Genomic DNA, 115,343 nt, shown 5'->3' with positions numbered 1-115,343 from the left:
CGGCGGCGCCACCGGGCAGGCCGGCTATCAACGCCTGTTCGCCTATCGCCTCCACCGCGGTCGCGAGAAGGTCGGCGGGTTCACCGAACGCAACATCAACAACCGCAAGGGCAGGGCCCGCACCTACCTCGTGGTGGCCGACCTGCGCCTGACCGCCGGGGCCGACGTCGCCACGCCCGCCCGGTTCCCCCGATCGATGGTGCCCGGCCCGCTGCAGCCCAGCTCCTGGGAGCACCACAAGACGGTGCGGCACAGCGCGGTCGTGCGCAACGGCGTCTATCTGCGGCTGACCGAGGCCCAGGCGATCAAGGCCGGGCTGCTCACCACCGAGGACGACGGGGAGCATGTCCCGCACGGGCCACGACCCCGCCCCGCCTTCACCGAACAGGTGCGCCGATCGGGGCTGGGACTGCCGCCCGGGCGCTCCCCCGGCCAGGGCCTGCAGGCCTTCCGCGAGGTGCCGTCGCTGATCCGGCCGGCCACCGAGGCGCTCGAGCGGGCGATCGCCGCCGATCCGGGCCGCCGCGACCTGCTCCGGCCGGTGCTCGACGCGCTGACCGCCCGGGGCCTGGCCGACCCGATGCTCAACCGCGATCGGCTGCGGCAGATGCTCAGCCGGGCCGGTGTGCGACGGTCGTGGGGCAACCTGTTCGACGGCGGCGTCTCGCTGATCCACGCCGAGACCGGCAAGGTCACCCAGCGCCTGTACGACGTACGCCTGGAGGCCCGGCTGACCGGGGAGGCCGTCTTCGACGGCTTCCAGGCCGACCACGACGACATCGACCTGCGCACGATCGGCACCCGCGGGTCGGGCCGGCTGGTCCGCACCGCGCGCGGCAGTCAGGTGTTCGCCGGCGCGGCCGGCACCGCGGTGATCAACCCCCAGGGCAAGCAGGCGGCGATCGGCGCGGGCCACCAATACGCGGCGAACAGCCAGACCGGGCACACCTCAGCGATCGAGACCGGCCACCGCACCAACAACATCAGCTCGGCGCGCGGCGTCAAGGCCCGGATCGTGCTGCGGCCCACGTTCGAGCTGAAGGTCTATCACCGCGGCCAGGCCGTGCCGGACGGCACGGTCACGTTCCAGCAGGACGTGACCGTCGACCGGTGGGCGGGCGACCTGCGGACAGCGGCCGCCCGCCGAGCCCCGGCGGAGCTGGACTCCCCCGGCGCCTATCGCCCGGGCGCGGTCGCGGGTGACGTGCCCGGCTGGACCTCCCGCCACGGGCTGCTGGTGCCGCCGCGGTTCAGCCCCGAGGACATCGGCCGGGCCACGTCGGTGCAGGAGATGGCGACCGCGATGCTGGCCGGAGCGAGCCGCCGCCTGCGCGAGGCCGGTTATCCCGCCTCCCACCAGGTGCGCGCCGGTCTGAGCCCGGACGTGCTGCTGCCCAACGCCGCGCAACTGCTCTCGGCCGGGATGCTCGACCTGCCCGGCGTGCCCGCCACCGACGTCATGATGCGCAAGCTGCTGCCCCGGGTGGGCCTCGTGCCGATGGCGGTCCGGCTGGCCGGTCTCGACTCCGGTGTCTTCCGCGAGCACCTCACACAGAGCACCACCAGCGCCGGCACCGCCGTCAACCAGCAGAACGTGACCAGTCAGACGCCCCGCCTGCTCCTGGGCCGCGGCTACATGGGCGATCCCTATCAGGCGCTGGAGACCTCCGGCACCGGCCCGGTCAGCGGCGACACCGCGGCCGTGGCGACCGGCGAGGACAGCGGGGTGTCGTCGTACGGCAATCTCAAGCCCGAAAATCCGTCGGTGCTGCTCGAATATGTGACCCGGCCGGTGTTGTCGGGCACGCTGACCGGCCACGCCTCCGGATCGAACCCGGTCGCCGACGGCGCCGGCCGGCAGGTCAGCCTGTTCGTGCGCACCGGGCTGGAGGAGGCGCGACGCGTCCTCGGCCTGGGTCATGGCGCTCCGGCCGCGGCCGTCGAGGCGTTCGACGCGCTGGTCGCGGCCGAGAAAGACCTCAAGACCAGGGCGGACGCGTTCGTCGACGCCGCCGACGCCGAGGCCGCGGCCCGTTACCACGCGCAGGGGAGCGACGAGCCGGCCGTACGCCAGGACTGGGAGGCGAAGGCCGCCGAGAAGGACCGGTGTGAGGACGCGTTCTGGGCGGCGCTGCGGGAGCACTATCGCCACCTCGACGACTATCAGGCCACCTACGTCGCGATCGGCGACGAGGTGCCCGTGTAGCCGGCCGCCGATGACGGCGGCCGGCTCACACATCAGTAGAACATCGCGGCGGATGACGCGGTGTTGTCCCCCAGGTTGCCGCGGCCGTTGATGACGTTCACCCGCTCGCCGGGACCAACCCCGATCATGCCGCCTTTGTAGTAGTCGTGCTCATAGATGACCAGGGTGTACGGCGTACGGTTCCACACCGACGAGACGGCGTCGTTGAGCCCGTCCCCGTTGTAGAAGGTCCAGCCGCTGAAGTTGGACATCCGCCGCGAGGCCACGGTCCCGGTCTTGAGCCGGGTCGGGACGGCGACCGTGCCCTGCAGGTTCGGGTTGCTGTAGAAGCAGACCTCGGCCCCGTAGGTGCCGCATTGGTACGGCGCGGCCTGCGCCGGCGATGACACCACCGCCGACGAGGCCAGCACGGCCAACAACGATCCCAAGATTCCCCTGAGGGCCAAACGCTTTTTCATGGGCCGACGCTAGCGATCGGCTCTGGAGAAAAAGTGAGTCGCGAATTCAGTCGAGAGCGGGCAGCGAGGCCTTGCCCTTGTCGGCCAGGACGAACGGCGTGTCGATGTCGGCCGTGCCCTCGCCGATGTTCGCCGCGATCACGCCGGTGCCGAGACCGGCGATCTCACCGGTCGGGTCCTGCACGATGAACGTGTTCGCGCCGGTGTAGATCGTGTAGGTGGGCTTGCCGTTCGACTCGCCGGTCTCCCGGAACCGGAACGTCTGGCTCGGTGCGGCCGCGTCGCAGCCCACGAGGTGGATCAGGGCCGGCGCGCCGCCGGGGCCCACCTGGGCCGACACGCACAGCGGCTCGCCGCCCGCGCGCAGCTTCGCGGTCTTGATCGAATACCGGTCGCCGCCGGACGGGACGATCACGAAGAGGTCCTTGTCACCGAACGAGGACGACAGGCCCAGCTTGTTGCCGGTGACCACGCCGACGGTCGCCTCGCTGTTCTTGGGCAGCAGGAAGACCTGCCGGGTGCCGCTGAACACGCCGCCACGCGGGCTCGCCGAGGCCGGGGCGGTCGTGCGGGTTGCGGCGGTCGTCCGGGTGGGTGCGGTCGTACGTGTGGCGGCGGCGGTCGTCGCCGGGGCGGGCAGGGCGGTCACGTCGCCGGCCAGGTCGACCGGGCTCGACGCCGGCGCGGCGCCGGACGCGGACGGAGCGGAGGTCGGGGCCGCGACGTCGCCGGCGCCGCAGGCCGAGGTCAGCAGAAGCCCCGCGGCCGCGGCGGCGAGGGCGCCGGCTCGGAGAGAATCGGTACCACGCATGACGTACTCCCAATGGCTCATTCTTCGGTTGTTTGCCGGTGACCATCTTTCGGCGCCGGCCGGCGCGCGACGACATCCGGGAAAGCATTGGCATGAAGAGAGGAGACAGCAATTCTTCAAACCCCGGCGGAATTGTGGCGGACTTCACGAAGTAAGAGCCTGTCCAGTGGCGACTGATTCACTGGCGAATATGCGCGTGGTAATTCTGGCCGTAGGCACCCGAGGAGACGTGGAACCGGCCCTGGCGCTGGCCCGCCAATTGCGGGTGCGCGGGCACGAGGTGTCCATGGCGGTGCCGGTCGACCTTCTGGCGTTCGCCATCGAGGCGGGCGTCGGCGCCCGCCCGGTGAGCGTCAACGCCCGCGAGTTCCTGGAGTCGCCGGAAGGGCAGCAGTTCCTGGCCGCGGGCAACAGCCGTGCCTACGTCCAGCTGCTGACCACCAAGAAACACGAGATCGCCCCCGCCGTGCACGCCGACCTGACCGCCGCCGTCGAGGGCGCGGACGTCATCGTGGCCACCCGCCTGGTCGAGGAGGAGGGTTCCTCGCTGGCCGAGTGGCTGGACGTGCCGTTCGTGGCCCTGCACTACTTCCCGGCCCGGTCGAACAGCGCCTACGCGTCGCCGTTCGTCACCGCGCGCCGGCTGCCGGCCCCGCTCACCCGGCTCTCCCACCGGGTGTTCGAACGGACACAGTGGCGGCACAACGAGGCCGACGTGAACGTGCTTCGGGCCGGGCTCGGCCTCCCGGCCGTCCACGAGCCGGCCGCGACCCGGCTCGCGCGTTCCGGTTCGGTGGAGCTGCAGGCGTACAGCCGGTTCCTGACCCCGGAACTGGCGAACTGGGACGACCGGCGCCCGCTGATCGGCCCGCTGCGGATGACCGCCGACCAGCGCGCCCTGATCCGCACCGACCACAGCGACCCGGACCTGGACCGTTGGCTCGACGACGGCGATCCGCCGATCTACATCGGCTTCGGCAGCCAGCCCTTCCTCGACGGCACCCGCCTGATCGAGGAGGTTCGCACGACGGCCGGCCGGCTGGGCTGCCGCGTGCTGCTCAACGCCGGCTGGAGCAGCCTCGACGCCGCCGACCTGGGCGACCGGATCATGCTCCGCGGCTCGGTCGACCACGACAAGGTCTTTCCCCGTTGCCGCCTCGCCGTCCACCACGGCGGGGCCGGATCGACCGCCGCCTCGGTCGGCGCCGGCCTGCCCACCGTCGTCTGCGCCGACTACGGCGACCGGGCGCTGTGGGGCCAGGCGGTCACCCGGCTCGGCGTGGGCGCCACCATCCGCTTCGCCGACATCAGCGGCCAGACCCTCACCGCCGCGATCGGCCCGCTCCTCGACGGCGACGCGGCCCGCCGGGCGCAGGCCATCGCCGCGGCGATGGCCACCGAACACGGCGGCCCGCGCGCCGCCGCCATCGTCAGCGGCCAGGCCTCCACGGGATCGCTTCAGATCACACCGAGGCGCAGGGCGTAGGCGACCGCGTGCGACCGGTTCCGCAGATTCAGCCGGCTGGTCATGCTGAAGACGACGTTGTCCACCGTCCGCTCCGAATAGCGGAGGGCGTCCGCGATCTCGCCGGTGTCGAGGCCGTCGGCCATCAGCCGCAGCACGTCGACCTCGCGCGGGGTCAGCGTGGCCGCGTTCTGGCCCTGCGGCCCGAGCACTTCGCATTGCAGTCGTTCGAAATGCTTGCCGAGCGCGCGGACGAGCTCGGGTGACAGGACTCCACCGCCGGACGCCGCGGCCAGCACGCTCCGCACGAGCCGGTCGGGGGTGACCGCGGCCAGCGGCAGGACACCGACCACCCGGCATTGGAGGGCGGCGAGCAACTCGTCCTCGCTGAGATCACGGGTCACGAGGACCACCGGCACGCCGGAGCGCGCGGCCGACAGCCGGAGCAGCGCGACCACACCGGAGGTGAGGCGGTCACAGCAGACGACGAGCACGTCGGCGCCGGCCATGCCCGACTCCTGCAACACCTCGAACTCACCGCTGGCCTCCAGGAAGCCGATGAGCCCCTCCCGGCTCAGCACATCGGCCGACCGTACGACCACGCGAACCAGGTCTCCGCCGTCCCTCGGGAAGTCGTCCGGCGCGGACGACATACGCAGAGCCTTGATGTATTTCGGCAGCTCGACGGCGGCTCTCTCCAGCAGCCCGGGCGCGACCTGCCGGACGAAGACGCCGTCCAGCACGTCCTCGGCGCCCTTACCCACAAGCGCCGCGTCCCACTCGCGTGAGCCCTCGAGCCGAGCCCGTACGGTGGCCAGCGACCGCTCCAGGTTGGCGACGGCCCGGTCCGCCTCGTCGGCGTCCAGGACCAGCCGTCCCTCGGTGGCGAGGGTCAGCAACAAGTCGCCCGCGAACGGCGTGGTCTCGTCCGGCATCACTCGTTGAGCTCGTTCAGGAAGCGCTGGACGATCGGCACTGCGGTCTCCGCACCGGCGCCCCCCTTCTGCACCAGCACCGCGAACGCGATGTCGCCCTGCCAGCCGACGAACCACGCGTGCGTCTGCGGCGAGGCGTTGTCGAACTCGGCGCTGCCTGTCTTGCCGTACACGGGCTTGCCCTTGACGTTCTTCAGCGCCTTGCCGGTGCCCGAGGTCACCACCTCGCGCATCATCGTGCGCAGCGGGCCGACCGCGCCGGGCGCGAGAGGGGCGCCGTCGGCGGCGGGTCTGACCGGCGCCGGGTCGAGCACCAGCCGCGGCTGGACGAACCAGCCCCGGGCCACCGCCGCCGTCGCCGAGGCCATGGCGATCGGGCTGACCGCGGTCTGCCCCTGCCCGAACGCGGCCTGCGCCAGCTCGGCCGGATCACCGGCCGGCGACGCCTTGCCGCTGAACGTGTTCACGCCCAGATCCCAGTCACCGCCGAGCCCGACCGCGGCCGCGGCCGACCGCAGTCCGTCGGCGCCCAGCTGGGGAGCCAGATTGACGAACGCCGTGTTGCAGGACTGGGCGAAATCGACGTGGAAGGGCACGTCGCCCAGGGCCATGTCGTGCGCGTTGGCGAAGACCTGTCCCCCGGCCTCCTTGGTCTTCGGGCAGGCGACGACGCTGTTCGCGGTCACCGCCTTCTTCTCCAGCAGGCCGAGGGCCGAGACCATCTTGAAGGTCGAGCCGGGCGGCACCTGCCCGGTCAGCGCCACGTTGTCGCCGTCACCGTCCGGGCCGTTGCTGACCGCCAGCACCGACGAGTCGCTGATCCGCACCGCCACGAGGGAGCTGGGCAGCTTCTGCGTCGCGGTCGCGGCATCGGCCGCGGTCTGCGTCCGCACGTCGATCGTGGTCCAGACGGGCGATCCGGCCACCGGCTCGGTCTCGTGCACCCGCACCGGCTCCCGGCCGCCGGCGCGCTCGATCTCCACGGCGAGCGCGGCTGTTCCCCGCAGCCTGGCGTCGTACCGCTCCTGCAGACCGCCGTGCCCGGCCTGATCGCCCCGGGCGACGGCGCCCGGGTTCGCCGCGAGGTCGTCGGCGGTCGCCTCGTCGACGGTGCCGAGCAGAGCGCGGGCGAACATCCGCGTCGGCGCCAGCTCCCGCTCGCCCTTGGAGAAGCTGAGTCCAGGCAGCTTCCGCAGCTCCTTCTCGATCTTCGCGAAGTCGGGGCCGCGCAGGGTGACCGCCTCGACCGGCGGGTCGACGTCCACCCCGGCCTTCCCGAGGGCCGCGACCAGCTTCGCGGCCTCGGTGAACCGGGCCGGGTCGACGGTCACGGTGACCACGGGGCGCGGGGCGACGAGCGGCGTGTTCCCGGCGCCCACGATCCGGCCCCGGTCGGCGGGCACGCGGCGCAGCGCCAGCTTGTCGCCGGCGCCCAGATCCTTGTGCAGGACCGCGGGCTCCCCGATCACCTGCCAGCCGTCGTCGCCGCGCCGGGTCAGACGGACGGAGCTGTCGTACGACCATGGCACGTTCCCGGGCAGGGTCCAGTCGACCTTGACGGCCCCCACCGCGTCGTCGCCGGTCTCGGCCACGCCGCCGGCCCGGGCGATCCGCAGGGTGCCGAGCGGCAGATCACCGGCGGCCTTGGTGAGCTCGGCGTTCACCGTGGCCGCCTCGACCGGTTTCCCGGCGGTGTCGACGAAGCCGACCTTGGACAGGTCACGCCCCTTGAACGCCGTGAGGAAGTCGTCCAGCGCGCCCTCGGCGCCGTCCTTGCCGCAGGCCGCGACGGCGGCGCCCAGCAGCATCGCGGCGACCAGCGCCGCGGCGCCGCGCTGGGCGGTCCGATCGAGTCGCATTGCTCGTTCCTTTCCCGGTGGGCCGGTCACGGCGATCATGCCCGAGGCGACTCAACAGACTCTGGACCCGAACTAGACGCCGGCGCGACGCTGCCACCAAGGGCCGCCCAGGGCCAGCAGGAAGCCACCGGCGAGGCCGATGGCCAGGGCGACATGGGACACGTGCCGAGCGCCCGCGAGCACCATCCCGCCCACCAGCACGATCGCCCCCAGAACCCCGGCGATCAGGACCGCCCGGTCCGGCCGGACGTGGGGCCAGGGCCGGCGAGCGGACCGGCGTCCGCCGGCCAGCGCGGCGACGGTCAGGAGGATGACGAGCGTGGTCCCGTAGGTGCGGGCGTAGTCCGGATAGCGATCCAGCACGACGCCGTAGGCGGCCACGATCACGCCGGCGACGATCCAGACCCAGCGCGGTGATGAATCGGTTTTCACATCTCACTCCGTCCGGTCATTCTGCTCAGGAGATCGTCGCGAGCCTTGTCCAGGCCGGTCGCCACCGAGCCCTCGACCGAGGCCGGCATCGCCGGGCGGCTGACCAGCACCCGCGGTGGCTGCGGCAGGTCACGGAGACGGCCCGCGAGCGTGGCGGCCAGCTCGGCGCCGCGCCCGCCGCCGAGCTCGGCGCCGACGACCACCACGGCCGGATCGAGCACCAGCACTACCGACGAGACCAGCGTGACCAGTTCGTCGACGCCACCCCCGGCGCCCGGCCGGTCGGCCGCCAGCTCCGGGAGGATCCCTCGGCGGCCGGTCACCTCGACGTGACCCCGCCGCCCGGCCAGGACCGACGCGAAGACCACATCGGGATCCGCGCCGATCATCAGATAGCCGGGAGCGTCGCGCGCGACCCCGAACCGTCCCTCGGCGGCCGCCCGAAAGGCGAACGCCGATCCGGCTTCGATCCGTGTGGGGGCGGGGAAGCGCGCACGTAAGCGGTTCATCACCGCGTCGTACGCCCCCGAACGGGGCCACCCGACGAGGATCCGATCGATCAGGGCCGGGTCGACACCGGCGTCGGCCGCCACCTTGTCGACCAGGTCGGGCACCTCGGTCTCCAGATCCGCCGCCCGGCTCCGGGTGATCGTGGCGCGATGAACGCCGGCCGCGTCCGCGCAGACGGCGACCACGCTGTCCCACGAAACGGTCACCGAGACGACGGTGACCGCGGTGGGGTCGAGGTCGTACCGCACCGCGCGTGAAGCGCGGCGGGCGGGCCGTGCCACCACCCGGGCGACGAGTCGCGCCGACTCCAGCCGGGCCAGGATCGTGTAGACCGCGGAACTCGAGAGGTGCAGCTCCCGGGCCAGTTCGGGCGCCGTCTTCGCGCCGCGGGACACGATCGTCTCCAGCACCAGCCGCTCCTGGCGGCGGGCCTGGGCGCGCCGGTCCCGCAGGCTGGAATACGTCATTCGGCTCCTCAAGAAGAGCAATTAAAGAATTCCAGGGTGAACGCTATCCGGACGCTGTGGATAAATACTTGACGGATTCTTCTCGGCCGGATCAATGCACGTCACGGCATCAAAAGTGTCGTACATTTCCGCCGGAACGCCGATCGGCGTTCACGTAAAGGAGAACCATGCGCAAGGTCCGAATAACATCGGCGCTCGCCCTGACCGGGGTGGCGCTCTGGGCCGCTTTCCCGGCTGGAGCGTTCGCCGCCACCGCGGCGACGCCGCCGGCCACCACCGCCGGATCCCGTTCGGTCACCCTGATCACCGGCGACACCGTCCACCTCGGCCGGACCGGCGGTCAGACCACCGTCGGCGTCACCCCGGCGGCCGGGCGAGAGAAGATCCCGTTCCTCAGCGCCGGCGCCGGTGACGACGTACGGGTCATCCCGGCCGACGCCGCCCCGTTGCTGGCCCAGGGCCGGCTCGACCCCCGGCTGTTCGACGTCTCCACCCTGGTGAAGTTCGGCTACGACGACAGCCGCCGAACGCTGCCGTTGCTGATCGAGGGCACCGCCACCCCGGCCGGTGGCACGCGCACCCGCTCCCTGCCCGGCACCGGCGTCACCGCGTACGCCCAGGACCGCTCGGCCCCGGCGGCCCTGTGGCGGAGCCTGACCGACGCCGGCACCCTCCGCTCGGGGATCTCCAAGGTCTGGCTCGACGGCCTGCGCCGGCCCGCCCTCGACGTCAGTGTCCCGATGATCGGAGCGCCCGCCGCCTGGCAGGCCGGGCTCACCGGCGCCGGCGTCAAGGTGGCCGTGCTCGACTCCGGCGTCGACCTCGCCCACCCCGACCTGGCCGGCCAGGTGGCCGAGGCGGTCGACCTCACCGGCGGCGACGACCTCGCCGACCGTTCCGGCCACGGCACCCACGTCGCCTCGACCATCGCCGGGACCGGCGCCGCCTCGGGCGGCCGCTACAAGGGAGTGGCGCCGGGCGCGAAGCTGCTCAGCGCCAAGGTGTGCCTCACCGAGGGCTGCCCCGAGTCGGCGATCCTGGCCGGCATGGCCTGGGCCGCCGAGCACGGCGCCACGGTCGCCAACGTGAGCCTGGGCGCCGAGGACACCCCCGAGATCGATCCGCTCGAGGCGGCCGTCAACGAGATCACGGCCCGCACCGGGATGCTCTTCGTGATCGCCGCCGGCAACAGCGGCGAGGGCGGCGACGTCACCATCGGCTCGCCCGGCAGCGCCGGCGCCGCGCTGACCGTGGGCGCCGTCGACAAGGACAAGAACCTCGCGGGGTTCTCCAGCCGTGGGCCGCGCCTGGCCGACGCCGAGGTGAAGCCGGACATCACCGCGCCCGGCGTGGGCATCGTCGCGGCCCGCTCGGCCGACGGCCAGTTCCCGCCGATCGACGGCACCGACGCCTACACCCAGCTCAACGGCACCTCGATGGCGACGCCGCACGTGGCCGGCGCGGTCGCGCTGCTCGCACAGAAGCACCCGGACTGGCGGGCCACCCAGCTCAAGGCCACGCTGACGGCGTCCGCGGCGCCGGCCGGCGACCAGGGACCGTACGCACAGGGGTCGGGTCTGACCGATGTGGCCCGGGCCATCACGCAGACCGTGACGGCCAGTCCGGGCAGCGTCGCCTTCCAGCGCGCGGCCTCGGCACAGACCCGTGCGGTGACCTATCGCAACGGCGGGACCGCGGCGGTCACGCTCAACCTGGCCGTGGACCCGCTCTTCAAGCTCAGCACGACGAAGGTCACGGTGCCCGCGGGCGGCACCGCGGCCGTCACCGTGACGGCGCCGGCCGGCACCGGCCTGGCCGGCGAACCGCTGGGCGGCCAGCTGATCGCGACCGCCGGGACCACCCGGGTCGTGACTCCGGTCGGACTGGACATCGTCCGGCTCACGCTGACTCTCGAGACGCCCGGGGTGCTCGGCCCCGAGGGTTACTGGATCACTCTGCTGACCGACCTCGACCGGCACGAGGTCCTCACCCTCATGCACGCCGGTGACCGCCACCAGGCGCGGGTCCGCCCGGGACGGTACGTCCTCCAGTCGTACCGGATCACCGGCGACCCGTACGGCCCGGAGATCGTCTCGCTGAACGACGCCGACCTGAGGATGACGGCGGACCGCACCGTCTCGCTGGACACCGACGCGGCCAAGCCGGTCTCGATCGGCGTGGCCGACCAGAAGGCCGTGGCGATGTACAACGAGGCCGGCTGGACCATGCGGACCGAGAAGCCGCAGATCTGGGGCAGCAACGACCCCTTCAGCACCGTGATGAACATCGACTTCGCCCGGCTGCGGATCGGCCCGATCGCCGGCAGCGGAAAGGCCGACGGCTACGTCTCCTACCTGACGGGCGCCTGGGCCCACGGGTCCAACTACAACAGCCCCGCCGTCTACCACGTCTACCTGTACGAGCGCGGCCGCATGATGAGCGGCAAGGCCAAGAAGCTGGGATCCGGCGACTTCGCCAAGGTCACCTCCCGGGTCGGCGTGGACGTGCCGGACGTGCCGGTGGCCCGGCTCTCGGTCGGCCGCGCTCCCGGCAACTCGCCGGTGACCCGGAGCGACCTCGACCGGAGCGCGCCGCTGAGCTACCTCTACGACGGCCCCCGCACGATCGTCGACTACTTCAACCAGGACCAGCAGACCCTTTGGGGTACGACCAGTGCCCAGCCCGGCTACACCTACTACCAGTCGGACTGGCGGTCGTTCCGCCCCGGCCGCTCGTACAGCGAGGACTGGGCGCTCGGCGTGATCGGCCCGGTCTTCCCGGAGCCCGACTTCGCGCAGCAGTTCGCCACCCGGTACGCCGGCGACGTGCTGGGCGGTCCCGGTCCGCTGCACGGTGACGGCGCCGGCCACGAGGGCTTCCGGCATGTCCGCGACGGCGTGGCCGACGTCCGGGTCTATCGCAACGGCAAGCAGGTCGCCCAGAGCGACGAGGCGTTCCAGGCCTGGAACGTCCCGTCCGCGGCCGGTGACTACCGGCTGACCGCGACGTTCCGGAGCGCGCCGCAGTTCACCCGCTCCACGGTGATCGACGCGGAGTGGACGTTCCGCTCCGGCCACGTCGGCGACGGCGACCTGGTCAAGCTGCCGATGACGGCGATCCGGTTCACACCGGGCCTGGACCTGACCGGCGCCGCGCCGGACGCCACGCTCTTCGCCCTCCCGATCTCGCTGGACCGCCAGGTCGGCGCGGCCAAGGCGGCGACCCGGTCGCTCACCGTCGACGCGTCGTACGACGACGGCCGGACGTGGCATCGCCTGCCGGTGCTGCGCCTGGGTGAGAAGGCCACCGCCCTGCTGCACCACCCGAAGGGCGAGGGCTACGTGTCCCTCCGGGCGTCGGCGGCCGACTCGGCCGGCAACACCGCGAAGGAGACCATCATCCGCGCCTACCGCTACCGCTGACCGGAGACGGCCGCGCGTCGCACAGGCGCGCGGCCGGCCGGCTGGGCCGGCGCCGGGCCGGCCTGGGTCGCCGGCGGGTTGGGCACGGTCACCGGCTTGACCTGGGTCACCTCGACCTCCTTGCCGTGGTGCAGCAGCACCAGCCGGGCCGAGCCGCCACCGTTGCGCAGCGAGTACGTGACCTCTTCCGGCGTCACGGTGACACGCAGGCGAAGGCCCTGCCAGAGCAACGAGAAGTCCAGGACGTCGATCCGTGACGGCAGCCGCGGCGCGAACGACAGCTGGCCGTTGAAGTCACGCATACCGCCGAGACCGGCCACCAGCGAGATCCACGTGCCGGCCAGCGACGCGATGTGCAGGCCGTCGCGCGAGTTCTGGTGCAGATCGTGCAGGTCCATCAGGGCGGCCTCGCCCAGATAGTCGTGCGCCAGCTCCAGGTGACCCGTCTCGGCCGCCATCACCGCCTGGACACACGCCGACAACGACGAGTCCCGCACGGTCCGGGCCTCGTAGTAGGCGAAATTGCGCGCCTTCTCCTCCGGCGTGAACGCGTCACCGCGCACGTACATCGCCATCACCAGGTCGGCCTGCTTAATCACCTGCTTGCGGTACAGGTCGAAGTACGGGTAGTTCAGCAGCAGCGGGTACGCCTCCGGCGGAGTGTTCTCGAAGTCCCACTCCTGCAACCGGGTGAAGCCCTCCGACTGCTGATGCACGCCCAACTCTTCGTCGTACGGGATGTGCACGGACGCGGCCGCATCGCGCCAGCTCGCCGTCTCCTCGTCGTCGACGCCGAGCTTGCGGGCCACATCCGGATGACGTGCGGCGGCTTCCGCGGCGGTCATCAGGTTCTGCTGGGCCAGCAGGTTGGTGTAGATGTTGTCGTCGACCACGGCCGTGTACTCGTCCGGGCCGGTCACGCCGTCGATGTGGAACTGGCCGTGCCGGTCGTGATGACCCAGCGAACGCCACAGCCGGGCCGTCTCGACCAGCAGCTCCAAGCCGTACTCACGCTCGAAGTCATAGTCACCGGTGGCCTGCACATACCGGCGAACCCCATCCGCGATGTCCGCGCCGATGTGGAAGCCCGCGGTGCCGGCCGGCCAATACGCCGAACACTCCTGCCCGCGGATCGTCCGCCACGGAAATGCCGCCCCCTGTAAACCCAGGGTCTGCGCCCGCTCCCGGGCCAGGTCGAGCGTCGAGTGCCGCCAGCGCAGCACGTCGGCCGCCGCGCTGGGCTGGGTGTACGTCAGCGCCGGCAACACGAACGCCTCCGCGTCCCAGAACGTGTGCCCGTCATAGCCCGGACCGGACAGCCCCTTGGCGCCGATCGGGCGCTGCTCGGCCCGCGCACCCGCCTGCAGCGTGTGGAACAGCCCGAACCGGACCGCCTGCTGCACCTCCGGGTCACCCTCCACGCGCACGTCCGAGTGGTCCCAGAACGCGTCCAGGAATTCGCGCTGCGCGTCGACCAGGCCCTCCCAGCCATCCAGCCGGGCGCTGGCCAGCGCGGCACCGACCTGGTCCCGGACCGCCGGCAGCGAGCGGTGCGACGACCAGCCATAGGCCGCCAGCTTGACCACCCGCAGCTTCTGACCCGGCTCGAGCCGGCAGGCCACCGTGGTGCGCAGCCAGTCCGGGTGCCCCTCGGTGGTCACCGCGTGCTTGCCCGGCGTCTCCACCAGGTGCTCCATGGCCGCGGCCATCCGCAGGTCGGAGGCCTTGGTCCGGTGCACCAGCAGACCACCCGTGCGCTGCTCCAGAACCTCCTCGGACTGCAGCGGATGGTCCAGGACGGCGGCCACCCGCGGATCCTTGCTCATCGGCGGCAACTGCTCGTTGGCCACCAGCTCGGACTGCAGAATGAGCCGGGACGGTCCGTCGAGCGGCTCCACCTCGTACAGGAACGCCACGACGGAGCGCTGGGTGAACGACACCATGCGCACGGTGCGCACCCGAATCGCCTGACCCGACGGGGACACCCACTCGACGGTGCGCTCCAGCGTGCCCGCCCGCAGGTCGAGCACGCGTTCGTGGGAGCGCAGCTCGCCATAACGCATATCGAACGGCTCGTCGTCGACCAGCAGCCGCATCAACTTGGCGTTGGTCACGTTGACCATCGTCTGCCCCGACTCCGGGAAGCCGTACCCGGCCTCGGCATACGGCAGCGGGCGCAGCTCATAGAACGAGTTCAGATAAGTGCCCGGCAAGCCGTGCGGCTCACCCTCGTCCAGATTTCCGCGGATCCCGATATGCCCGTTGCTCAGCGCGAACACCGACTCGGACTGGGCCAGCAGATCCAGGTCGAGGCGAGTCTCCCGGATGTGCCAAGGGTCCACGGGATAAGCCCGTTCACGGATCATGTAACGGGACCTTAATAAAGCACAGTGGACGAAGACTGGATCGCTGTCACCAGGCGGACAGTGAAAGTGGTTCCCTTCCCAGGGGCGCTCTCGACCTCGATGTCGCCGCCGTGGGCCTGTGCCAGTTTGCGGGCGATGGCCAGGCCCAGGCCGCTGCCGCCGGTGGCCCGGCTGCGCGACTCGTCGGCCCGCCAGAAGCGGTCGAAGATCTTCGGCAGGTTCTCCGGGGCGATGCCGACGCCGGTGTCCCGGACCGTGACGGCCGAGCCTCGCGCGGTCACCACGACCGAGCCGCCGCGCGGGGTGTAACGGATGCCGTTGGAGACGAGATTGCCGAGCAACTGCCGCAGCCGTACGGCATCGGCCCGCGCCACCGGATCGCCCGCCACCTCCATGGTGAGGCGGACGCCGGCCGCGTGGGCCGGGGCGAGGTGGCTGTCGACCACCTGGGCCAGCACCTCGCGCAGGGCCACCGGGCGCAGGTCGAGGCGCAACGACCCGGCCAGGTCGCTCAGGTCATCGATGATGTGCTGGAGCAGCAGGGCCTCCTCGTGCAGGAGACCGACGAGCTGGGCGTCGGTCGGCGCCAAATCGTCCTGGGCCGCCTCGAGCCAGCTCCGGATGTTCGTGAGCGGGGTGCGCAGCTCGTGCGCGACGTCGCTGACCATGGCCCGGCGCTGTGCCTCGGCCCGGTCGCGGCGCTCGGTCGAGTCGTTGAGGGCGCGGGCCAGGCGGCCGATCTCGTCGCGGGTCGACACCGGCACCGGGCCCTGGCCGGCCGCCTCGGTGAGCGCGCGCAGCGGGCGGACCAGGCGGCGGCCGACCAGCACGGTGACCAGAATGGTGGCCAGCAGGACGCCACCGGTGGTGGCGACGATCCGGATCGTGTTCTGCTCCGACAGCGTGAACCGGGTCTGGTCGGCGCCGGCGCCCGGGTCGGTGACGAACAGCAGGGCCGGCGGGGCGACGTACGACTGGAGCATGGCCCTTCGCGATTTCTCCACACAGCCGCGGACCCGGGCCGGCGGCACGGCCGAGCTGGTGCTGTCGGGCATGGCCACCGGTTGGGGACGGTCGGCGACCAGGAAGTACGTCGAGAAGTCCGGCCGTACGCCGAGCCTGAGCTCCCTCGGCATCCGGGCACAGGTGGTGACCAGCCGCCCGAGCTCGCGCAACGGTCCCTGCTCGGCCGGGGTCGTCGCCGTGGACAGCTGGTCGGTGCAGGCCGCGGCGTTGCCGTCCGTGCCCGACCCGGTGAGGACGATCGACGGGCGCCCGTTCGGCAGCCGCGCGATCTCGCCGTCCCCGCCGCCCTTGCGGACGCAGGTCAGCGTGTCGGCCGCGAGCTTGTCGAGGCGGGGGCGGTCGGCCGGGGGCACCAGGAACGGGCCGGTCGCGCGGGCGTCGATACGTTCCGTCCCGCCGCTGAGCGCGAGGTCCAGGTTGAGCGGGTCGACCGTGGCCGAGGCGCGGGCGCCGGCCAGCGAGGGGCCGGGTCCCGAGTCGGCGATCACCACCCGGTCGGCGGTCATGAGCGTGACGCGGCGGCCCAGCTTGGCCGACCGGTCGCGGATCAGCTCGGGAGCGCCGGACCAGTCGGGGTGGCCGGCCGCGTAGCCGACCAGGAGGTCGTAGACGCCCTTGTCCTCGGTCAGCGACCGGCCCTGCTCCTGGCGCAGGGCCCGGGTGGCGGTGGCGGTGGCCAGCCAGGCGGTGGCCGCGATGGCGGCGACCGCGATCAGCACCGACGTGACCAGCAGGCGGGTGACCAGGCTGTGCCGCAGCGGAACGCGGCTCACGGCGTCTCCGCGGCCAGCTTGTAGCCGACGCCGTAGACGGTGAGCAGGTGGGCCGGCTTCTGCGGATCGGCCTCGATCTTGCGGCGGAGGTTCATCACGTGCACGTCGATGGTCCGCTCGGTGGAGCTGCGGTCGATGCCCCGGGTGTGGTGCAGCAGCTGGGCCCGGCTCAGGACCCGGCCCGGCTGCTCGGACAGGGCGGCCAGGATGGCGAACTCGCCGCGGGTGCACTCGACCGGCTCGTCGTCGACGGTGACGTGGTGGCGTACCGGATCGATGCCGATCCGGCCGACGCGCCGCAGCTCGGCGCCGGGCGGCGGCGCGCCCCGGCCCACCCGCCGCAGGAGCGTACGGACCCGGGCCATGAGCTCCCTCGGGCTGTACGGCTTCGTCAGGTAGTCGTCCGCGCCCAGCTCCAGGCCGAGCAGCATGTCCTCCTCGGTGGCCCGGGCGGTCAGCATCAGCACCAGCAGGTCGGACTCGGCCCGCAGCGTGCGGCACACGTGCAGGCCGTCGAGGCCGGGCATCATCACGTCGAGCACCAGCAGGCCCGGCCGCCACCGGCGGGCCTCGTCGAGCGCCGCGCGGCCGTCGTGCACGACGAGCACCTCGTGCCCCTCCGCGACGAGATAGCGCCGGACCACCTCGGCCTGGCGGGGATCGTCCTCGGCGAGCAGGACCTGAGCAGACATGGCGGCGATGATAGGTCGGCGGCGCGAGGACCGGAGATCTCCGCGGGAGACCTGACAGCTTTCTAACGATCTCCCGGGACGCTCGTCGCCATGCAACCGAAGATCGTGGCCTGGTTGAGCGGGACAGTGCTCGTCGTGGCGCTCGGCGCCGGCGGAGCGGTCGCCGTCTCCCGGCACCGGGCGGCCCAGGAACCGGCGCCGGGACCGACCGTGGCGGCCGAGACCGCGAAGGTGGAGCGCCGCACCCTGTCGACGACCAAGAAGCTCGACGGCAGCGTCGGCTTCGGCTCGGCCCGGCCGCTGTCCGGCCACTCCGCCGCCACTGTGACATGGTTGCCGGCCGGGGGCGCGACGATCGTACGGGGAAAGCAGCTCTTCCGGGCCGATGACAAGCCGGTGATCCTCTTCTACGGCGGCATGCCGCTCTACCGCCCGATCGCGGGGGCGAATCTGGTGGGCCGGGACGTACAGATCGTCGCCGCCAACCTGCGCGCGCTCGGCTACCGGATCGGCCACCAACCCGCGACGCCCCATGACGGAGAGGGCGTGCTCACCGCCGATCTCGTCAAGGCCGTCAAGCGCTGGCAGGAGGACAACGGCCTCCCGCCCACCGGCACGATCGCCGTCGGCGACGTGGAGGTCCAGTCCGGCGCCGTCCGGGTCGACTCGGTGGCCGTCCAGCCCGGCTCCCCCGCCAACACCGAGCTCATGACGGTCACCGCCACCCGCAAGGTCATCACCGTCGCGGCCGAACTCGACGCGGCCGCCGAACTCGCCCGGGGCGATCGAGTGACCGTGACGCTGCCGAACGCCCGTACGGTCAAGGCCCGGATCCTCTCGATCGGCCGCACCCTGGCCTCGCCCGCGGGCGGCGTGGCCGACGGCGCCCCGAAGCTGACCGTCCTGGTCACCGTCGACAACCCGGCCGACCTGGCCAAGCTCGACTCGGCCGACGTGAAGGTCAACGTGGCCGGCAAGCTCGCCAAGAACGTTCTCGCCGCACCCGTCGAGGCGCTGGTGGCGCTGACCGAGGGCGGCTACGCCGTGCAGGGCCCGGACGGCCTGATCGGCGTGAAGACCGGCATGTTCGCCGACGGCTGGGTGCAGGTCAGCGGCTCGGGCCTGACCGAGGGCATGGACGTGGTGGTCGCCTCGTGACGCTCGTGTCGGCCGGTCACGTGAGCGTGCGCTACCCCGGCGGCGTGACTGCCCTCGACGACGTGAGCCTCGACATCCACCGCGGCGACCTGACCGCCATCGTGGGACCGTCCGGATCCGGCAAGTCGACGCTGCTCACCATCATCGGCACCCTCGACCGCCCGACCAGCGGCACGGTCCATATCGGAGGCCAGGACGTGGCGGCCCTGCGCGACCGGCGGCTGTCCGCGCTGCGGGCCCGGGAGATCGGATTCGTCTTCCAGCAGTTCCACCTGACCGACGGGCTGAGCGCGGCCGAGAACGTCGCCACCGGCCTGCTCTACGCCGGCGTGCCCCGCCGCCAGCGCCGGGAACGCGCCCTGCACGCCCTGGAACGCGTCGGCCTCGCCCATCGCGCCCGGCACCGGCCGAGCGAGCTGTCCGGCGGCGAGAAGCAGCGGGTGGCGATCGCCCGCGCGCTGGCCAACGGCCCGTCGCTGGTGCTGGCCGACGAGCCCACCGGCGCCCTGGACACCACCACCGGCCGCACGGTCCTCGACCTGCTGCGCCGGCTCAACGAGGAGGGCACCACCATCGTGCTGATCACCCACGACCGCGACATCGCCGCCTCGCTACCCCGCCAGGTCGAGATCCGCGACGGCCGCATCGTCTCGGACGTGCGCCGGTGAGCCCCGTCGACCTGCTCGGGCTCGGCCTGCTGGGCCCGCGCACCCGCCCGGGACGGGCCGCGCTCTCCGGGCTCGGCATCGCGATCGGCATCGCCACGATGATCCTGGTGACCGGGCTGCCCGCGTCGGGCCAGGCCGCCCTCGTCGAGCGGCTCAGCGCGCTCGGCACGAACACGCTCCAGGCCACGGCCCAGCCCGACGTCCAGCCGCCGGCGCCGCTGCCCGAGTCGGCGGTCGAGATGGTCCGGCGCATCGGCCCGGTGACGGGCGCGTCGGCTGTCGCCAACACCCATGCGGCCGTACGGCGCAACGACCGCACCGAGTCCAGCGGCCTGACCGCCCTGGCCGCCCGTCTCGACCTGCCCGCCGCGATCGGGGCCCGCGTCCGCTCCGGGGCCTGGCTGAACGCGGCCACCGAGAGGTTCCCGGTCGTCGTCCTCGGCTCGGTGGCGGCGGCCCGGCTGGGCGTCACCGACCTGCCCCGGGGCGCGGCCGCGCCGCAGGTGGTGATCGCCGACCGCCGCTTCACCGTGGCCGGGATCCTCGACGCCACGCCGCTGACGCCCGACATCGACCGGTCCGTGCTGGTCGGCTGGCCCGCCGCGAGGTCCGAGCTCGGGTTCGACGGTCACCCCACGGTTCTTTACGTCCGCGCCGAGGAGGCTCAACTGGAAGCGGTGCGCGACGTGCTGGCCGAGACCATCTCCCCCGAACGCCCCGGCGCGGTGACCGTCACCCGCCCGTCCGACGCGCTCGCCGCCAAACGGGCCACCGAGAGCAGTTTTTCCGTGCTGTTCCTGGCCCTGGCCGGGGTGGCCCTGGTCATCGGCGGCATCGGCGTGGCCAACACGATGGTCGTGTCGGTGCTCGAACGCCGCTCCGAGATCGGCCTGCGCCGGGCCCTGGGCGCCACCCGGGGCCAGATCCGCGGTCAGTTCCTCACCGAGTCGGTGGTCCTGGCCGGCGCCGGCGGGGTGGCCGGCACCGCGCTGGGCCTGGCCGCCACCGTCGGCTACGCCGCCTGGCAGAGCTGGCCTCTCGTCATCCCCGCCGGCCCGGCCGGCCTCGGCGCGGCCGGCGCCGTGGTCATCGGCGTTCTGGCCGGCGTCTACCCGTGCGTGCGGGCCGCCCGCCTCACCCCGCGGGCGGCCATCTCCTGACCTACTTGCCCTTGGCGGCGATGTCACGCTCGCAGCCGGGAATCAGGTCGAGGCCCATCGAGATCGACTTCGGGTCGTTCTGATCGCCGCCGAGCGCGATGCTGAGCCCGTCCTCGCTGATCTCGACGTACTCGACGCCCTTCTGCTTGAGGCACTTCACCGTCTCCCGGGCGAAGTCCTTGGCCTCCGGGTTGGCCGGATCCTTCTCCCAGGGCGGCAGCGGGTAGTACTGCGGCTCGCAGATCTTGTTGGCCGCCTCGAACTTCTCGGTCTGCGTCCCCGACACCCCGGCCGGCCCGGCCTGTGCCTTCTTGCGCTCCTGCGCGACAGTGCTGCCCTTGGCCATGCCGCCATGGTCGTACATGCACTTGTTGTACGGCCCGAGCAGCGCCTCGAACTCCTCCGGCGTCGTATCGAGCCGTTCCCGGGGCCGCTGGGCCTTCGGCGAGGCCGCCGACGCCGGCGCCGACGGGCTGACCAGAGTCGCCACCTTCGCCGTGTTCGTCTCCTCGGCCGGCTTGTCACAGGCGGTCAGCGCGCTCAGCGCCACAGCCACCACCAGCAGTCTCCGCATGGTCCCACTCCCTGTCTCCATGGCCGGGCTGGCTCCCGGCCGGGAGCCAGCCTGACGACCGGACGTCAGGAAGTGATCAGGTTCGCGCGACGACAGTCACAGCCTTGAAATGACCAGTCCGACAGCCGTCTCCCTAATGTGAGGCGATCGGAGAAACAGATGAACGACTTGCTGGCCCCCCTGATCGCAAGATCCCTCCGGGGCGCCGGCCGCGTCTACTGGGTCCTGTGGCGGCGGTGGGTGACGCAACGATGAGCCGGGCCGGCCTGCACGGCCGGCCCGGCGGACGCGTTCCTACTCGAAGAACCGGGCGGACGACGCCCGCTTGTCCTGGAGCATGCCCTCGTCCTGGCCGAAGTTCCACGCCTGCCCGGGACCGACACCGGTGACACGGCCACTCTTGTACTTGTTGAAATTGCCGTGCTCGAAGACCCACAGCGTCCGGCTGGTCCGGTTGATCACCGACGACGCCGCGTCGTTCAGGTTGGTGCCGTTGGTGAACGTGTAGCTGCGGAAATCGACGGCCTGTCCCGGGAAGGCGCCGCTCCACATGCTGAGCACACCTGGAACGGCCGCACTTCCGGTGAGATTGAAGTTCTCGTAGAAGCAGACGTAGCCCACCTGGCATTTCCACGCCGCCTGGGCCGCGGAGGGCGTCGCGGCCAGAGTTCCCGCGAGAAGCAGGGCGGCCGCGGCCGCGCCTCTCAGGACAGTGCGCAGTCTCATCAGATCTCTTTCACTCGGCGAAAATTCGTTGCCGCCGAAACGTATCCCTGCCCACTTGACAGATACTTCAGTGGCCGGTAAGAGCAGCGTGCACCGAGGAGACGGCGCTCGCGCCCTCCCCGACAGCCGTGGCGACGCGTTTGATGGAGCCGGCCCGGAGGTCGCCGACGGCGAAGACGCGGTGGGCGCTGGTCTGGAACGGCAGGGGGCTGTCGCGGGTCTCCGTACGGACGAAGCCCTTGTCGTCCTTGTCGACGCCGGTCAGCCAGGCCGACTCGGGTTCGGCGCCGATGAAGCAGAACAGCGCGCGGCACGGTAGTTCCTCGCGCCGGCCGCCGGGGCCGTGGAGGTCGACCGTGGCCAGCTTCTCGTCGCCGGTCAGGCCGCCCACCGCGCTCTCGTGGCGCACCTGGATACGGGGATGGTTGCGGATGCGGTCGGCCAGGTAGGACGACATGCGCGCGCCCAGGTCGGCCGAGCGCAGCACCAGCGTCACCTCGGATCCGCGTTCGGCCAGCGACAGGGCGGCCTGGCCGGCCGAGTTGGCGCCGCCGATCACCGCCACCGGCAGCGATTCGAAGCCGCGGACGTCCAGTTCGGTGGCGGCGTACCGGATGCAGCCGGCCTTCTCGAACTCGGCCCAGCGCGCGATGTCCAGGCGGCGATAGTGGACGCCGGTGGCCGCGATGACGGCCCGCGTCTCGATGCGCGTGCCGTCCTCGAGCTCGACCACCGGCCGGTGCTCGTCGCTGACGTCCAGGCCGGCCACCCGGCACGGCGAGTAGATCCGCACGCCGAACTTGAGCGCCTGCACCATGGCCAGCCGGCTCAGCTGCTCGCCGCTGACGCCCTGGGGAAAGCCGAGATAGTTCTCGATCCGGGCGCTCTTGGCCGCCTGGCCGCCCAGGCCGGTGCCGTCGACGAGCACGGTGGCCAGTCCTTCGGAGGCGGCGTAGACGGCGGCGGCCAGCCCGGCCGGTCCGGCCCCGACCACCACGACGTCGGGGATGTGCCCGTCCGCCCGGTAGGTCATGCCGAGCTGCTCGCCGAGGATCCCCGGCGTCACGTTGCGCAGCACGGCCCCGTTGAGCAGGGCGACCGGCAGCTCGCCGGTGCCGATCCCGGCGGCCCGCATCACCGCGGCGCCCGGCACCGAGGTGGCGTCGAGCCATGAATGCGGCAGGAGCATCCGGGACACGTAGGTGCGCAGGTCCAGCGTCTCGGCGGTGTCCGGAAGCCCGATGATCTCCAGGGCGCTGCCGACCGACGACCGCAGGATCTCGCGCCGCCGCCGGAACGTCTCGATCATCACGTCGGCGATGTCGACCTGCTCGGCCAGGACGCGGCGCAGCGCGTCCCGGCCGATGCGCACCACCGTCCCGGCCCGCACGACCCGCACCGTCGCGAAGACCTGCTGGCCGGTCAGCAGGCTGAGCTCGCCCAGGAAGTCGCCCGGCCCGCGCTCGTAGACCAGATGCTCGGGCTCGTTCGCGGTCGCCTCGCGGATCACCTCGACCGCGGCGGTGCGCAACAGGAAGAGGTCGTACGAGTGGTCGCCGGACGAGTAGAGGCAGTGACCCACCTCGACCCGCTGCTCGGCGCCGTACCGCGCGAGACGGTCGAACTGCTCTCCGTCGAGGATGCCTGTGGCCATGCGGGGAGGCTAGAAAACCCCACTGAACACTTTATGTATCGACGCTTGTCAACGCGGAATGAACTGGGCGGCCCACCGCGCGGGCGCCGTCGCGGTGGAGTGGTATTCGACGTGGATCTCCGGGGCGGTCCCCGACTTCCATTCCACCGCCGAGTCGTGGCGGGACGGCGAATAGGAGCAATTGACGGTCGTACGCCGCTCGCCCACCCGAAGGTCCAGGGTGCCGGCGCCGACGCAGGCGGCCGCCATCGTGTAGCGCCCGCGTTCCTGCAGGGAGCCCGCGTAGTGCGAGCCACCGGGGCTGACGTCGCTGCCGACGCCGTAACCGGCGTCGCTGGTCAGATGCAGCGCCTGGCTCGGGCTGGGCATGTCACCCGCGGTCACCGGCCGGCCGGCGTCGCTGGTCATCCGGTAGGCGAAGCCCGCCCGTCCGGCCGCGCTCCCGGAGTCGGCCAGTTCGAGGACGAACCGGTCCCAGCTCGGGTCGCCGTCGAAGGAGACCTCGGCCGCCACGGGATCGTCGGCGCATGCGGCCGTCGCGCGTGCCACCTCCCGCGGCTGCGGCAGACCGGCCTCGGCGTTGCCGATCGCGGTCACGGTCAGGGTGATCGTCCCGTCGCCGACGCAGTTCGCGGTGAGCGTGAGCCGGCCGAGATAGCTCGGGCGCACGTCCCGGTAGCCCGCCTCGACCGGGCCCCGGGCCTCGATCACGGACGCGCCCTTGACCGGGGGCAGCAGGGCCTCGGCCGCGTCCGCGGCGCCCGCCGGGGAGATCGCCGCCGGCGAGGAGGCCGGGGTGGGCTGGTCGGATCCGCAGGCGCTCAGCGCGAGAGCGGGCGCCGCGAGGGCGAGGGCGATCGCGCGAACTGGCTTGGGCATGAATTCCTTCGGGTCAGGCGGCGGTGCAGCGGGCCCGTACGGCCCCACCGGCGATGTGCGGATAGGTGACCGGGTAGCCGCCGGCGTTGCCGCGGTTGGTGAGCTTGACGCCGATGGTCGTGTTGGTGACCCGGTAGTTGCCGATCGGCACCCAGCGGCTGTGGTTGGCCGCGGCCTGCGAGACGGTCCGCTCGCCGGCCGCTCCCGGGTAGGGCGTGCTGTCGATCTTCGTGCTGGTCATCACGACCAGGCGCACCGGCGACGCGATCACGTCGCGCTTGCTCGCGCTCGTCGGCACGTAGATCCAGAGCGAGCAGACCTGCGGGGCCGCTCCGATGTGGAATCCCCACACCAGGGCCTGCCCGGCGGTGTCGGCGCCGGCCGAGCCGGACATCGGCATGTCGTCGAACTTGCCGTTGCATCCGCCCTCGCGGGTGCTTCCCTGGGCCAGGGTCCACCATCCGGCGTTGCCGTTCTTGAACCAGCCGTACGCCGAGTAGATCGCTCCGGCGCCGGTGCAGCCGAGCCCGGCGACGGCCGAATAGGTGACCGCCTTGGCCGCCACGGTCGGCTGGGCCGTCGCCGCCTTGGTGGTGGTGGCGGCGGGAGCGGCGGCCGGCGGGGCCGGGGCGTTCGCCGCCGTCGTGGTCGCCGCGGGCGCCGGCGGGCCGGCGGCTGTCCGGGTCGCGGCGGGAGCGCCCGGCGAGTTTGTGGCCTCCGGCGCGGCCGGCGCGCCGGTGATGACGGGCAGGTCGCCGATCGCGACCGGCTCCTTCTGGCCCGGGTCGGTGTCCACGGAGCCCGGCGGCGGCGCGAGGGTCTCCGCCGGAAGTGGCGCCTCCTCCACGACCGGTGGGGACGCGCTCGGGGTGACGGCCGGCCGCGCGGAAGGGTGCTCACCGGATGATCCGCCGGCGAAGGCCACCACCCCGGCGATCAGCGCGGTCACCACCACTCCCACGACGACCAGCACCACCGGCGAGCGGAACATTTTCACAGCCACAAACACTCCCTCGTCCGATCGCACGGCGACGAGGATCATGCCGGGACGCAGTGGAAGGAAAATAGATTCCGCGTACAGAGCGCCGAGAGGATCGGCCGGTCATAAAAAATAAAGTGACTCGGAGCACAATCGTGCACACCTATCGCCATCGGGTCGAGGAGCTGTCCGTGTCACGTCCGGCAAGAACGCACGAAGTGCGAGTGGACGGGCTATCGCTGACCTGTCGTCTCTACGGGCGAGGTCCCTTGTGCGTGGTGCATCCGGGCGGCCCCGGAGCGCATTGGGAATATCTGCGGATGCCGCTGGCCGAACGAGAGCTGACCATGGCCTATCTGGAGCCCGCGGGCACCGGGGCGTCCGGGGCGCCGAGCCCGGGAGCGGCCTACGACCTGGCCACGTACGTCAGGCATCTGCACGCGGTGATCGAGCACGTCGGCGGCGACCCGGTCTTCGTCCTCGGGCACGGCCACGGCGGGGCCGTCGCCCAGGGCTACGCGCTGGAGCACCCCGGCCGGCTGGCCGGGCTGGTCCTTTACGCCACCGGGCCGGCCGCCGGCGCCGCCACCGCGGCGGCCGTCAGGGACCGGCTGCGCGACTACGCGGTGGACAACTCGTACACGCCCGCGCTCGCCTCCTGGGACCGGCCGGCGGGACCGGGCGAGGCCGAGGCGACCCGTCGGGAACGGGACCTCTTCCCGGCCTACTTCGCCGACTACTGGCGCCGGGAGGCCGAGTTCGCCCCGGTCCGCCAGGGGGCGCGGGCGTGGCCGGTCCCGGCCGCGGCGTTCGACGTGCGCTCCGCCCTCCCCGCGATCACCGCGCCCACCCTGGTGCTGGCCGGGGAACGCGATCTGTTCTTCCCGTCCGGGGCGGCCGGCGAGCTGCACGACGGCATTCCCGGGTCGCGCCTGGTGACCTTCCAGCACAGCGGCCACCTGGCGCACCTGGAGGAGTCGGAACGCTTCGCTCACCTCCTTCTCGAGTTCACCCGCCGGGTCACCGGGCCCTATCGAGTCCACCGGCGATGACGGGATCGAGCCGGTCGAGGGTCGCCCGCATGTGGTCCGGTCCGCCGTCCGGATAAGCGTTCAGGACGTCGCGCGCCTTCTCATACGCGTCTCGCGCGCCGCTCTCGTCCCCGGCCGTCATCAGCACTTCGGCCAAGGTGCTGACCACCTCGAAGCGGCTCCCGGCCCGCTCCAGCTCCCGTACGGCGTCGCCGAGCCGGCCGGCCGCCGCGAGATTACCGGCGACCGCGACCCGGATCGGCGCGTCGTCGTCACCGGTCCGGCCGGCCAGGTCGAGGGCCCGGCGCAGCACCCGGTCGGCCTCGTCGTACTTCCCGAGCGTGGTCAGCGAGCGGCCGTTGCGGATGAGCCCGTCGATCTGAGCCACCTCGTCGCCCGCGCCGGCGGCCAGGGCGACGGCCCTTTCACTGTCGGCCCGGGCCCGATCGTGGCGGCCGATCGCGGTGTGCACCGCGTGCGCCCGGGCGTACACCCGGGCCTGCTCGGCCGGCAGGCCGCGCTCGGCGAAGATGCTCAGCGCCGTCTCCAGCAGGTCGAGGGCCTCCTGGTGAGCGCCGGCGAACGACCGGGCCCCGGCCAGGCAGCGCAGCACGTACGCCTCACCGGTCACGTCGCCCTGCTCCCGGGCCGCCCGCAGCGCGAGCCGCATGACGTCGTCCCAGTCCTGGAAGAAGCCGTAAAGCTCCAGGTACGGCTGGATGGTCAGGGCGAGGTGCCACGGGGCGACGCCGCGGCCGGCCTCGGCGGCCAGCCGGACGGCCTCCTTCAGCACCTCGCGGTGCCGGGCGAACCAGTCGAGGGCCTCGCGGTACGACGTGGGCCGCTCGGCGACGACGCCGGCCCGCGCCGGCGGCACCATGGGCGGGCGCCCCGGGCCCAGCATCGCCTCGGCCGCGAGGCTGCTGTGCAGATAGTGCTCCAGCAGACGGTCGACCGCGGCTCCGATCTCGGCCGGCGAGTCGGTGGCCCGCAGGAGCTCCCCGGCGTACGTCCCGATCGGCTCGGGCGACGTACGGAGACCGCCGGCGGAGATCAGCGCGGCCCCGGCCAGCTCGTCCAGGTCGGCCCGGGCGCGCGCCGGGTCACGCCCGGACAGACTGAGGCAGGCCCCGTCCGAGGCTCCCGGCGCCGGCACCAGCGACAGCAACCGGAACAACCGGGCCGCGCCGGGGCTCAGCTGCCGGTACGACCAGGCCAGCACGGTGCGGGGATCGCCATCGACCTCGTCGGGGCGGCCGGCCCCCGATCTCAGCCGCGCCGCGACCATCACGAGCGCCAGCGGCAGTCGTCCGCAGCGCTCGACGATCTCGTCCACGTCACCCAGATCCCACTCGGCACGCTGCTCACCGAGACGCGCGGTGAGCAGCTCCCGGGCCTCCACACGGTCCGGCCGGTCCAGCTCGACCAGGCAGGCCCCGCCCGACGCGGCCAGGCCGGTCAGCGGGCGCCGGCTGGTGATCAGGACCAGGCTGTCGGCCGAGTTCGGCAGCAGCGGGCGGATCTGCGACGGGTCCCGGACGTTGTCCAGCACCACCAGCAGCCGCAGGCCGGCGGTCAGCCCGCGGTAGGCGGCGGCCAGCGCGTCGAACGTGTCCGGGATGTCGGACGGCCGGCCGCCCAGGCCGTACAGCAGCTGGCGCAGGGCGTCACCGGCCGGGACGCTGCCGTCCTCGCCCTGGTGCCCGCGAAGGTCGAGGAAGAGCTGACCGTCGGTGAACTCGGCGGCCACGGTGTGGGCGAAGCGCGAGACGAGGGCCGACTTGCCGACACCGCCCACGCCGTCCACCGCGATCACCATCGGGCCCGGGCGGCCGCCGTCGCGCATCCCGGCGTAGAGGTCCTGAAGGATGCCCAACTCGAGGCGGCGCCCGACGAACAGGGGCTGGTCGGGCGGCAGCTGCGCGGGACGGACGGTGGCGAAAGGCCGGCCGGCCGGCTCCTGAGTGGACGTGCCGGCCGTCCGGGCCAGGATCTGCAGGTGGGCCTCGGCCAGCTCGGGACCGGGGTTGATGCCGAGCTCGGCGGTCAGCCGGTCCCGGATCGCCCCGTACCGCGCGAGGGCCTCGGCCTGATGCCCGGCCGCGGCCAGGGTCGCGATCAGGCCGGCGTGCACCGGCTCGTTGAGCGGGTCCATCTCGGCCGCCATCCGCAGCGGGACCAGCACGTCACCCGCGCGGCCGGCCCGTACGGCAAGCTCCGCGGCGGCGATCACGGCCTCGAAGAACTCGGCGTTCACGTTGGCGAAGGCCGCGGCGGCGGTCGCGCTCTCGGCCAGCGCGTCACCGGCCGGGCCGCGGAAGTGGCGCAGCGCCCGCACGTAGCCGTCGAGCGCCTCCGAGGCCCGCCCCTCGGCCGCCCCGGCCCGGGCCGACATGGCCAGCCGGCGGAACATCGTCAGGTCGAGGGCCTCGTCGGGCAGGGCGAAGCGGTAGCCGGTGCCGTGCCGCAGCAGATACGACCCGGCCGACCGCCGCGGGAGGCCGGGTTCGAGCAGGCGGCGCAGCACACCGACGTACTTGTGAATGACGTTGGTGGCGCTGGCCGGCGGATCGCTCCCCCAGATCTCCCGCACGAGGTCGTTCAGGCTGACCGGCCGGCCGGCGCGGATCAGGAGCAGCGCCAGCAGACATCGTTGCTGCGGCGGGCCGCCGTCGAGCTCGATGTCGTCCCGCCACAGCCGCAGCGGACCGAGTACCTGCAAGCGAATCATGCTGGGAGTCAGCCAGAACCCTGTTGACGCCCAGTGAAGAGCGATCATCGCCGATTCACAAGTCGTCAAGTGGGCGTCCCTAGCGTCGGAGGACATGACCCAGGTTCACTACCGGTACGCGACCGTTCAGGGCCGCCGGCTGTTCTATCGCGAGGCGGGGCCGGCCGACGCCCCCGTTCTGGTGCTGCTGCACGGCTTCCCGTCCAGCTCGTTCATGTTCCGCAACCTGATTCCGGCGCTGGCCGGCCGATGGCGCCTGATCGCGCCCGATCACCTGGGCTTCGGGCACTCCGACGCGCCGCCGGTCACCGATTTCGGCTACACCTTCGACTCGCTCACCGACCTGACCGCGGAACTGCTCCAGCAGCTCGGCCTCAGCCGGTACTCCCTCTACGTGCAGGACTACGGCGCCCCGATCGGGTGGCGGCTCGCCCTGCGCGATCCGGCCGCGGTCACGGCGATCATCAGTCAGAACGGGAACGTGTACGACGAGGGGTTCCAGCCGGACTTCATGGCGCCCCAACTGGCGTACTGGAAGGAACAGACGCCCGAGACCGAGGCCGGGGTCCGTCCGGCGCTCTCGCTCGAGGCCACCCGCTGGCAATATCTCACCGGCGCCGCCGACGAGAGCCTGGTCGACCCGGACACCTGGACCCACGACCACGCGCTGCTGTCCCGGCCCGGCAACGACCTGATCCAGCTCAAGTTGTTCCTGGACTACGCCACCAACCCGCCGCTCTACCCGCTCGTGCACAAGTACTTCCGCGAGAGCCAGGTGCCTCTGCTCGCCGTGTGGGGCCGCAACGATCCGGTCTTCGCCCCGGGCGGCGCCCTCGCGTTCACCACCGACCTGCCCGAGGCCGAGGTCCACCTGCTCGACGGCGGCCATTTCCTGCTGGAGAGCGCGCTCGACGAGGTGGTCCCTCTGATCAGGAAATTCCTGAGCTCCCATGTATGAGATGACGCCGATGGTCGAGCAGGCGGCCGCCATCCGCCGGGGCGAGCTCAGCAGCCGCGAGCTCACCCGCGTGTATCTGGAGCGGATCGAGGCGCTGGACGGGCGCGACGGCCTCAACGCGTTCATCCTGTCGCGCGGCGACGACGTCCTGGCCGAGGCCGCGCGGCTCGACGACCGGCAGGCCTCGGGCCGGGCACTCGGGCCGCTGCACGGCATTCCGCTGGCGCTCAAGGACAACCTGTTCACCGCGGGCACGGTCACCTCGGCCGGCACGGCGGCCCTGGACGGCTTTGTGCCGGACCGGGACGCCACCGTGGTCCGGCTGCTCAAGGAAGCCGGCGCGCTGGTGATCGGCAAGACGAACATGCACGAGTACTCGTTCGGTGTCACCAGCGACAATCCCCGTTTCGGGCCGGTGCGCAATCCGTACGACCCCTCGCGCATCCCCGGCGGCTCCAGCGGCGGTTCCGGGGCCGCCACCGCGGCCGGGCTGTGCTCGGCGGCGATCGGCACCGACACCGGCGGATCGGTGCGGATCCCGGCCGCGCTCTGCGGCGCCGTCGGGCTGAAGCCGACGCTGGGCCGGGTCAGCACCGACGGCGTGCTCGGCCTTTCCTGGACCTGCGACGTGGCCGGCCCGATCGCCCGTACGGTCGAGGACGCCGCGGCTCTGCTGCGCGTGATCGGCGGCGGCCCGGCCGAGACCCTGGAGCCGGCGCCGCTGAAGGGCCTGCGCGTCGGCGTTCCGGGCGGCTTCTACGCGACGGACAACAGCCCCGACGTGGACAGCGTCCTCGCACGGACGCACAAGACGCTGGAGGCGGAGGGCGCGGTGCTCGTGCCGGTCACCGTCGAGGGCGCCGAGCGGGCCGGCGAGATCGGATCCCTGACCGTCCTCACCGAGGGAACCGTCTCCCTCGAGGAGGCGCTGCGGGTGGCCGGGGTGGCGGGCGGCCTCGCCGGCAACCTGGGCCGGTTCGGGGCCGACATCCGCGGCGGCCTGACCCGGCCGATCGCGGCCTCCGCCTACGCCGAGGCCGTGTCCCGCTCGATTCCCGCTCTCCGCCGGGGTTTCGCCGCGGCTCTGTCCGGCGTGGACGTCCTGTTGACCGCGACGACGCCCACGACCGCCATCCCGATCGCGGAGAGCCGGTCGATGACGCACAACGGCCGGATCGTCGACCCCTTCGCCACCTTCACCCGCTACACCGCCGGGCTCTCGGTGACCGGCCTGCCCGCCCTCTCGATCCCGGCCGGCTTCGACCGGGATGGGCTTCCGGTCGGCGTACAGCTCATCGGGCCACGATGGAGCGAGGGCAGGCTCGTGGAGATCGCCCTCGCCATGGAGCAGGTGATGGTCAGGCGTCCTTGACGCCCAGGGCCACGGCCGCGTCCAGGGCGGCCCCGGCCGCGTACTCGCCGGCGAACTTCTCCTCGCCCAGAGCGGTGAGGGCCGACGTACGGGCGTGGGACAGCTCCTCGGCGTCGTCCGGGTCGGGGACCTGGCCCACCGCGGCGTAGGCGCTGTCGGTGAAGCCGATCATCCGGGCCGCGCCCGCGTGATCGCCGCCGGCCGTGGCCATCGCGGCCGCGGCGACGCCCAGGTAGGGCACGAACGAGAGCCAGCCCTCGCGGAACACCCGCTCGCGGCACTGCGCGAGCAACTCCCGGGCGCGGTCGAGGTGGCCCGTCTTGAGCTCCACGACGGCCAGGTTGTAGGACTCGGAGTTCACCTGCTCGGGCTGTCCCAGCGCCTCGTTCAGCGCGATGCTCGCGAGGTAGCGCTCGCGGGCCACCGGATAGTCACCGGACATCCGGGCCACCGCGGCCAGCACGTGCCGCGGCCGCTCCTCCAGCCGCTTGTCGAGCGAGCGCACGGCGACGTCGAGCGCCTCCCGGGCCAATTTCTCGGCCCGGCCCAGATCGCCGCCGCGCAGGGCGACCCGGGCCGTGGCGTAGAGCCCCTCGACCTCACCGGCCGGCTCGCCCGCGGCCCGGGCCCGCTCGATCTCGGCCCGGGCCAGGCGCAGCACTCCCTCGCTGTCGCCGCGGCGGAAGGTGGCGCGCACCTCGTGCTCGAAACGCGCGCCCAGCAGCCAGGTGACCGCTTCGAGAAACGCGTCCGGCTCCTCGATCTGAGCGAAATGACCGCTGTGTTCGAGGATCACCAGCCGCGAGCCGGCGATCCCGTCGTGCAGCATCCGCGCCCAGCGCGGGCCGCAGATGAAGTCGTGCCGGCCGGTCAGCACCACCGTGGGGACCGTGATCGACGGCAGGTCCGGGCGATAGTCGACACGGTTGCCGTCGTACTTCACGAGCCAGGTCCTGATGGTCTCGCGGAGCGGCTCGAACTCGGCCCGCCGGCCCCAGTAGTCGGCGAAGTAGATCGGCAGGACCGCTCGCATGGTGGCGGTCTTCTCCTCGTCGGTGCGCTCCGGCTCCGTGCTCGCGAAGGCGGCCGCGATGGTCATCGCCTCGTCGACGTAGGGGAAGTGCGCCGGATAGGCGGCCGCCTCGGCGCGCCCGGCCGCCCAGAACTCCGGTGTGGTCATCGGCGTCGAGCTGTAGAGCGCGAGACCGGCCACCCGGCCGGGGTGGCGGACCGCGTACCGCTGGGCCACCACCCCGCCGTGCGAGTGTCCCAGCAGGTACACCTGTGGGACGTTCAGGTGCTCGACGATCGAGTGCAGAAAGTCGACGTACGTGTCCACGTATGTCGCGCCCTCGGGGAACGGCTGCGAATCCCCGGTCCCGATCGGTTCGACGTACACCATGGTGAAATGCTCTTCGAGTTTCGCCGACCGCAGATACGTGTACTCGACGCCGGGGCCGCCCGAGTGGGCGATCATCACCGGACCGCGGCCCTCGACGTGGTAGACCTGCCGAGTCCCGCCGACAACGAAACTGTGGGTGGTCATCGGCGGGCCAGCCAGGTCAGGGTGTCGTCGGCCACTTCCCGCCAGCCGTGGTCGAACGGGGCACTGTGGCCGCGTTCGGAATAGGTCATCAGGTCGGTGCGGGCGCTGGATGCCCCGTAGAGCTTGTGCGCGCCGCGGACGACGACGGCGGGCACCGTGTGGTCCTTGCCGTTGGCGATGAGCAGCAGTGGCCCGCGGTCGCCGCGGGAGGTGTCGACGGTGGTGGGCGCGTCGCGGGTGAAATTGGCCGAGGACGCCTCGAACAGAGGGCGTCCCGGACCGGGGATCGCCACCCGCTCGTACAGCTCGGCCGACTCCTCGGCCGACAGCGCGTTGCCGAAGGAGTAGCGGAACTGCTTCTCGGTCAGCGACACCGCCCCGCGCTTGTTGGCCGGCCGCGACAGCACCGGGAAGCTGGACCGCAGCAGGCTGAACGGGAGCGCCCGGATGCCCTTGATCGGGGCCGGGGAGATCGCCACGACGGCTCGGGCCAGGCCGCGGTCGAGCAGCTTCTCGGCGATCAGCCCGCCGAAGGAATGCCCGATCACGATCGGCGGCTCGTCAAGATCGGCAATTACCTTGGCGTACGCCTCGGTGATGTCCTCGACGCCGGGGCCGGCCACCGCGCCCGGGTCGTCCCGGGTCAGCGCCACGGTGTCCCCGTCGCCCGGCCAGCCGGGTGCGAGGGGCGCGTAGCCCTTGCTCGCGAAAAGCTCCTGCCAGGGTTGCCAGGAGACCGAATGGATCCAGAGACCGTGGATGAAAACTACGGGCGTGCTCACGACGCCACCTCACCTTCACGAATGTGCTGAGCGAAAACTAGGCGGCGCTTCTTGATGACGAGTGAATGCCGAGTGGACCGGCCGACCACCGGTGATGGGCGAGCCGTTCGGCCGCGGACCCCAGCACCTGCCTCCCGTCGTCGAGCGCCTCGGCGATGCTCAGGTGCAGGCGGGTCAGCTGCCGCAGCGGGGTGGACGCGACGACCGACTCGCGAACCAGGTCGTGCCGGAAGCGGAACGAGTACGGGTCGGTGCGGACCTGCCCGAGGAGGGCGAGCGCCTCCAGCACCTCCAGGCGGTCGAGACAGGCTTTCACGTCGACACCGGCGGCCCGCGCGAGCAGGCCGATGTCGCCCTGTTCACCGATCAGCGCGGCCGTCCGGACCAGGCGCCGGGTGCACTCGTCGAGGCCGGCCATCCGGTCGCGGACGACGTCGCGCACCGTCGACGGCACGCCGGCCTGGGTGTCCGGCCACCGGGAGAGCTCCCGGACCAGGAACGGGTTGCCCGCGGTGCGGGCGTGCAGCCGCCGGACGTCGTCGTCGCCCGGTTCCCGACCGGTCTCCCGGCGGACCAGCTCGGCGACGTCGGCCGGGCCGAGGGGGCCGAGCCGGATCCGGCGGTGATCGGGCCGCCGGGCCACGGCGGCCAGCATCCGCGACAGCTCCGGCGCCGGCTCGGGCGCGCGGTCGCGCAGCGCGCCCAGGATCATCGTGGCCGCCGGCGAGGAGGCGGCCAGGTGACTGAAGAGCTCCAGCGAGCACGCGTCGGCCCAGTGCAGATCGTCGACCACGATCATGATCGGCCGCCGGCCCGCGGCCTGGGCGATGAAGGCCACGACCTGCTCGAACAGGCGGAACCGGGCGCCGCTGTCGGGTGCACCGGCCGCGCCCAGCGGCTCCATCAACCGTTCGAGGCCGGGGGCGGCGGGCATCTCGCCGGTCAGCGCACTCACCACCTGCGTCCACGGCCACATCGACGGCGCGCCCTCGCTCTCCATGCACCGGCCCCACACGACCAGCACGCCGGCCCTCTCGGCCCGCGCGGCCGCCTCCTCGAGCAACGAGGTCTTGCCCACCCCGGGCTCGCCCTGCACCAGCACGAGGGAGCTGGCGCCCGCGGTCGCCGCCGCCACCGTCCGCTCCAGCACGGCGAGCTCCGCGGCCCGGCCGACTGTGCTCGCCGGTGCCGGCGCCGGCACCTCAGGCGAGGGTGCCGGCGGCTGGTTCAGCACCCGCAGGTACGCCTGCTGCAACGGCTGTCCGGGGTCGATGCCGAGCTCGTCGGCGAGCCGGGTGCGCACAGCGCCGAACAGCGTCACCGCCTGGGCCGGCCGTCCCGCCGCGCCGAGGGTGGTGATCAGGCTCGCCTGCACCAGCTCGTGCAGGGGAGCCATCGAGGCGGCCAGGTGCAGCGGCGCCAGCACCGATTCGGGCCGGCCCAGCCGCACCGCGAGGCCGGCCGCCGCCACGCAGGCGTCGAAGAACTCGCCGTTGACCCCGGCGAAGATCGCCATCGCGTCCGGCCCACCGGTCAGCCCCTCACCGGCCGGGCCGTGCCAGAGCCGCAGCGCCGCCTCGTAGTGGTCCAGGGCGGCCGCCGGCCGCTCGAGGGTCAGTGCGGCCACGGCCTGCCCGACCAGGTGCCGGAAGGTCACCAGGTCCAGCATCGCCGGTCCCACGTCGAACAGATATCCGCTCCCCCGCCGGGTCAGGTGCGAGCCTTCCTTCCGGGCGGCCAGCCCGGGCTCCATGATGTGGCGCAGGGCCCCGACGTACTTGTGGATGACGTTCAGCGAGCTGACCGGGGCGCCGTCGCCCCAGACCAGGTCGACCAGCTCGCTCGTGGCGACCGGTCGTCCCGGGCGGGCGAGCAGGAGCGCGAGCAGGTACGCCTGCTGACGCGGCCCGGCGTCGAGCTCCGTGTCGCCGCGCCACACCCGCAGCGGACCGAGAATCTGGAGGCGAACCGTTTCGGCATCAGTCACAGTCGGACCGTAGGACGGGAGCGCTCCCGCTCTCATCTGTCATGTGACGACATCCGGAGTGACGCCTACCGCAGCGCCCGCTTCAACGGCTTCCCGGTGGCCGTGAGAGGGATGGCGCCGGTGAACTCGACGATGCGCGGATATTTGTACGCGGCCATCCGGTCCCGGCCCCACGCCACCAGCTCTTCCTCGGTGACGGTGGCCCCCGGGCGGCGGACGACGACGGCCTTGATCTCCTCGCCGAGAGCTGGGTCCGGCACGCCGATGACCGCGGCCATCGAGACCTGCGGGTGCTGCGCGAGAACCTCCTCGATCTCACGCGGGTACACGTTGTACCCGCCCCGGATGATCATGTCCTTCAGCCTGTCGACCAGGTAGTACCAGCCGTCGGAGTCGCGCCGGCCCAGATCGCCGGTGTGCATCCACCCGCCGCGCAGGGCGTGCGCGGTCTCCTCGGGCCGGTGGTGATAGCCGAGCATGACGTTGTGCCCGCGGATGACGATCTCGCCGATCCGGTCCGGCCCCTCGACGGTGACGTCGTTCTCGTCGACCAGCTTGACGTCGACGCCCCAGATCGGCACGCCGACCGAACCGGGCCGGGGCGGTTCGCCGGGACGGGTGATCGTGGCCGCGGGCGAGGTCTCCGACAGGCCGTACGACTCGAGGACGGTCACGCCGAACCGCTTCCGGACCTCCTCGATGATCGTCACCGGCAGCGCCGACCCGGCCGACACCGCGACCCGCAGGTTCCGGCCCACGGCCTCGGCGTCGACGCCGTCGTCCAGGGCATTGAGCAGGGCCCAGTACATGGTCGGCACACCGGCGAAGAACGTGACCTCGTGCTTCACCAGGGCTTCGAGCGCGGCCGCGGCGTCGAACCTCGGCATCATCACGAGGGTCGAGGCGCTGGCGAAACCCGCGTTCAGGTTGACGGTGGTGCCGAACGAGTGGAACAACGGCAGGACCACCAGATGTACGTCACGACGGGGCGAGTTGCTCAGCAGCATGTCGGCCGCGGTGACGTTGAACAGCAGGTTCGAGTGCGAAAGGACCGCGCCCTTGGGCCGGCCCGAGGTGCCGCTGGTGTAGAGGATCATCGCCGGGTCGATCTCGCTCCGCAGCACCGTCTCGAAGACCGGCGACCAGTCGGCGAGGCTCTCCAGTCCCTCCTCGCCGATCGCGAAGAAGTGCTCGCAGCCGTACGTCATCTCGAAGGCGGCCCGCCCCTCCGATCCGGCCGTCGGGCCGAAGCAGAAGAACGCCTTCGCTCCGGAGTCCGCCAGCTGGTACGCGATCTCCTGCCGCTTCAGCAGGACGTTGACCGGCACCACGACGGCGCCGGCCTTCAAGGCCCCGTAGTAGACGATCGGGTACCAGGCCAGGTTGGGGCAGGACAGGGCCACCCGGTCGCCCGGCTCGACGCCATGGGCGGCCAGCAGATCGGCGACCCGGTTGGCCTCGGCGTCGACCTCGGCGTAGGTCCACGTGCGCCCGGCCCAGACGACCGCGGCGTGCTCCGGGTGGTTCCGGGCGCTGTCCTCCAGGACCATCGACAAATTGAGCATGGCCGGAACGCTAGGCCGGGGCTCTGGAGAAAAAGTTGACCCTCTCGAACTTTGCGGCCGCCGAAAAACTCCGGAAAGGCATGACCATCCACGATCTGGAACCGCAACTCGCGGCCAACCGCCGCTACTGGACCGGCTGGGCCGGCCCGTCCGGAGGCGCCGAGCCCGACGGCGACCTGCCGATCTACCGCACCGACATCGCGTATCCGCTGCTCAACGGCGTTCTGCGGGTGCGCAGCCAGCCGCTCGACCAGGCCTTCGACATCGCCAAGCAGCGACTGGCCGGCTCCGCCTGGGCGTGGTGGGTGGGCGCCGACAGCGACGACGGCACCGCCGAAGGGCTCGAGGCCCTGGGCGCCACGCAGATCGCCGACCTGCCGATCATGGCGATCGACGTCACACGGCTTCCCGGCTTCGAGCCGCCGGCCGGGCTCCAGACGCGCCCGGTGACCGGCCGGGCCGAGATCACCGAGTACGTGGGCACGTACGCGGGCCCGCTCGGCATCGAGGGTGACCTCGGCCCGGTCGTCGAGCGGGAGCTCGACTTCGCCTATCCCGACGTCGTCCGCCTGGCCGGCTACCTGGACGGCCGGATCGCCGGCACGTGCACGCTGTCGCTCGGCACCGACGTGGCCGCGCTGTACTGCATCGCCACCGACCCGGCGTTCCGCCGCCGCGGGATCGCCACCGAGCTGACCCTGGTCGCCCTGCGCATCGCCCGCGCCGCCGGCCACCGGACCGCCACCCTCCAGTCGACGCCCGAGGGCGAGCCGGTCTACCGCCGCATCGGCTTCGAGACCGTGAGCCGGTACCGGGTCTTCGCCTTCTGAGCACGACGGGGCCGCCGGGAGATCCCGGCGGCCCCGTCTCCCTATGGCGGTTCTATATCGCGGTGAACTCGGTCCACGTCTCGATGACGCGGAAGCCCATCGATTCGTACAGCGGCCGGGCGGCCGTCGAGGGGTGCAGATAGGCCTCGGCGGCCCCGGTGGCGAAGCCGTCGGCCAGGATCCGGGCCGTCATCGCCCGGCCCAGGCCCCGGCCCCGGGCGGAGGGATCGACAGCGACGTTGAAGACCCCGATCACGTCGGGGCCGCACACGCCGAGGCCGGTGGCGACCGGGCGGCCGTCGATCTCGGCCAGATAGCCGGTCCAGCCGGGTATGTCGAGCACTCCCCCGCCCATCAGCGACCCGAAGGTGCCGGCCGGCGCCTGGAAGCCGGCCGTCAGCGCCTCGGTGTAGGCGTCGCTGCGGCCGGAGCCGACCGGCCGTACGAGGGAAAGCTGTTCCGGGTCCGCCGTGAGCACCGCCATGGCGGCGGAACACGTCATCAGCGGCAGCCTGGCCCGGGCGGTCAATCCGTACGTGGCCGCGAGACCGGCCGCGGCATCGGCCGCACCCGCCCGAACGATGATCGACCACGGGATGCCGAGCACGCTCACCTGACGGGCCATCTCGTCGAGCGCTTCCCGATCGGGCTCTTGATCGACGCTGTACGCCGCGTTGAGCGACGCCACGGCCGCGCGCGTCACGACCGCGCCGGTGCCGTTCCGCTCGGCGCGCCAGCCCTTCGGTGTGGCCTGGGCCAAATGCTGCACGGCGCCGGCCCAGGCCGAGGCGAGCCGGTCGGGCAAGAAGTTCATGGGAATCTCCACACGATCCGGACGCGGCCGCCGAAGGCGAAGTTCGATCGGTGCGTAAAGAAATTCTTCACCGTCGCTCTTTAGCTTTGCCGCCATGCTGTTGACCGAATCGCAGACCTCCTCGCTCGTCCACGCGGCCCAGCAGGGTGACCAGGCCGGCCTGGCCGCGTTGTTCGAGGCGCACTACTCCGGCATGGAGGCGGTCGCCACGCAGATCCTCGGGCCGGGGCCGGACGCTCAGGACGCCTGCCAGGACGCCGCGATGACCGCGCTGTCCCGGATCGGGGACCTGCGCGACCCGGCCGCCGTCCGGGCCTGGTTGCACATGATCGTGCGGAACAACTGCCGGACGCGCCTGCGCGCCCGCCGGCCGGTGACGCTGGAGAAGGCCCTCGGGGTGGCCGATCCCGTCACCCCCGACGCCGTCCTCGACCGGGACGCCGAACGCGACTGGGTGCGGCACGCGGTGCGCCGGTTGTCCCCGGCCGTCCGGGAGGTCGCGGTGCTGCGTTACTTCACCGAGCGCAACTCCTACGAGCAGATCGCCGAGCTGTGCGGCATCCCGGTCGGCACGGTCCGCAGCCGGCTGAGCGAGGCCCGGCGGCAGCTCACGGTCCTGCTTCCGCAGGTGCGCGACGAACGCCACGAGGATTCGGCGGCGGTCACCGCCGAGCGTCGCGAGGAGGCCGTGGCCATTCTGGCCGCGGTGGCCGACGGCACGCCGCCGTCCTCGGTCCGCCGGCGGTGGGCGGCGCACGCGGTCGTGTCGTGGCCGGACGGCGACCTCACGATCGGGCTCGGATCGCTGCTGAGCCGTCTGGGCCGGGACCACGCCGCCGGCACGCGCCACCACCTGTCGGGCGTGGTGGCCGGTCCGGACCTCACGGTCTGGGAGACCACGACCGGCACCTGGATGTTGCGGGAGCTCGAAGGGCAGGTTCAGCACGTACGGCTCATCTGGGCGACAGATAACCCAGCTCGATCCCGCGCGCGGTGAGGTCCTTCTTGTTCTCGGCGTTCAACTTGCGCCGCACCCGCCCGATGTAACCGACGGCGGTCATCGTGGCCACGCCCATCCGCTGCCCGATCATCGGGTTGCTCAGGCCGTCGGCGACCAGCCGGAGCGTCTCGATCTCCCGCTCGGACAGCCGGACGCCGGTGTCCGGAGTGGCCTCGAACAACGCACCCACCAGGCGCGGGCAGATGTAGACATGGTCGAGCGCGGCCGCCTCGACGGCGACGCCCAGCTCATGGCGGCTGCTGTCGGGCAGGATCATCGCCCGTACGCCCGCGACGACCGCGTCGGCGAGCAACGGTGGCTCGCCGGGCCGGCACACGAGGACCACCCGGGTCCGCCACGGCAGCATCGACCAGAACGAGCCGTCGACGGACCGGCCGTGCAGCCGCGAGACGTCGACGATCGCCAGCGGAGGACCGGCCGGCGGCGGATGCAGCTGAGCGACCGAGGAGAGCACGACGCTCACGGTCATGCCCGGCACCCCGGACGCCAGCTCCAACAGCCCGGCCCGGACCTCCTCGGACGCCGACACGACGGCCACACTCAGGGCGCCGGCCGTCATCGGGACGCCAGGTAGCCGAGCTCGACGCCGCGCTCGGTCAGCTCGGCCTTGGTCGCGGCGTTCAGCTTGCTTCTCAGCTGCCGCAGGTAGGACGCGACCGTGTGGGTCCTGAGGCGCATGCGCAGACCGATCTGCTCGTTCGTCAGGCCCTCGCTCACCCAGCGCAGCACCTCGACCTCACGATCGGCGAGCTCCTGGCGGCGCCGCTGGGAAACCGACGTGAGAGTGCCGAGCAGTTCGTGGGCGATGTAGAGGCCGCCGTGCCGCACCGCCTCGACGGCGAGCACCACGTCGTCGGGCTCGGCGTCGAGGGTCAGGAAACCGCGCGCGCCGGCCCGCACGGCCGGTTCCAGGGCGGGTGGGTCGTCCGGGTCACAAAGGAGCACGGCCCGCGAATCCGGCGGCAGATCCGGGATCCCGTTCGCCGGCCAATTCATCACCACGACAGCGACGCATGACATGACGACCGACCGTAGTTGCCGCTTATTGACGATTACTGAATCGACCGGCGTCAAGTGGAAGTCAATTGTCTGGTAAGCGCCGATGCCTAATGTCGGTTCCACCCGTACGAAAGGAAAAGTCTTGAAGAAGCAGATGCTGCTCGGCGCCGGCCTGGCCGCCGTCGCCTCGCTCGCCGTCGCCGCCCCCGCGCAGGCCACGCCGGCCGGTCCCGGCGTCGTCGGCACGATCATCTCGCAGCGCACGGTCGGCACGACCGACTACATCCTGCGGGAGATCACCATCCCGGCCGGTCAGGCCACCGGCTGGCACTACCACAAGGGCGAGCTCTACGGCTGGGTCAAGCAGGGCACCCTCAGCCACTTCGACGCCACCTGCGCCTCCGACGGCGTCTACAAGCGCGGCAGCTTCATCCAGGAGCCCAGCGGCGACGACAACGTGCACATCGGCGTCAACCGCGGCAAGGTCCCGGTCATCCTGGAGGTCCTGTACGTCCTCCCGACCGGGTCCCCGCTGTCGGTCGACGCACCCAACCCGGGCTGCGCGTTCCAATAAGCGGGTCATGCCAGCCGGGCTGCGAGCTTCTCCAGCCCGGCCTGCATGTGCCGTGGGCCGCCGCCCTGGAACCGTTCGAGCACCTCACTCGCCTGACGGCACGCCTCGCGCGCCCCGTACCGGTCGCCCATCGTGAGCAGCAGCTCGGACAGGCTGCGGAACGCCTCGAAGTGGTAGGGACCCTGCCCGACCGAGCGGGCCGCCTCGACCGCCCGCTTCAGCTCGTCCACCGCGTCACCGGTGCGGCCCAGCTTGACGAGGTTGGCGGCCACGGCGACCCGGATCATCGCCTCCACGTGCCGGCGGCCACCGTGCAGGTTGAGATCGAGCGCCTCCCGCAGCACGGTGGCCGCTTCGCCGTACCGGCCGAGCCTGGTCAATGCCTTTCCCACGTAGCCCAGGCTGAGCGCCTCCGATTTGTCGTTGCCGGCCTCGCGGCACAGCTTCACGGCGGTCTCGGCCGACTCCAGCGCGCGCTGTTCGTCCCCGAGCGCCGCGTGCACCGAATAGAAGTTGATGTACGTGAGGGCCTGTTCCAGCAGCATCCCGTGGCTCACGTAGACCTCCAGCGCGGCCGACAGCAGGGCCAGGGCCTCCTCGTTGGCGTCGAAGAACCAGCGCGCGCCGGCCAGGCTGCGCAGCACGTGCGCCTCACCGATCACGTCGTCCTGCTCACGCGCGGCCCGCAGCGCGAACCGCATGACGTCCTCCCAGTCCTGGAAGTAGCCGAACCACTCGAAGTACTGCTGCATGGTGAGGGCCAGCTGCCACGGGACGATGCCGTAGCCGAGGTCGGCCGCCACCCGGACCGCCTCCTGGAGCACGGCCCGGTGGCGGGCGAACCAGTCGATGCCCTCGTCGTACGAGCCGGGCCGTTCCGGTCGCACGCCCGGCGCCGCCGGCGCGGGCGCGATCGGCGGCCGGTTCGGCTCCAGCACGACCTGCGCGTTGAAGCTGCTGTGCAGGTAGTACTGGAGCAGGCGGGTCACGGCGGCCCGCTGCTCGGCCACCGGATCGGTCTCTTTGAAGAGCTCTTCCGCGTACGCCCGGACGAGCACATGCGAGGTGAAGCAGCCACCCTCGCCCTCGGTGACCAGCGCGGCCTCCCTCAGCTCGTCCAGCTCGGCCCGCGTCCGCTGCGGATCGTGACCGGACAGGCTGACGCAGGCTTCGAGGGTGATACCCGGGGTCAGCCCGACCGACAGCAGCCGGAAGAGCCGGGCCGCCCCCGGGCTGAGCTGGCGGTACGACCAGGAGAAAGCCGTGCGCGGATCGGTGACCCCGCGGCCCTCGGGGAAGGCCTCGAGCCGCCGCACGCCGTCGCGCAGCTCGGCCGCCACCGTCGTCAGCGACAACGTCGGCCGTACGCACAATCGTGCGGCCAGGATGGCCAGGGCCAGGGGCAGGCGGCCGCAGAGCTCGATGATCTCGTCGAGAACGGCGGCGTCGGCTTCCGGCCGGCTGCGCAGGGTGGAGAGCCGCGTCGCCAGGATCTCCCGTGCGTCCGGCAGCTCCGGAACGTACGCCCGGTACAGCCGGGCGCCGTCGGAGGCGGCCAGGCCGACCAGCGGCCGCCGGCTGGTGATCAGCACCAGGCTGTCGACCGAGTTGGGCAGCAGCGGGCGCACCTGGGCGGCGTCGCGCACGTCGTCCAGCATGACCAGGATCCGCTTGCCGGCGGTCAGGCTGCGGTAGGCGCCGACCAGCGCGTCGAAGGTGTCCGGCACGTCGGCGGCGCGCAGGCCCAGGGCGTACAGAAGGGAACGCAGTGCTTCGCTGGTCGGCACACCGCCGTCCTCGCCCTCGTTGCCCCGGAGGTCGAGGTAGAGCTGGCCGTCGCTGAACTCGCCCGCGATCTGGTGGGCGAAGTGCGTGACGATGGTCGACTTGCCGACCCCGCCCATCCCGTCCACCGCGACCACCATCGGGCTCGTCCGGCGGCTGTCCCGCATCTCGAGGAAGAGGTCGTGCAGCACCTCGAGCTCGTGCGTGCGCCCCACGAACATCGGCTGGTCCGGCGGCAGCTGGGCCGGCCGCATCAGCGGGGCCCGGCTCGGCGCGGGCGCGGGCGTGGGCGGCGGCGCGTTCTCCTCCACCGGCGGCGCCTGGGTCAGCACCCGCTGCTGAGCCTCCTGAAGCTCGCGTCCCGGATCGATGCCGAGCTCGTCGGCGAGGCGCTCCCGGATGCTGCGGTACGCGTCCAGCGCCTCGGCCTGATGACCCGCGGCGGCCAGCGTCGTCACCAGGGCCGCGTGCACGGGTTCCTGCATGCGGCCCATCCTCGCGGCCAGCCGCAGCGCGGGCAGGACCCGCGACGGGCGGCCGGCGGTGAGGGCGATGCCGGCCGCGGCCACGGTCGCGTCGAAGAACTCCCCGTCGATGCCGGCGAAGGTGGCCGTGGCCGCGGCGCTGTCGCCGAGGGTGTCGCCGGCCGATCCCTGACAGAGATCGAGCGCCTCGACGTAGCGGTCGAGCGCCTCCACCGGCCGGTCGCGGCCGGCGAGCTCCTTGGCCACCGCCACCGACTGGCGGAAGGCGACGAGGTCGAGCGTCCCGGGGCCGGCCGAGAAGCGGTAGCCGGAGTCGTGCCGTGCCAGGAACGAGCCCGACGACCGCGGCGTCAGGTCGGGCTCCATGAGGCGGCGCAGCGCACCGACGTACTTGTGAATGACGTTGATCGCGCTCACCGGCGAGACCGATCCCCACATCAGGTCGATCAGATCGGTCATGCTGACCGGCCGGCCCTCCTGAGCGATCAGCAGGGCCAGGAGGCACCGCTGCTGCCGGGGGCCGGCGTCGAGTTCGGTGCCGTCCCGCCAGATCCGCAGGGGACCCATGATTTGCAGGCGCAACGCGCTGGGCTCGGTCAACCGGCGTCCCTTCGGGCAGGTCGATGGACAACGTCTGGACTCGCGCTGAGTCCGGCTTCTCTACCTGGGCCAACGCGGGGGCCGTGAGTTCCTTCAGCCGTTCGCGCCATTGCGGGGCCGAGAAGAGTCGGGTATTGGTCAGAGCCCGGCCGGGGGTTCCGCGGCGACCTCTTTCCAGAAGCCGATCATCATGCGCTGGAGCCGCAGCCCGACCTCGAGCGTGGCCCGCTGCGGCGACCCGGGCCGGAGGCGGCCGGAGGCGACCAGTTCGCCGTACTCCGCGAGCCGCCCCTCGTGGGCCTCGATCTGCTCCTCGGCCAGCCGGGTCATCGAGGCCGCGACGCCGTCGTCGCCGGGGTTCTGGAAGAACAGCCGGAGCAGCCCCTCGTCGTGGATCTCCATGACCGAGCCGGTCGGGGTGGCGAGCCACCGGTCCAGCTCGCCGCGTCCCTCGCCGGTGAGCGACAGGGTCCGGCGGCGGCGCCCGTCGTTCTCCTGCCGCTCGGCGATCAGGCCGCGCCGCACCAGCCGGTCGGCCTCGGCGTACAGCTGGGAGCGGGGGAAGACCCAGAAGTAGCCGATGCTCTGCCGGATGCGCTGGTCGAGCTCGTACGGCGTGGCGCCGTCGTGCCGGCGCAGCAGGCCGAGGACGACGTAGGCGCTGATCGGGAGGGGGGTCGGCACGAGATCTCCTGGTTCGGACGGTCGGAATCTCAATATTACAGATTGGAACATCTGAACTGTACCTTCGAATCTGACGTTTGGAGGAACGCGATGGAGAACAGGTATCTGGAAGCGGGCAACTACGCCCCGGTCAGCGAAGAGGTGAGCGCCACCGGCCTGTCCGTCACCGGCGAGCTGCCGCGCGAGCTGAACGGCCGCTACCTGCGCATCGGGCCCAACCCGCGCGGCGGCGTCGACCCGGCCACCCACCACTGGTTCCGCGGCGCCGGCATGGTCCACGGCATCCGCCTGCGCGAGGGCCGGGCCGAGTGGTACCGCAGCCGCTTCGTCGAGAGCGACCGCGGCGCCCCCAACACCAACATCGTGAGCCACGCGGGACGCCTGCTCACCCTGATCGAGGCGGGCAAGCCGCCGGTGGAGATCAGCCCCGACCTGGCCCGGATGGCCGTCTGGGACGCCGAGGGCGCGCTCAGCCGCGGCTTCACCGCCCACCCGAAGGTCGACCCGGCCACCGGCGAGATGCACGCCATGACGTACAACCCGCGCTTCGGCGAGGTCCGCTACGTGGTGCTCGGCGCCGACGGGAAGCTCGGCCACACGGCCGACATCGAGGTGCCGGACGGGCCGATGGTGCACGACATGGCCCTCACCGAGACGCGGGTGGTGATCCTCGACCTGCCCGTCACCTTCGCCGCCGCCAAGCGCCGGATGAAGGCCGGCCTCCCGGTCTCCGACCTGCCGTTCACCTGGGACGACCAGCACACCCCGCGCCTCGGCGTGATGCCGGCGGGCGGCACGGCCGAGCAGGTGCGCTGGGTCGAGGCGCCGCGCGGCTTCGTCTTCCACGTCCTGAACGCCTTCGACAACGCCGACGGCTCGCTGACCATGGACGTGGTGCGCTACCGCGAGGTCTTCGCCCACGACGTCCGCGGTCCGGGTGACACTCCCCCGGAGCTGGCCCGATGGACCGTGGACCCGGCTCGCGGGACCGTCAAGGAGGAGCTGATCAGCGACTACCGGGTCGAGTTCCCGCGGATCGACCCGGCCCTGACCGGCCGCCGGCACCGCTACGGATGGTTCGCCGGCTTCAGCGCCCACGGCCTCAAGATCACCGACGACGTCGACCGTGACCCGGCCGGCGGCTTCGGCACCGGCCCGCTGATCAAGGTCGACACCGAGACCGGCACGACCACGCTGCACGAGTACGGCGCCGGCCGGGTCACCATGGAGCCCGCCTTCGTCCCCCGCCCGGGCGCCACGAGCGAGGACGACGGCTGGATCCTCTCGGTCGTGCACGACGCGACGGTCAACCGGGCCGAGCTGGTCGTGCTGGACGCGGCCGACCTCGCGGCCGACCCGGTCGCCCGGGTCCACCTGCCCAGCCGGGTCCCCTTCGGCTTCCACGGCAACTGGATCGCCGACCTTTAGAGCCGGTCAGTATTCGACGCCGGCTCGGGCTATCAGGCCGACGGCGGTGTCGATGGTGATCGCCCGGGAGAGCGTGAAGGCCAGGCCGGCTGCTTCCGCCTTGTCGCGTTCGGCGCCCTTCTTCTCGGACGCCGTGCGCCCGGGAATCGGAAGGATGTCGCCGTGATGCTGCATCGCGGCCACCGCGGCGAAGGCCGTCCAGGATCCCCAGGGAAGGTCGTCCATGCGGTCCACCACCTTTATGACGGCATCGACGCGGGATTGCCTTTGCAGCATCCGCGAGGCCGAGGTCCCGTACGCGGAAAGGACCTCCTCCGACGCCGTGGCGTAGATTTCTCGTAGCCCGCGCAGTCGCTCCGGAACGTCCGGGAGGCTTCTCGTCGGCGGGCAGGACGACAGCGGCGCCTCTCGGAATCCCGGGCTCCAGGCCTCGGACCATGTCCCTGACCCGCATCGCCAGCAGGTTCTCGAAGGCGAACAGCCAGGTGGCTCCGGTGGTCCGCTCCACTCCGGGCAGCAGCGAGCAGACGGTGTTCGTGACGTCCCGGCGTACGGTTCGGGCCAGCACCCGGGACCACAGCGGAGGCATACCGAACTGCTCCAGGTCATCCGCGTCCTGATCGTGCGGCAGGAGCCGATTCACCCATCGGGCCAAAGCCACGCGCGCGCTCTCCGTCCACTGTCGGCGAATTTCCGGGCCGTCAGTGTAGACGCGGGGCGCCGAACAGGCAGCGGGCACACGAAAAGGCGCCGCGACCCGAGGTCGCGGCGCCTTTTCGCCAGATCACTAGAAGTCGGCCGACGACGCGGCGTCGTTGTTGCAGGTGCCGGTCTTGTAATTGATGTCCGACGACTTACCGGCGGGGACGTCGAGGAAGCCGCCGTTCCCGGTGTTGTTGTACGTTCCGTTCGAATAGACCCGCAGGGTGCGGCCGCTCAGGTTGATCACTGACGACGCGGAGTCGTTGAGGTTCGTACCGTTGGTGTACGTGTAGTTGCGGAAGTCCTGGACGTGACCCGTGTACTTGCCGCTGGCCGGGCTCAGTTCCTTCAGCACGGCGACGCTGCCGCTCAGGCCGTAGTGCTCGTAGAAGCAGACATAGCCCTGCTGGCACGTCCAGGCCGCCTGAGCGGCCGACGGCGTGACCGCCACCGCGCCGGCCACGGCCAGAGCGGCACCCACCACACCACTGATCGCCGATCGCTTTCTCATGAGCTGAAAACTATCCGAGACCACTTTATTGACACTGAATTCTTCGCGTGCGTTAGCTGGGTCACTTCCCGAACTTTCCGCAGCCGCCCGAACTCTTGTTCTGCATGACAAACAGCAATGACCGCAGCCGATGGAACTGGCTGCTCGCCATTCCGGTGGTTGTTCCGCTGGCCACCTTTCTGTTCAACTTCGACGGTCCGCGACTGGGCGGCTTCCCGCTGTTCTACTGGCTTCAGCTCGCGTTCGTGGGCCTCGTCGTCGCGGTGACCACGCTGGTCTACCGGCTCTCGAAGCGGGAGCGCTGACATGTGGCGTGACCATCTCACCCAGATCATCGTGTTCGGCGTGCTGTTCCTGGGGGTCAGCGCGCTCGGCTTCGCCGCGTCGCGCTGGCGCCGCACCGGCTCGCTGAACCACCTTGACGAGTGGGGCCTCGGCGGCCGCGGCTTCGGCGGCTGGATCACCTGGTTCCTGCTCGGCGGTGACATCTACACGGCGTACACCTTCGTCGCCGTGCCGGCCCTGCTCTTCGCGGCCGGTGCGACCGGGTTCTACGCCGTGCCGTACACCGTGATCGTCTATCCGCTCGTCATGTTCGCGCTGGTGCGCCTCTGGTCGGTCTCGTACCGGCACGGCTTCGTGACCCCGGCCGACTTCGTCCGCAAGCGCTACGAGTCGCGGACCCTGGCCCTGCTGGTCGCGGTCACCGGCATCGTCGCCACCATGCCGTACATCGCGCTCCAGCTGGTCGGCATCGAGGCCGCGCTCAAGACGATGGGCCTGGTCGGCGAGTCCGGCTTCACCCGGCACCTGCCGATCCTGATCGCTTTCGCCATCCTGGCCGCGTACACCTACTCGAGTGGGCTGCGGGCGCCGGCGCTGATCGCGTTCGTCAAGGACGCCCTGATCTATCTGGTCATCATCGTCGCGGTGATCTACCTGCCGTTCAAGCTGGGCGGCTGGGGCGGCATCTTCGACGCGGCCTCGGCGAAGTTCGAGGCCAGCGCCGCCCCGGGCGACGGGATCCTGCTCAACGCCAACAATCAGCTGAACTACGTCACCCTGGCCCTCGGTTCCGCGCTCGCGCTGTTCCTCTATCCGCACACGGCCACCGGCATCCTGGCCAGCCGTGACCGCGGAGTCGTCAAGCGCAACATGGCGGCCCTGCCGGCGTACAGCCTGGCCCTGGGTCTGATCGCTCTTCTGGGTTATGCGGCGATCGCGGCCGGGACCAAGCCCGTGCTGGGCGACAACAACACCATCGTGCCGGCGCTGTTCGACGGCCTCTTCCCGGCCTGGTTCGCCGGGGTGGCGTTCGCCGCCATCGGCATCGGCGCGCTGGTGCCGGCGGCCATCATGTCCATCGCGGCGGCCAACCTGTTCACCCGCAACATCTGGGTCGAGTTCCTCGACAAGGGAGCCTCGCCGGCCCGCGAGGCCCGCGTCTCGAAGATCACCTCACTGCTGGTCAAGTTCGGCGCGTTGCTGTTCGTGGTCGGCATCAGCCCCCAGTTCGCGATCGACCTCCAGCTCATCGGCGGCGTGATCATCCTGCAGACGCTGCCGTCGGTCGGCATCGGCCTCTACACCCGCTGGTTCCACAAGGGCGCGCTGATCGCCGGCTGGACGGCCGGCATGGGCGCCGGCCTGTGGATGCTCTATCTGGTGCCGAACGCGGCCACCAAGCACGAGCACTTCGGCGGCTCGGCCATCGCCCTGTCCAAGCTCGGCTTCGACTCGCCGCGGACGCTGTACGTGGGCTTCCTGGCCGTCGCGGTCAATCTGGTCGTCGCCACGGCCGGCACGCTGATCCTGCGGGCGGCCGGGGTCCGTGACGGCGGCGACGGGACGGCGCCCGGGGACTACGTGACCGACCGCGAGCCGGCCCGGATCCCGGAGTCAGTAGCTGTAAAGAGCTAGCTGGTTGACTTCGTTGCGGCGGTGATGATCCGGGGTGCACGAGCCTTCGGATAGCGCCGCCGGCGCGCCGTCCGGCCCGGGCCCCCTCGCGCGGACAGGACGGCGACGCGACGACGGCCGGCGGTCACCACCGCCGGCCGTCCGCCTTACCCGGCAAATAGAACAAAGGGTTCGAACCTCGTTAACCCGGCGTCCAGCACCAAAGATCCACACTGGTCGCCATGCGAACCCCTCTACTCGCCGGCCTGGCCGTCCTGGCCCTGACCGGCGCCATCGCGGCCGTTCCCCACGCCGACCAGCCCGCCGGGCACCATTCCGCGGAGTCACCCGGCAAGCTCCTCCTGCGCCACGGCCCCGGCGCGCCCGTGATGGTCGCCGCGCATCGCGGTTACTGGCGCGGCGCGCCCGAGAACTCGATCGGCGCGATCACCCAGGCCGTGTCGCACGGCGCCCAGATCGTCGAGATCGACGTCCAGCGCACCAGCGACGGCGAACTCGTCCTCATGCACGACGACACCGTCAACCGCGCCACCAACGGCACCGGCCGGGTCGCCGACCTCACGCTCGCCCAGATCAAGGCGCTGCGCCTGCGGGAGGGGCTGGGCGGCGGCCAGGCCGCGGTCACCGGCGACACGGTGCCCACGCTGCGCGAGGCCATGCAGGCTGTACGCCGCGGCGGCACCCTGGTCAACCTGGACAAGGCGTGGGCCTTCCGCGACCAGATCTACGACCTGCTGGCCGAGCTCGGCCAGGTCGGCCAGGGCCTGTTCAAGAGCAGCGCCCCGGTCGCCGAGGTCACCGCCTTCCTCGAGAAGGACCCGCGGATCCTCTACAGCCACGTGGTCGACGACGGCAACGCGGGCGACGTCGGCGCCTTCACCGGGCGCCGGCCACAGGCGTACGAGCTGATCTTCGATCGTCTCACCGACCCGCAGATCCAGCCGGCCGCGGTGGCCAGGGCGCGGGCCACGAGCCGGGTCTGGATCAACACCATGTGGTACGGGCTGGCCGCCGGCTACACCGACGAGGCCTCCCTGCGCGATCCGGCGCTGGGCTGGGCGTCGGTGGTCGACCGGCACGGCGCCGACATGATCCAGACCGACGACGAGGACAACCTCAACGACTGGCTCCAGGCCCGGTCCCGCGGGCGGGCATGGCCCAGCCTGCCCGAGGGCACCGTGCGGGTGCAGGCCGAGGACTACTCCACCGCGGGCAAGGACGTCGGCTACCACGACGCTGACGACGCCAACAGCGGCGGCGCCGCCCGCAAGTACGAAGGCGTCGACATCGGCGACAACGCCGGAGCCATCGTGGTCGGCTGGATCCGGGCCGGCGAATGGATGCGCTACGACGTGACCGTGCCCCGCACCGGCGACTACCGGATCACGGCCCGGGTCTCCTCGCCCTACCGCCCGGCCGGCCGCTTCACGCTCGACTTCGGCGCCGGCGGCGTCACCGCGCCGGTCGACGTGGTCACCACCACCTCGCACAACGCCTTCACCGAGCAGCCGGTCGTCACCAAGCGGCTGACCCGGGGTGAACACACCTTCTTCGTACGGATCGACGCCACCGCGTACCAGAACTTCAACCTCGACTACATCGAGTTCACCCGGGTCTGAGCGCGGCCGACAGGTGGTGCCGGCCGCTGATGCCCAGCTTCGGATAGATGCTGTTCAGGTGGGCGCCCACGGTCCGGACCGAGATGAACAGTTGCTCGGCGATCTCGCGGTTGCGCAGCCCGCGCGCCGCGAGCTCGGCCACCTGCTGCTCCTGGGGTGTCAGCACCCCCGGCCGGGCCGTCGGGCCGGTCGCCCGCAACTCCCGGGCCGCGTATTCGGCCAGCCGCACGGCGCCCAGCTTTCCGAAGGCCGTGGCGGCGGCCGAGAGCTGGGCGCGGGCGTCGCGCGGCCGGCGGGCCCGGCGCAGCCACTCGCCGTAGTGGAGCTGGGCCACGGCCAGCTCGAACGGCCACTCGGCGGCGGCCTCGTCCGCGACGGCGCGGCGGAACGACTCCTCGGCCTCGTCGCCCTCGGCCAGCAGCGCGTCGGCCCGGTGCAGCAACAGCCGCAGCCGTACGCTCGGCACGGCCCGGGCCGAGGCCCGGACGCCGTCGAGAATCGGCTGGATCTCGTCCCGGTGCCCGCTGCGCACGGCCGCCGACACCAGGTCGGCGATCCCCCGCACGGCCAGGAACGGCTCGAGGGGCCGGCCCTCACGGTCGAACATCGAGCGCAGATAGCGGTACGCGTCGTCGGGCTCGCCGCCGGTCATGGCGGCGAGGCCGGCCGCGCGCAGCAGCCGGACGTGGATCGCCCGATGCTGCTCGACGTCGATCCGGGCCCAGGCCTCGCGAACCAGTCGCATCGTCCCGGCGCCGTCGCCCCGCAGCGCCTGCACCTGCGCCCGCAACGCCTCCAGCGCGGCCCGCAGCACCGGCAGCCCCGAGGTGTCGACCGTGTCGGCGACCTGCTCGGCCCGATCGGCCTGTCCCGTGTCGATCAGCGCGGCGACCAGGGCCGGGTTGGTCTCCCCGACGTCGCCCAGGGCCGTGTCGATCTCCCCGGTCGCGCCGAGGGCGGTGTTGTGCCGCCCGGCCGCCGGGTTGAGCTCGACCACGGCGCTCAGCAGGTCGACGGCGAGGCGTGAACGGTCCTCCAGGGCGGCGATGGTGCCCATCACGGCCAGCGTGCGCCGGTCGTCGCCGGGACCGGGCGGCCGGGTGATCTCCCCGAGACGCCCTCCGGCGCGGTCGGCCGGGTCGCTGAGCAGCCGCATGAGGGCCACGTCGGCCGGGTCGATCTCCGGCGCCACCTCGGCCAGCATGCCGGCCAGACACCGCCGGTGCTCCTCGTGGCCGGAGATGGCCGCGATGGAGGCGGCCAGCCGCGTCATGGCGACGCTGGTGCGCCGGCCGGCCCGGCGGGCGGCGGCGATGATGCCGTAGGCGTCGTGCTGCCGGCCGGCCCGGGACAGGGCCACGGCCGCCGTGAACTCGGCCGGGGCGGTGAGGTCCGGGTCGGCGGTGAGCCGCCGGACCACCGCGTTCAGGTCGGCGGTCCAGTCCGTCGCGCCGAGACGGGCGGTGTCGGCCGCGGCCTGGGCCAGGCGCCGGGCCGCGCTCTCGGAGCAGGAGGACCGGTCGGCCGCCCGTTCCATCGCGATGGCCGCCTCGACCAGCTGGTCGCGCGACCGGAAGACGCCGGCCGCGGTCTCCCAATCGGCCGCGACCATCTCGTCCAGGCCGAACGTGGCCGCGCCGAGATGCATCGCGCTCTGCTCCGGCAGGTGCCGGGCCAGAGCCCGGTGCGCCCGCGCGCGCTGATGAGCGGTGGCGGCCTGATAGGCGGCGTCGGCGGCGAGCGGATGGACGAAGTCCACAGTGCTCCCCGCGTGGACGACCAGATCGGCCGGCCACACCGGTTCGGACGTCCCCGCGGCGGCGGCCACGGTCCGCGCGTCGACGGGCGCTCCCAGGACCGGCCCGCCGAACAGCGGCGCGGTGGCGGCGGCCAGGTGGAGCAGGAGCCGGCGGGTCGGCTCGGGCAGATCGCCGATCCGTGCGGCGTAGGCCGGCCGGAGCGGCCCGTCGCCACCGCCCAGCTCGAGAAGCGCGGCCGGGTTGCCCCCGGCGCGGCGCACGATCGCGGCGCGGGCCCGGCCGGCCGGCGGGTGCGGCCGGGTCTCCAGCAGACGGATCGAGTCGCCGGCGCCGAGTGGGGACAACGCGAGCGTCGGCAGCGCGGTCGTGATCTGGCCGGCCGGGGCCGCGAGCAGAAGGGCCCGGACCACGCCGTCGAGCTCGCCCGGCAGGGAACCGGCGTCGTCGGCCGTTATAAACAGAGGACGGCGCCGGTCCAGCTCGCTCAGCACGTCCCGCGTCATGCGGGCCGGGTCGCTCGTCCGCGCACCGGGCGCCAGGCCGAGGAAGGCCAGCGCGGCCCGGGCATCGGCGCCTTCCAGCTCCGGCAGGTCGCGCCGGACCGCCAGCAGGATCTGCCGGATCAGCGTCAGCGGATCGGCCGGTCCGCGCAGGCGTACCACCCGATGCCGGCCGCCGTCCCGGGCGAGCTCCGCCGCCGCGGTCAACAGCCGGGACTTGCCGGCGCCCCGGTCGCCGGTGACGACCAGCGCCCCACCACCGCGCAGCAGCTCCTCGACCCGGGCCAGTTCCCTCGTACGACCGATGATCTCCGTCATGGTCAGTCCCCCCGGTTCGCGGCCAGCAGATCGCGGAGCTGATGCCGGCTGCCCACGCCGAGCTGCGGGAAGATGTCGTGCAGATACGACGAGACCGTCCGGGGCGAGACGTTGAGCTCCTGGGCGATCTCGATGTTCTTCAGCCCGTTGGCGGCGAGCCGGGCGATCCGCCGCTTCTGTGGTGGCAGCGCGGCCAAAATCGCGTCCGGCTCCGGCCCGTGCACGCCGGACCCCGGAAGATAGCGGCGTGCCTGCTCGGCCTGAGCCTGGGCGCCGAGTCTCTGGAACGTGTCGAGGGCGGCCTGGAAGTACGGCCGGGACTCGCGCAGACGTCGCTGCCGCCGCAACCAGACGGCGAAGGAGAACTGCGCCTCGGCGTGTTCCCGGGGCCAGTGCCGTCCGGCGTCCGGGTGACCGATGGCCCGCCGGAAACTCTCCTCGCAGCCGTCGAGCAGGGCGGCCGCGTGGTCGGCGAGCATCGCGGTCCGCCGGCTCGCGGGGCGGGCGGCGGCGACGAGGTCACGGGCCTCGGCCGTACGGCCGGTCCGGACGGCGGCCTGGGCCAGCTGCGGCAGGGCCTGCGGGCCGAGCACCGGATGACTGTCGTGAAAGGCCAGGAAGCTTTCGTACGCGGCGTCGTGCTCATCGGCCGCGAGCGCGGCCAGCCCGGCCGCACGATGGCTCAGGCCCGCGACCAGGCCCGTGGCGGCCGGAGCCGGCGGGGCCGCGCTCTGGTCACGCCAGGCCCGCAGCGTGGCGCGCAGCGCCGGAAGCATCGACGCCAGAAGCACGGCGCCGCTGACCGCGGCCAGGCTCTCGGCCTCGTCGATCAGGCCGGCCGCCTCGTGCCAGCGCCCGACGTCCAACAGGGACAGGATGAGCAGCGGCAGCGCGGTGATGACCGGGCCCGGTGTGCCCTCCCGGAGACCGATCTGGCGGACCGCGCCCAGGTCGGCCGCGGCCCGGACCGAGTCGTCCCAGCGCCACGCGACCGTGCCGGTGAACAGCAGCCGGGCCGCACCGGGCCGGCCGTCCGGAGTGAGCGGGCCCTCGTCGACCCGGTCGAGCAGTTCCGGCAGTTGCCGGAAGTGGCGGTAGTCGCCCGAGACCATCACGGCGGTGGCCGCGACCGCGGCCAGGCTCATCGCCTCTCCGCCGGCCGGCGCCGTCGCGAGGATCGCGTCGCGGGCGAGGTCCAGGGCCGCGGCCGGGCGGCCCAGCTGGATCAGGGCGAAGCCGGCGCTCGCGTCCTCCGGGCCGCCGGCCGGCGCGTCGCGATGGAGCTCGACCGCCCACGACGGCTCCCCGGCCTCGTAGGCGGCCGGCACCGTCGATTCGGCGGAACCCGCGGCCAGGTGCTCGCGGAAAATAGGGTGGGCGAAACGCACTTGGCCGTCGGCGATGGTGACCACACCCGCGACCTCGGCCGGTTCCCAGTCCTGGACGCCGGCGCCGCCACCGGCCCGGGTCAGCACGTCCACCGGTTCGCTCTCCCCGGCCAGCGCCGCGTGCCGCAGCAACTTGCGGGTCACCGGCGGAAGGGCGGCGCACACCGCCGCGAACTCCCGGGGTGTCCGTACGGGCGCGCCGGCGAGCCGGAGCAGGACCATCGGGTTTCCGGCGGCGAGGCGCAGGGCCTCACGCCGGGGGCCGGTGGTCAGCGGGCCGAGGAGCCGGGCCGACGCCGTCTCGTCCAGCGGCGGGACCACGTACCGGATGATCTCCGAACCGATGCCCGCCGGCGGTTCACTGCCCCGCGCGGCCAGCACCACGGAGACGCGCTCGTCCGACAGGTGCCGGGTCAGCGAGGTGAGCAGCCGCCGCGACTCCGGATCGGCGGCGTCGGCGCGGTCGACGAGGATCAGCACCGGCGCGTCGGCGGCCAGGCGGTCCAGGGCCAGAACCATGCCGGTCAGCAGCGCGGGTTCGTCCTCCGGCGCCACCGGCCGGCCCGAAGCCGACCAGGCGCGTAACACGTCGTACGGTCCCGCCGATCCGGCCGGCGGGGCCGCGTGGCCGGTGAAGAGGGTCCGCAGGAAGTCGTTCGGCGCCAGGTCGACGACGTGAAAGCCGCGATCGCCGGCGAAAGCCCCCAGAGCACGCATCAAGGTCGACTTACCGATGCCGGCCTCGCCGAGCACCGCCAGGAACATGGGGCGGCTGCGGGCGGCGCCGAGCAACGCGATCATCCGTTCGTCCACCGTCGCCTGCCCCTTTCCCGCGCTGACCAGGTCATTCGACCATCATTGATGCGCTGTGCGCCACGAAGTGAAGACGCAGAACCGTCGATCAGGTAGAACAAATCCGATGACCGGTGAAGATTCCTTCGGCGCGCTTCTGCGGCGGTTCCGCGCGTCCGCCGACCTGACCATCGAGCAGTTGGCCGAGGCGTCCGGTGTCAGCGACCGGTCGATCAGCGACATGGAACGCGGCGTCAGCCGGCGCCCACGTCCGCGCACTGTGGAGGCGCTGGCCGACGGCCTGGATCTCGACGAGGCGAACCGCGAGGCGATGCTGACGTCGGCCCGGGAGGGTCGCAACGCCCCACCGGCGGCGCCGGCCAACCGGAGTCCGCTGCCACGCCAGGTCGCCGACTTCACCGGCCGGGCCGCCGAGCTGACCCAGGTGGCGGCGTGGGCCGAGGCTGCGGACGACCGGTCGCCGGCGCCGGTCGTGGCGGTCAGCGGCACGGCCGGCGTCGGCAAGACCACCTTCGCCGTCCGGGCCGCACAGGCCTGGCCGATCGAGGAACAACTCTTCGTCGACCTGCGCGGGCTCGACGCCAAGCCGCTCACCCCGCTGACCGTGCTGAGCCGCCTCATCCGGGCCGTAAGCCCCGACGTACGGGCCGTGCCCCGCGACGTGGACGAATCCTCGGCCCTGTGGCACAGCCTGATCCGCGGCCGGCGCGTCGTCGTCGTGCTCGACAACGCGATCAGCGAGAGCCAGGTGCGCCCGGTGCTGCCGCCGCACGGCCCGGCGATGGTCCTGGTGACCAGCCGCCGCTCGCTGAGTGGCCTCGAGGACGTCCACCGGCTGCGTCTCGACCCCCTGTCCGAGGGTGATGCGACGGCGCTGCTGGGCACCATTGTCGAACGCTCCGGCGCCTCCGAGGAGCAGCTGCGCCGCATCGCCGACCTGTGCGTGCACATCCCGCTGGCCCTGCGGATCGCCGGCAACCGCCTGGTCAGCCGGCCGGGATGGACCGCCGACGACCTGATCGCCCGGCTCGCCGCCCAGGAGCGCCGGCTGGAAGCCCTGTCGGCGGGCGACCTCCAGGTCAAGGCGGCCTTCGACCTCTCCTATCAGCAGCTGTCCGGGGTGACGCGGCGCCTGTTCCGGCGGCTCGCCATGGTGCCGGGCTCCTCCACCGGCGCCGAACTGGCGGCCGTGCTGGTCGAGGAGTCGCTGCTGGCCACCGAGGACGCCCTGGACGACCTGATCGACCTCAGCCTGCTCCAACAGCGCCCGGACGGCCGCTTCGAATTCCACGACCTCCTCCGGCTGTACGCCTCATCCGCCCTCGACCGCGAAGAAAGCACCACCGACCGGGCGACCGCGGCCCGCCGCCGCGACGACTGGCTGCTCGACACGGTCATCGTGGCCGGACGGCACTTCGAACCGGACTACGGCCCCGGCAAAGCCGGCGCCACCGAGGTGATCGAGCTGACCTCATCAGCCGAAGCCGCCGCCTGGCTGCGGGCCGAGGCCGAGAACTGGCTGCCGGCCCTGCACGCCGCGGCCGAACAGGGCGCGGACCAGCTGGTCATCGACGTGGCCGAGGCGCTGCACTGGTTCGGCGACAGCTGGTTCTTCTGGGCGGGCTGGGAGGACGTCTACACCCTCTCGACCCGGGCCGCCGATCGGCTCGGCGACGATCGTCTGCGCTCGATCCACAGGGGATATCTGGCCTGGGTCTACATCAGGACGACCGAGGACTTCGACCGCGCCCTGGCCAACGCCCGGTCGGGCCTGGAGCTCGCCATCTCCTCCGGTGACCGGCGCCAGACCGGCTGGGCCAACTACTACGTCAGCTGGGCCCTGCGGAGCCTGGGACGGCACAGCGAGCAGATCGGCTTCACGCGGGCGGCGATCGCCGATCTGCGGGCCGTCAACGACCTCGAGGGTGTGCCGAACGCGCTGATCCAGCTCGGGATGGCGCTGATCGGCAGCGGCGCCGACGACGACGCGATTCCCGTCTTCGAGGAGGTCATCGCGGTGGTCCGTGATCCCGCGACGGCCCCGCCGGCCCACATCGGCCGCTTGGCGGAACAGTCGGCGCTGGGACACCTCACCGGGATCCACGCGGATGCCGGACGGTGGCCGGAGGCGTTGCGCCGGTCCGGCGAGACGGTCGCCGCCACCGAGCTCCTCCCGAATCCGGACGCCTACATGCTTCTGGTCCTGGCCCGGCAAGCGCTGATCAACGTCGCTCTCGGTGACTTCGAGGCGGTGCGGGCCGACCTCGCCGCGGCGGAACCGCTACGGGAGCCGGCGGGCTCCGTGGCCCGCCGGGACCGTGAGGTCCGCGATTGGCTGGCCGAGGCGGAGCGCGCGCTGGCCGCTCACGAGGCGACCCAGTCGAGCAGGTAGCGGTTGACCACCGCGGGCCGGGTCCGGCCCAGGTCGTGCGGGCCGTCCGGGATCACCTCGTAGCGCAGGTCCGGGATCAGGCCGGGCAGCCGGTGGGCGGTGGCCTCGATCGGCAGGACGGTGTCGGCGTCGCCGTGCAGCAGCAGCACCGGCACGTCGACGCGGGGCAGATCGTCGCGATAGTCGGTGGCGACGACGCTGTCGACCAGAGCGGCGCCGCCGCCCAGCCGTGAACGGGTGAACGCGAGGGCCGGGGCGTCCAGGCCCTCCGGATTGTCGCCGGACCGGGTGAGGAACGGCGGGACGGCGCCGATCAGCACGGCTTTGCGGACCCGCCCGGAGCCGTGGCCGCTCAGATAGCGGACCACGGTGCCGGTGCCCACCGCCGCGCCGATCAGCACACATCCGGTCGCGGACATCTGCTCCAGACAGTCGGCCAGCTCGCCCGGCCCGTCACCGGCGAAAGGAACGACCCGGTGACCGGCCGCGGTCAGCGCGCGGTGCTGTTCCTTCCACGACGCGCTGTCCTCGTGCACCAACACCATGGGCTCTGACATGAGCCCATTGCACGCCACCGCATGCGCCGGCACCACGAACTGAAGACGCAGAACGCCGTTTACCAGAGTACAAGCGAGGACGCCTCGTCGTTCCGCAGAATGGCCGGAACCCGCAGCCCACTGAACGAGTACTTCGTGTTCGCGGAAACATCCTGGGACGGACCCCCGAAGTCACCGTGACGCCAGAGCGTCAACCTTCGATCGGTCCGATTGTCGACCGACGACACCTTGTCGTTCAGGTTGGTGCCGTTGAAGAACGTGTGATCGCGGAACTCGCGAATCCTCACCTGTCCGCCGTTGCCGAGCGGCACGACGAAGACACTTCCCGTCCGGTCGTAGTGCTCGTACAGGCACAACTCACCCTTCGAGCACACGTACGCGGCTTGCGCGGGCCCGGCCGGGATGACCACCGTCCCGGCGACGACCGCCGCGACTCCGACAAAACCCTTCAGGACATTACGCATCTTCATGAGTCCTTACCGCCCCGCCCGCAAAGTGACCTGGATCGCCGACATCCTGTCGTTCTTGAGCTCGCCGGGACTGCCCTTGAAGTTCATCCGCTCTCCCGGGCCGACCACCGCTTTCGGAGAGTCTCCCTGACAGTCGAAGTTGTCACAGGCGAGAACGTTCCACTGGCTCCTGTTGACGATCGACGAGACCTTGTCGTTGACCCGCGTCTGGTCGTAGAAGACCCAGTTACTGGTGAAGTTGTGCGTCCCCAGGGTCGAAATGACGAGGACAGAACCCTGAAGGTCGTAGTCCTTGTAGAGGCAGATCTGATTCGTCCGGCACTGGTGGACCGCCTGAGCGCTGGACGGCAACACCGCCAGGCTCGCCGTCACGGCCAGCGCGGAACCGACAGCAGCGCGAACGAGCGCACGCTTTTTCATCGAACCTCTCTCGATTCGGATAGTTGCCGGCTACAGGTCTCAGCCGGCGAAGTCCAACGTCTGCAGGCCGGTGCGGCCTCCGCTGCCCGTGGTGAGCTTGCCGTTGTCGACGCTGAGGGTGCCGAAGGCGCCCTTCAGCTCGAACTGACCGGAATCACCGGCCGGCACCACCTGCCAGATCTGGGCCGCGTCGCCGGGGCGGCAGGTCTCCAGCTTCAAGGCGGCGCCGGACGTGTCGGCCACGCAGGATCCGGCGCCGGCGCCCTCGTTCCAGAACGGCGGCGCGATGACCACCCGGTTCTTCGCCGACACCGGCGCCGCCTTCAGCGACATCATCGTCGAGTCGGTGTGAATGGTGCCGGTGAAGTCGACCACGCCGTTCTTGCCCACCTGCATGAAGCGGTCCATCCCGTCGTCGGCGACGTCGATGACCACGCCCTTGCCGACGTCGATGCCGATCCTCTTCAGCGCCGACAGATCGGATTCCGCCGATTCGGCGGGCGGCGCCTTGGTCGGGGCCTTGGTCGTCGCCGGCGCCTCGGCCGGCGCCTCGGTGGTGGCCGTCGCGGCGGGATCGGCCGGGACCGGCGCGGGCGAGGTGGTGGTGACGGCGGCGGGCGCCGACGTGGTCGCCGACGCCGCCGGCGAGTCGTCGCCGCCGCACGCGCCGGCCGCGGCCGTCATGATGCCGACCGCGCCGAGAACACAGAAACGGGAGAAGCGCATGGCTACCTTTCGTCGGTGAGCGGAGGGTTGCGCGGGTACGGGCGATAGGCGACCTCACGCACCGGCAGGCAACAGGCGGTGGCGAAGCGTTCGAGCTCGAAACGGACGATCCGGCCGTCGTGCCCGTCGTCACCGGGCCGGCCCACCTCGCCCCACTCGACCCGCGCGGTCCCGGACAAATGCAGGGTGGCGCCGGTCGTGAAGTCGAGGAAGAGCAGGGCCGCGGCCGGGCTCACGGCCAGATTGCCCAGGCTGTTGAACATGTTGTTGCCCGGATAGTCCGGCCACCACAGGCCGCGCTCGTCGATCCGGACGAAGCCGGGCGGCCCGCCCCGGTGCGAGGCGTCGGCGCCCCGCTCCGGGTGCGCGGTGCCGAGAAAGAACGTGTCGGCCGACCGGATCAGCGCGATGTCGTCCGGCCCGAGCTCGCCGCCTCGGCGTACACCGCCCGCCGCCTCCGCTTCGGAGCCGGCGGCGTCGAGAAGGCGCTGCTGGATGAACTGAGGGCAGTTGCCGTACGCCTGCTCGACCTCGATGACGAGCAGGTCGCCGGTGGAAACCGCGAGATCACCATTGATCCGTACGCGGCGCCGCCGGGCGAGATCCACGGCCGTGGTGCCGACCTTCTGCCGGGCGGCGATCCCGCGCAGGGGATCGCCCTCCCCGATCCCGGCGTGGACGGCCAGCTCGGATCCGGACCGGACCTCGAGGAAACCGGGCGGGCCGGCCACCGGCGAGGTCCACAGCCGCCCGGCCCCGTCCCGGCCCGTGAGGGCCAGGAAGTTCAGCCCGCCCAGGAACCCGGCGAGGCCGTGCGACAGACCGGCCGGTTCGAGCATGGGCTCGAGCCGGGCCGCCTCCCACCGCACGCCCGCCTCGGCCTGCACGGCCAGCTCGCCCGGGTGGAACCCCGCGTCGGCGGTCTCAGCCACCCACGTGCCCGGCCGCGGCCAGGATGGCCTCGACGGTCACCTCGGGGTGCGACACCAGCGACAGGTGCGAGGCCGCGACCTCGAAGGTCTTGGCGCCCGCGCGCTCGGCCATCGACCGCTGGGTGGCGGCCGGGATCACCAGGTCGTCGGTGCCCACGACGGCCCAGCTGGGCAGCGTCCGCCAGGCCGCGGCGGTGGTCGGGGCGGCGTTGGCGCTCAACGTGATCGGCCGCTGACCGGCGAGGATCAGCCGGCCCTCGGCATCGGGAAGGTCCTGGGCGAAGTACTTGAACACGGTGTCCTGCTTGAGGAACGCCTCGGCGTCGCCCTCGGGAGCGCCCGGGTAGCCGACGACGTCGAGGACCGTCGTCGGGTCGGGGACGTCGAGGGCCGACCCCGAGCCGCCCAAAATCTGGAAGATGCTCTCGCCCTCGGCCGGGATGAAGGCGTTGACGTAGACCAGCGCCTTGGCGCTCTCGATGGTGCCGGCCGCGTTGCTGATGACCACGCCGCCGTACGAGTGGCCGACCAGCACGACCGGTCCGCTCGTGCGCTGCGCGACGAACGACGACAGGTACTCGGCGTCGGAGGCCACCCCGCGCAGCGCGTTCGGCGGCGCCAGCACGGTGAAACCCTGGCCGCGCAGCTGCGCCGTCACCGAGTTCCAGCTGGAGGCGTCGGCCCAGGCTCCGTGTACGAGGACGATGGAAGGCTTGCTCATTTTCTCTTCTCCTTAACGAAGGGCCGCGAGAGCGTTCGACCACGCGATGAGCTGGTCGAGCATGGTGTTCAGGTGGTCCTGGTGGTACTCCGCGGGCGCGAAAGTGGTGTAGTCGCGGAAGTCGCCGGCCAGCGAGAAGGCCACCTGGGCCCGCACGTCGGCGACCTGGAGCTCGGCCATCACGAGCCGGAGGTGCTCGACCGCCCGGGTGCCGCCGGCGCTGCCGTACGAGACGAAACCGGCCGCCTTGTTGTTCCACTCGGCGTACAGGAAGTCGATGGCGTTCTTCAGCGCACCGGACGTCGAATGGTTGTATTCCGGCGTCACGAACACATAGCCGTCGAATTCGGCCACCTTTCGGGCCCAGCGCTGGGTGTGCGGCTGGGCGTACTGGCCCATGGCCGGGGGTGTGATCTCGTCCAGGTGCGGAAGGTCGAACTCCTTCAGATCCACCAGCTCGAACTCCGCACCCCCGTGCTTGACCGCCCGCTCGTAGACCCAGTTCGCCACGGCCTCGCCGTTGCGGCCGGGCCGGGTGCTGCCGATGATGATTGCGATTCTGGCCATTGCTGGTCGATCCCCATTCCGTTTCCCGGCGGCTGCGATGTCAGCACGGACGATGCCGGACGGCACTGGAGTTCCAGTGAAGAGAAAGTGCACGGCCGCTCGGCGGCCGTCTGACCAGACAGTTGATTACCTACGGTTAGACTCGGCGCGCACTGGGGGATGTTGACGGGGGTGGGTGTGGCGGCGAACCTTCGTCTGCGGATTCTCGGGCCGATGCGTCTGTGGCATGGATCGGCCGAGGTCGACGCCGGCCCTCGTCAGCAGGCCCTTCTCCTGGCGCTGTTGCTGGCCCGGCCGGGACGGCGGACCAGCACGGTCGACCTGGTCGACCTCATCTGGGGCGCGGGCGCTCCGGCCACCGCGATCAACGTCATTCACAAGTACGTCGGCACGCTGCGCCGCATCCTCGAACCGTCCCTTGCGGCCCGGGCCGACGGTTCTTATCTGTTGCGCCAGGCCAACGGCTATCTCTTCGCGGCCGGCGCCGAGGTGCTGGATCTGGTCGCCTTCCGTGAGCTCGTCGAGGCGGCCCGCGCCGAGAGCAGCCCGGAGACGGCCCTCGATCACCGGATCGAGGCGCTGCGGCTGTGGCACGGACCGGCCGGCGACGGCCTCGCGCTGGGGCCGGAAGCCATGTCGATCTTCGCCGGGCTCAACGACGAGTTCCTGGCGGCCTGTGCCGAGGCGGCCGCGACCGCGGTGTCACTGGGCCGGGCCGAGCAGGTGCTGGCGCCGATGAGGCTGGCGGCGGCGATGGCGCCGCTGAACGAACCGGTCCACGCGGGCCTGGTCTCGGCGCTGGGGGCCACCGGCCGGCAGGCCGAGGCGCTGGCGGTGTTCGGGGCGGTTCGCGAGCGCCTGGCCTCGGAGCTCGGCGTCACGCCCGGTGAGGATCTGCTGGAGGCTCAGCGGCGGGTGTTGCGGCAGACGGCGCCGACCGTGCCGGCGTCAGCGGCCCCGGGTGTCCCGGCCGTCCCGCCCGCGGCCGGCCTGATCGGCCGGGCCGAGGAGAAACGGCTGTGCGGCCAGGGCGTCGCGGCGGCCGCCGCCGGGGGCAGCAGCCTGGTCGTGGTGGAGGGTGAACCGGGCGGAGGCAAGACGCGGCTGCTCGAGGAGATCGCCGCCGAGGCCGGCCGGCAGGGTGTGCTCGCCGTGTGGGGCCGCTGCCTGGAGGGTGACGGCACCCCGTCGATGTGGCCGTGGACCCAGGTGGTCGGCACGCTGCTCGAGATCCTCCCCGTCGAGGAGCGCCGGCCGTGGCTGGACGGTGAGCTCGGCCGCCTGGTCGAACCACGGGGCGACGACATGCTCGGTACCCTTCCGCTCGACAGCCGCGCCCGGTTCCGCGTGTTCGAGCATGTCACCCGCCTCGTCGGCCGGGTCGCCGCGACCCGGCCGCTGGCGCTGATCATGGATGACCTCCAGTGGGGCGACGTCGCGTCGCTGCACCTGTTCGGTCACCTGGCGGCCGACCGGCCGGCCGGCACGATGGTCGTCGGCGCGCTGCGTGACCGCGCACCGGCACCCGGGCCGGACCTGCGCCGCCTGCTCGCCGTGGCCGGCCGGGTGCCCGGCCACCGCCGGATCCGGCTCGGCCCGCTCGAACTCGCCGACGTGGCCGAGCTGGTCCGCCGGGAGACCGGCCGGGAGCCGGCCGACGACGAGGTCCGGCAGATGCACGCCCGCACCGCGGGCAACCCGTTCTTCGTCCGGGAGCTCTCCCGGTGGTCGGGCACCCGGGCCGGCGTGCCGGCGACGGTGCGCGACGTCGTCACCGACCGGGTGGCCCGGTTGAGCCCGGAGCCGGCCGCTGTCCTGCGTACGGCCGCGCTGATCGGCCCCGAGGTCGACCTGCGCCTGCTGGCCGGCGCGTCCGGGATCGGCGTGCAGGAGTGTCTCGACCTCGTCGAGCCGCTGGCCGCGCTCGGCCTGCTCGAATCGACGCCGGACGATCCGTTCTCGTTCCGGTTCGCGCACGACCTGGTCCGCGAGTCGGTCGCCGCCACGACCTCGCCGCCCCTGGCCGCCCGGTTGCATCTGCGCATCGCGGACACGCTTGACCGCGGCGAGTCAGCGGCCACGACGTCGGCCGAGCGCCTGGCCCATCACCTGTGGTCGGCCGGACCGCTCGCGGAGCCGGAGCGGACCGCGACCGCGCTGCTGGCGGCGGCCCGCCTGGCCACGGCCAAGACGGCGCTGGAGACGGCGGAGCGGCAACTGAACTCCGCCGTGCAGATCGCCCGCTCGGCTGATCTGAGCGAGATCGAGTTCTCCGCGCTGATGCAGCTCACCATGGTCGCCGGGCGGCTGGGCTATCCCCGGCCGGTGCTGGACCTGCTGGAGCGGGCCGAGCACCTGGCCCGCGGCCTCGGGCGTGAACGGGACGCGGCCGACGTCCTGTTCGCCCGGGTGGTCCGGCTCTCCCAGTCCGTCATGCCCGATCGCGGACGGCTGGCCCGGAACCTGTTCGACTGGGCGGTCACGTCCACCGACCCGCTGGTGCGGGCGTCCGGGTTCCAGGCCTGGGGCCTGCGCCAGTGGGATCTGGGCAACATCGAAGAGGCGCATCGGTTCCTGCAACAGGCACATCGGACCCTGATCGAGGGCGACGACCAGGTGGACGGCGACCCGCTACAGAGTGACCTGCGCCTGTCCTCGCCGATGATGCAGGGGGTGGTGACCGCCCTGTACGGCGACGTCGACTGGGCCCGGCGCCTGTTCGACGAGGTGGACACTGCCGCCGGCGACAATCCGTACGCGGTCACCATCTCGTCCCACTACAGCGGCACGGCGGCGTCGATGGTCGGCGACCCGGCCTGGGCGACCCGGATGGTGCGGCGGTGGCTCGCCGTCGAACCGAACGACTACGCCCACGTCGACAGCTATCTGCACATCACCCGCTGCTGGGCCCGCGCCCGCTCCGGTGACGACCCGGCCGGCGCCGCCGCCGAAGCGGAGGAGTTCATGGCCAAGCTGCTGGACCCGCCGCAGTGGGGCATCTCGTTCAACTACGCGCTGATCGCCGACATGCTGCTGGCCGCGGGCGAGCCGGTCGAGGCAGCGGCCGCCCTCGGCAAGGCCACCCACTATCTCGACGTCTTCGGGCAGCGGTTCGCCGAGGGACTGATCCTTCTCCTGCGGGCACACACGATGCAGATGAACGGCGAGCCGACGGCCGCGGTCCGGGCCATGGCGGAGAAGGCGCGGGCGCTGTCCACCGAGCGCGGCGCCCACCTCTTCGCCCAGCGAGCCGAGACCTTCCTGGCCGGCCTCAGCTGAGGGTCGCCAGATAGTCGTCGGCGCGGCGGGCGAACAGGTGGGCGCCCCGGCCGGCCGAGAAGGTGCGGGCTCGCAGCGCCGCCGCGCGGACGACCTCGACGGGCTCGCCGGCCGCGGCCAGCGCCCGTGCCCGCAGGAGAAGGATCAGACCCTCGGCGTACCGCTGGCCGTAGGCCTCGAAGCACTCGCCGGCCCGGTCCAGAGCGTCCAGGGCCTTCTCCGGCTCTCCGGCCGCGAGCAGCATCTCGCCCATCAGGCCGTACCAGGTGGACACGCAGGACCGCGGCGGGTCGAGCAGGATCGTCGTGATCATCCGCTCGGTCTCGGCCGCCGCGCCGGCCGGGTCGTGGCCGGTCACGGCCAGCGCCCACCAGCGGGCCAGGCGCTGATAGGCGCCCAGGATCTGGAACGAGAAGCCGGGGTCGGCGGCGACGCCGCGCTCGACGGCCCGCAGCACCCAGGCCGGATCGCCGGCCTGGACGGCGATCCTCGTCGCGAAGGCCGCCCACACCGTCACCACGTACGGGTCGTCGCCCGCGTCCGCCTCCAGCGCGTCGATCATGGCGCGGGCCGCGGCCACGTCGCCGTGGAGCGCGGTCGTCTCGGCCAGCATCGCGCCCGAGAGCAGCTGAAGGTCGTGCCGGAGCGGATCCTCGGCCCGCCGGGCCAGGCTGGGGTTCGACCGGCTCAGATAGCGGTAGGCCTCACCGATGTTGCCGATGGCCCATTGGTGGATGCCCCAGGCGTTGATGCCGTACTCGCGCAGGATCGGGTCGGTGGACGCCTCGCCCTGCTCGAGCAGGCGGCGCGCCAGCGGCCCGCCACGGTCGAGCTCGATGCGCTGGGCGTGCGCGGCCCACCGGGAGAACAGGAAGTCGGCGGCCTCCCGCCGCCGGCCCAGCGCCGTGGCCAGCTGCTCGGCCCGCTCCACCAGGTCGAGGACCACCGTGCCGTACGTCGATCGCATGCCGATGACAGTGGTCAGCTGGGCCAGGGCGGACAGTTCGAGCTCGGCCCGTCCGGCCTTGCGGGCCACGTCGACCGCCGATCGGAGCCACCCCTCGGCGGCCTCGAGCGCGGACTTGGCCGTCGCGTGCGCGGCGGCACGCATCAGAGCGTGCGTGGTGCGGACCGGATCGGCCAGCGGGCCCGCGGCCCACAGGTGGTGGGCCAGCCGTTCGGCGACGGGCTCACCGCCGGGATCGGTGTGCTCGAGGGCGTCGGCGACCGCGAGGTGCGACCGGCCCGCGTGGCGCGACGGGGTCGTCTCGGACACCGACTCCCGGACGAGGTCGTGCGCGAAGTGGAAGGAGAACGGGTCGTCCGGTGTGAACTCGAGCAGCCCGAGCGCCTCCAGCGGTTCCAGGCGTTCGAGGCACTCGCCGGGTTCGAGGCCGGCCGCGGCGGCGAGCAGCCCCAGGTTGACGTCGCGGCCGATGAGCGCGGCGATCCGCAGCAGGTCCCGGGCGGGCTCGTCGAGTTCCGCCATACGGTCGCGGACGACATCGCGCACGGCCGACGGCACGCCGGTCCGCGTGGCCGGCCATCGTGAGAGCTCCCGGACGAAGAACGGGTTGCCCCCGGTGCGGGCGTGCAGCCGCCGCACGTCGTCGCCGGCCGGCTCCCGGCCGGTCTCCCGGCGGACCAGCTCGGCCACGTCGTCCGGGCCGAGCGGGCCGACACGGACGCGGCGGTGCCCGGGCATCCGGCTCACGGCGGCCAGCGTCTGCGAGAGCTCGGGCCCGGGCGCCGGCCCGCGGTCGCGCATCACGCCGATGAGCGCGGCGCCGGCGGGCAGGCGGGCCGACAGGTGGCTGAACAGGTGCAGCGAGGCGACGTCGTTCCACTGAAGGTCGTCGATGACGAGCAGGGTCGGCCGCCGCTGGGAGGCGTGGGCGATCACGGCCACGATCCGCTCGAAGAGCCGGAACTGGGCGCCGCCGTCGGGCAGCGCCGCCTCCGGCGGGACGTCCTCGCCGGGACGCAGGAGGCGGCCCAGGTCGCCGGCCGTCCACGTCTCCCGGTCGGTGGCGGGCAGGCTGTCGAGGAGCCGGCCGATCGTCTGGATCCACGGCCACATCGAGGGAGTTCCGTCGCCCTCGGGGCAGACGCCCAGCAGGACCAGGGCGCCGCGCCGCTCCGCCTCGGCGGCGGCCTCGGTCACCAGGCGGGTCTTCCCGGCGCCCGGCTCGCCCTCGACCACGCCGAGCCCCGAGCCGCCGGACAGGGCCGGCGCCACCGTCTCCCGGAGCGCGGCGAGCTCATCGGACCGGCCGACCAGTCCACCCGGCGGGCGGGCCGGGGACCGCCCCGGGCGCCCGCCGGCGAGGGCCCGCCGGTGCGCCTCCCGCATCGTCTGGCCGGGATCGAGACCGAGGTCGTCAGCCAGCTGGGCGCGGACGGCTTCGAACACGGCCAGCGCCTCGGTCTTCTGCCCGGCGGCGCCCAGAACGTCGATCAATGTGGCCTGTACTGGTTCGTGCAGCGGCGCCATCGACGCGGCCCGGCGCACCGCTGGGAGCACCACCGCCGGACGGCCCTGCGAGATGGCCAGCTCGGCCGCCGCCGTACAACTGTGAAAGAACTCGCCGTCCAGAGCGGCGAAGACCGCCCGCGCGGCCGGGCCGCCGCCCAGGCCGGCGCCGACTGGACCATGCCAAAGGTCGAGGGCCCGCACATATGAGTCGAGCGCGGCGTCGAGCCGCCGGCCCGCCCGGTGCGCCTCGGCCGACTCGACCAGTTCCCGGAAGGTGAGCAGGTCGAGCTCGCCGGCGCCCGGGGTGACCAGGTAGCCGTTGCCGTGGCGATGCAGGTAGGACCCGGTCCCGCGAGTGGACAGCGCGGGCTCGAGCAGCCGGCGCAGCGCACCGACGTACTTGTGGATGACGTTGATCGCGCTCGCCGGGGCCTGCTCCTCCCAGAGCAGATCGACCAGCTCGTTCGTGCTCACGGGGCGCCCCGCCCGGGCCAGCAGCAGATTCAGCAGGATCGCCTGCTGCCGTGGGCCGGGCTCCACCTCGGCGCCGTCGCGCCACAGCCGCAACGGGCCGAGGATCCGCAGGCGCAGCGTGGTCATCGGCCCGCGCCGATCTCGGCCAGCAGTCTTTCGGCCCGCTGGGCGAACAGATGGGCCTCCCGCTCGGCCGACAGGGCCCGGGCGCGTTCGGCGGCCGCCCGGACCACGGCCACGGGTTCACCACGGACGTGCAACAGGCGGGCCCGGAGCAGAAGGATCATGCCTTCGGAGTGCCGCTCCCCGAAGGTGTCGACGGCACGCTCGGCCCGGTCCAGCGCGGCCGCGGCCTTCTCCATCTGCCCACCGGCCATCAGCAGTTCGGCCAGCGCCGCGTACCACGTCGTCATCGAGGACCGGGGCGGATCGAGCAGGCTGTCGGTGATCAGCTGGTCGAGCTTCCCGGCGGCGTCCGGCCGGCGGCTCGTCATCCCCAGCCCCCACCATCGGGCCAGCCGTGGATACGTACCGAGGAAGAGGAACGAACGCTCGGGATCGACGGCGATGCTGCGCTCCGCGCAGCGCAGCGCCCACCCGGGGTCGCCGGCCGCGGCGGCCGCAATGACCGCGAAGGAGGCCCAGAACGTCACCTCGTACCGGTCGTCGCCGGCGTCCGCCTCCATGGTGTCGAACAGCTTGCGGGCCCGCGTGACGTCGCCGTACAGCATGGTCATCAGCCCGAGCATCCCCGTGCAGACCAGCTTCAGGTCCCGCAGCAGCGGAAGATCCTCCCGCCGGATCAGGTCGTCGGCCAGGGCGGCGGCCGCCCGCTCCAGATAGCGGAAGGCGCGGCCGACGCGGCCCGTCTCCCACTCGTGCATGCCACCGGCGAGCCACCCGTAGATCCGTACGACATAGTCCTCGGACGCCTCGCCCCGTTCGCGCAGCTGTCGCGCCAGCCGGCCGCTCTGCTCGACCCGCACGCCCTGGGAGAGCCCGGTGAACCGGGTGAACAGGAAGCTCGTCGCCTCGCGGTCCCGGCCGAGACCGCGGGCCAGGTGTTCGGAACGCTCCAGGACGTCCAGCGGAGCGCCGACGTACCCGGCTTGCATGCCCAGGACCAGGGTGAGGTGCGACAGCGCGGACAGCTCGAGCTCGGCCAGCCCGGCCGCCCGGGCCACCCGCACGGCTTCCCGCAGCTGCCTCTCGGCCGCCTCGAAGGCCGACTTCGTCATCGCGCGGCGTCCCGCGCGCACCAGCGCCCTCGTGGTCCGGGCCGGATCGGCCAGCGGACCGGCCGCCCACATGTGGTGCGCGACGCGCTCGGCGACGGTGTCACCCGCCGGATCGGCGTGCTCCAGCGCGTCCGCCACCCGCAGGTGCAGGCCGGGGAGCTGCCCGGCCGGGGTGACGACGGCGATCGACTCCCGCACCAGGTCATGCGCGAAGTAGAGCGAGAACGGGTTCCCCGGCGCCGGCCCGAGCAGGCCGAGCGCCTCCACCGGTTCCAGTTGCGCCAGGCACGTCCGCACATCGACGTCGGCCACCCGGGCGAGCAGGTCGAGGTCGACTTCGCGGCCGACCACGGCCGCGATCCGCAACAGCCGCCGGGCCTGGTCGTCCAGGCCGGCCATCCGGTCCTGCACGGCGTCGCGGACGGTGGCCGGAACACCGGCGCCCTGGGCCTCGTCCGCTCTGAGCAGCCGCGCCAGCTCCCGGACGAAGAAGGGGTTGCCCGAGGCGCGGGCATGGATGCGGGCGGCGACGGCCGGCGACGGCGGGTGGCCGGTCTCGCGGCGGACGAGCTCGTTCACCTCGGCCGGGCCGAGCGGGCCGAGCGCGAGGCGATGGTGGCCCGGCAACCGGCTGGCCTGGGCCAGCGTCCGGGTCAGCTCGGGGTGACCCGTGGAGTGTGTCCGGACGGCGCCGACGAGCACGACACGGGCGGGCAACCGGGCGGCCAGGTGACCGAACAGATGCAGGGAGGCGATGTCGGCCCACTGGAGGTCGTCGATGACCAGGACCAGCGGCTGCCGCGTGGCCGCCTGCGCGACGACCTCGGCCACGCCCTCGAACAAGCGGAATCGCGCCCCGCTGTCCGGCTCCAGCGGCGGCGCGACGACGACGTCGTCCGAGGCCACGAGGCGGCCGAGATCCCCGCCCAGCCACCGGCGGCGGGCCGCCTCGGGCAGGCTGCGCAGGGTCGCCGTGACGGCCTGCTCCCAGGGCCACATCGAAGGCGCACCGTCGCCCTCGATGCAGCGGCCCCAGACGGCGAGGGCGCCGCGGCGGCCGGCTTCCGCGGCGATCTCCTCGATCAGCCGGGTCTTGCCCACCCCGGCCTCGCCCTCGACGAGGGCGAGGCCGGAGCCGCCGGCCAGCGCCGTCTCGAGCATCCGGCGCAGCTCCGCGGCCTCCTGAGCCCGGCCTATCAGCCCGTCCGCCGGCGCGGCCACCCCGGGTGTCAGCGCCCCGGGTGTCAGCGCGGCCCGGATCGCCTCGTTGAGCGGGGCCATCCGGGCCCCGAGGCGCAGCGCGGGCAGCACCCGCTCGGGCTGCCCCAGCCTCGCCGCGAGGGCGGCCGCCGCGACGGCCGCGTCGACGAACTCGCTGTCGAGCGCGGCCAGGACCGGCGCCGCCGCCCCGTCACGCAGTCCCTCGCCCGCCGGCCCCCGCCACAGGCTCAGGGCCTCGACGTAATCGTCGAGAGCCGTCCCGGCCCGCTCGACCAGACCCCGGAAGTCGACCAGGTCGACCATCCCGGCGTCGGCGGCGAGCGCATATCCGGCTCCCCGGCGGTGCAGGTACGAGCCGGTGCTGCGCACCGCCAGGCCCGGCTCCAGCAACCGCCGCAGCGTGCCGACGTATTTATGGACGATGTTCAGCGCGCTGGCCGGGCGGTCCGTCCCCCAGAGCAGATCCACGAGCTCGTCGACACCGACCGGATGGCCGGCCCGGGCCGCCAGGAGCGCCAGGACGCATTGCTGCTGGCGCGGGCCGGTGTCCACCTCGACACCGTCCCGCCAGACCCGCAACGGTCCCAGGATCTGCACACGGAGCTTCCCCACATGGTCATCATGCCCCGCGCCCGATCAGGTCAGGAACGGGCCGCGCGCAGGATGAGGCTGGTGACGGCGTCCGGGTGGGCCAGCATCGACGCGTGCGAACTGTGAATCGTCACGGTACGTCCCTTCGCGGCGCGCGCGGCCATGGCCTTGCCGGCGGCCGGCGGAATGGCCAGGTCGTCCAGCCCGACGAGGAACCAGGCCGGAATGGTCTTCCAGGCGGGCACGCCCGTCTTGCCGGCGAAGGCGGCGGTGGACAGTGGCCGCTGCTGGGTGGCCATCAGCCTGGTCTTGCTGAGCGGGGCGTCGGCCGCGAACAGCCGGGGGAACCAGGCCGGGTCGATGGTGGTGTCGACGTTCCCGCCGCTGCCGGGGTAGGGCCGCTTGACGAGGTGCGACTGGAGCAGCGAGTTGTCGGCGCCGTTCAGGGCGCCGGCCTCGCCGATCGTCTCGCCCTGCTCCGGGGCGTAGGCGGAGATGTAGACCAGGGACTTGACGTTCTTGTTGCCGGTGGCCGCGTTGGTGATCACCGCACCGCCGTACGAGTGGGCCACCAGCACGATCGGCCCGCTGATGGTCGACAGGAAGTCCTTCAGGTACGCGGTGTCCTCGTCGAGCCCGCGCAGCGGGTCGGCCGGCGCGATCACCTGGTACCCCTTGTCCAGCAGACGGCTGGTCACACCGTTCCAGCCGGAGGCGTCGGCCCAGGCCCCGTGCACCAGCACCACTGTCGGTTTGGCGTGCGTCTTCGCCGGCGGTGACGCGCTCGCCGGCATCACCGTGAGTACTGACGCGGCCAGCACGGCCGCGGCCGCCAGCGTGTGCCACCGGCGGAACTTCTTCAGAATCGACATGACCCCGACTGTGCCCGTGCCCTGAGCTGCTGCCATCGGTCGAATTACGGCGCGCGTTCCTTCTGTACGCCACGTCATACTCTCGGTGTGTCAGTACGCCTGCAGATCCTCGGCCCGATGCGCGTGTGGCGAGGCGACGTCGAGTTGGATGCCGGTCCCCGCCAGCAGGCCCTTCTCCTGGCTGTGCTTCTGGCCCGGGCCGGCCGGCCGGTCAGCACGAGTGAGCTGATCGACCTGATCTGGGGCGATGACGCTCCCGCCAGCGCGCTCAACGTCATCCACAAGTACGTCGGTGCCCTGCGCCGCTTGCTCGAGCCGGCCATCCCGGTCCGGGAAACCGGCTCCTACCTGCAACGCCGCGGCAACGGCTACCTGATCGCCGCCGTGCCCGGAATGGTGGATCTGGTCACCTTCCGCCAGCTCGTGGCGACGGCCAGGGCGGCCCTCGCGCAGGGCCGCCACGACGAGGCACTCGACGACTTCGCCGAGGCGCTCGGTTTGTGGCAGGGCCATGCCGGCGACGGGCTCGCGGCCGGGCAGCCGATCTTCGCGGCTCTCGACGAGGAGTTCCATGCCGCGTGTGCCGACGCGGCCACGGTCGCGGTATCGGTGCACCGCCCGCAACGGGTGCTGCCGGCCCTGCGGCTGGCCGCGTCGATGGCCCCCTTCCACGAGCCTGTCCAGGCCGGCCTCATCGCCGCTCTAGGGGCGGCCGGACTTCAGGCGGAGGCCCTGTCGGTGTTCCACACCGTCCGCGCCGGCCTCGCCGGCGAGCTCGGTGTCGATCCCGGCCCGTTGTTGCGGGCCGCCCATCTGGGAGTGCTCAAGCCCCCGCCGGACGCGCCACCCGATAGGGATATCGAGGCTCGAGCCGGGTTCGTCGGACGGGCCGAGGAACTCGCCGTCCTGCGGCACGTCGTCGACCTGTCGCTCGGCGGCCGCCCGGCGCTCGGCATCGTCGAGGGCGAGCCGGGCGTGGGCAAGACCCGGCTGCTCCGGGAGACCGCCGCGGAGGCGCGCGAGCGGGGAGCGCTCGTCGTCTGGGCGTCCTGCCTGGACGGTGCCGGGACACCGTCGATGTGGCCCTGGGAGCAGTCGCTTCCCCCGATCATCGAGAGCCTGCCCGCATCTCGGCGAAACGTTTGGCTGACCGGTGAACTGGGCGCCATCCTCGGACCGCGGGCCGCGCCGGCGGTGCCCGACCGCGGCGCCAAGTTCCGCCTGTTCGAGCAGGTCGTCACACTTGTCGGCGAGGCCGCGGCTCGACAGCCCCTGCTGCTGATCGCCGACGACCTGCAATGGGCCGACGACGCCTCCCTCCAGCTGTTCGGCCACCTGGCCGCCCGGATGCCCACCGGCACGGCGATGATCGGCGCGCTGCGCAACCGGGCGCCGGCCCCCGGCTCCGACCTGTCGCAGGTGCTGGCGGCCGCCGGCCGGCTCTCCGGCCACCACCGGATCCTGCTCGGGCCGCTCAGCGTGACCGAGGTGGGCGAGCTCATCCGGCACGAGACCGGCCGCGACCCCGGCGCCGACGTCGCCGGGCGCATCCATGCCCGCACCGCCGGCAACCCGTTCTTCGCCCGGGAACTGTCCCGGTTGCCCCCGGACGGGGTTCCGGCCACCGTGCGGGACGTCGTCCGCGGCCGGCTGGCCGATCTCGACGACGACTCCCACCATCTGCTGCGCGTCGCCGCGCTCATCGGCCGCGACGTGAACGTCGCCCTCCTGGCCGGAGCGGCCGGCGTCGACGTCGCCGGCTGCCTCGAGCACGCCGAGCCGTTGCAGGCGCTCGGCCTGCTGGAGAGCGCGCCGGCCGACCCGTTCTCGTTGCGCTTCCCCCACGACCTGGTCCGCGAGTCGGTCATCGAGACCATCGGCCGACAGCTGACCGCACGGCTGCACCTGCGCGTGGCGGACGCCCTCGAACACGCCCATCCGGCCGGCGAGGCCGAACGCCTCGCTCATCACCTGTGGTCGGCCGGCCCGCTCGCCGACCCGGCCCGCACCGGGGAGGCGCTGGCGCGGGCGGGCCGTCGCGCCGCGACCAGGCACGCGTACCGTGCCGCCGACCGGCACCTGCAATCGGCGGCCCGCATCGCCCGGACGGCCGGGCTGATGGAGCTGGAGCTGTCCGTGCTGTCGTTGCTCACGACGGTCGCCATGCGGTACGGCGAATACAGCGGATCGACGTTCGACCTGCTGGACCGGGCCGCGCACGTGGCCCGCGGGCTCGGCCGGGAGGCCGACGCGGCCGACTTCCTCTTCGCCCGCCTGGTCGGTGCCTACACCTCGATGGATCCCCGGCGCGGCGCATGGGCGCGCGAGCTGTACGAACAGGGCCTGGCGTCCGGTGACCCGGTCAGCCAGGCGTACGGCTGGGAGGCCTGGGGCTTGCACCACTGGGACACCGGCGACATCGACGAGGCCTACCGGTGCTTCAGCGGCCAGGGCCGCGCCGGTGCGGACGGCGTCGCCAAGCCGCCCCGGAATCCGGTGCGGCGTCATGTTCCGGAAGAGACCCCGTTCGACATCCCGCGCTTCGACTATTGGCCCGGCTGGCTGGCCCTGGCGACCGCTCTGCGCGGCGATCCGGAGGCCGCGCTGACATCGATCGATCGGGCGTTCGGGGCCGGGGAGGACCATTTCACGGTGTCGATGTGGGCCTACTACTACACGAAATCAGCCTCGATGGCCGGAAACACGGCAGCGGTGATGCACGCGGTCGAGCGATGGACGGCTTGCGGCGCCGCCGGCACGGCGGGCCCGCTGTTCCTCTATGTGAGGCTGGACTACCTCTGGGCGCGCGCCCTTGGAGGGGACGATCCGGCCGGCATCGCCGCGGAGGCCGAAGAACTCGTGGCCACGGCCCTGTCCGATCCGCCGCGCTTCGCCCTCCCGTACTACAACGGATTGGTCGCCGAGATGTGGCTGGCCGCCGACATGATCGACGAGGCGGCCACAGCCCTCGACCGCGCCGAGCGCGCCATGGACGAGCACGGCCAGCGCTACGCCGAGGGATTCGTCGCGCTGGTGAAAGCGCGCCTGTCGCACGCACGGGGCGAGCCCGCCGACGTCGTCCGCGCCGCCGCCGAACGGGCCCGCGCTCTGTCCACCGAGCGCGGCGCCCGTCTCTTCGCCCACCGCGCCGAGCAATTCCTGACCACCCTGGCCTAGCTCGGTTTCGCCGCTGTAGCCCTCTTGATCCTCACTGGATGATCGCCGGTTGCACGAGGGGCGACAAGGAGGCCCAGAGCAGTGCCGCGGCGTACGAGCGGAACGGCGACCATCTGACGCCGAATTCGCGGGCTTCCTCGACGCTGGGCACGGCGGGCTGTTCCCACGCTCGTTGTATGGCGTGGCGAATGCCCAGATCCCCCGCCGGCAGGACGTCGGGGCGGCGAAGCTGATGCAGCAGGAACATCTGCGCGGTCCACGGTCCCACGCCCCGGGCCGCGGTCAGCGCGGCGATCACCTCGTCATCGCCGAGGGCTTCGAGGTTCTCGACGTCGATGGCCCCGCTGATCTGCAAGCGGGCGACGTCGACCATCGCCGCCGACTTGGCACCGGAGAGACCCAGCGCGTGGAGCCGGTCCGGGCCGAGGTCATGGACGGCCTCGGCGGTCAGTGCCGGCCCGGCGGCGGCCGCCAGGCGGTCGAACAACACCACGGCCACGCTGGTGGAGATCTGCTGGCTCGTGATGTGCAACAGCAACGCGCCGAAGTTGGTCGCCGTGCGCCGTCCGCCGGCGGACCACTCGAACGGGTCGGGCCGGCCGTGGGTGCGGGCGATGCGGCGCAGAACCGGATCGGCCGCCAGCAAGGCGTCGTAAGGCGTTCCACTCATCGGTTGCTCCTCTGCTCCGGCCGGCGGCACTTCCCCGTCCTCCACGACCTTCGCCGATCGCAGTTGACGATGTGTGTACGGAAGAGCCGCCGGCCGGACTACCTAGCAGACGGCCGAGGCGTTGTTGTCGAAGTTGACGTACTCGAACTTGCTGTTCCGGTAGTTGAGCACCTCGACGTTGCGCAGGTTGGGCAGCTTGCCACCGCCCCAGACGCCGAGCTCGTAACCCGATTTGCGATACGGATCAGGGAACTCGGCCACGAAGACGGCCGAACCGGTGTTGTTGATGATCGACGAGGTCTGGTCCACCACCCGGGTTCCGCTGCTGAAGTAGTTGTCGCCGAGGTCCTTGTCGCACCCGCCCGAGACACGGAAGATTCCGCCGGTGTAGTTCTCCTTCTCGAACAGGCAGAGCTGGCCCGGCTTGCAGTCGCTGGCGCTGGCCGCCTGCGCGCTCGTGGGCACCGCCAGCGTCAACCCCGCCAGCGCGACGCCGAACGCCGCGAAGGAAGCCCCGGCTCGTTTTGCGATTCGCACAACAAATCCTTTCTGCGGTTCTTGGATCGTTTGCGCGAAAAACGTAGCGAGATGCTCTTTATAGGCACTTTATCGGTTCGCCGTCGAGCAGCATGCGCAGCCTGGTGAGCGCCTTGGCCAGGAGGCGGGACACGTGCATCTGCGAGATGCCGAGCTGCTCGGCGATCTCGGCCTGGGTGCGGTTGCCGTAGAACCGCATCGCCAGAAGCCGCTGCTCGCGTTCGGCCAGACTGGCCAGGGCCGGCCCCAGCGCGATCCGCAGCTCGGCCAGCTCGAAGCCGTGATCCTCGGCGCCGATCGTGTCGCCGAGCTCCAGTGAGCGGTCGTCACCGGCCGGGGTCGACAGGCTGATGCTGCTGTACGCCCGTGCGCCCTCCAGCCCTTCCAGGACGTCCTCCTCGCTCACGCCCAGATGCGCGGCGATGTCGGCCACTGTCGGCGGCCGCCCGAGAACGTGGGTCAGCGTGCCGTTGGCGGCACTGATCGCGATCCGCAGCTCCTGGAGCCGGCGGGGAACCCGGATGGCCCAGGACCGGTCCCGGAAATGGCGTTTGATCTCGCCCAGGATGGTGGGGATGGCGAACGCGGCGAAGTCGGCGCCGTGCGTGATGTCGTACCGGTCGACGGACTTGATCAGGCCGACCATCGCGACCTGCACGAGGTCGTCGGTGGGTTCGCCACGGCCGATGTAGCGACGCGAGAGGTGCTGGGCGAGCGGAAGCCAGGCCTCGATGGCCCTCTGGCGTAGTCGCTCGCGCGACGGGTCGCCGGCCGGGGCCGTCGCGAAAGCGGCGATCAGCGCACCGGCTTTCTCGCGGTCGACGTCGAGGTTGGTGCGGTGGGCCGAGACAGCCGAAACCTTCATCAGGTTCTCCTGCGAACAAGCGGTCCCCGCCGCCGTCGCCCAACCTATCCTTTCGGACGACCGAACGCCAACCGAAAGTACGAACTAGCGCGGCTGAGGGGCGTCGGCGGCGATCGCCGCCATCTGCTGGCGATACCACACGGCCGGGATGTCGCCGGCCAGGAAGGCCGCCTCGACGAGCCGTTGCCGCCGTTCGCCCTCGGTCGCGTCGGGTTCCGGCGCCGGGGCGCTCGCGGCCGGCGGCCGGCCGGCCAGCTGGCGAAGGACCACACCGGCGAGCCCGAGTGACAGCAGAACGGCCGCGATCGTGAGAACCATGAAAACAGTCATGATTCCTCCCCTCGCGCCGATCGGTGCCCCGATCCGGTTCGCCGTACTCACGCCCAGCGTGCCAATTTCGGCCACGAGCTCTGGCCGGCCTCAGGTCAGCACGCCGGTGAGATGTCCGGTCCAGCCGTCGAGGGTGCGCCCCGGATCCCCGCCGAGCACATCGGCCAGCAGGGTCGCGTACACATCGCGGAAGTCCACCGTGTACTTCAGGTCGCCGTCGTCGAGGTCGGTGAGGCTGGGCGGCTCGCCGTGCAGGCCGCCGTGGACCCCGTCGCCGAGCAGCAGGACGTCCGAGGCGGTGCCGTGGTCGGTGCCGTCGGAGGCGTTGGCGTGGACCCGGCGGCCGAACTCGGAGTAGACCGCGACCACGACACCCTGACCGGCCATCCGCTTCGTGAAGGCGGCGAGGGGCTTGTCGAGCCGGGACAGCTGCGCCTGCTGCGCGTCCTTGCCATCGGCGTGCAGGTCGAAGCCGCCCATCGACACGGAATAGACCCGTGTCGCCGCGCCGGCCTCGATGGACCGGGCGACCAGCGCCAGCTGCTGGTCCAGCGGCGGCGCGGCGCCGCCGGTGGCCGTGGCCGCCGGTTCCCCCTCGTCGCTGTCCTGTTCGGGCGCGCCCTCACGGATCTGCTTCATCAGGTCCTGGACGCGCATCAGATCGGCGAAGCAGGTGGCGGCCCGGGCCTGAGCCGGTGACTCGCCGGACGAGGGGGCGCCGAGCTCGGCGACCACGGCCGGGTCCACGCCGCCCGGCAGGGACAGCACGCCACCGGGCACCGTCGCGCCGGCCGAGGTGGCGCCGGCCAGCAGCGGGGGCAGCACCGGCTCGAAGGACACGGCCAGCCGTGGGTCGCCGCCCGCCGTGTCCAGCCAGCGGCCGAGCCAGCCGGTCGTGCCGGGACGGTCGGGCTGCGCGCTCTGCCAGATGTCCATCGACTGGAAGTGGCTGCGGTTGGGCTTCGGGTAGCCGACGCCGCGTACCACCGCAAGCCGCCCGTCGCGGTAAAGCTGGTGCAGACCGCCCAGGCCGGGGTTGAGCGCGAAGCCATCGTCCAACGTCAAAAGGGCTTCCGGCTCGTACGTCATGCCGGGTCGGGCCGCCGCGTAGGCCGGATCGCCGTACGGGATGACAGTGTTGAGCCCGTCGTTGCCACCGTACAGCGTGATCAGGACGAGGGTCCCGGCCCCCGGATCGCGGTCGCCGGCAGTGGCGAGGATCTCGCGCAGCCCGAAGGCGGTGCCCCCCGCGGCCAGGGCGGCGCCGCCGGTGACACCGCTGGCGACCAGGAACCGGCGCCGGGTGATGCTGTCCATGTCCGTACTCTCCTGACGCTCAGTGGACGGCGTACTCGGGACTGGCCAGCCCCAGCGCGAGCAGCCGGCGCGGATCCTTGACGCCGCTCAGCGCGGTCCGGGTACGGTCGGTCCAGGCCTCGACGACCAGCAGCGAGGCCAGCGCGTCGACGCGATCGGCGCCGGTGAGGCGATCCGCCGCGGCCGGGGCCAGCGCGGCGAGCTGCTGACCGGCCCTGAGCCGGGCCATGGCCGACGATGTGGTGAGCCACGCCGTGCCCGCCGGCCAGCCGCCCACCGACGGCGGCGACAGCGGCACCTGCCCCAGCGCCCGCAAGGTGCCCACCAGGCGCTGCTGCTGGGCGGTCTCCAGCTCACCGATGCGCAGGCCGAGCTGGCGTGTCGCGCCGATCAGCCACTCGACCGGCTGTTTGACGAGTGTGCCGGCGGTGGCCGCGAACTCCGGGGCCCGGCACATCGCCTCGATCAGCGCTGTCGTGTTGCGCCCGGCGGCCACGACCGAGGGCGGCACGGGCGCGGTGTCCGAGGCGTAGCGGGACCAGAGCCGCCCGGCCAGGAACGGCACATGCGCCGGATCGCGGATCAGGGCATCGGCGTACGAGTCGAGGTCGAACCTTCCGGTCCGGCCGAGCAGGGTGACGGGCCGGTCGTCGTGCCGCTTCGCCGCCAGGCGCGCGGCGCCGGTGGCCCGGTCGACCTGCCAGCCGGTCAGCACCCGGGCCGCGGCCTTCACGTCCGCCTCGGCATACGCGCCCAGGCCGAGCGTGAACAGCTCCATGACTTCCCGGGCGAGGTTCTCGTTGGGGGCCTTGCGGGTGTTCTTCTGCCCGTCCAGCCAGATGATCAGGGCGGGATCGCGCAGCATCGCCCGGACCAGCGGCCCGGTGTCCCCGGCGCCGTATCGCCGCAGGGTCGCCTGCTGGCCCAGCATCAGGTGGGCCGAGCGCACCTTGCGGACGCTGGTGGCCCAGTGCCCGTGCCAGAAGAACGTCAGCTTCTCGGCCGCGCCGCCGTCGGCGAGCCGCCCCAGCCACCAGCGGACCGCTGTGGCGACCTGATCGCGCTGCTGCTTGCGGGCCTCCTGCCGTTGCTCACGGGTGGCGCCGGCGGCGAGTTCCGCCACCGGGTCGGCGCCCAGGCCGACGGCGGTCACCGCGGCGGCCGGGCGCAGCAGCGACGCCAGCGTGGCGTCGAAGCCGGCCCGCGCCGCGGCGTCCACTTCGGCCGCCGTGGGGCCGAACGTCAGCCGGCGGAGCAGATGCGACATCTGACGACGGTCGTTCATGGCGCCGACGCTAGGCAGCCGTTGTAAGCGTCCGGTAAAGACGCGATCTGGCTTTTGTCAGGGCCGCCGGGTCCTCCTGTCCCCCACCCGAGCTACACCTGACTGTCCGCTCAGCGGTGACGTTTTCCGGCCGGACGATCCGTAGGTTTTCGCCCAGCCGTGGTCACCGGCCGCGGGCGTCGCGAAAGGATTGTCATGAAGTTCCTCCTCCAGCTCGTCGCGATCGTCGTCGTCTCGGCCGTCGCCGGGCAGGCGGTCGCTCTCGCCGGCGACAACGTGTGGCTGTCGCTGGCCGCCGGCGTGGCCGGCGCCGTGCTGGCCACGCTCGTCTACGCCTGGGTCGTCCGCCGCACCGAGAAGCGTGAGGTGACCGAGCTGTCGGGGCCGGCCGCCGCCTCCGGACTGGCCCGGGGGACGCTGCTGGGTCTCCTCCTGTTCTCGGCGGTCATCGGCAACATCGCCGTCAACGGCGGATATCGGGTGCACGGCCTCAGCGACGATCCCGCCGACGCGATCGGGCTGATCGGGTTCATGGCGGCCGCCGCCGTGACCGAGGAACTGCTCTATCGCGGGGTGCTGTTCCGGCACGTCGAGAAACTGACCGGCACGTGGCTCGCGCTCGCCCTGTCGGCCGTGGTCTTCGGCGCCGCGCACCTGCTGAACGACAACGCCACCCTGTGGGGCGCGCTCTGCGTCGCGGTCGCCGGCGGCGGCATGCTCACCTCGGCGTACATCGCCACGCGCAGCCTGTGGCTGCCGATGGGCCTGCACTTCGGGTGGAACTACGCGCAGTCGGCGATCTTCAGCTCCGAGGTCTCCGGCAACGGCGCGAACCAGGGCCTCCTGGACGCCGAGCCGACCGGCAACGCCTGGATCAGCGGCGGGCGGTTCGGGCCCGAGGCGAGTCTGTCCACGCTGATCGCCGGCGTGCTGGTGACCGCGGTGTTCCTCTGGCTGGCGCACCGCCGGGATCGTCTGGTGCCGATGCGGCGCCGCACTTCTACACTCGCCCGGTGATCAGCCTGCCGAAGGACGTCGCGCTCCGGGACCTGCCCTTCGCGGTGGTGCTCACCGGCGTCGCCCTGATACCGGCCTGGCATCAGCACGGCACCCGGCTCGCCGACCTGGTGCCGGAGCGGCCGTTCGGCCTGCTGGGCGTGCTGGTGGTGATGGTCGAGTGCCTGCCGCTGGCGCTGCGCCGTAAGTGGCCCGCGGCCGCGCTGGCGCTGGTGGGCGCCGGGTTCGCCTTCGACCAGTTGCTGGGCTATCACACGCTGGGCGGTACCGCCCTGGCGGTCGCCCTGGTCAGCGCGGGCGCGTACGTGGACCGCAACCGGCGGGTCACGATGGTCGCGGCGTCGGCCGCGTTCGTCGTGCTGATGGTCGCGCTCGGCCGGGCCGGGAGCGTCGGCGCCGCCGACGTCGCGCTGTTCTACCTGGCCTTGGCGGCGATGTGGGGCGTCGGGTCGGTGCTGCGGCTGAACCGGCTCGCCGAGGGGGAACGCCGCCGTCACGCCGAAGAGGCGGCGCGCGCGACCGAGCGGACCCGGATCGCCCGGGAACTGCACGACGTGGTGACCCATCACGTGACCGCGATGGTGGTGCAGGCCGAGGCGGCGCGCTATCTGACCGCGGCGCCGGATCGCCTGGACGAGGCGCTGGGCGCGGTCAGCGACACCGGGCGGCGGGCCATCACCGACCTGCGGCATCTGCTCGACGTCCTCAATCCCGGGCACGGCGGCGAGTTGCGGGCGCTGGTGGAGCAGATCCGGCGGGCCGGGCAGCCGGTGGAGCTGGTCGAGGACGGTGAACCTGGCGGCGCCGAGGCCACGATCTACCGGGTGGCGCAGGAGGCGCTGACGAACGCCCTGAAGTACGACCACGGGGCACGGACCACGGTCTCGGTCCGCTACGGCGCCGCGGAGGTGGACGTGCGGGTCAGCACGGACGGCTCGGGAAGCGGGACGACGGCGCCCGGCGGCGGCGGGCGCGGGCTCACCGGTCTGCGCGACCGGGTCGGCACTCTGGGCGGAGACTTCGAGGCCGGGCCGCGGCCGGAGGGCGGATTCGTGGTGACGGCCCGGATCCCGGTCGGGGCCACGTCGTGATCCGGGTTCTCGTCTGCGACGACCAGCCGCTGATCCGGACCGGCTTCGCCACCATCATCGACGCCCAGCCCGACCTCGAGGTGGTCGGCGAGTGCGGCGACGGCCACGCGGCGGTCGAGCTCGCGCACCGGCTCCATCCGGACGTGGTGGTGATGGACGTACGGATGCCCGGCCTCGACGGCATCGAGGCCACCGGCCGGCTGGCCGGCGCGGGAGTCGACCGTCCGGTGAAGGTCCTGGTCGTGACCACCTTCAACATCGACGAATACGTCTATCGGGCGCTGCGCGCCGGCGCCAGCGGCTTCCTGCTCAAGGACGCCCCGCCGGCGCACCTGCTGCACGGCATCCGCACGGTCGCGGCCGGCGCCGCGCTGCTCGCCCCGGAAGTGACGCGCCAGCTCGTCGGCCGCTACGCCGCGCGGATCCGCCCGGCCGGCGACCACGCGCCCGGCGACGTACCGCTGAGCGCCCGCGAGCTGGAGGTGCTGCGCCTGCTGGCGAACGGCCTGTCCAACAGCGAGATCGCGGCCACGATGGTAATCAGCCATGAGACCGTCAAGACGTACGTCTCCCGCATCCTCACCAAACTCGGCCTGCGCGACCGCGTCCAGGCCGTCGTCTACGCCTACCGCCGGGGCCTGGTGACATAAACATATGGCGGCCGTGGAATGGCGGGCACGGAATCGGCATCGAACAGTAGGACAGCGCCGATTCACTGTGCAGGAAGGGACTTCTCCCATGCGCGTTCTCCCACTGACGATGGCCGCACTTCAGGTCGTGATCCTGGCCGGCTGTGACGACAAGCCCGAGAGCGTCGCGGGTGACGCCGGGCCCGCCGGTTCGCCGGCGGCCGTTATCGCCCCGTCGACAGTCACGACCTCAGCGCCCACCAGCGCAGCGACAACGGTGCGGACCTCCGTACCGGCGACCACTACCACTACCACTACCACCAAGGCTGTGAGCGGTATCCGGGCGACCGACTGGCCGAACGTGACGCTGGCCGATCTCTCGCGGTACGGGGATGTCACGTTCAAGAACGGCAAGGGTGCGACGGGCGGGGCCGACAACTGCACCATGCTGCCCGGGGGCGCTCGCCCGTTCTACGCCGAATATCTGGCCGAGGAGCCGGCCGACAGCCCGGTCACCGAGGACGCTCTCATCCTCGTCGGCTGTGGCAGTGACATGCAGCAGCAGGCGCTGGTTCCGGTCAAGCTCGGCTACGACCAGAAAACGCGGCAGACCATGGGCTTCATCAAGGCCGACCCGCCGGCCGGCCCGGACAAGCCGATGACGTTCACGTCCTACCGGGTGGAGGGCGAAACCATCGTGACGACGGTGAAGAAGACCGATGGCGGTACGGAGACCCGGCGCTACCGCTACAACGGCGGAATCAACTGGGAGCGATACTAGTCAAGCCGTACACCCCGCAGGATCTCCTCGCTGTGGTCGACGTCGTCGGTCTGCCGGATCTGCACGTAGAGGCCGACGTCGCCGGCGGCCGGGGTGATCAGCGCCTCGGTGAACGAGATGCCGCCGCCGCAGCCGGTCCAGCGCCGCACGACGGCCGACGCGGCGGTCAGGCGTGGCTCCGGATCGGGCGCCGGGACGCAGGCCGAGTGGTCGGGCAGGGCCGGCGTGCCGCCGCGCAACGCCGTGCTGATGCCGGCGAACACGCCGGGCACCGGGCTTCGCGGATCCGACCAGGAGGTCAGGTCCGCGCCGACGGTCAGGCCGGGCTCGCGGCCGGCGCGGAGGCCGACCGACCCCGGGTTCCAGCCGGTGTCGCGGACCTGTCCGGCCCACGACGCCGGCACCCACACCGACAGCGTGCCGGACGCGTCCGCGACCCGGGTCCACTCCGGCCCGTCGGCGCGGGCGGCGTCCCAGGCCGTGCCGGCGAACACGGCCAGCGCCGAAAGGACGACGGCGGCGGTCAGGCTGCGGGCGATCGACCGGCGGGCGGGCTTGGCCGTACGGGCGGCCTCCACCGCCTCGGCGAAGGCCGCCGCCGACGGCCACCGCCGTCCCGGCGCCGGGGCGAGCGCGCGCATCACGACGGCGTCGACGGCGGCCGGTATGCCGGGGCGCAGCTTCGACGGCCGGACCAGGTCGCCGTCGAGCGGCGGATGCCCGGTGAGCATGTGATAGGCCAGGGCGCCGAGCGAGTAGACGTCGGCCCGCTCGTCCAGGCCACCACCGATCCGGGCCTGTTCCGGCGCCATGTAGCCGGGCGAACCGGCCACGATGGTGAAACCGGATCCCTGCGCGAGCGCCTTGGCCAGCCCGAGATCGGCCACGAGCACGCGGTCGCCGTCGAACAGCACGTTGGACGGCTTGAGGTCGCGGTGCAGGACGCCGAGTTCGTGCAGGACGGTCACCCCGCGGGCGATCTCGGCCGACACGCGCAGCGCCTCGCCGACCGGCATCGGCCCGGTCTCGAGCTTCTCGGCCAGGGTGCCGCCGGGGGCGTACGTCATGACGAGGTAGGGACGCCCGTCGGCCAGTTCACCGACGTCGAGCACACGGACCACGCGCTCCGACTCGGCGCGGCGCATGATGCGCGCCTCCTCGGTGAAGCGGGCCCGGACGTCGAGCTGATGGGTCCAGTTGTCGGCCAGCACCTTGACCGCGACCGAGCTGCTCAGTTCCTCATCATGCGCGAGCCAGACCGTGGCGAACGCGCCGGATCCGAGGCGGCGATCGACGCGATATCGACCAATCAGCTCGGGCACCGGCACGGCCGTACTATAAGGCCATGGCGCCCGACATCGAGACCCTCGCGATGAGGGCGGCCGGCGGTGACGGGCCCGCGCTGGACGCGTTGCTGACGCGGATCGGCCCCGACACGCTGAGGCAGTGCGGACGGTTCCTGCCGTGCCGTCAGGACGCCGAGGAGGCGTGCCAGGACGCGCTGCTCCAGGTGGCCCGCAAGATCACGACTTTCGAGGGCCATTCGACATTCAAGACCTGGTTGTACGTCGTGGTGGCGAACTGCGCGAGGCAGACGTACCGCTCCCTCAAGCGCCGCGCGGCGGAACAGCCGGCGGCCACGCTGCCGATCGACCGCCCCGATCCACGGACGACGAGCGTGATCGCGGGCTCCCGCCTCGACCTGCTGGACGCGCTGGAGCGCCTGGAGGCCGACCGCCCGTCCCTGGCCACGACGTTGGTGCTGCGCGACCTGTGCGACCTGGACTACGACGAGATAGCCGAGCAGCTGGGAATCACCGTCGGCGCGGCCCGCTCCCAGGTCCATCGGGCCCGCCAGCACGTACGCCAGTCCCTGAACGCCGGCGCCGACCGGTCGCTCACGGGCGGGTAGGGTCGTCGGCCGCGGGCTCCAGGAAGGGTTTCAGCATCTTCCACTCGGCGGCGGCCGCGCCCTCGTGCCGGCCGAACCGGTGCTCCACCCATCGGCCGCGCCAGAAGCCGCGTACCGTCGCTCGTTCCGGGCCGTGATATTCCATGGTGCTCATGGTGTAGCCGCGGAACGGGTCGCCGGCCTCGGCCAGAGCCCGCCACGCGCCTTCCGGATCCGGGTGCGTGCCCTGCGGCGGCGGGCCGGCCAGCCACCAGTGACGCACCGTCTGGTCGCGGTCGTACTGCACGTCCATGACCAGCATCGTGTGCTGGTTGCCGTCAGCCGCGACCGGCGCGAGATCCGCGACCGGCCACCGCCGTCCGCCGAACGTCGGCTCCGCGCGCAACGTGCGCAGAACGAACTCGTAGCTCTGGAGCGGGTCCGAGCCGTCGGAGAGCAGAACGACGCAGATCAAACCGAAGCTGCGCCCGAGCATCGGGGCCTGTTCGGTGGACAGGCCGTTCGCCGCGGCGGCCAGCAGCGCCGCGTCCTCCGGCGAGGCGGCGCGCAGCAGGTAGGCGGTCAACCGGCCCGGCCGGCCGGTCGGCCGCGGGCCGGCGCGCACGCAACTGCACTGGGCGAGGCCGAGCAGCGCCCCGCCCAACGCCTCGTCCGGTCGGGCGAAGACGGCCTCGTGCAGCTGCTCGGGCCAGTCGTCCTTGACCGTGATGGTCTCCACCCGGTAGCCCTTGAACTCGGCCAGCTCGGCGAGTTCGAGCGCACGCTCGGCCTCGTCGGCCGTGCAGGGACGATCGGCGTGCAGATCACGCAGGAGTCGCCGGTGGCCGTCCAGTTCGACGATCCGATAGTGAGGGTCCGCGGCATCGATGACGCTCTGGACCAGCGCCGTGGTGGACTCGATGTCGGCGCGGGGCATGCCTGGCCGGTCGGCGTCGACAAGCGCGAGGGCGTCCAGGGCGCCGGCGAGACGCGGTGCGTTGTCGACCAGGCGCCGGCGGCAGTACGTGAGCAGCACACCGATCTCGGCCGGCGACAGCGCCGCCCGCACGGCCTCCCGCTCGACGGGATCGGCGATTTCGCGGAATCCGGTCAGGAATTCGCTGACCGCCTCGTCCTGCTCCGGAGCCGGGGTGAGTTTCCAGAGTGTGTCAGCGCCAGGCGGATAGCGAACGGGTAGGAGCTCCACGAGGCCTACGCTACCGACTGCTGGTGGGTCGCCAGCACGACGTGGCGCGCTCGCCGCAGCTGCTCGCCGGGCTCGATGCCGAAATCCTCGGCGAGCCGCCGGCGGATCGTCTCGAACTGCCGCAGAGCGCCGGCGAGATCGCCCGCGGAGGCGAGCGCGAGGATGAGACGGGCGTGCAGGCCCTCGTGGTGAAGTTCGGCGATGGCGGTCTCCTGGAGGTGCCGGATGGCGGTCTCCGGCCGGCCGGCGCCGGTGGCCGCGTCGGCGTACGCGAGGACCGCTGACACTCGCACCCGGGCCAGTTCAGTCGTGGCCGGATGATGCCGGAGCCGCTCATGGGCGTCGGCCACCACCGGGCCTCGCCAGCCGGTGAGCGCTTCGCTCCACAGTTCGACCGCCTCGTGACCGGCGCCGGTCGCTCGTGCCGCCAGCCGGGTGAACCGGCCCGCGTCGACGGCGTCGTCATCGATCTCCAGCCGATAGCCACCGGGAAGCCGGCGCAGGGCCGCGTCCGGCTCGGCGATCCGGCGCAGGCGTCCCGCCATGGTCTGCACCTGGCTCGAACAGCTCTTCGGCGGCCGGTCTCCCCAGAGCACGTCGACGACCTCGTCCTGCGACACGAACGCGTTGCGCCGGAGGGCGAGCAGACCCAGCAGGGTCCGCTGCGCCGGCGGGCCGGGCGGCATGGCGATGCCGAGCCGGCTCGCGGTGATCGGACCGAGCACGCCGATCCGTAGCCCGCGCTCCACGACGATCGCATCGAGCTGGCGTCGCTCCAGCTCGGACAGGCCCAGGGCGGAGGCGAGCCGGTCGAGCGACGCCGGCCGCGGCTGCCGGACACGGCCGCTCTCGATGTCCCGGACGGCGCGGACGCTGATGCCACTGCGCTCCGCGAGTTCGTCCTGCGTCAAGCCCGCACGTCCGCGCAACCGGCGCAGGGTGGATCCACTCATGACGGCTCCCGTGTCGTCTCGCACCCCGTGTGCGGCACCGGACTATCAAAGTTACCTGAGAGTATGCCGGGCAATCTGCCGGTCGTCGATCCGTCGACGCGGCCTTCCGATCATTGCCGCAGGTAGACGCCGTACGCCGTACGACCCGGCTCCACGTATCGATGCCGAAGGATTCCGTCGGCGCCCTGTCCTACTGTGCGCGCGGCGACATATCTGGAGGCGATACGGTGATAAGACGTTGGGGGTCGGCCGCGCTGGCGGCGGTCTCGGTGGCCGCGCTGCTGACGGCGGGCCCGGCCGTGCCGGCCTGGGCCGGGCCGGGCGAGATCGTGAACGCGGGAGCAGCGGGCACCCTGCCCGGGAGATACATAGTCGACCTGGCCGCGTCGGTACCTGGCGCGCAGGTCACCAAGAAGGCCGAGAGCCTGGTCGACGACCACGGCGGAGACCTCGGATTCGTCTACGAGTCGGTGCTCCGCGGATTCTCGGTCACCGCGACCGAGGAGCAGGCGCGGGCGATCGCCGGCGACCCGGCGGTGGAATCGGTCGCGCAGCAGGTCCGGTTCGAGCGCACCGAGACGCAGCAGGACGCGCCGTGGCACCTCGACCGGCTCGACGAACGGACATGGAACGCCACGGCGGGCACCGGAGACACCAAGTTCCACCATGGATTGTCCGACGTGCCGATCTATGTCGTCGACACCGGCGTGAACGTCGCGCACAGCGACTTCGGCGGCCGCGCGGTCAACTGGGCCAACGTCTCGGGCGCGGCCGCGGGCGACTGCGACGGGCACGGCACCGCCGTCGCCGGTGCCGCCGGCGGCACCCGCTGGGGCGTTTCGAAGCGCTCGCCGCTCCGCTCGGTCAAGGTCGCCGACTGCGGCCAGGACATCGACGAGGATCGCCTTCTGGCCGGCCTCGACAAGATCGGGCAGCTGGCCGAGCCGAACACACCGGCCGTGGTGAACGTCAGCATCGGCGGTGAGTACTCGAGCAAGCTCGAGGAGGCCGTCACCCGCCTGACCCGCGCCGGCTTTGTGGTGATCACCGCGGCCGGCAACGACAACGGCGACTCGTGCCGGACGTCCCCGTCCAATCTGAGCCGGACGAACCTGGGCGTCATCACCGTGGGTGGCACCAACAAGTTCGACCGGAAACACGACACCTCGAACGCCGGCGCCTGCGTCACCATGTACGCGCCCGGCACGGACATCGAGGTTCCGGACACCGCCCAGGGCACCCGGAAGGCCAGCGGAACCTCCCTCGCGGCTCCGCAGGTGGCCGGCGCCGCGGCTCTGCTCCTGGCGAGGAATCCCTCCCTCAGCCCGGCTCAGGTGCGCGCCGCGCTGCTCGGGGACGCGCTCCCGATCACTCCGGCGATCGACCCGGCCAACCCGTCGACGTCCGTCCTGCTGCACGTTCCCGGCCCGGACCGGCCCGGCCTGCCGTCCAGCTCGAACCTGACCGATCTCTTCCACGCCTACGGCGATCAGGGCGGGCACTGGACCGGTGGCGACGAGACCATGTCGGCCGATCTCGGCAACGGCCAGGTGGCGTGGTTCTTCGGCGACACCGTGCTGGGCAAGGTGAACGCCGACCGGAGCCGGCCGTCCGGGCAACCGATGATCAACAACTCGGTGGTCATCCAGGAGGGCACCACTCTCACCAAGACTCTGCACGGCGGCACGGCCGCCCTCCCCGAGGCGTACGTGGGAGCTCACACCAAGACCGAGCCGAACGAGCTCGGATGGTGGCCGGGCGAAAGCCGGCGCAACGGCAACACCCTGGAGGTCTTCTACACGCACGTGAAGCGTGGCGCGGACGGCGGTGCCCTGTCGTACGTGACGGCGGGCCGGTCGATCGCCCGGTTCGCGCTGCCCAGCATGGCGCTCCAGGAACTCGTCCCCCTGACCCTGGACAAGAACTACAAGGTCGGCTGGGGCGCGGCCCTGGTCGACGGCACCGACGGCAAGACCTACATCTACGGCACGAACCGGGTCGGTGAGGTCGACAGCCTGTACGTGGCCCGGGCGCCGCAGGGTTCGCTGGCGAACACCTCGACCTGGCAGTATCTGACCGCCGACCAGTCGGCCGGCGGGCAGTGGTCGTCCACCGAGACCAGCGCCGCACCGATCATGACCGGCATCGGTGCCGGGTTCAGCGTCAAGCGTCTCGCCGGGGACAAGCCTCGGTACGCCCTCGTGACGATGGACACCAGCGAGGTGTTCAGCAACGAGGTCGTCGCGTACTTCGCGAAGGACCCGGCCGGCCCGTTCACCCACCAGACCTCGCTGTACTCGGCTCCCGAGCCCGCGGCCAGCAAGGGCGCCTGGGTCTACAACGCGCGGCTGCACCCGGAGCAGACGCCCAGTTCGAGCGACACGATGGTGTTGTCGTACAACGTCAACAGCTTCACACCGGGAGCCTGCGACGCCGACGTGCACCTCTGCCGCCCCCGCTTCGTCTCGGTGAAGCTACAGCCGCCCGTCGACGGCGGCCTGCTGCCGAACGCGCCGCAGAACGTCGTCGCCACGCCGGAGCGGGTGCTCGCCAGCAAGCCCGGCGACACCAAGGTGACCGTCAGCTGGGAGCCGAATCCGTCCGCCGCCACAGGGTTGAAGTACTGGGTCTACCAGCGCAACAACCTCGACAAGAGCAGTCAGTTCACCCGCGCGCACCAGGCGGTGACCGGGCGGAGCGTCCAAATCGACGTCTCCCGCAACGGCAACTACGAGTTCCGGATCTCCGCAGAGAATTCGGCCGGCGAGGGACCGCAGTCACTACCCGCTCGCAGCCAGGTGCTGATCAGCAAGCCGACGGCGGCGCCCACCAACCTGACCGGTACCACCGGCGACGACCTCACGGCGAGCCTGAGCTGGGGCGCCGTCTCGGCGGCCGGCTTCGTCTCCTACAACGTCTACTCGCGCAACGTGACAGCCGGCGAGACCGAGTTCACGCCGAACGGCACCGCCCTCGTCCAGGGCACCACCGCCGAGGTGAACGACCTCGTGGCCGAGAACGTCTACGAGTTCCGGGTGACGGCCAAGAACGCCTCCGGGGAGGGCCCGGCGTCCAACACCCTCCAGTTGACCGCCAAGGCCGGCGCGCCTCCCACGCCCAGCAACCTGACCGCGACGCAGAACCCCGACGGCACCATCGGACTGTCCTGGAAGCCGTCGTCGCCGGACGCCTGGTATTGGGTCTGGACGAAGGACATCACCGACGACACCGACCTCACCACCGGCTTCACCCAGCCGGTGTATCCGGTGAGCAGCGGCACGTCGTTCACGGCCGGCTATCTGACCGCGGGCAACAAGTACGCCTTCTACGTGACCGCGATCGGTAAGCACGGCACGGACAGCCCACGCTCCAACATCGCGCAGGCGGTCGCTCGCATCGCGCCGCCACCCGCGCCGGGAAACCTGAGTGCCGCGCCGAACGACGACGGAACGATCCGGCTGAGCTGGAACTCCTCGGGCCCGGACATCTGGTACTGGGTCTACACCCGCAACGTCTCCGACGGCGAGAGCACCTTCACCAAGTCGAAATACCCGATCAGTGACGGCACCACGTTCACGGCCGGATATCTGAGCAACGGCGACAACTACGAGTTCTACGTGACGGCGATCGGCCTGGGCGAGACCGAGAGCGCCGCGTCGAACAAGGTGCAGGCGAAATCGGTGATAGCCCCGCCGCCGGCGCCGACAAAGCTGACCGCGAGCTCGAACGACGACGGCACCATCTCGTTGTCGTGGAAGTCCTCGGGCCCGGACATCTGGTACTGGGTGTGGTCGAAGGAATCCACCGCGAGCACGTACACCCGGTCGACCTATCCGGTGAGCAGCGGCACGACGTTCACGGCGGGATATCTGACGGTCGGCAAGTCGTACGACTTCTACGTCACCGCGATCGGCATGCACGACACGGTGAGCGCTCCGTCGAACGTGGCCCGGGCCAAGTCGTACGTGCCGCCACCGGCCGCGCCGAAGGGCCTGAAAGCCAAGCCGGGCAACGGCGAGGCCTATCTCTCCTGGAAGCCGGTCGGCGACGGCATCTGGTACTACGTCTACAGCCGCAACGTCACCCGGAACGGGGCCTTCACCCGGTCGCAGTACCCGATCAGCAACGGCACGTCCTTCACCGCCGGCTACCTGATCAACGGCGAGACGTACGAGTTCTACGTGACCGCGATCGGCGATTTCGGCGCCGAGAGCGAGCCCTCGGAAACCGTGCAGGCGGAACCCAACATGCCGCCCCCGCCGCCGCCGGCGAAGCTGACAGCGAAGCCGCAGAACGACGGCACCATCGACCTGACCTGGGAAAATCAGGGCGCCGGAGTCGGCTATTGGGTCTACACCAAGGACATCACCGACGACCCCGGCACGAGCGGTGGATTCACGAGGTCCAAATACCCGATCATGAGCGGCGGCGCTTTCACCGCCGGATATCTGACGAACAAGCACGAGTACGCCTTCTACGTCGTCGCCTTCAACGACGGCGGCCTCAGCGGCCGGTCCGACATCGTGAAGGCCACCTCGTACATTCCGCCGCCGCCGGCGCCGACCGTGACGGCGAAGTCGAACAAGGACGGCACCATCACGCTGAACTGGAACAAGGTGGGCTCCGACCTCTGGTACTGGGTCTACATCAGGGACAACGGCACCCTGGAGTGGAAGAGGATCAAGTACCCGATCTCGAACGGCACCTCGTTCACGGCCGGCTACCTGTCGATCGGAACGGCGTACGCCTTCAAGGTCACCGCCATCGGACCGGGCGGTGAGGGCCCCGCGTCCAGCGTGGTAACGGCCGTGTCCCGAGTTCCGGCGCCGACGAACCTCACCGCCAAGTACCACGACAACGACAGCATCATGCTCGAATGGGATTCGGTGAACCCGGACGCCATGTTCTGGGTTTACGTCCGTGACACCAGGACGAGCTCCTGGACGCGGCAGGGACTGCCGGTCAGCGGACGCACCTGGCAGATCGTCTCCCCTCTCAAGCTGGGCGTCACCTACGAGTTCTTCGTCAAGCAGGCGGCGAACGGCGGCGAGACCCTTGCCTCGAACACGGCGAGGCAGATCGTCATGGCGCCGTCGGACAGCGCCTGCGCCACGGTCACCAGCAGCTGGATGTGGGACCCGCTGGAGGATCCCCGGAAGGGCGACTTCGCGGCGATCCAGCGTCGCGACATAAAAGGCACGGCGTGCGGCTACCGCAACGGCAGCACGATCAGGTTCGACATGTCGTGGGACTCGAAGGGCAACAAGTTGCTCGAAGGATCCCTGAGATATCAGCTTCTCGACTGCGTGACCGGGGAGATGGAGCAGTTCGAGGCGATGTACTACCAGAGCCCGCCCATTTTCACCCAGGACAGGCGCACCTACACCTACACGATCAACCAGGCGCATCAGCACCGGGTGGCGGTCATGGGCGGCGGAAAGCTCAACGTCAAATACGGTCTGGGAACGTTTGTCGGCCACTTCGGCAACGCTCCGGATCCTCTGCACCTGTTCAACATCGAACCGTTCCAGGCGTACAGCGACTGCTTCTGAGCCGTCGCATTGATCCCGCGCGGGGGCGAGCAGCCCCGCGCGGGTCGATGCCGGAATCGCCACCCATCAGCTTTGCGACTCCATCGCAGCGGCCGGGGTGGACGGTTCACCGGAGGCGGCCGCCGCCGGGCATTGCCCGGCGGCGGTACCCGGTCAGGATGTGGCAGTGCGGGAGAGACGGAAGGCGGCGTCCGCGGACGGGCCCTCCAGCACCGCGGTCAGCGGACCGGCCGGCAGCGCGCACGTGACCGTACGCTCCGCAAAGGCTCCCGTACGGCAGTACCGCACGCCGTCGGCGCCGTAGACCGCGAGCCGGGCAGTGCCGTCACCCGCCGTGCGCTGCCAGGCGAACGCCTCCCGAGCGGCGTGCTGATCGGCCGGGATGCGGAAACAGGCGGCGACCCGGTCGTTGCCCGTGCGAGCGTCCGCGCCGTCGGTCCCGGCGGGTAGCTCCGGGCAGTCGGGCGAGCCGTCGACGCGGGCGAACGCCGTGGTGAAAGCGCCCGGCGCGTCGCCCTGATCCTGCTCGACGACGACGGTGTACGGGCCGGGCTTGTCGAGCGCGCAGCTGTACTGGGTCAGCGTGGACGAGTCACACATGTACTCCCCGTCGGCGTCGAGCAGATGTGCGTCGGGAGCCAATCCGTCGGTCGGCCGCAGCTGAGCCAGCCGCGCGCCCTGCGGCAGGTCGAGCCGGCGGCACAGCACCTGCCCGGCCGCCGTGAACTGGGCGTGCCACGGGGCACCGGTCAGGCCGTCGGTGGCCACGGCCGGGCAACCGGCCGGCTCGGCCGGCAGGAACGAGGTGACGTACGTGAAGTCGTTGTCGATGACCGACGTGGTGACTCCGCCGTTCAGCACGAACGTGTACCGGCCGGCCGGCAGGCCGCCCGCGTTCACCTTGCGGCCGGTGCCGTCGTACAACTGCCCGTACGTCTGCTGGTTCTCACCGTCGAAGGCCCGGACGGTGTAGGCGCCCGGCTCGGTCACGACCAGCGTCCGGCACCGGATCGGCCCGGCCGCTCCCGCGGGCGGCTCGTTGTAGGCGCCTGGCCGCACGACCGGGCAGCCGGCGGGCTGGGAGAGCCGGCGCACCTGCAGCTTGTAGGTCTGCTCGCTCTGATCGGCGTTCCAGTTGTCGAGATAGGAGACGACCCGGTAGGTGCCGGTGGCCGGCAGGACGCAACCGTCTTCGTCGTCGAGGCCGGGGCAGACCTCGGCACCGGTGCTGTCGACGATCGTCTTGCGCGCCTCGTTGTAACTCGTCGCGGCGGCGTACGCGATGACCCGGTCGCCCGCATCGGCCCGGAACGGGTGGCAGTTGGTCTGCACGGCCGAGGTCTGCTTGACGACCAGGGCGTCCGCGGCCCACGTCAGCCCGGTCGCGGCCGAACAACCCACGTTCCGCATCAGGGCGGGCAGTGCGATCTGGAAGCTGATCGGGTTCCAGTCCTGGCTCTCCGAGATGACCGTGTAGTCACCGGCCGCGGGCACGGCACACGGCTCCCGGCCCCACTTCGAGCAGATCGGCTGCCCCGCGTCGTCGTACACCGTCCAGGCAATGCTCTGGGCGTTGAAGACGCGCACCCCGAGCGTGCCGGGTGCGGCCACGTGCGTCTTGTGGCAGGCGATGTCCTCCTGCTGCGGCAGAGAGCCCGACCCCGCGTACGCGGTGGGATCGCCGAACGGCGCGGTCCGCAGCACCTGGCAGCCGGCCGCGTCCGAGATACGCGACATCCGCAGGGTGTACGGAGTCTCGGCGCCGTAGTACTCGGCCAGGTTCAGCCGGTAGGGGCCGGTGCCGGTGAGCGTGCAGTACTGGGCGTACCGGATCTGGCAGACCGGCTGCAGATCGGCGTCGAGGATGTCGCCCTGGATGTCGCCGTTGCCCTTGGGCGACCAGAGGCGCAGCACGCTGCCGGCCGGCTGGTTGAACCGGAAGCAGTCGCCGGGCGCGCCGGCCGGCAGCGAGCCGGCCTGCCCGGTCGACGTGAACGCGAAGAACGAGGCGGGCAGGGTCGTGCAGGCCGACGGCGACTTGAGCGACTGCACGCCGAGCGTGTAGTCACCCGTTCCGCCGAAGTAGAGCGACACGATGACCTTGTAGGTGCCGGCGCCCTTGAGCTGGCACCGGCCGGCATCCGACTGGATGGTGCAGATGTCGGCGCCGTTCGGGCCGGAGACCCGGGCCTGGGCCGACTCGCCGCTCCCGCGGGTCAGCATGGTGTACAGAACGTCGTTCGCCCGTGGAACGGTGACGAAGTAGACGTGCTCCTGGCTGCCGCTGATCGACTCACAGCCGGCGATCGCGCCGATGGCCAGGGTGCCGCCGCAGGAATCGGCCGCGGAGGCGGGCGTGCTCGTCAAAGTGGTGGCGGCGAGAACCGCCGCCAAGAGGGACAGTAAGAATTTTCTCATGGGGACTCCCCGTACCGGCCCGGGATTCCGGGCCGGCAGAGCATAGAGCATCCACGATGGACGGCCGGCGTCGGCGACCGTCGCCGCTCACGTCCGGCGGCTCCATCGCAGCGGGCCGGGATGGACGCTCCACCACACACGCCGCCACCAGGAGCGGCGGGCTCGCAGCGCGGCCGCGTAGGCGACAGCCTGCCCACCGGCGCGGGCGGCCTGAGCGTCGTCGGCCGATCCGGGTGCGAAACCGACCGTGTTGATGCCTGCGACCAGGTCGTCGAGGGGCGGCAGGTCCTCGCTCGGCTCGGACCCGGGAACGGCGCGTCTCAAGCTTTTGCGCGCCGGTTCCGGCTTCAGGGCGTACGCAGCCGCTTCGGTGGCCGCGAGATGGGCGGGGATCGGGCGGCCCGCCAGTCGCAGCGCGTCGGTGAACTCCGACCAAGCGCCGGCGATCCGGTCGTCGGGGGTGCCGGCGGCCAGCCGATGCCGGCGCCGGGACCGGCGCATCACCGCGATCGCCCCGGCCGCGGCGACCAGCAGGACCAGCACCGACGCGGAGGCGCCCCCGGCCACCACCGCCGCCGGCGGGCCCTCACCCGGCGGGGCGGCCAGCAGGGTCGGGGCGGCCGAGCTCGGCGGCGTCTCGGACGGCGCCGGTGGCTGCGAGGGCGGGGTGGACGGCGGGGTCGGCTTCGGCAGGAAGTCCTCCTCGACCGGCCGCGGGTCCTTGCTCTTGGGCATCGGGTCGAACGCCACCCAGCCCAGCCCTTCGAACAGCACTTCCGGCCAGGCGATGGCGTTACCGGCGGTGACCGTGCCGCCGGCGGCCGGCGCGTCGAAGCCGACGACCACCCGGCTCGGCAGCCCGGCGATCCGGGCCAGCAGCGCGAACGACGCCGCGAACTGCTCCGAGGTGCCGACCTGCCCGCCCTGCTGGCGCGGCCCGAAGAGGAAGAACTTGAGGTTCGGGTAGGCGTGCCCGCTCGGCGCGTCCGCGACCCGCCGATAGTGCTCGGCGATGAACTCCTGGATCGCCATCGCGCGGTCGTACGCCGCCCCGTTGTCCTCGGCCAGCTGATCGGCCAGCCGCTGGATCTCGGGCGGCACGTCGGCCCCGACGGTCAGATAGCGCGCGACCGCGTCACCGGACGGCGTCTCGGCCGTCGGCAGCAGGTTCAGATCGGGCGCCTGCAGCTCGGACGTGACCGAATATGTCAATCCCGTGGTGAGCCCTTCGGGCCGGATCAGCGTGCCCGTCGCCGCGTCGAAGGCGACCCGCGCCCCCGACACTTCGGTCGGCGCCGGCACGACGGGCAGGAGCCGCCCGGCGAGCCCGTCGATCGTGACGTCTTGGCGTACCACCGAAATGTCGGTGTCAGCGGGCCGCGGCAGCTGCGGAAGCACCCGCCCGGCATTGCGATAGGTAGCGCCGACGCGCCAGGTCACGCCGTCGTAGTCGGGCAGCACGGCCAGCCGCAGCCGAACGACCTTGCCCTTGGCCCCGTTCGCCGGGGAGACCCGCAGCAGCGGATCTTTCGGCCGCAGCGCCCATCCGGAGATCCGGTTGAGCGGGCTCTCGTCGAGGCTGTCCACCTGCGGTGGCTCGACGTAGCGGCGCGGATCGACCGGCGTGGCGCCCACCCGCCCACCGACCCACGGCCCGACGGTGGCGACAAGTCCGAGAACGATCACCAACCCCACCGCCGCTCCGGCCCGCCCCCGCACCGCCTTCCCCTCGGCCATCCGGGGCTGATCGGCACCGCGCGCGCTGGCGGCCAGCGCCACCACGGCAAGCCCCGCGAAGACCAGGGTCGTCCACCGGGCGGTGTCCGCGTTCGGCCCGACGACGTACAGCGCTCCGGCGTAAAGCGCGACCGCCGGCAGCAGCCCGAGCAGCACACGCCCGCCGCGCACCGCGATTTCGGCCCCCGCCAGCCCCGCCAGCCAGGCCGCGATCACCGGCACGACAACAGTGTCCGGCGTGGCCTCCACCGGAATCAGGGCCGTGAGCAGCCGCGGAATCCCGTTCACCAGCGACTCGCGCACGATGTCGGGCAGCTCCCCCGCCGTCTCGGCCCGAACCGCAGCGATCTTCAAGGCCACGAGGGTGTACGCCGCCAGCAGCACCGCCGACAGCGGAGCCACCACCCAGTTCGGCAGCCGCCGAACCGCCAGCCCGACCCCGACGGAGCCGGCCGCCGCCCCCGCGACAAGCTGCACCAGAAGCGCCCCGGCGAAGATCCGCCCCAGCACCACTCCCGACAGCGTCACCATCCCGGCCAGCGCCACCGCAACGATCCCCGCCCGCACCCACCTGCTCATGCGCGCACCCCGCCGCAAAAACCCGCGCGGCCGTTCCTCTCCCCCAGCCCGCGCTTCACCATCCGCGAACCCCGCCCCGGGCGGCGCTTCACGATCCCGGAACCCCGCCCCGGGCGGCGTTTCACCATCCCCGAACCCCGTCCCAGGCGGCGGCGAACTCGGCGCCATCGGCGGCGTCGATGACGATCAGGCCGTCGCCGGCGGAGACGGGCGCGCCGTCCCGGTCACCGAGGAGCCCGGCCAGCACCACCGCGTACGGACCCCGCAATCCACTCACCGAGCCGAGGTCGCCGCGCCCACCCGGACCGGTCAGAAAGACCAGCGTGTCCCCGAGCCGCTGGGAACGCATCCGCCGCAGCGTCGCCGCCAGATCACCTTCGCGAAGCGTCGCCTCGGTCAGCACATCCAGATAGGGCCCGGTCGTCACCTCACTCACCAGATGCAGGCTGACCGGCAGATCCTCACGAACCGCGGCCGCCACGATCGACGCCGCCGCCTCGCACGCCGCCTCGAACGACTCGGCCACCCCGTCGCGCACCTCCGGATGCGCCACCGCCCGATCGTCGAGCAGCACCACGATCGTCGGCTCCGACGTGTCGAGCTGCTCGCGCACCATCAGCTCGCCCACTTTGGCGCTGCTCCGCCAGTGCACCCGCCGCATCTCATCACCGATCACGTATTCGCGCAGCGTGTCGAACGTGATCGTCCCTTGAGGCACCTTGTCGATGCGCCCATCAAGGCTGCGCGCCATCCCCGCCGGCACCGCCCGCAACAGGTGGATCCGGGGATGGACCCAGACATGAGCGATTCCGCCGTACGTCCTCGAAAGCGTCACCAGCGCAAGCGGATCCCCCCGCGTGACGCGCAAAGGCCCGACCGGCACAACCCCACGACGGCTGGTCGGCACGGGATAGTCCACGGTCGTGTCCCGCCCCGGCCGCAGGCGCAACAACGGCACAGGCACCGCCCCACCACCACAGCGATCGCTGGCGATCAGATTGGCCGCCCGCACCCGGCTGGCGTTCCGGACGGTCAACGTCATCCGAGCCGCTTCACCGCGAGCCACCCGATCCGGATCGGCCGCCCGCTCAACCCCGAGCTTCGGCCGCCACAACGCAAACCCGACCGCACAGACAAGGGCGACGACCCCGGCCGCCCCGAGCAGAGCCAGATCCGGATACCCGTACCGGAACCCCACCGCGATCAGCCCCGCCGCCGCGACAATGAGCCCCGCACCCCGGCCAGTGACCCCGGTCCGGCGCCAGCGCCGCAAGACAGCCGCCGCAGCAGCTTCGCCCGAACCACCCGGGTTCCTCGCGGCGCCCACATTGCCCGCCCCACCCGAACCGCCCGCGCCACCCGAACGGCCCGTGCTGGCCGAACGGCCCGTGCTGGCCGAACGGCCCGTGCTGGCCGAACGGCCCGTGCTGGCCGAACGGCCCGTGCTGGCCGCACTGCCAGTGCTGGCGGGGCCGCCGCCGGTCGGCGGAGCGCTGCCGACCGGCAGCGGCGGCTCACCGGCGGCGGGGGCGCTGGTCACGCCCCGGCCGCGACGCGGGTGGTGTCGGGCAGCGGCACCGGCACCGACCGGACCGCGTCGTCCAGCACCTCGGCCGCGGTCACCCCGCGCAACTGCGCGTCGGCCGACAGCAGCACGCGATGTGCGAAGACCGGCCCGAGCAGCGTCTTGAGATCTTCCGGAAGTACGAACCCCCGGCCGTGGATCAGCGCGTACGCGCACGCCGCCCGCGTCAGCGCGATCACCCCACGAGGGCTGACCCCCACGCGAACCTGAGGGTGGTTGCGGGTCGCCGCGGCCAGCCGCACCGCGTACGTGTAAAGCGGATCCGCGATGTGCACATGCGTAGCCATGCGCACCATCTCCCCGATCGTCGCCGTGTCCGTGACCGGCTCCAGCGCGTCCGGCGACCGCAGCGCCGCCCCGCGCAGCACCTCCACCTCGACCTCTTCGCTCGGGTAGCCCACCGACAGCTTGACCAGGAACCGGTCGAGCTGCGCTTCCGGCAGCCGGTACGTCCCGTCCATCTCGACCGGGTTCTGCGTCGCCACCACCAGGAACGGCTGCGGCACCGGATGCGGCACGCCGTCCACCGTGACCCGGCGCTCCTCCATCACCTCCAGCAGCGACGACTGCGTCTTGGGCGACGCCCGGTTGATCTCGTCGGCGATCACGATGTTGGCGAACACCGGCCCCGGATGGAACTCGAACCCGCGGCTGGCCTGGTTGAAGATCGTCACCCCGGAGACGTCGGACGGCAGCAGATCGGGCGTGAACTGGATGCGCCGCCACTGCCCCTGCACCGACGCCGCCAGCGCCCGGGCCAGCGTCGTCTTGCCGACCCCGGGCACGTCTTCGAGCAGCACGTGCCCTTGGGCGAACAGCGCCGTCAGCGCCAGCTCGACCACGTCCGGCTTGCCCAGCACGACCGCGCCGATCCGTTCGGCGAGCGCGGCCGCGACCTGGGCGAAGCCCTGGATGTGCTGCGGCGGAAGGGGTTCAGTCACTTTTGTTACCTCAGCAGTTGGGCAGGTCGTTCAGGTCGTCCCCACCGTCGAGGTTGAGCCACGCCCACGGGATGTAGTTCTTGCCGCTGTAGTTGACCTGGACCCACCAGGTGCTGCGCTTCTCGTTGTTGTAGATGTAGGCGTAGACCTCTTCACCGTTCTTCTTGCAGTACGCCTGCAGCCGCGTCCCCGGTTTGGCCCAGCCGACCTGGGTGCCCTGCTGCGATGTGCCCTTGAAGATCTCGTTGCCGTTGCGCCCGTCGACGTCCTTGTCGCAGTACGTCGCCGTCTCGCCCTTCTCACCGTTCTTGCACGTCGCCGTGCCGTACAGGTTCGCGGTCGTCTTGGTCGATTTCGCCTGGACCGTGCCCGCCGCGTTCGACGCCGTGACCGTGAACGTGTAGGACGTGCTCGGTTTGAGCCCGCTCACCTTCAGGCTGGAGCAGCTGCCCTTCGCGGTCGCCCCGCCGGTCGCCGCCACCGAGCAGCTCGCCGTGCCACCGCCCGCGTCCACGCTGAACGCCACCGTGGCCGCGTTGAACGTCGAGCTCACCCCGGTCACCGTCACCTTCGGCGACGCCACCGTCCGCGCGGTGGCCGTGCCCGGCTCACTCTCGCCGGCCTCGTTGACCGCCCGCACCTCGACCGCGACGTTGACACCCGACTCGAAACCAGTCAGCGTCGTGGCCGTACCCGCCGTGACGTCGGTGGTCTTGCCGCCCGCCGCGACCACGTACTTGGTGATTGTCCGCCCGTTGTCCACCGACGGCTGCCACGCCACCGAGATCGACCCGGCCTGGTCGCCGACCGTCGCCGCGTCGACGCCTTCCGGTTTGCCCGGCGCCGTGAACGGCACCACGCTGCCGCTGACCGGCGACGCCTTCGACCCGGCGCCGCGCTCGTTGACCGAGACGACCGTGAACGCGTACTGCTTGCCGTACTCGAGCTGTCCGCTCTTGATCGTCAGTGTCGGCTCGGCGGTGTCGCCGATCGGCGCGCTGCCGCCCTCGGAGATCGCCGTGACCGTGTAGCGCCGGATCTCGAGCCCCTGCCCGTTCGCGGGCGGCCAGCTCACCAGGACCGAGCCGTCCGGTTTGGCCTCGGCGGTCACCGCGGTCGGCGCGTCCGGCACCTCGGAGGTCGGTTTCACGGCATTGCTCGTACGGGCCGGCCCGGCGCCCTTCTTGTTGACGGCGCTCACGGTGAACGAGTAGGTCTGCCCGTTCACCAGCCCCGGTATGGTCAGCGCCCGCTGGTCGGCGCCAACCTGGAAGGTACGCCCGGAGCCCACCACCACGTACTTGAAGATCGCGGCCCCGTTGTCCTGCGCGGCCTGCCACGTCACCCGCGCCTCGGCGTTGCCCGCCGCCGCCCGCACGTTCTTCGGCGCGCCCGGCTTGGTCACCACTGGTTTCTTGGGCTTGGGCGGCGGAGGCGGGGCCTGCGGCGGTGTCTGCGGCGGGTCGCCACCGAGCACGTCGTCGGCGTACTTGTCGACCGTACGAACCGTGTGCTGGTTGTCGACGACCCGCGCCGCCTGCGAGCCCGGCGCGTTGATGAACAGGTAGCCCTCGCGGACCTCCAGCTCCAGCGGCCCACCCGGGTTGGCGAAGCTGATGTCCTTCTGCCGCGCGCCGGCCGAGTCGAACACGTGCACCGACCCGTCGGCGTCGGCCACGTAGAAGTAGCCCTGCCAGGCCACCGCCGGCTGCAGGTTCTCACCGTCACCGGGCACCGCGAAGTCACTGCGCAGTTTGTCGTCGCCCACCACGTACACATGCCGGTCGCCCGGCACCGTCACCGGCACCTGCTTGCCCTCGGTGTGCGGCGGCAGCGTGCCCGGCCCGGCCAGCGGCAACGTCACCGGTTTCGGCTTCGCCTGCCCCTCGCGGACCGTGCTCAGCGCGTTCGTCGTCCGGTTGAGCACCGCGACCCCGTCGTCGAGCGTGGACAACACGAGATCATGGCTCGGCCCTGCGACGGATTCCGTCCGTTCCTTGCGTGGGCCCCCTTGTTCAGGCCCTTCCGACGACATCGCGGCCGGGGTGATCGCCGTGACCGTGCCCTCGCTGGGCGAGGCGATCCACAGCTTGCCCTTGCCGTCGAACACACCGCCCGCGATGCCCGGCGGGAACTGCAACGGCTGGCCCACCTGCCCCAGCGTCTTCGGCTCGAGCTGCTGCACCCGCCCCTGCACGGTGTCGATCACGAAGACCGAGTCCTCGTGCAGCGCGACGCGCACCCCGATGCCGGAGCTGGTCGAGTCGTCCCAGAACTTCTCCAGGGTCGTCAGATCCATCGACCCGATCGCGCCGGTGTTGACGTCGCGCAGGATCACGAAGCGATCGTTCTGCACGATCTGCACCTGATGACCGCGCGCTTGAGGCACGTCGACCCGCGTGTCCACCTTGGCCGTGACGCCGTTGACCCGCGCCACCTCACCCTTGGCCCGGCTCCACACCCACGAGGCCGCGTCGAAGCTGGCCACGGCTTGATCGGCCGACCCGAGCCCGAGCACGGTGAGCCCGAGCCCACCGGCCAGACTCAGCACAGTGGCCATCGTGACCAGGTAGCCACGGCGTCGCCACCGTCGCTTCGGTTGATCCTCGCTGGTCACTGCCACTACCTCCCCGTCGGCCGTCACATTCATGGCGGTCAAGAACGGAGGCCATCATAGGGGGATCGGCGTAGCGCTTGGTACCCATTGTGGATAAGTCCCGTAGCGCTCAGTGATCAAGCTCTCGGAGAGTGATCACGATCTATCGCGGAGTAGCCGTGGCCCGCGCCGTACACGCCTGCGGCGACGTGGCGAACTGATCGTTCCGATACACCGCCACCACCGCGAAGCAGTAGTTCAGCTCCCCGTTCAACCCCGACATCTCAAAGGACGTCTGCCCAGGTCCCAGCGTCGAAACCGGCTTCAGTTCCTGCCCCGGACGCCCCATGGTGACCATGAAGGACACCGACCCGCCGGACGGATCGGCCCACGTGACAGTGATCGCACTACCGCCGTCCCGCAGACGTACATCAGAAGGAGCCGCCCCACCCAGAGTTGGCACATCCGGATCCCCAGCAGGTTCACCCGTCCGATTGGCCAGCACGAACACCAGCGCCGCCACCGCGATCAGAGCAGCCAGCACCGCGGCGATGGCCGCGAAGATCCCAAGACCTTTCTTCCCGTACGCCGGCGAAGCAGCACCCTGTGGATAACCAGCACCCGCAGCCGCCCCGCCGGCATAGAAAGAAGGCGGCGCTTCCACAGCCGCCCGCTGAGGCACGTACGGCGCCTGCGGCGCAACAGCCGGCTGCGCGATCGTCGGCTCCTCGGCCTGGCTCCACCTCTGTTGCGGGATCCGGGCCCCATCCTCGGGCGCCCACGTCCGCTGGTTGGCCGGCGACGGCGGTTGCACCATCGGCAGCGCCGTAGTCGGCTCCTCCACCACCGGCGCGACCACCGCCACCGGCTCCGCCGCTTGCGGCTGCTCCGGCCCGAGATAGCCCCGCGCCCGCGCCACCGCCGGATGCCCTTCCCCAAGCACCCCCGGCCCAAGCTCAGCCACCCGCATGAAGGCCTTCCGGGCTTCATGCCGGTTCCCCAGCTCTTCCGCGACCACCCCGATGTCATGCGAGATCCGCAACATCAGCGGATCAGAATCCCCAAGCCTCCAGAGCCCGGACGCGTACGTCTCCTCCAGCACCCGCCGAGCCGCCATAGGGTCATCCACAAGCTGAAGAATCGTCCCGAGTTCATACGCAGTGAGCAGAACATCCGGATCGTCCTCAGCCAGGTTAACTTTCCCCAGCTCCACAGCTTTCTCGAGCACACCCCGGGCCCCAGCGAGATCCCCCGCCCCCGCCAGTTCTTGCGCACGCCGCCGAGCGGGACCGAGAGGAGAGGCCTGAGACACGCAGCCATGCTGCCCGTTCCGCCCACCAACCGCCAGACCACCCCTTTTAACCAGGTCATATGCCCCGCAATGTCCCCCCTCCCACCCCTGGAGAACCCCCACCACAGCACCGTGTACAGTTCTCTCCTGTGCGGCTCGCCGGGCCGCCGATCCCGACTGCAAAGTCGGCGAAGGCAACCGGTAAGCTAAACATGCAGGTCCGGGTGGCGGAATGGCAGACGCGCTAGCTTGAGGTGCTAGTGCCCTTTATCGGGCGTGGGGGTTCAAGTCCCCCTCCGGACACATATCAAAGACACGAAGATCGGCCGGGGTGACAACCTCGGCCATCAGTGTTTCTGGGCCAGGTTGGTAGGTCATCCGCAGCCCGAGCCTGCTGTACAGCTCAGCGCGGTCACGCGGGTCGGCGTCGCGGAGCACAGCCAGAAGGTCGTTGAACGCCTCCGCGATAGCGTCGAGCTGGCTGGCGGTCTTCCGCTGGGGTGGTGCATCGGTGAGGCCGAGCCGAACCTGAGCGGCTTTCTTAATCGCTGTAGTTTCTGCGATCCAGCCGGCGATGAGCGCCGGGTCGCCGCCCGCGTCGAGGGTGGCCCGGTATCCGTTGATTTTCCTGTCAGCGTCGGCGATGGTCTGGCGCAGCTTCTCGGCCTCGCCGGTGTCGCCGTACGCGGCGAGCGCAGCGCGATGCTGAGCGTCAGCCACGCGGCGGAGGTTGTCGGCCAGATTGCGCCCGGTCAGTTCTTGGCGAAGGAACTCGTCGACTGGGCGGATGATCGCGTCCTCGCGCAGATAGAGCGCCGGCGGGTGGCTGATCTGACGCTGGCGGACGAAATCACGGCTCGCGGTGCAGCGGTAGTACAGGCGTCCATGGTTGGGGTACCGACCATCTTTCGTTCGCACAGACCGCAGGTGATCAGGCCGCGGAACAGGTAGGGCTTGCCGGTGTGGCGAGGTGCCTTGCCGGTGTCGCTGTTGGTACCACGCTTCTTGATCGTCTGCTGGACGCGTTCGTAGAGGTCAGTGCTGATCAGTGGCTCGTGTGATTCGGTGCGCGACCAGACCCACTGGCTCGGGTCGTTCCAGCGGTGCCGGTTCTCGTGGCCCAGCGCGACATCGTCCACGTCGATTAGGACCTCGTCCGTACGCGCTCGGTTCCATACCTGGCGGCCGGTGTAGCGCGGGTTAAGCAGGATGGCGCGGACCGCGGTCGTCTCCCACACCTGCGTCTGACGATGGGGGTTCCGCGCACGGTCGTACGCGGAGGGGCACGAGATGCCGTCCTGTGTGAGGCCCCGCGCGACTGAGGTCATACCGCGCCCGGAGGTGTACTCAGCGAAGATCCGCTTCACGACAGGAGCGGTGACCGGATCCGATTCGAGCCGGTGTAGGCGCGTGCCCTGGGCGGCCTTGGCGGGGTTCGGGTGCGGGCCGGCGTACCAATGCGTGAGCGACCTGGATACCGTCTGCCGCAGCTTCTCGCTATACCAGAGGCATCGGGACCGGTGCGCAGCGACCCGCACGAAGACCAGTCACGGTGGACTTTGGCAGGAGCCCATCAGAGAGCAGGCACCACAATAAGCACGACAGCTCCTACCTTCGGCATGCCGGCACGAACCTACGGTCTGGCGAAGCATGCCTGCCCCGTTTCGACGGACACCTCGCCCGTCGAAACAGGGGTCCAGCGCAGAATTGAACCACAGACCCCGCGGCCTTCCGAATTGAGCACTGCGGTACGTCGTGTCGCTAGTATGCGAACCACGGAAGAACGAGCCATCACCTGAGGCCAACGACCCAAAGGGGTGTAATGTCTGCTAACCAGCCAGCGCGGGCTAACCCAGACCTGCCCTTCGCACAGGTCGCCACAAGAGCACACGTCGCAGCGTCAATGGACGCTATTGAGCAACTGTGCAGCATCCTGACTACCTCGGACATCGACAAGGAAAGCAAGCCGCAATATATTCGATTCGCGCACTTCGAGCATGGACACTTCTTAAATGGCAGGCTGCACGGGTTTGCAGTCCTGGGCACGGAAGGAAAATCCGCACCACATCCACGCGTAAAGCTCGACCGAACCACTGAACAACGCATAGAAGAGAGATGGAACGACCGCGGCTTGACAGAATATTTGTCGACCGCGAAAGCACAAGTTGGCACAGAGTTGCGGTCCGTCAACGCAGCGTCTAGAGAAGATCCGTTCAACTACGCCGTGGTAATTAATTCTTCAGTCGAGCAACAGATAGAGGTTTGCTTAAATGCGATAGAGAGCACGCTCTCGCGGGCGAAGGTCGCTGCGAAATTCCTGAAAAATAGCGATATGGCTACATTGAATCACGACATCCAGCAGTCCGACACCGCCACCCAAAAACACACTGCAGAATCGGTGCGCATGTTCGGGTGGCAGGCGACGGCAAAGAGACTGAAACAAAGAGCCGAAGCCGCCAGCACACCGCTAGTTGTAACGTTCGGCAATCCCATATTCGACGTTTCCGATCTAGCAATACGCACACCGGTCCTGCGCCGTGTATATAATGAAATGCCATCAGTTCGTCGCGCTATCGATGTAGTTGCAACTTTGCTAAGCAGAGGACTTACCCTGCGCGGGAATGCAAGTGACACTAACATGCGTAAAATCCTTGACATGCTAGACATCGGAGCCTTACGGAACTACCTAGCTCATCTCGCGCGTGACGCCTTCGTCTGCGGTAACGGCTACCTATCTTTCAGCGATGCACCCGACGTAGACATTCGGCTCCTGAAGCCTGAAAATACGCGACTTTGCGACGATCCCTCTTACGCGATTAACCTGACGTCTGGTGAGCGCGTACGGGTCCTCCACATCACTGGTGCCACTCAGCTGAATAGCAGATATGGCGTCAGCCAGCTAGAGCCTCTCGTCGCTATAGTCGGCCAGCATGACATCTTAATGTCGCAGTTGTACCTCGCAGATGCGTCTTCAATTGCCCCGTCAGCGCCAACCGAAGCGAAGGATTGGGCGGCACGCAGCACGTCTCCGATAGAAGCAATGGCAGCAGACGCTCGCTCGAAGGTCAGCGTCCTGCTCGGGGAAGTAACCAACTCTTTTGCAGATCCACCACAAGACCTATATTTTTCTGGTCTCGAACGAATGAGCGATTCGTCACCCCTCTTCATTATGAGCGAAAACCAATCAGATAACCCCACGGGAGGTACCTTTGAGGCAAAGTAGGGAAAGGTCATTTCGGTCACGATCAGACATTCCTGCAGTTGTGCTAGGCAGTGCATCCATTCGAACCCGCATCTTCTACATCAAACTACGGGTTGTAAACTCAAGATTTGTTGATGCTACTGGACGCGCAGCGAACGATGTGTCGACCTTCCTTGCAGACTCATTGGTCATCAGTATTGCCAATTTGATCAATAGGCTGCCGCGCCGCGAGCAACGCCGTGCGCGTTCTAACAAAGCACACTTTTCCACGCCGGAAATTCCGAAAACCGAACCCATAATGCGAAATTCTGGCGCCGGCTTTGTTATCACAGACAAGCGAATGGTTGACGTCAGTCCGCCTTCGGCCGGTCCTACTGCGCGCAAGAAGCGGAACGCGACCTTCTGGCTTTTTGGTGCGGATTGGGTTGCAGGTTTTGTCGCTCGGCATAGTTCACTAACCGCGCATAGTTACAACGGTTCCACTCGGAGCCTCGGGGTAGACATTCGCACGAGAGCAGAAGTGAGGGTCGCAATCATCGCACGACCGTGCGATGATTGCGACGGACTCATCTCATTGGCTAGTAGAGAAGGCGACCCCTGGAGAGCTGCGGCACACACAGCACTGGTGCGCCACGCTACAAACAATAGCGCCCTGGCGACTACGGTTTTTAATGGTCTAGCGCTTGACAGTCCAGCCGCTATTGGCAAAGAAAAGACTCAAACACTTCTGAGGCTGGTAGGTCCTGTATCGGGTGGGCTTCCGTTAGATTCGGCCCGATTGATACTAGATCGCCTATTTAAGCTGAGCGACCTATCTGTTGATCCCTACGAAGACAGCTCGCTCTCACTCTTAGCAAGAGCAGCGGCGGTTGAACTATTAGTCAACAGAGCAGATCTCGTCGATGCGGCAATACAGCTAGTCACGTCTAGAGCAGGCACCCGCTACGTCGAAGGACGGGCAACTCTAGTCGCGACGGCATCTCGCAGTTCACTGAGAGGTTACGAAGTGTTGCCGCAGCTTGCGAGGGCGGCGGGAATGCACCAAGCAAAACTAGATAAATTGGCAAGCACCTTCGACGCGGTAATTTCGAGAGAAAGTAAAGAGAGGCCGACAGTACTTGGAATCGGCCGAGTTCGCACATTTGTTATTTGGCTCAACCGTCGCGTATTGCCACCCGCAGGCACATTATTCGCCCTCGCGTCGTGCGCGTTCTGGACCTACTCCCATTCCTGGAACGCTCCACCAGTTCAGCCAGAGATACAGGACGGTATCGCGTCGCTAGCTGCTGTGATTACGGTGAACGTCTTCACCGTCCAACTCTCCACGACGCGCTTGCCCGGTTTCATGGCAAGAGCTGCAGGGCATCCCTGGCAACTGACCGTCGCATATGTTTCAAGTTTTCTCGTCCTGATTTCCTCCTTCAAATTGACGACAGATGGACGTCTCAGCGCCGCCTTCTCCTGGCTCTCGCTAGCCGCCGTTGTCGTATTCGGTGTGTCGTTGCTGCTAGCAGTGTTGCGCTGGATCGGACGAACGAACGCAGCCGAGGCTGCCAAGGATTTTACCTCGCTGAGGCAGTCGCGTTTCGCAACGTTCGGTCGCAGACTTGGCCGCCGCCAGGCCGCAGCAATGGAGATGAGCGAGGCACTCGACTCTATACCAATTGTAGTGAAGACGATCGACCAAGTGCTCGGTGAAAGATCCGCGGGTATTGAGCAGAAGGTGCGCGGTTTCTTCATGCTTTCTCGTCGACACCTAAGGAGACTGCTGGAACAAAAAGAATTTGAACAAGGGACTAGAGTTCGTATCGCATCCGGCCTTGGGACGCTCAAAGACGCGCAGGAGGAAGTAATAAACCTGGTGCCTGGAAGAAACCAAGTCGTGAGATCCAGGCTATTCCGCTTGGCACGGAAAGTAGTTAAGATTCACGGCCCTGGGAATGCAGATTTCGTCTCTTCGTCACTTGTGTCCATGATTTCCTTGTCCAACAAATTGGCCGAAAGCGGCGAGACGGGCGCAGCAAGGAGCGTTAGTCTTTGCGCAGTTCGTTTAATGCAGATTCATTCCTCTGCGGCACGCAGAGCCCGACGGCGTGCCGCACAACGCCAGGCGTGGCGGGCGGCCGCCTTTGAGGCAGTTCAGACGGATGGAAGAACCGTCGCCTCAGGAGCCGCAAAGTCCAGGAGTCGCGATTCCGCGATCGTTCCGATGGATCCCGCGCTGAAAGAACTAGTCGACATCGGTGTGAGTTCCTCAGTAGGCGCAGACACGCGCGTGTCCGAGTTGGGTCTGCTACTCATAGACACGTTGCTTCGCAGCACAGGTAAGGCAGAAGCGGTCGGCGAGATGCTGCTACACAAACTTCCAGCTCCAACTTCGGAGCATATTGCTGCGAAGTCAACGGAAATTGCTTGGCGGATAGGAGTTCATGCACTTAAGCATGATCATAGGATATTGTGGCAAAACGTACTTGAATGGCTTGAGCGAGCGGCTGAAGAGTCCAAGCAGGCCGCGCGTCCAGTGATGATAGCCGGCGCACTTGTGGCCGCTTCATGCCGTTTCGATGCCGACTTGAGTCATATTGGAATAGAGGCTTTCGTCAAGCTTACTGCCGGCCAGCCGGATGAGCCTCCTTCGGTGGAAGGCCTCTGGCATATTGGCGCATCAGCGTTGTCCGCCGGCAATCCCTCCGTGGCTGTTATTGCGGCTCGGGCAATACATTCTAGGCGGCAGTCCGATCTGCTATATATGCTCGACGAACCCGACAGACTGTCAAATGCAAAGTTCCGCGCGGACTTGCGTGGAGGCTACCTAGGCGACCTAGGGACGGAAGCACTCGTGGCGTTTGCGAGATACCCAAAAGAGCTCGATGGATTGGTTTAGTTGGCAGTCGTCGGGCCGCGATTTAGTGAGGCTCTCTTCGGACCGTTTTTCCGGCACGCTGGGCGCCTCGGCGGCAGCGCGTGCGACTCTGCCGCAGTAGTATTGTGCGGTGAACGGGGTCGAGCAGGGCTGAATGTAACGAGAGTCTACCTCAACGCTTTCATCGGCGTCGCCGCCGTCGCGGCAAAGTGGGCGGGTCTCGGCGTTCAGTTCCTAGGCAACATCAACACAACCGACGAATTTTCGTACCGTCACATTGTGCAGCATAGATCTCGGCCAACAATCACCGTGTGAATATCTCCCGCGTTGGGCTCCGGACACAACCTCATCGCATCCGTGCGTTATTCAACGTACTGGTGGTCAGGCATGCCTGACCACGCTGCCACGCATCAGTGGCATGGTCAAAATCAGTCACACCGCTGCGGCGGTGGCTGCCGTGACCGAGCTGAATCCGGCGGTCATCCAGCCGGTCATCCCCACCCGCAGCAGCCCTGAGGCGCCCCGCTGGAACCAACGCGGCGCCCTGGCCGCTCGCCCTCCCCTGCCCTTGCTGAAGCTGTCGACAAAACGGGTCGGCACAGCCATCTACGGCCTGAGCACCCTGGACGCCGGCGGCCGCATCGCCGACAAGGCGCTCATCGCCGCGCTGGGGTGGGAGGCGAACCAGCGGCTCGAGATCCGGGTCAGCCGAGGGCTGGTCGCCATCTACGCCGACAACCGCGGCATCTTCCAGGTGACGGCCCGCCGGTTCCTGTATCTACCGCTCGCCGCACGGCGCTGGTGCGACCTGTCCGCGGGTAGCCGCGTGCTGCTCGCCGGCCACCCGGACGGTGGTCTGTTGCTGGCGCATCCGCCCGTCGTTCTCGACGAGGTCGTCGCTCAGGTTTTCGATTCGGCGTGGGGAGCTGAGGGTTGATGGGTGAGTCGTCTCTCGATCAGTCCACCGTCGAGGCCGCACGAATGCTGTTGGAGCGCATGGGTATCTCTCCCAGCGATCTGGTGGCCGGCGCTCCGGTCCGTCCCACGGCGCCGACGTTCGCCGAGTATGTGCCCATTGTCTCAGCGTCGATCTCGGCCGGCTTGCTGAAGGCGTACGGGACGTACTGGAACCGGGCCGTCGAGCGCTGGGGTGATCGGCGTATCGACCAGATCAACCCGTCGGAGATCCGCACGTTGATCGCCGACGTCAAAGCGAACCGGGTCCAGCGGCGTAACGGCCGTGGTGGGCGCAGCGCGGAAAGGCACGTCATCTCCGCGTTGCGGTGCCTGTATCGGCGGGCCACCGCGGATGGCTTCATGACCGAGGCAGAGAATTCCCGCGCTCAAGGTCGCGAAGCCCAAGCGTCTTTCGTCGACCCGGCGCGCGCTTCCAGACAGTCGTTTGTCGGAGATCTACGAGGTCGCGGTCAGCAGCGGGGACGATCCGGAGCTCGACGGTCTGCTGATCAGGTTGCATGTCGAGACCGCATGCCGCAGTGGCGGGGCGCTGGCGATACGCCCGGTAGATCTCGATGAGGAGCAGCGCTTGGTCCTGTCGCGGGAGAAGGGTGGGACGTTCCGGTGGCAGCCGGTGTCTCCGACGCTGATGGGTTACCTGCACGCGCATGCCGTCGAACGGAAGGCCCCACCGACCGCACAGCTACTGCGATACCGCAACGGTGAGCCGATCACGTACCGGCGCTGCGACCATCTGTGGGTCCGACTCGGCGTCCGGCATCCCTGGGTGGCGACGCAGCAGATCAGCGCGCACTGGCTACGGCACACGACAATCACCTGGGTGGAGCGTAACTTCGGTTACGCGGTTGCGCGCGCTTACGCCGGCCATGCCGAGACGACCGGCAGCGACGTCGGCGCGACAGCGGGATACGTGAAGCCGACACCGTCACCGCCTCCCGAATGATCTTCCGTTCGCCGGGCGCCGGGGTGGCGAGCACAGTGCTGCGCATACGGCAGCAACTCACCGGCGTCAACGAGAAGGTTAATGGGCAGGACGCCGTGCTGACCCGTCGAGCCGGCCAGGCGACCCTATCGGTGGACCTCACCGCCTGGAACGCCACCCTGCAGGTCACCGTCGGCGGCGGTGGCACCATGAGCGACGCCGATCTCCTCCGGTACGCCGCCGGCGTCCACGTCCTCAGCCGCTCCGATCCGGAATGAGCGTCGCCGTCATCCGGTGGCTCAGCTCCGCGCCTCGGCCATCCGGCGGAGACCGTCCTCCACGGTGACCTCCGGCTTGTAGCCCAGCCGCGTCCGGGCGCGGGTGATGTCGTAGACGCGGTCGCGGCCGACGAACGAGATCATCCACTGGGTCAGCGGCGGCGCGGTGGCGCTGCGGCGGGCCTTGGCCACGGTCTCCATCATCGTGGCCAGGGGCGAGGCGACCGCTCGCGGAACACTGTTGGCGCCGCTCACGTCGATGCCGCGGGTGGCGAGCAGCGGGGTGAGGAATTCCCGTACGGGCCGGGGGCTGTCGTCGGTGACGTAGCAGATCAGGCCGTGCTCGCCCCGGGTCAACGCCAGGGCGGCGGCCTGGGCGAGGTTGTCCGCGTGCACGAAGTCGACCCGGTGCTTGCCACCGTCGATCCACGAGAACCGGCCGGACTCGACAGCCGTGATGAACCCTTGAAGGGTGTGGGTCATGCCCTGCCCCCAGATGAAGGGCGGCCGGATGATCACCAGAGCCGTCCGGCCGCGCGGCATCGAGAGCAACTCCCGCTCGGTGCGGAGCTTGACCCGACTGTACGCGATGTTCGGCCGGCCGGGATCCGTGTCCTCGTCCACGACGTCGTCGTGATTGCTGCCGGTGGAGACGCTGGCCGCCGACACCAGCACGAACCGCCGGACCCCAGCGGTCACCGCGGCCTCGTACAGGGCGCGGGTGGGCACCAGGTTGCGATCGACGAACACCTGGTCGGAGCCCCAGAACTCCATGAAGGCGGCCGCGTGCACCACGGCGTCGGCCCGGTCGAGAGCACCGAGCCACACCGGCCGGCGGCCGGCCCCGGTCAGGTCGGACAGATCGCCGCGGACCGGGAGCCCTCCGGCGGCGCCGATCGCCCCGGCCGCCTCGTCGGACCTGGCGAGAGCGTGCACGGTGTGCCCCTCCGCGACCAGCCGGCGCAGGATCGCGCCTCCGGCGAAGCCGGAGCCGCCGGTGAGAAAGATGTTCATGGTTCCTCCGGGGAACGAAGTCAGATGACGCTGTCACCTCAAAGAGTAGGGCGCTGAGATGACAGCGTCAACCCATTCGGATGACGCTGTCATCACGGCGGAGGCCGGCGGATAGGATGCCGTCATGATCCGTGCGGAGACCGCCGCCGCGACCCGTCAGGCCCTGCTCGACGCGGCGGCCGAGCTGCTTGACCACGGCGGGCTCGAGGCCGTCACCCTGCGAGCGGTGGGCGCGCGGGCCGGCGTCACCCGCGGCGCCCCCTACCGGCACTTCGCCGACAAGGAGAGCCTGCTCGTCGCGGTCGGCACTCGATCGTGGGACGAGCTCGGCGATCGGGTCAGCGCCGTCCGTACCGATGCGAGCCTGGCCCCGGTGGAGAAGCTGCGCGCGCTGCTGAGCGCCTTCATCGACGTGGCCCGCCGCCAGCCGCATCTCTACCGCTTGATGTTCAGCCGGCCGCCCGGCGATCCGACCGCGCTGGCCCGGGCGGCTCAGCGCTCCCAGGATGAGTCCCTGGCGATCGTCGCCGAGATGGCCGGCGAACAGGACGCCCGGCGGTACGCGGCATTGCTGCTCGCCGGCGCCGACGGCATCGCCAACCTGGAGCTCACCGGCCAGTTCGAGACCGACAAGTGGCGCACCTCGGCCGACGAGCTCATCGACACCCTCGTCACCATGATCGCCCGGGAAACCCGCGAGCCGACGGCAGTTCCCGCGCCGGAATGAAGCCGCCGCGGAAGTTCTCAGGCGCTTCCAC

At 71.0% G+C, this 115,343-nt stretch carries 87 protein-coding genes, 1 tRNA gene and 1 pseudogene (1 of these 89 cut by a window edge); 32 read left to right on the top strand and 57 right to left on the bottom strand.

The annotated features are described in order from the left end of the window. Positions 1 to 2,206, top strand: the 3' portion of a protein-coding gene (locus ACFY36_RS01215) for a WXG100-like domain-containing protein (protein WP_499743858.1). It extends 4,391 nt beyond the left edge of the window; the window shows 2,206 of its 6,597 coding nt (coding positions 4,392-6,597); its start codon lies off the left edge, out of view; the stop codon is at positions 2,204 to 2,206. A 32-nt stretch (positions 2,207 to 2,238) separates the two neighbouring features. Here ACFY36_RS01215 and ACFY36_RS01210 read toward each other — a convergent pair whose 3' ends face one another. Together ACFY36_RS01210 and ACFY36_RS01205 are read right to left on the bottom strand one after the other, a co-directional pair. Beyond that, positions 2,239 to 2,664: a peptidase inhibitor family I36 protein gene (locus ACFY36_RS01210; RefSeq protein WP_499743857.1), complete on the bottom strand. Its 426-nt coding sequence runs from the start codon at positions 2,662 to 2,664 to the stop codon at positions 2,239 to 2,241. A gap of 46 nt (positions 2,665 to 2,710) precedes the next feature. Then, complete coding sequence (locus tag ACFY36_RS01205; RefSeq protein ID WP_499743856.1) at positions 2,711 to 3,475, bottom strand: hypothetical protein; 765 nt, start codon at positions 3,473 to 3,475, stop codon at positions 2,711 to 2,713. 190 nt (positions 3,476 to 3,665) lie between these two features. Between ACFY36_RS01205 and ACFY36_RS01200 the strand changes: the two genes are divergently transcribed. Continuing rightward, a complete protein-coding gene (locus ACFY36_RS01200; RefSeq protein WP_499743855.1) occupies positions 3,666 to 4,961 on the top strand; it encodes a glycosyltransferase in 1,296 nt (431 codons plus the stop codon). Here the strand turns inward: ACFY36_RS01200 and ACFY36_RS01195 are convergent. The 4 genes from ACFY36_RS01195 to ACFY36_RS01180 all read right to left on the bottom strand — a co-directional run bounded on the left by ACFY36_RS01195 (position 4,934) and on the right by ACFY36_RS01180 (position 9,143). Then, entirely contained in the window at positions 4,934 to 5,593 is a 660-nt protein-coding gene (locus tag ACFY36_RS01195) for a helix-turn-helix transcriptional regulator (protein ID WP_499744839.1), read from the bottom strand. The two genes, ACFY36_RS01200 and ACFY36_RS01195, sit on opposite strands and share 28 nt — an antisense overlap. Before the next feature lie 281 nt (positions 5,594 to 5,874). After that, on the bottom strand, positions 5,875 to 7,734 hold the full coding sequence (locus ACFY36_RS01190) for a penicillin-binding transpeptidase domain-containing protein (protein ID WP_499743854.1): 1,860 nt from the start codon (positions 7,732 to 7,734) through the stop codon (positions 5,875 to 5,877). A 72-nt stretch (positions 7,735 to 7,806) separates the two neighbouring features. Next, positions 7,807 to 8,166: a hypothetical protein gene (locus tag ACFY36_RS01185; protein ID WP_499743853.1), complete on the bottom strand. Its 360-nt coding sequence runs from the start codon at positions 8,164 to 8,166 to the stop codon at positions 7,807 to 7,809. Then, on the bottom strand, positions 8,163 to 9,143 hold the full coding sequence (locus ACFY36_RS01180) for a hypothetical protein (RefSeq protein ID WP_499743852.1): 981 nt from the start codon (positions 9,141 to 9,143) through the stop codon (positions 8,163 to 8,165). Before ACFY36_RS01180 ends, ACFY36_RS01185 begins: the two co-directional genes overlap by 4 nt. 167 nt (positions 9,144 to 9,310) lie before the next feature. On the opposite strand from ACFY36_RS01180, the gene ACFY36_RS01175 reads away from it, so the two are divergent. Further along, the gene (locus tag ACFY36_RS01175; RefSeq protein ID WP_499743851.1) at positions 9,311 to 12,565 is read left to right on the top strand and encodes a S8 family serine peptidase; all 3,255 of its coding nucleotides are present in this window, start codon (positions 9,311 to 9,313) and stop codon (positions 12,563 to 12,565) included. On the opposite strand, the gene ACFY36_RS01170 is transcribed toward ACFY36_RS01175, so the two are convergent. Genes ACFY36_RS01170 through ACFY36_RS01160 form a run of 3 tightly spaced genes read right to left on the bottom strand, consistent with a single transcriptional unit; the run spans position 12,556 to position 17,422 of the window. Beyond that, the gene (locus tag ACFY36_RS01170; RefSeq protein ID WP_499743850.1) at positions 12,556 to 14,931 is read right to left on the bottom strand and encodes a glycoside hydrolase family 65 protein; all 2,376 of its coding nucleotides are present in this window, start codon (positions 14,929 to 14,931) and stop codon (positions 12,556 to 12,558) included. The genes ACFY36_RS01175 and ACFY36_RS01170 overlap by 10 nt on opposite strands. Before the next feature lie 11 nt (positions 14,932 to 14,942). After that, the gene (locus ACFY36_RS01165) at positions 14,943 to 16,730 is read right to left on the bottom strand and encodes a sensor histidine kinase (protein ID WP_499743849.1); all 1,788 of its coding nucleotides are present in this window, start codon (positions 16,728 to 16,730) and stop codon (positions 14,943 to 14,945) included. Then, positions 16,727 to 17,422: a response regulator transcription factor gene (locus ACFY36_RS01160; RefSeq protein WP_499743848.1), complete on the bottom strand. Its 696-nt coding sequence runs from the start codon at positions 17,420 to 17,422 to the stop codon at positions 16,727 to 16,729. Before ACFY36_RS01160 ends, ACFY36_RS01165 begins: the two co-directional genes overlap by 4 nt. 90 nt (positions 17,423 to 17,512) lie before the next feature. Here ACFY36_RS01160 and ACFY36_RS01155 point away from each other — a divergent pair, with 90 nt between their 5' ends. From ACFY36_RS01155 to ACFY36_RS01145, 3 genes are read left to right on the top strand one after another with little or no spacing between them, the layout of a single operon-like run. After that, complete coding sequence (locus tag ACFY36_RS01155; protein WP_499743847.1) at positions 17,513 to 18,580, top strand: peptidoglycan-binding protein; 1,068 nt, start codon at positions 17,513 to 17,515, stop codon at positions 18,578 to 18,580. Next, on the top strand, positions 18,577 to 19,248 hold the full coding sequence (locus tag ACFY36_RS01150) for an ABC transporter ATP-binding protein (RefSeq protein ID WP_499743846.1): 672 nt from the start codon (positions 18,577 to 18,579) through the stop codon (positions 19,246 to 19,248). The genes ACFY36_RS01155 and ACFY36_RS01150 overlap by 4 nt, the downstream gene beginning before the upstream one ends. After that, complete coding sequence (locus ACFY36_RS01145) at positions 19,245 to 20,408, top strand: ABC transporter permease (protein WP_499743845.1); 1,164 nt, start codon at positions 19,245 to 19,247, stop codon at positions 20,406 to 20,408. Before ACFY36_RS01150 ends, ACFY36_RS01145 begins: the two co-directional genes overlap by 4 nt. Before the next feature lies 1 nt (position 20,409). Here the strand turns inward: ACFY36_RS01145 and ACFY36_RS01140 are convergent, their stop codons facing one another. The 5 genes from ACFY36_RS01140 to ACFY36_RS01120 form a co-directional block, all read right to left on the bottom strand. Further along, complete coding sequence (locus ACFY36_RS01140) at positions 20,410 to 20,982, bottom strand: hypothetical protein (RefSeq protein ID WP_499743844.1); 573 nt, start codon at positions 20,980 to 20,982, stop codon at positions 20,410 to 20,412. A 294-nt stretch (positions 20,983 to 21,276) separates the two neighbouring features. Continuing rightward, on the bottom strand, positions 21,277 to 21,708 hold the full coding sequence (locus ACFY36_RS01135) for a peptidase inhibitor family I36 protein (RefSeq protein ID WP_499743843.1): 432 nt from the start codon (positions 21,706 to 21,708) through the stop codon (positions 21,277 to 21,279). 67 nt (positions 21,709 to 21,775) lie between these two features. After that, the gene (locus ACFY36_RS01130; RefSeq protein ID WP_499743842.1) at positions 21,776 to 23,362 is read right to left on the bottom strand and encodes an FAD-dependent oxidoreductase; all 1,587 of its coding nucleotides are present in this window, start codon (positions 23,360 to 23,362) and stop codon (positions 21,776 to 21,778) included. 48 nt (positions 23,363 to 23,410) lie between these two features. Beyond that, positions 23,411 to 24,241: a hypothetical protein gene (locus tag ACFY36_RS01125; protein ID WP_499743841.1), complete on the bottom strand. Its 831-nt coding sequence runs from the start codon at positions 24,239 to 24,241 to the stop codon at positions 23,411 to 23,413. Positions 24,242 to 24,254: 13 nt separating this feature from the next. Beyond that, positions 24,255 to 25,244: a hypothetical protein gene (locus tag ACFY36_RS01120; RefSeq protein WP_499743840.1), complete on the bottom strand. Its 990-nt coding sequence runs from the start codon at positions 25,242 to 25,244 to the stop codon at positions 24,255 to 24,257. A gap of 251 nt (positions 25,245 to 25,495) precedes the next feature. Here ACFY36_RS01120 and ACFY36_RS01115 point away from each other — a divergent pair, with 251 nt between their 5' ends. Further along, complete coding sequence (locus ACFY36_RS01115; protein ID WP_499743839.1) at positions 25,496 to 26,272, top strand: alpha/beta fold hydrolase; 777 nt, start codon at positions 25,496 to 25,498, stop codon at positions 26,270 to 26,272. On the opposite strand, the gene ACFY36_RS01110 is transcribed toward ACFY36_RS01115, so the two are convergent. Next, positions 26,241 to 28,973, bottom strand: a complete 2,733-nt coding sequence (locus tag ACFY36_RS01110; RefSeq protein WP_499743838.1) for an AfsR/SARP family transcriptional regulator — start codon at positions 28,971 to 28,973, stop codon at positions 26,241 to 26,243. The two genes, ACFY36_RS01115 and ACFY36_RS01110, sit on opposite strands and share 32 nt — an antisense overlap. A 103-nt stretch (positions 28,974 to 29,076) precedes the next feature. Between ACFY36_RS01110 and ACFY36_RS01105 the strand changes: the two genes are divergently transcribed. Both ACFY36_RS01105 and ACFY36_RS01100 read left to right on the top strand, forming a co-directional pair. After that, the gene (locus tag ACFY36_RS01105; protein WP_499743837.1) at positions 29,077 to 29,940 is read left to right on the top strand and encodes an alpha/beta fold hydrolase; all 864 of its coding nucleotides are present in this window, start codon (positions 29,077 to 29,079) and stop codon (positions 29,938 to 29,940) included. Between the two features lies 1 nt (position 29,941). Then, a complete protein-coding gene (locus ACFY36_RS01100) occupies positions 29,942 to 31,312 on the top strand; it encodes an amidase (protein ID WP_499743836.1) in 1,371 nt (456 codons plus the stop codon). On the opposite strand, the gene ACFY36_RS01095 is transcribed toward ACFY36_RS01100, so the two are convergent. The 4 genes from ACFY36_RS01095 to ACFY36_RS01080 all read right to left on the bottom strand — a co-directional run bounded on the left by ACFY36_RS01095 (position 31,299) and on the right by ACFY36_RS01080 (position 37,192). Next, a complete protein-coding gene (locus ACFY36_RS01095) occupies positions 31,299 to 32,858 on the bottom strand; it encodes an alpha/beta fold hydrolase (protein ID WP_499743835.1) in 1,560 nt (519 codons plus the stop codon). The two genes, ACFY36_RS01100 and ACFY36_RS01095, sit on opposite strands and share 14 nt — an antisense overlap. After that, complete coding sequence (locus tag ACFY36_RS01090; protein ID WP_499743834.1) at positions 32,855 to 33,640, bottom strand: alpha/beta hydrolase; 786 nt, start codon at positions 33,638 to 33,640, stop codon at positions 32,855 to 32,857. The genes ACFY36_RS01095 and ACFY36_RS01090 overlap by 4 nt, the downstream gene beginning before the upstream one ends. Before the next feature lie 37 nt (positions 33,641 to 33,677). Further along, a complete protein-coding gene (locus ACFY36_RS01085) occupies positions 33,678 to 35,627 on the bottom strand; it encodes an ATP-binding protein (RefSeq protein WP_499743833.1) in 1,950 nt (649 codons plus the stop codon). A gap of 65 nt (positions 35,628 to 35,692) precedes the next feature. Further along, the gene (locus tag ACFY36_RS01080) at positions 35,693 to 37,192 is read right to left on the bottom strand and encodes a long-chain-fatty-acid--CoA ligase (protein WP_499743832.1); all 1,500 of its coding nucleotides are present in this window, start codon (positions 37,190 to 37,192) and stop codon (positions 35,693 to 35,695) included. An 80-nt stretch (positions 37,193 to 37,272) separates the two neighbouring features. Here ACFY36_RS01080 and ACFY36_RS01075 point away from each other — a divergent pair, with 80 nt between their 5' ends. Then, positions 37,273 to 38,022 carry a GNAT family N-acetyltransferase gene (locus ACFY36_RS01075; RefSeq protein ID WP_499743831.1) on the top strand — a complete coding sequence of 250 codons (750 nt, stop codon included), beginning with the start codon at positions 37,273 to 37,275 and terminating at the stop codon, positions 38,020 to 38,022. A gap of 52 nt (positions 38,023 to 38,074) precedes the next feature. Here the strand turns inward: ACFY36_RS01075 and ACFY36_RS01070 are convergent, their stop codons facing one another. Continuing rightward, positions 38,075 to 38,836: a GNAT family N-acetyltransferase gene (locus ACFY36_RS01070; RefSeq protein WP_499743830.1), complete on the bottom strand. Its 762-nt coding sequence runs from the start codon at positions 38,834 to 38,836 to the stop codon at positions 38,075 to 38,077. Positions 38,837 to 38,930: 94 nt separating this feature from the next. Here ACFY36_RS01070 and ACFY36_RS01065 point away from each other — a divergent pair, with 94 nt between their 5' ends. Beyond that, positions 38,931 to 39,833, top strand: a complete 903-nt coding sequence (locus ACFY36_RS01065; protein WP_499743829.1) for an RNA polymerase sigma factor — start codon at positions 38,931 to 38,933, stop codon at positions 39,831 to 39,833. Here the strand turns inward: ACFY36_RS01065 and ACFY36_RS01060 are convergent. Next, entirely contained in the window at positions 39,790 to 40,416 is a 627-nt protein-coding gene (locus ACFY36_RS01060) for a helix-turn-helix transcriptional regulator (RefSeq protein WP_499743828.1), read from the bottom strand. The two genes, ACFY36_RS01065 and ACFY36_RS01060, sit on opposite strands and share 44 nt — an antisense overlap. After that, positions 40,413 to 40,877, bottom strand: a complete 465-nt coding sequence (locus ACFY36_RS01055) for a LuxR C-terminal-related transcriptional regulator (protein WP_499743827.1) — start codon at positions 40,875 to 40,877, stop codon at positions 40,413 to 40,415. The genes ACFY36_RS01060 and ACFY36_RS01055 overlap by 4 nt, the downstream gene beginning before the upstream one ends. A gap of 121 nt (positions 40,878 to 40,998) precedes the next feature. On the opposite strand from ACFY36_RS01055, the gene ACFY36_RS01050 reads away from it, so the two are divergent. Then, on the top strand, positions 40,999 to 41,430 hold the full coding sequence (locus tag ACFY36_RS01050; RefSeq protein ID WP_499743826.1) for a cupin domain-containing protein: 432 nt from the start codon (positions 40,999 to 41,001) through the stop codon (positions 41,428 to 41,430). Positions 41,431 to 41,435: 5 nt separating this feature from the next. Here the strand turns inward: ACFY36_RS01050 and ACFY36_RS01045 are convergent, their stop codons facing one another. Further along, positions 41,436 to 44,300 (bottom strand): AfsR/SARP family transcriptional regulator, encoded by a 2,865-nt coding sequence (locus ACFY36_RS01045; protein ID WP_499743825.1) that lies wholly within the window; start codon positions 44,298 to 44,300, stop codon positions 41,436 to 41,438. 138 nt (positions 44,301 to 44,438) lie between these two features. Continuing rightward, entirely contained in the window at positions 44,439 to 44,984 is a 546-nt protein-coding gene (locus ACFY36_RS01040) for a PadR family transcriptional regulator (RefSeq protein WP_499743824.1), read from the bottom strand. 90 nt (positions 44,985 to 45,074) lie between these two features. On the opposite strand from ACFY36_RS01040, the gene ACFY36_RS01035 reads away from it, so the two are divergent. Then, positions 45,075 to 46,412: a carotenoid oxygenase family protein gene (locus tag ACFY36_RS01035; RefSeq protein WP_499743823.1), complete on the top strand. Its 1,338-nt coding sequence runs from the start codon at positions 45,075 to 45,077 to the stop codon at positions 46,410 to 46,412. A 6-nt stretch (positions 46,413 to 46,418) separates the two neighbouring features. Here the strand turns inward: ACFY36_RS01035 and ACFY36_RS01030 are convergent, their stop codons facing one another. Next, on the bottom strand, positions 46,419 to 46,637 hold the full coding sequence (locus tag ACFY36_RS01030; protein WP_499743822.1) for a hypothetical protein: 219 nt from the start codon (positions 46,635 to 46,637) through the stop codon (positions 46,419 to 46,421). 562 nt (positions 46,638 to 47,199) lie between these two features. Continuing rightward, entirely contained in the window at positions 47,200 to 47,625 is a 426-nt protein-coding gene (locus ACFY36_RS01025) for a peptidase inhibitor family I36 protein (RefSeq protein ID WP_499743821.1), read from the bottom strand. Positions 47,626 to 47,729: 104 nt separating this feature from the next. On the opposite strand from ACFY36_RS01025, the gene ACFY36_RS01020 reads away from it, so the two are divergent. The 3 genes from ACFY36_RS01020 (at position 47,730) to ACFY36_RS01010 (ending at position 51,164) form a co-directional block, all read left to right on the top strand. Continuing rightward, complete coding sequence (locus ACFY36_RS01020; RefSeq protein WP_499743820.1) at positions 47,730 to 47,930, top strand: DUF3311 domain-containing protein; 201 nt, start codon at positions 47,730 to 47,732, stop codon at positions 47,928 to 47,930. A 1-nt stretch (position 47,931) separates the two neighbouring features. Next, positions 47,932 to 49,545: a monocarboxylate uptake permease MctP gene (mctP, locus tag ACFY36_RS01015; RefSeq protein ID WP_499743819.1), complete on the top strand. Its 1,614-nt coding sequence runs from the start codon at positions 47,932 to 47,934 to the stop codon at positions 49,543 to 49,545. 221 nt (positions 49,546 to 49,766) lie between these two features. After that, positions 49,767 to 51,164 (top strand): glycerophosphodiester phosphodiesterase family protein, encoded by a 1,398-nt coding sequence (locus ACFY36_RS01010; protein WP_499743818.1) that lies wholly within the window; start codon positions 49,767 to 49,769, stop codon positions 51,162 to 51,164. Here ACFY36_RS01010 and ACFY36_RS01005 read toward each other — a convergent pair. Both ACFY36_RS01005 and ACFY36_RS01000 read right to left on the bottom strand, forming a co-directional pair. Then, positions 51,151 to 53,742, bottom strand: a complete 2,592-nt coding sequence (locus tag ACFY36_RS01005) for a LuxR C-terminal-related transcriptional regulator (RefSeq protein WP_499743817.1) — start codon at positions 53,740 to 53,742, stop codon at positions 51,151 to 51,153. The genes ACFY36_RS01010 and ACFY36_RS01005 overlap by 14 nt on opposite strands. A 2-nt stretch (positions 53,743 to 53,744) precedes the next feature. Continuing rightward, positions 53,745 to 55,943: a helix-turn-helix transcriptional regulator gene (locus ACFY36_RS01000; protein ID WP_499743816.1), complete on the bottom strand. Its 2,199-nt coding sequence runs from the start codon at positions 55,941 to 55,943 to the stop codon at positions 53,745 to 53,747. Positions 55,944 to 56,049: 106 nt separating this feature from the next. Between ACFY36_RS01000 and ACFY36_RS00995 the strand changes: the two genes are divergently transcribed. Further along, positions 56,050 to 58,335: a helix-turn-helix domain-containing protein gene (locus ACFY36_RS00995; protein ID WP_499743815.1), complete on the top strand. Its 2,286-nt coding sequence runs from the start codon at positions 56,050 to 56,052 to the stop codon at positions 58,333 to 58,335. Here the strand turns inward: ACFY36_RS00995 and ACFY36_RS00990 are convergent. From ACFY36_RS00990 to ACFY36_RS00960, 7 genes are read right to left on the bottom strand one after another with little or no spacing between them, the layout of a single operon-like run. Next, positions 58,308 to 58,892, bottom strand: a complete 585-nt coding sequence (locus ACFY36_RS00990; protein WP_499743814.1) for an alpha/beta fold hydrolase — start codon at positions 58,890 to 58,892, stop codon at positions 58,308 to 58,310. The two genes, ACFY36_RS00995 and ACFY36_RS00990, sit on opposite strands and share 28 nt — an antisense overlap. Positions 58,893 to 58,951: 59 nt before the next feature. Further along, positions 58,952 to 59,356, bottom strand: a complete 405-nt coding sequence (locus ACFY36_RS00985; RefSeq protein ID WP_499743813.1) for a peptidase inhibitor family I36 protein — start codon at positions 59,354 to 59,356, stop codon at positions 58,952 to 58,954. Positions 59,357 to 59,368: 12 nt separating this feature from the next. After that, positions 59,369 to 59,782: a peptidase inhibitor family I36 protein gene (locus ACFY36_RS00980; RefSeq protein WP_499743812.1), complete on the bottom strand. Its 414-nt coding sequence runs from the start codon at positions 59,780 to 59,782 to the stop codon at positions 59,369 to 59,371. Positions 59,783 to 59,821: 39 nt separating this feature from the next. Then, entirely contained in the window at positions 59,822 to 60,508 is a 687-nt protein-coding gene (locus ACFY36_RS00975) for a hypothetical protein (protein ID WP_499743811.1), read from the bottom strand. 2 nt (positions 60,509 to 60,510) lie between these two features. Continuing rightward, positions 60,511 to 61,440 (bottom strand): pyridoxamine 5'-phosphate oxidase family protein, encoded by a 930-nt coding sequence (locus tag ACFY36_RS00970; RefSeq protein ID WP_499743810.1) that lies wholly within the window; start codon positions 61,438 to 61,440, stop codon positions 60,511 to 60,513. Next, positions 61,433 to 62,161 (bottom strand): alpha/beta fold hydrolase, encoded by a 729-nt coding sequence (locus tag ACFY36_RS00965; protein ID WP_499743809.1) that lies wholly within the window; start codon positions 62,159 to 62,161, stop codon positions 61,433 to 61,435. Before ACFY36_RS00965 ends, ACFY36_RS00970 begins: the two co-directional genes overlap by 8 nt. Positions 62,162 to 62,173: 12 nt before the next feature. Beyond that, positions 62,174 to 62,728 carry an NADPH-dependent FMN reductase gene (locus ACFY36_RS00960; RefSeq protein WP_499743808.1) on the bottom strand — a complete coding sequence of 185 codons (555 nt, stop codon included), beginning with the start codon at positions 62,726 to 62,728 and terminating at the stop codon, positions 62,174 to 62,176. A 213-nt stretch (positions 62,729 to 62,941) separates the two neighbouring features. Here ACFY36_RS00960 and ACFY36_RS00955 point away from each other — a divergent pair, with 213 nt between their 5' ends. Further along, positions 62,942 to 66,007 carry an ATP-binding protein gene (locus ACFY36_RS00955; RefSeq protein WP_499743807.1) on the top strand — a complete coding sequence of 1,022 codons (3,066 nt, stop codon included), beginning with the start codon at positions 62,942 to 62,944 and terminating at the stop codon, positions 66,005 to 66,007. Here ACFY36_RS00955 and ACFY36_RS00950 read toward each other — a convergent pair. Genes ACFY36_RS00950 through ACFY36_RS00940 form a run of 3 tightly spaced genes read right to left on the bottom strand, consistent with a single transcriptional unit; the run spans position 66,000 to position 72,879 of the window. After that, a complete protein-coding gene (locus ACFY36_RS00950) occupies positions 66,000 to 69,083 on the bottom strand; it encodes an ATP-binding protein (protein WP_499743806.1) in 3,084 nt (1,027 codons plus the stop codon). The genes ACFY36_RS00955 and ACFY36_RS00950 overlap by 8 nt on opposite strands. Next, positions 69,080 to 72,028 carry an ATP-binding protein gene (locus ACFY36_RS00945; protein WP_499743805.1) on the bottom strand — a complete coding sequence of 983 codons (2,949 nt, stop codon included), beginning with the start codon at positions 72,026 to 72,028 and terminating at the stop codon, positions 69,080 to 69,082. Before ACFY36_RS00945 ends, ACFY36_RS00950 begins: the two co-directional genes overlap by 4 nt. Positions 72,029 to 72,057: 29 nt before the next feature. After that, entirely contained in the window at positions 72,058 to 72,879 is an 822-nt protein-coding gene (locus tag ACFY36_RS00940) for an alpha/beta fold hydrolase (RefSeq protein ID WP_499743804.1), read from the bottom strand. A gap of 87 nt (positions 72,880 to 72,966) precedes the next feature. Between ACFY36_RS00940 and ACFY36_RS00935 the strand changes: the two genes are divergently transcribed. Beyond that, the gene (locus ACFY36_RS00935) at positions 72,967 to 76,056 is read left to right on the top strand and encodes an ATP-binding protein (RefSeq protein ID WP_499743803.1); all 3,090 of its coding nucleotides are present in this window, start codon (positions 72,967 to 72,969) and stop codon (positions 76,054 to 76,056) included. A gap of 31 nt (positions 76,057 to 76,087) precedes the next feature. Here ACFY36_RS00935 and ACFY36_RS00930 read toward each other — a convergent pair whose 3' ends face one another. From ACFY36_RS00930 to ACFY36_RS00905, 6 genes are all read right to left on the bottom strand, one after another. Continuing rightward, complete coding sequence (locus ACFY36_RS00930; RefSeq protein WP_499743802.1) at positions 76,088 to 76,726, bottom strand: DNA-3-methyladenine glycosylase family protein; 639 nt, start codon at positions 76,724 to 76,726, stop codon at positions 76,088 to 76,090. A 102-nt stretch (positions 76,727 to 76,828) separates the two neighbouring features. Next, on the bottom strand, positions 76,829 to 77,263 hold the full coding sequence (locus ACFY36_RS00925; RefSeq protein ID WP_499743801.1) for a peptidase inhibitor family I36 protein: 435 nt from the start codon (positions 77,261 to 77,263) through the stop codon (positions 76,829 to 76,831). 58 nt (positions 77,264 to 77,321) lie between these two features. Next, on the bottom strand, positions 77,322 to 78,128 hold the full coding sequence (locus tag ACFY36_RS00920; protein ID WP_499743800.1) for a SigB/SigF/SigG family RNA polymerase sigma factor: 807 nt from the start codon (positions 78,126 to 78,128) through the stop codon (positions 77,322 to 77,324). 84 nt (positions 78,129 to 78,212) lie between these two features. Then, positions 78,213 to 78,458 (bottom strand): hypothetical protein, encoded by a 246-nt coding sequence (locus tag ACFY36_RS00915; RefSeq protein ID WP_499743799.1) that lies wholly within the window; start codon positions 78,456 to 78,458, stop codon positions 78,213 to 78,215. Between the two features lie 90 nt (positions 78,459 to 78,548). After that, positions 78,549 to 79,775, bottom strand: a complete 1,227-nt coding sequence (locus tag ACFY36_RS00910; RefSeq protein ID WP_499743798.1) for a DUF1501 domain-containing protein — start codon at positions 79,773 to 79,775, stop codon at positions 78,549 to 78,551. A gap of 19 nt (positions 79,776 to 79,794) precedes the next feature. Further along, positions 79,795 to 81,060, bottom strand: coding sequence for a DUF1800 domain-containing protein (locus tag ACFY36_RS00905; RefSeq protein WP_499743797.1), 1,266 nt, complete (start codon positions 81,058 to 81,060; stop codon positions 79,795 to 79,797). A gap of 195 nt (positions 81,061 to 81,255) precedes the next feature. On the opposite strand from ACFY36_RS00905, the gene ACFY36_RS00900 reads away from it, so the two are divergent. The 4 genes from ACFY36_RS00900 (at position 81,256) to ACFY36_RS00885 (ending at position 84,578) form a co-directional block, all read left to right on the top strand. Continuing rightward, positions 81,256 to 82,077 carry a CPBP family intramembrane glutamic endopeptidase gene (locus ACFY36_RS00900; protein ID WP_499743796.1) on the top strand — a complete coding sequence of 274 codons (822 nt, stop codon included), beginning with the start codon at positions 81,256 to 81,258 and terminating at the stop codon, positions 82,075 to 82,077. Next, positions 82,074 to 83,168, top strand: coding sequence for a sensor histidine kinase (locus ACFY36_RS00895; RefSeq protein WP_499743795.1), 1,095 nt, complete (start codon positions 82,074 to 82,076; stop codon positions 83,166 to 83,168). The genes ACFY36_RS00900 and ACFY36_RS00895 overlap by 4 nt, the downstream gene beginning before the upstream one ends. Then, a complete protein-coding gene (locus ACFY36_RS00890) occupies positions 83,165 to 83,818 on the top strand; it encodes a response regulator (protein WP_499743794.1) in 654 nt (217 codons plus the stop codon). The genes ACFY36_RS00895 and ACFY36_RS00890 overlap by 4 nt, the downstream gene beginning before the upstream one ends. Before the next feature lie 88 nt (positions 83,819 to 83,906). Further along, a complete protein-coding gene (locus tag ACFY36_RS00885; protein ID WP_499743793.1) occupies positions 83,907 to 84,578 on the top strand; it encodes a hypothetical protein in 672 nt (223 codons plus the stop codon). On the opposite strand, the gene ACFY36_RS00880 is transcribed toward ACFY36_RS00885, so the two are convergent. Further along, positions 84,575 to 85,906, bottom strand: a complete 1,332-nt coding sequence (locus tag ACFY36_RS00880; protein WP_499743792.1) for a serine/threonine-protein kinase — start codon at positions 85,904 to 85,906, stop codon at positions 84,575 to 84,577. The two genes, ACFY36_RS00885 and ACFY36_RS00880, sit on opposite strands and share 4 nt — an antisense overlap. A 17-nt stretch (positions 85,907 to 85,923) precedes the next feature. Here ACFY36_RS00880 and ACFY36_RS00875 point away from each other — a divergent pair, with 17 nt between their 5' ends. Next, positions 85,924 to 86,490 carry an RNA polymerase sigma factor gene (locus ACFY36_RS00875; RefSeq protein WP_499743791.1) on the top strand — a complete coding sequence of 189 codons (567 nt, stop codon included), beginning with the start codon at positions 85,924 to 85,926 and terminating at the stop codon, positions 86,488 to 86,490. Here ACFY36_RS00875 and ACFY36_RS00870 read toward each other — a convergent pair. Then, positions 86,477 to 87,676 (bottom strand): hypothetical protein, encoded by a 1,200-nt coding sequence (locus ACFY36_RS00870; RefSeq protein WP_499743790.1) that lies wholly within the window; start codon positions 87,674 to 87,676, stop codon positions 86,477 to 86,479. The two genes, ACFY36_RS00875 and ACFY36_RS00870, sit on opposite strands and share 14 nt — an antisense overlap. Positions 87,677 to 87,681: 5 nt before the next feature. Next, the gene (locus tag ACFY36_RS00865; RefSeq protein ID WP_499743789.1) at positions 87,682 to 88,629 is read right to left on the bottom strand and encodes a BTAD domain-containing putative transcriptional regulator; all 948 of its coding nucleotides are present in this window, start codon (positions 88,627 to 88,629) and stop codon (positions 87,682 to 87,684) included. A gap of 227 nt (positions 88,630 to 88,856) precedes the next feature. On the opposite strand from ACFY36_RS00865, the gene ACFY36_RS00860 reads away from it, so the two are divergent. Then, entirely contained in the window at positions 88,857 to 94,181 is a 5,325-nt protein-coding gene (locus ACFY36_RS00860) for a DUF5005 domain-containing protein (protein ID WP_499743788.1), read from the top strand. A 153-nt stretch (positions 94,182 to 94,334) separates the two neighbouring features. On the opposite strand, the gene ACFY36_RS00855 is transcribed toward ACFY36_RS00860, so the two are convergent. The 6 genes from ACFY36_RS00855 to ACFY36_RS00830 all read right to left on the bottom strand — a co-directional run bounded on the left by ACFY36_RS00855 (position 94,335) and on the right by ACFY36_RS00830 (position 105,265). Continuing rightward, positions 94,335 to 96,599, bottom strand: a complete 2,265-nt coding sequence (locus tag ACFY36_RS00855) for a hypothetical protein (protein ID WP_499743787.1) — start codon at positions 96,597 to 96,599, stop codon at positions 94,335 to 94,337. Between the two features lie 87 nt (positions 96,600 to 96,686). After that, the gene (locus ACFY36_RS00850) at positions 96,687 to 98,915 is read right to left on the bottom strand and encodes a transglutaminase TgpA family protein (RefSeq protein ID WP_499743786.1); all 2,229 of its coding nucleotides are present in this window, start codon (positions 98,913 to 98,915) and stop codon (positions 96,687 to 96,689) included. Positions 98,916 to 99,036: 121 nt separating this feature from the next. After that, on the bottom strand, positions 99,037 to 100,188 hold the full coding sequence (locus ACFY36_RS00845; RefSeq protein WP_499743785.1) for a DUF58 domain-containing protein: 1,152 nt from the start codon (positions 100,186 to 100,188) through the stop codon (positions 99,037 to 99,039). A gap of 263 nt (positions 100,189 to 100,451) precedes the next feature. Beyond that, on the bottom strand, positions 100,452 to 101,441 hold the full coding sequence (locus ACFY36_RS00840) for an AAA family ATPase (RefSeq protein ID WP_499743784.1): 990 nt from the start codon (positions 101,439 to 101,441) through the stop codon (positions 100,452 to 100,454). Positions 101,442 to 101,451: 10 nt separating this feature from the next. Beyond that, the gene (locus ACFY36_RS00835; RefSeq protein WP_499744838.1) at positions 101,452 to 104,091 is read right to left on the bottom strand and encodes a fibronectin type III domain-containing protein; all 2,640 of its coding nucleotides are present in this window, start codon (positions 104,089 to 104,091) and stop codon (positions 101,452 to 101,454) included. 109 nt (positions 104,092 to 104,200) lie between these two features. Then, positions 104,201 to 105,265 (bottom strand): fibronectin type III domain-containing protein, encoded by a 1,065-nt coding sequence (locus ACFY36_RS00830; RefSeq protein ID WP_499743783.1) that lies wholly within the window; start codon positions 105,263 to 105,265, stop codon positions 104,201 to 104,203. A 281-nt stretch (positions 105,266 to 105,546) separates the two neighbouring features. Here ACFY36_RS00830 and ACFY36_RS00825 point away from each other — a divergent pair. Beyond that, a tRNA-Leu gene (locus tag ACFY36_RS00825) sits at positions 105,547 to 105,631 on the top strand. On the opposite strand, the gene ACFY36_RS00820 is transcribed toward ACFY36_RS00825, so the two are convergent. Beyond that, on the bottom strand, positions 105,596 to 106,246 hold the full coding sequence (locus ACFY36_RS00820) for a hypothetical protein (protein ID WP_499744863.1): 651 nt from the start codon (positions 106,244 to 106,246) through the stop codon (positions 105,596 to 105,598). The genes ACFY36_RS00825 and ACFY36_RS00820 overlap by 36 nt on opposite strands. A 140-nt stretch (positions 106,247 to 106,386) precedes the next feature. After that, positions 106,387 to 106,656: pseudogene (locus ACFY36_RS00815) on the bottom strand (recombinase family protein); the annotation flags it as partial. Between the two features lie 575 nt (positions 106,657 to 107,231). On the opposite strand from ACFY36_RS00815, the gene ACFY36_RS00810 reads away from it, so the two are divergent. The 3 genes from ACFY36_RS00810 (at position 107,232) to ACFY36_RS00800 (ending at position 112,330) form a co-directional block, all read left to right on the top strand. Next, a complete protein-coding gene (locus ACFY36_RS00810) occupies positions 107,232 to 108,551 on the top strand; it encodes a hypothetical protein (RefSeq protein WP_499743782.1) in 1,320 nt (439 codons plus the stop codon). A gap of 1,015 nt (positions 108,552 to 109,566) precedes the next feature. Continuing rightward, positions 109,567 to 111,414 carry a hypothetical protein gene (locus tag ACFY36_RS00805; RefSeq protein WP_499743781.1) on the top strand — a complete coding sequence of 616 codons (1,848 nt, stop codon included), beginning with the start codon at positions 109,567 to 109,569 and terminating at the stop codon, positions 111,412 to 111,414. A 436-nt stretch (positions 111,415 to 111,850) separates the two neighbouring features. After that, a complete protein-coding gene (locus ACFY36_RS00800; RefSeq protein ID WP_499743780.1) occupies positions 111,851 to 112,330 on the top strand; it encodes a hypothetical protein in 480 nt (159 codons plus the stop codon). A 19-nt stretch (positions 112,331 to 112,349) separates the two neighbouring features. Here ACFY36_RS00800 and ACFY36_RS00795 read toward each other — a convergent pair whose 3' ends face one another. Next, the gene (locus ACFY36_RS00795) at positions 112,350 to 112,712 is read right to left on the bottom strand and encodes a hypothetical protein (RefSeq protein WP_499743779.1); all 363 of its coding nucleotides are present in this window, start codon (positions 112,710 to 112,712) and stop codon (positions 112,350 to 112,352) included. An 83-nt stretch (positions 112,713 to 112,795) separates the two neighbouring features. On the opposite strand from ACFY36_RS00795, the gene ACFY36_RS00790 reads away from it, so the two are divergent. Together ACFY36_RS00790 and ACFY36_RS00785 are read left to right on the top strand one after the other, a co-directional pair. Further along, positions 112,796 to 113,314, top strand: a complete 519-nt coding sequence (locus ACFY36_RS00790) for a tyrosine-type recombinase/integrase (RefSeq protein WP_499743778.1) — start codon at positions 112,796 to 112,798, stop codon at positions 113,312 to 113,314. Continuing rightward, positions 113,311 to 113,571: a hypothetical protein gene (locus ACFY36_RS00785; protein ID WP_499743777.1), complete on the top strand. Its 261-nt coding sequence runs from the start codon at positions 113,311 to 113,313 to the stop codon at positions 113,569 to 113,571. Before ACFY36_RS00790 ends, ACFY36_RS00785 begins: the two co-directional genes overlap by 4 nt. Before the next feature lie 21 nt (positions 113,572 to 113,592). Here the strand turns inward: ACFY36_RS00785 and ACFY36_RS00780 are convergent, their stop codons facing one another. Continuing rightward, entirely contained in the window at positions 113,593 to 114,585 is a 993-nt protein-coding gene (locus ACFY36_RS00780; protein ID WP_499743776.1) for an NAD-dependent epimerase/dehydratase family protein, read from the bottom strand. A gap of 124 nt (positions 114,586 to 114,709) precedes the next feature. Between ACFY36_RS00780 and ACFY36_RS00775 the strand changes: the two genes are divergently transcribed. Next, complete coding sequence (locus ACFY36_RS00775; protein WP_499743775.1) at positions 114,710 to 115,312, top strand: TetR/AcrR family transcriptional regulator; 603 nt, start codon at positions 114,710 to 114,712, stop codon at positions 115,310 to 115,312. Positions 115,313 to 115,343 lie beyond the last annotated feature (31 nt).

The sequence above is a fragment of the Actinoplanes sp. NPDC000266 genome (assembly GCF_042899005.1).
In the GTDB taxonomy this organism is placed as follows: domain Bacteria; phylum Actinomycetota; class Actinomycetes; order Mycobacteriales; family Micromonosporaceae; genus Actinoplanes.
The sequence above is the reverse complement of the archived record's forward strand: the minus strand, read 5'-3'. Positions and strand labels throughout refer to the sequence as shown.

What these genes read in the sequence shown, in the direction of transcription:
- ACFY36_RS01010 (WP_499743818.1), top strand. Translation starts at nt 49,767, where the DNA reads ATGCGAACCCCTCTACTCGCCGGCCTGGCCGTCCTGGCCCTGACCGGC.
- ACFY36_RS01070 (WP_499743830.1), bottom strand. Translation starts at nt 38,836, where the DNA reads ATGAACTTCTTGCCCGACCGGCTCGCCTCGGCCTGGGCCGGCGCCGTG.
- ACFY36_RS00955 (WP_499743807.1), top strand. Translation starts at nt 62,942, where the DNA reads ATGCGTCTGTGGCATGGATCGGCCGAGGTCGACGCCGGCCCTCGTCAG.
- ACFY36_RS00910 (WP_499743798.1), bottom strand. Translation starts at nt 79,775, where the DNA reads ATGGACAGCATCACCCGGCGCCGGTTCCTGGTCGCCAGCGGTGTCACC.
- ACFY36_RS00810 (WP_499743782.1), top strand. Translation starts at nt 107,232, where the DNA reads ATGGACGCTATTGAGCAACTGTGCAGCATCCTGACTACCTCGGACATC.
- ACFY36_RS00805 (WP_499743781.1), top strand. Translation starts at nt 109,567, where the DNA reads ATGCACCAAGCAAAACTAGATAAATTGGCAAGCACCTTCGACGCGGTA.
- ACFY36_RS01075 (WP_499743831.1), top strand. Translation starts at nt 37,273, where the DNA reads ATGACCATCCACGATCTGGAACCGCAACTCGCGGCCAACCGCCGCTAC.
- ACFY36_RS00775 (WP_499743775.1), top strand. Translation starts at nt 114,710, where the DNA reads ATGATCCGTGCGGAGACCGCCGCCGCGACCCGTCAGGCCCTGCTCGAC.
- ACFY36_RS00885 (WP_499743793.1), top strand. Translation starts at nt 83,907, where the DNA reads ATGCGCGTTCTCCCACTGACGATGGCCGCACTTCAGGTCGTGATCCTG.
- ACFY36_RS01140 (WP_499743844.1), bottom strand. Translation starts at nt 20,982, where the DNA reads ATGCGGAGACTGCTGGTGGTGGCTGTGGCGCTGAGCGCGCTGACCGCC.
- ACFY36_RS00875 (WP_499743791.1), top strand. Translation starts at nt 85,924, where the DNA reads ATGGCGCCCGACATCGAGACCCTCGCGATGAGGGCGGCCGGCGGTGAC.
- ACFY36_RS01025 (WP_499743821.1), bottom strand. Translation starts at nt 47,625, where the DNA reads ATGAGAAAGCGATCGGCGATCAGTGGTGTGGTGGGTGCCGCTCTGGCC.
- ACFY36_RS01130 (WP_499743842.1), bottom strand. Translation starts at nt 23,362, where the DNA reads ATGGCCACAGGCATCCTCGACGGAGAGCAGTTCGACCGTCTCGCGCGG.
- ACFY36_RS00795 (WP_499743779.1), bottom strand. Translation starts at nt 112,712, where the DNA reads ATGAAGCCATCCGCGGTGGCCCGCCGATACAGGCACCGCAACGCGGAG.
- ACFY36_RS00850 (WP_499743786.1), bottom strand. Translation starts at nt 98,915, where the DNA reads ATGAGCAGGTGGGTGCGGGCGGGGATCGTTGCGGTGGCGCTGGCCGGG.
- ACFY36_RS00995 (WP_499743815.1), top strand. Translation starts at nt 56,050, where the DNA reads ATGACCGGTGAAGATTCCTTCGGCGCGCTTCTGCGGCGGTTCCGCGCG.
- ACFY36_RS00780 (WP_499743776.1), bottom strand. Translation starts at nt 114,585, where the DNA reads ATGAACATCTTTCTCACCGGCGGCTCCGGCTTCGCCGGAGGCGCGATC.
- ACFY36_RS01100 (WP_499743836.1), top strand. Translation starts at nt 29,942, where the DNA reads ATGACGCCGATGGTCGAGCAGGCGGCCGCCATCCGCCGGGGCGAGCTC.
- ACFY36_RS01035 (WP_499743823.1), top strand. Translation starts at nt 45,075, where the DNA reads ATGGAGAACAGGTATCTGGAAGCGGGCAACTACGCCCCGGTCAGCGAA.
- ACFY36_RS00965 (WP_499743809.1), bottom strand. Translation starts at nt 62,161, where the DNA reads ATGAGCAAGCCTTCCATCGTCCTCGTACACGGAGCCTGGGCCGACGCC.
- ACFY36_RS01190 (WP_499743854.1), bottom strand. Translation starts at nt 7,734, where the DNA reads ATGCGACTCGATCGGACCGCCCAGCGCGGCGCCGCGGCGCTGGTCGCC.
- ACFY36_RS00940 (WP_499743804.1), bottom strand. Translation starts at nt 72,879, where the DNA reads ATGTCGATTCTGAAGAAGTTCCGCCGGTGGCACACGCTGGCGGCCGCG.
- ACFY36_RS01170 (WP_499743850.1), bottom strand. Translation starts at nt 14,931, where the DNA reads ATGATCCGTGAACGGGCTTATCCCGTGGACCCTTGGCACATCCGGGAG.
- ACFY36_RS00865 (WP_499743789.1), bottom strand. Translation starts at nt 88,629, where the DNA reads ATGAGTGGATCCACCCTGCGCCGGTTGCGCGGACGTGCGGGCTTGACG.
- ACFY36_RS01160 (WP_499743848.1), bottom strand. Translation starts at nt 17,422, where the DNA reads ATGTCTGCTCAGGTCCTGCTCGCCGAGGACGATCCCCGCCAGGCCGAG.
- ACFY36_RS00950 (WP_499743806.1), bottom strand. Translation starts at nt 69,083, where the DNA reads ATGACCACGCTGCGCCTGCGGATCCTCGGCCCGTTGCGGCTGTGGCGC.
- ACFY36_RS00990 (WP_499743814.1), bottom strand. Translation starts at nt 58,892, where the DNA reads ATGTCAGAGCCCATGGTGTTGGTGCACGAGGACAGCGCGTCGTGGAAG.
- ACFY36_RS00785 (WP_499743777.1), top strand. Translation starts at nt 113,311, where the DNA reads ATGATCTTCCGTTCGCCGGGCGCCGGGGTGGCGAGCACAGTGCTGCGC.
- ACFY36_RS01125 (WP_499743841.1), bottom strand. Translation starts at nt 24,241, where the DNA reads ATGCCCAAGCCAGTTCGCGCGATCGCCCTCGCCCTCGCGGCGCCCGCT.
- ACFY36_RS00920 (WP_499743800.1), bottom strand. Translation starts at nt 78,128, where the DNA reads ATGAAGGTTTCGGCTGTCTCGGCCCACCGCACCAACCTCGACGTCGAC.
- ACFY36_RS01105 (WP_499743837.1), top strand. Translation starts at nt 29,077, where the DNA reads ATGACCCAGGTTCACTACCGGTACGCGACCGTTCAGGGCCGCCGGCTG.
- ACFY36_RS00835 (WP_499744838.1), bottom strand. Translation starts at nt 104,091, where the DNA reads ATGAATGTGACGGCCGACGGGGAGGTAGTGGCAGTGACCAGCGAGGAT.
- ACFY36_RS01210 (WP_499743857.1), bottom strand. Translation starts at nt 2,664, where the DNA reads ATGAAAAAGCGTTTGGCCCTCAGGGGAATCTTGGGATCGTTGTTGGCC.
- ACFY36_RS01135 (WP_499743843.1), bottom strand. Translation starts at nt 21,708, where the DNA reads ATGAGACTGCGCACTGTCCTGAGAGGCGCGGCCGCGGCCGCCCTGCTT.
- ACFY36_RS00960 (WP_499743808.1), bottom strand. Translation starts at nt 62,728, where the DNA reads ATGGCCAGAATCGCAATCATCATCGGCAGCACCCGGCCCGGCCGCAAC.
- ACFY36_RS01155 (WP_499743847.1), top strand. Translation starts at nt 17,513, where the DNA reads ATGCAACCGAAGATCGTGGCCTGGTTGAGCGGGACAGTGCTCGTCGTG.
- ACFY36_RS00930 (WP_499743802.1), bottom strand. Translation starts at nt 76,726, where the DNA reads ATGAGTGGAACGCCTTACGACGCCTTGCTGGCGGCCGATCCGGTTCTG.
- ACFY36_RS01180 (WP_499743852.1), bottom strand. Translation starts at nt 9,143, where the DNA reads ATGACGTATTCCAGCCTGCGGGACCGGCGCGCCCAGGCCCGCCGCCAG.
- ACFY36_RS01175 (WP_499743851.1), top strand. Translation starts at nt 9,311, where the DNA reads ATGCGCAAGGTCCGAATAACATCGGCGCTCGCCCTGACCGGGGTGGCG.
- ACFY36_RS00900 (WP_499743796.1), top strand. Translation starts at nt 81,256, where the DNA reads ATGAAGTTCCTCCTCCAGCTCGTCGCGATCGTCGTCGTCTCGGCCGTC.
- ACFY36_RS00905 (WP_499743797.1), bottom strand. Translation starts at nt 81,060, where the DNA reads ATGAACGACCGTCGTCAGATGTCGCATCTGCTCCGCCGGCTGACGTTC.
- ACFY36_RS01205 (WP_499743856.1), bottom strand. Translation starts at nt 3,475, where the DNA reads ATGCGTGGTACCGATTCTCTCCGAGCCGGCGCCCTCGCCGCCGCGGCC.
- ACFY36_RS00855 (WP_499743787.1), bottom strand. Translation starts at nt 96,599, where the DNA reads ATGAGAAAATTCTTACTGTCCCTCTTGGCGGCGGTTCTCGCCGCCACC.
- ACFY36_RS01005 (WP_499743817.1), bottom strand. Translation starts at nt 53,742, where the DNA reads ATGACGGAGATCATCGGTCGTACGAGGGAACTGGCCCGGGTCGAGGAG.
- ACFY36_RS00985 (WP_499743813.1), bottom strand. Translation starts at nt 59,356, where the DNA reads ATGCGTAATGTCCTGAAGGGTTTTGTCGGAGTCGCGGCGGTCGTCGCC.
- mctP (WP_499743819.1), top strand. Translation starts at nt 47,932, where the DNA reads ATGTGGCGTGACCATCTCACCCAGATCATCGTGTTCGGCGTGCTGTTC.
- ACFY36_RS01065 (WP_499743829.1), top strand. Translation starts at nt 38,931, where the DNA reads ATGCTGTTGACCGAATCGCAGACCTCCTCGCTCGTCCACGCGGCCCAG.
- ACFY36_RS01055 (WP_499743827.1), bottom strand. Translation starts at nt 40,877, where the DNA reads ATGTCATGCGTCGCTGTCGTGGTGATGAATTGGCCGGCGAACGGGATC.
- ACFY36_RS01095 (WP_499743835.1), bottom strand. Translation starts at nt 32,858, where the DNA reads ATGACCACCCACAGTTTCGTTGTCGGCGGGACTCGGCAGGTCTACCAC.
- ACFY36_RS00915 (WP_499743799.1), bottom strand. Translation starts at nt 78,458, where the DNA reads ATGACTGTTTTCATGGTTCTCACGATCGCGGCCGTTCTGCTGTCACTC.
- ACFY36_RS00980 (WP_499743812.1), bottom strand. Translation starts at nt 59,782, where the DNA reads ATGAAAAAGCGTGCGCTCGTTCGCGCTGCTGTCGGTTCCGCGCTGGCC.
- ACFY36_RS01195 (WP_499744839.1), bottom strand. Translation starts at nt 5,593, where the DNA reads ATGTCGTCCGCGCCGGACGACTTCCCGAGGGACGGCGGAGACCTGGTT.
- ACFY36_RS01200 (WP_499743855.1), top strand. Translation starts at nt 3,666, where the DNA reads ATGCGCGTGGTAATTCTGGCCGTAGGCACCCGAGGAGACGTGGAACCG.
- ACFY36_RS00975 (WP_499743811.1), bottom strand. Translation starts at nt 60,508, where the DNA reads ATGCGCTTCTCCCGTTTCTGTGTTCTCGGCGCGGTCGGCATCATGACG.
- ACFY36_RS01030 (WP_499743822.1), bottom strand. Translation starts at nt 46,637, where the DNA reads ATGGACGACCTTCCCTGGGGATCCTGGACGGCCTTCGCCGCGGTGGCC.
- ACFY36_RS01080 (WP_499743832.1), bottom strand. Translation starts at nt 37,192, where the DNA reads ATGCTCAATTTGTCGATGGTCCTGGAGGACAGCGCCCGGAACCACCCG.
- ACFY36_RS01020 (WP_499743820.1), top strand. Translation starts at nt 47,730, where the DNA reads ATGACAAACAGCAATGACCGCAGCCGATGGAACTGGCTGCTCGCCATT.
- ACFY36_RS01060 (WP_499743828.1), bottom strand. Translation starts at nt 40,416, where the DNA reads ATGACGGCCGGCGCCCTGAGTGTGGCCGTCGTGTCGGCGTCCGAGGAG.